Genomic DNA, 115,343 nt, shown 5'->3' on the forward strand with positions numbered 1-115,343 from the left:
CGCGGATGCGGACGCGGTCGGCACTAGCGATTCCGTGCCGGCCGCCGACGCCACAGGCGCGGGCTCCGAGCCTGCACCGGCGCGCGCTCCCGTCACTCCCTGAGGTCTTCGCCTCGACGGCGATGAGGCCCCTGCCTCGATAACCACGCGGTCCCGAGTCCCCTGATGGGCTCGGGGCCGCACGGATTTGCTCGGCCTGCTAGGTGTCAGAGGTCAAGACGCTATCGACGGGGGCAATCAGCCGAAGAAGTGGAACTGCGACCAGCAATGCCGTTGCGGTCGCGACGACGGCAACCCAAACAGGTCCGAGAGCACCTGGCATGACGCTGAGTGCCACAGCGGCAAGGACGGGGCCGACGGCTGCGCCGATGTTGAGTGCTGCTGTCGCATACGCCCCCGCCATGGTGGGCGCACTCGCCGCCGCATAGAGCACTCGCGTGATCAGCGTGCTCCCGACAGCGAACCCCAACACTCCCTGAGCGAAGATGAGCCCGAGCAGGGCAACGGGGTTCGTCGCGAATATTGCCACCGCGATCCACCCGAGCACAAGGACGCTTCCACCGCCCACGATGACGATTCGGGGTCGGGAGTCTGAGAACCGTCCTGCAACTGTGACGCCGATGAAGGAGCCAACACCGAAGAGCACAAGAGCCACCGACACCCACCACTGGCTCAGCTCGGCGGTATCAGTAACGATCGGCGCCAGGAAAGTCAGCGTGGAGAAGGTTCCGGCATTCACCAGGGCGGCGAGCAGCATCGTCAAGACGAGGCGAGGGGAGGCAAGCTGCGACAGCTCCGCCCGCAGCGAAGTCGAGAACGGCTCCTCCTCTGTCGGGTCCTTTGACGAGTCGTCAGGTTGAGCAGTGAAGCCCGCGGCAATGCCGACGGCGGCGGGGATGCAGAGAAGAGCGATCGCCCAGAACGTCGACTGCCAACCGAGTGCAGTACCGAGCAGAGCCCCCGCGGGTACGCCGGCGACGGTTGCGACGGTGGTCCCCGCCAGCAGAATCGCCACGGCCCGACCTTTGGCATCGGGCGCCACGAGTTTCGTCGCCGCGACCAGGGCGACAGCCAAGAAACCTGCATTGACAACTGCGGCGATCACGCGCGCAATGAACAGAACAGTGAAGTCGGGCGTGAGTGCTCCGACGGCGTGGGACAGCGCGAACACGACTACGCAGCCCACGAGCGTCGCTTTCACTGGGAGGCGACGAGTGAGCGCGGCCATCGCAGGTGCGCCGATCACCATCCCTACAGCGAACGCCGATGTCAGGAGACCGGCGGTTCCCACGGAAATGCCGAAATTGGTCGAGATGTCGGGCACGAGGCCCGCAAGCATGAATTCGGAAGTACCCATGGCGAAGACCACCAGGGCAAGAAGATAGAGAACGAAAGGCATCGATTCAGCTCCGAAGCGAGAGTACGAACAAGAGAACGTCTCGTCACCACGGCCAGCACCCAAAGAAACACCTGAAGATCGAGCTGCGTGCAGCACTGGGCAGCAGCGATAGGGGTTCAGCGAAGGTGAGGGGCTGACGGCGTGACCGACAGCCCTTGAGTGTCCGATTCGGGGCTCGACATACGGCTCATCGTACCGGTCTGCACCGCACCTCCCAAGACACGTCAACAACTTCATGGCCGGCAACGTTGAGGTACTGTCTGCTCTGAACTGCTCACTTTCCTCGGTGGGCAATTGAGAGAAAGGTGTACCGTCTCGACATTCCACTCCCACAGCCAACAGCTGAGGGCACTGTCTACGACGAATAGCACGGGTTGCAACCAGTGCTATTCGTCGTAGACAGTGCCGTGGCGCTGGTGCCCTCGGGCTGGCGCAGCGGGGCTGGGGCCGGCCGACCAACCTCTGCCGACTCCCGCACCCGCCCCCGCCTCAGCGCAGGTAGAGGCGGACCGTGTCGATCTCGTCACGGAGCAGGCGCACTTCTTCGGCCGTCGGCGCCTGGGTCTGCGTGACGTCCTCGGCGACGGCGAGGTCCCAGCCGGTCGCTTCCTGCACCTGCTCGACGGTCACTCCCGGGTGGACCTCGCTGAGTTCGAGCTCGCCGAGGCGCTCACGCCGCCGCAGGATCCCCAGCGGGGTGATGACGGTGGAGACTCCGAATCCGCGCGGTTGGATGAAGTCCGGCTGGTCGGCCGCGCGCACGGGCGAGGCCGAGGTGACGAAGTCGAGTTCGGCGGGAAAGGCGGCCGGGTCATGGCGGCGGAGGACGACGAAGACCTCTCCGGCATTGGCCATGATGTCGGCGGCGCCGCCCGAACCGGGCAGACGCACTCTCGGAGATTCCCATTCGCCGATGACGGTGGTGTTGAGCGAACCGAACCGGTCCACCTGCGCTGCACCGAGGAATCCCACATCGACGTTCCCACCTTGGAGGACGTAGCCGAAGAGGGCATGCATGCTGACGACCGCCTCGGCCCCGGAGACGACGACGGAGTCCGCGATGCCTTCGGCCATCGATTCGGGGTGCGCGCCGGCGACCCCGGATTCGTAGATGAGCTGGATGCTCGGATTGACCGTGCGGTGGGCGAGGTCGACGGCCAGCGTGGGCAGCCCGACGCCGGCGAAGACGGTGCGGCTGCGGGCGAGCATCTTCGCAGCCGCGCAGACGATGAGTTCGGTTTCGGTGAAGTCCTTCGCCGAGGCGGTGCTCACTTCAGGCTCCCTTCGCTCAGTTGCGTACGGCGTCCGTAATCGACCACGCCCGAGGGGCGCGGATCCACGAGCAGACCGCGGAGACGATCGTGACCGATCGATTCGAGGTACTCGGCATGGTCGCGGGCCCCGCGCACATGGACGTCGAGCCACTCCTGCAACCGGGCGGGGTCCTTCGAGATCGCGGTCCATTCGCGATAGAAGGCATTGTCGCGATCGTAGGAGCCCTGCACATAGGACGGGTGCGCCCCGGTTCGCACCTCGCACACCGCGTCGACGGCGTGAGCCGGGATGAGAGTGCGGTTCGGGTCGGAGCGGACGACCTCGTCGTCGACGATCTCCTCGACGGTGACGATGACATGGTCGGCCGCGTAGACGGCTTCCTGCTGAGTGCCGGTGATGCCCCAGATCTGGACGTTGCCATGACGGTCGGCGCGCTGGGCGTGGATGATCGTGACATCGGGGTTGAGCGGCGGCACGACGTACGTCTTCTTGCCCGAATACGGGTCGACGACGGAGCGGATGTCCGGGTTGATGCCGGGGATGTCGGAGCCGACGAAGGAGCCGATCGGAGCAAACGGCAGGCGAGCGGCTCCGGCGTGATAGCGCAGGGTCATCGCGTGGTGTGAGTACTCTTCGACCGCGAGCGGCCGCGGGTCGGCCGATTCGATGCGGCGCCGCACCTCGTAGAGGCTGCCGGCCGAACCGGAGGCGAAGAAGGAGCAGACAAGGCGATCGACGCAGTCGGCGGCGATCATCATGTCGCTGAGCAGATCGGGGGTGAGCCGGCAGAAGGTGAGTCCGGAGATTCCCTGTCGGATGATCTCGTGTCCGGCGGCGAACGGGATAAGGTGGGAGAACCCCTCGAGCGCCACCGTGGCCCCGTCCTCGACGTAGCGTTCGATGGCCTCAGGCAGACTGACGACTGTGTCACTGTGCATGGTTCGCAGGCTATAGCAATTACCGAAATCCGCAAAATATCTCTGTGATTATTGTCAATTCATGCAATAATTAAGACATTCGCCCGGACCGCCTGATACAGGAGAACACAGTGGAGCTGCAGCAGATCCGCGCCTTCGTCGCCGTCGCCGAGGAACTCCACTTCGGCCGCGCCGCCGAACGCCTCGGCATGGCCCAGCCCCCGCTGAGCCGCACCATCCGCTCCTTGGAGACCGAACTCGGCGCCTCACTGTTCCAACGCACGACGCGCTCAGTCAGCCTCTCCCCCGCCGGTGAGGCTCTGCTCGAACCGGCCAAACACATGCTCGCCACCCAGCAGGCCGCCATCGAATCCGTCCACCGCTCCTCCAGCGGCGAGGTCGGACGCGTGCGCTTCGGCTACTCGCATCCATCCTCCCGGGACCTCGCCGCCACCCTCGTGGCAGCCTCACACGAACGCAATCCGGGCATCGCCTTCCACCTCGAGTCGACGGTCTATGCCGACGAAGGCCTCGAGAGGATCATGGACGGCACTCTCGACCTCGCGCTGCTCCGCTGGCGTCGGCGGCCTCCGCTCATCGCGGGTCGCCCAGTGGCGATCGAGCGCCCATGTGTCGCCTTGCCGAGTTCACATCGCCTGGCGAATCGGAAGAAGATCGACGTCGCAGAGCTCGCCGATGAGCCTTTCGTCCTCCTGCCCGCGCGCCCGAATTCGAACCTGCGCGAGACCGCCATGCGCCTGTGCCTCGATGCCGGGTTCAGCCCGCGCACGGTCCAGGAGGCCCCCGATTCGCAGTCGATCTCTGCGCTCGTGGCCGCCGGAATGGGTGTGACGATCACGTTCGACTCCGTCGCCGCCGGCTACGACTCGCGGATCACCGCCGTGCCGCTCGATCTCCCGAACGAAGCTACCCAGCTTCACCTCGCATACCGCCTCGACCAACAGGACGCAGCCCTGAGCACGGTCCTCGATGTCGCCGAGGCGGCCCTGCCGACAGTCCGCTGAGCTCGGCCGGTCTCACCGCCGTTCGGAAAACCTCCACACCCGCCGCCCACGCGACCGACCCCACCATCGTTCACCGCGCACGCGTCCGCCGTCGGCACATTCGCCATCGGGGCGTCGGATGCCCATTCATTGAGATGACCTCTTGTCTCTCGCGATCTATTCGGATATGTTCATAAATCAGAATGTATTGATATCAGCATCGGCAGTGATGCCGAAGGGATCGATGCCTCACCGCCGCAGCAGGACGGCTCGATCACAACCCAAAGGGAGACTCTGTGTCCGAAGACATCGTCATCTGCGAACCTCTCCGCTCCCCCGTGGGCGGATTCGGCGGACAGTTCAAGAACGTTCCGCATGAGGAGCTCGGCCGACAGGTCCTCGCAGCTCTGCTGGAGAAGACCAACCTGCCGGGCGAGGCCATTGAGGATGTCATCCTCGGCAACTGCTACCCGCACATGGAGACTCCGGCGATCGGCCGCGTCGTCGCACTCAATGCGGGACTGCCGATCACCGTTCCCGGCCGCCAGGTCGACCGTCGCTGCGGCTCCGGCCTGCAGGCGATCGCCGACGCCCACGCGATGATCTCAGCCGGTTTCGCCGACCTCGTCGTTGCCGGCGGCGTCGAGTCGATGAGCCGCGCACCGTTCTTCAACGAGGAGATCCGGTGGGGCGTCAAGGGCGGCAACATCGAACTCAAGGACGGTCTCGTCCGCGGCCGCCTCACCGCCGGCGGCAACGATTACCCGGTGCCCGGAGGAATGATCGAAACCGCGGAGAACCTGCGTCGGGAGTACAAGATCTCGCGGGAGGACCAGGACGCCTACGCCGTTGAATCGCATCGTCGGGCCGCCTCGGCGACGGAAGAAGGGAAGTTCGCCGACGAGATCGTGCCGATCACGCTGCCGGCCACCAGGAAGACCCCCGAACAGGTCATCACGACCGACGAGCACATCCGTCCCGGATCGACGGTCGAGAAGCTCGCGAAGCTCAAGCCGATGCTCGGGAAGTCCGACGATGAGGCCACGGTGACCGCCGGCAATGCCTCGGGCCAGAACGATGGTGCCGCGCTGTGCATCGTCACCACCGCAGCCAAGGCCGCCGAGCTGGGTCTGCGGGTCTTCGCCCGCATGCGCAGCTGGGCGGTGGCCGGAGTGCCGCCGAAGACGATGGGCATCGGCCCGGTCCCCGCGACTGCGAAGGCACTGCAGCAGGCGGGTCTCGAACTCGGCGATATCGACCTCATCGAACTCAACGAGGCATTCGCGGCGCAGGTGCTCGCCTGCACGACCGAATGGAAGCTGTCCGAATCCGACTTCGCCGAGCGTCTCAACGTCAACGGCTCGGGCATCTCACTCGGCCACCCGGTCGGTGCCACCGGTGGGCGCATCCTCGCCACCCTGCTGCGCGAGATGGATCGCCGCGAATCGCGCTACGGCCTCGAGACCATGTGCATCGGCGGCGGTCAGGGCATGGCAGCCGTCTTCGAACGCGTGGCCTGACAGGACGGACTCGCCTGAGGCTGATCGACTCGAGGAGCCAGCAGCTCACCGCAGGCCGAGTGAAGGGCCGTCCGCGTCTTTCGCGGGCGGCCCTTCACGCCGACTCAAGCCACCCCAGGGACGGACCGCCCGTCAGCGCTCGATCCAGTCCGGCACCTCGGACGAAATCCGCGGAGACCCCGTTGTCTTCGCCCAGGTCAGCGCCGAGGATGAGGAACATGAACGCAACGAAGCAGCTGCTGACCGGGGTTCGGGTCGCCGATTTCTCCCGAGTCCTCGCCGGTCCCTACGCCACGGCGATGCTCGCCGATCAGGGCGCCGAGGTCATCAAGATCGAGATGCCCGGCCACGGGGACGATTCCCGACATCTCGGACCCTTCACCGAATCCGGGTCGACTTACTTCACCGGCCTCAATCGCGGAAAGCGCTCGATCGAGGCCGATCTCAAGGACCCGGAAGACCACGCTCGCCTGCTCGATCTCATCAAGAGCTGCGATGTCGTCGTCGAGAACTTCCGGCCCGGAGTCGCCGCAAAGCTCGGCCTGTCATATAAGGACCTCAAGGCCGTCAAGCCCGATATCGTCTACGCGTCGATCTCCGGATTCGGACAGCACGGCGCCCAAGCAAAACGCCCCGCCTACGACACCGTCATTCAAGCCCTGAGCGGGCTCATGGCCTCGACCGGCTTCCCCGACGGCTCCCCCACCCGAGTCGGCGAATCCATCGCCGACGTCTCCGCCGGAGTCTTCGCCGCCTTCGGCATCGCCTCGGCGCTCTTCCACCGCCAGACGACCGGCGAGGGCGCCCATATCGACATTCCGATGCTCGACGTCATGCTCGCCATGCAGCCGACGAACGCTTCCCTCCACTCCGCCGGATCCGCCCCCACCCGGGTCGGCAACCGCCACCCCGTTTCGGCACCGTTCGACACCTATCGCGCCGCCGACGGACTCCTCGTCATCGCCGTGGCCAACGACCGACTCTTCGCCACCCTGGCCGCCACCCTCGGCAAGCCGGAGCTGGCCACCGATCCGCGCTTCGCCACCGACGGCCATCGATCGGACAACGACGAGGCTCTGCGCATCGAGATCGAAGAATTCACCACCGGGCGCACCGTGAGCGAGCTGTGCGGGATCTTCGATGCCGCCGGAATCCCGAACTCTCCCGTCCTCGATTTCGCCGAGGCGGTCACCGGCCCCATCGGCTCCGATCGCGATCTCACTGCCACCGACCCCCGGTCCGGGCACGCCTTCCTCGGCCACCCGCTCCTCGTCGACGGCACCCGCCCTGCGTCCGCGCTTCCGGCACCCCGCCTCGGCGAACACAACGCCGACTTCGCCGCACCCACCGACGCACCCTGACCTGACCAGCTGGCGCCAATCTCGCCGAGGCGGCGCACTCCGCACGATTCCCCTGGCCTCTCCCTCGGGATTCCCCCATCTTCACGATCCGGGTCCCGTCCAATTCCATCGAACCGATCCCCACTGCAAAGGAGCACTCTTATGGCCTTCGACATCACCGCCGACGAACAGGAACTCGTCGACGCCGTCGCCACGATCAGCAAGGACGTCCTCGTCCCACAGGCCGCGGCCGCCGACGCGAACGAACGCGTCTCCGACGAAACCCTGAAGACCCTCGCCGAGGTGGGGGTCATGGGGCTCAACGTGCCCGAGGAATTCGGCGGGCCCGGCGTCGGTTCGGTGGCGATGAGCCAGATGGTCGCCGCCATCACCGAGGCGTGCGCATCGACCGCGTCGATCGTCACCGCACAGTTCCTCGCCACCGACTCGATCCTCCTCGGCGGCACCGATGCCCAACGCGAAGCGTGGCTGCCACGTGCCGCTGCCGGCGAGGTCATCGGCGCTTTCGGGCTCACCGAGCCGGGTGCCGGTTCGAACCCGGCGGAGATGTCGACGAAGGCCACACGGGTCGACGGTGGTTGGCATCTCAAGGGCACGAAGTGCTTCATCACCAACGCCGGCTTCGCGGACTTCATCATCGTCTATGCGAAGACCGACGTCGATGCCGGCCACAAGGGCATCAGCGCATTCATCGTCGACACCGCGGCCGCCTCGGCGGGGCTGGATTTCAATCCCCCGGAGAAGACGATGGGCCTGCGCGGCAGCCCGGTCTTCGAATTCGTCATCGACACGGTCGTCCCCGAGGATGCCCTCCTCGGGAACGCAGGCGAGGGCTTCACCACGGCGATGCGCGTGCTCGACCGTGGTCGCATCGAGGTCGCGGCGATGAGCCTGGGAATCGGCAAGGCCGCTCTCGACGCCGCCGTGGATTGGGCGGGCGAGCGCAAGATCAGCGGGAAACCGCTGGGCCGCCTGCAGGGCATCGCGTTCAAGCTCGCGGACATGTACACGAAGTACCGGTCGGCGTGGCTGCTGACAATGGACGCCGCCGAACAGCGCGATTCGGGGGTCGATTTCACCCGGTCTTCGGCCACGGCAAAGCTCGCCGCCTCCGAGGCGGCCGCGTACATCGCCGATGAAGCCCTGCAGATCCACGGCGGCTACGGCTTCACCCGGGACTTTCCGCTCGAACGCTACGTTCGCGATGCCCGAATCTACCGCATCTACGAAGGCTCGTCGGAGATCCAGCGCACGATCATCGCGCGCTCTCTGTCGAAATAGCGGCCGGTGCGGCCGGGAGACCGGGCGCGAAACAGCACCGAAACGTGTCGGAGTCTACGATCGGCACGGTATCTGAGGGCGAGTCGGTCGCTCCTCGGACCCCCGCTCCGATGTCCGGACGTTCCGGGCCGCCTCGGCGAGATTTTCCGATATTTCGGACAGAAAGTGTGATCTGGACCTCGTCGGGTGTTGTGCAGTGGTGTCACACTGAACCAGATTCATCAGTCCGAAGGAGACAATCATGGCTAGTACGACCAATTCGGGGATCGAGAAGCGGTCCATCGAGATGGTGCCTGACGCCGAGCGTCACGGAACGCCACGTTCCCAGTTCACTCTGTGGTTCGGCGCCAACACTCAGATCACCGCGATCGTCGACGGGGCTCTGGCCGTCGTCTTCGGTGCCGACGCGCTGTGGGCCATCATCGGCCTGCTCATCGGCAACATCATCGGCGGAATCGTCATGGCGCTGCACTCGGCGCAAGGTCCGCAGCTGGGTCTGCCGCAGATGATCTCCTCGCGTGCCCAGTTCGGCATCATCGGTGCGATCATCCCGCTCGTGCTCGTCGTGCTCATGTACATCGGCTTCGCCTCGACCGGAGCGGTCCTGTCCGGCCAGGCCGTCAACCTCATCATCGGCGTGCAGACTCCGTGGATCGGCATCGTCATCTTCGGCGCACTCACCGCGCTGGTGGCCCTGCTGGGATATAAGTACATCCATGTGCTCGGGCGGATCTCCTCGGTGACGGGTCTTCTCGGTTTCCTCTTCATCACCTACTGTGTGCTCACGCAGGTCGATGTCCCCGGACTGATCTCGGGTTCGTCGTTCGCCTTCCCCGCCTTCCTCTCCGCGATCGCCCTGTCCGTGGGCTGGCAGCTGACCTACGGCCCCTACGTCGCCGACTATTCGCGATACCTGCCGCGGTCGACCCCGTCGTCGAAGACCTTCTGGTTCACCTTCGGCGGATCGGTCATCGGATCGCAGTGGTCGATGACCCTCGGCGCGCTCATCGGGGCCGCCGCCATGACGGAATCCGGCAACGAATTCGTCGAGAACCAGGTCGCCTACGTCGGTGACATCGTCGGCGGTGGCGTCTTCGCGCTCCTCATCTTCATCGTCATCCTGCTGGGCAAGCTCACCGTCAACACGCTCAACGCCTACGGTGCGTTCATGTGCACGCTGACGATCCTCACCTCCTTCGGCAACAAGGCGACGATCCGTCGCTGGACCCGCGCGGTCTTCGTCATCGGCATCGTCACACTCACCGTGCTTGTGGCGCTCCTGGCCTCGGCGGACTTCCTCGCGAACTTCAAGAACTTCGTGCTCGCGCTGCTCATGGTGTTCACGCCCTGGAGCGTCATCAACCTCACCGACTACTACCTCATCTCGAAGGACCGCTTCGACATCCCAGCCTTCTACGACCGTCATGGTCGCTACGGCAACTGGAACTGGCGCGCGCTTCTCGCCTACGGCATCGGCGTCCTCATCCAGATCCCATTCCTCGCTCAGTCCTTCTACACCGGACCGCTGGTCGCCAAACTCGGCGGCGCGGACATCTCGTGGCTCGTGGGCATCGTCGTCACCTTCGTCCTCTACTTCGTGCTCATCCGCAACCACGGAGTCGCCCCGAAGGAGACGATCTACCCCAGCCTCGAGGAACTCGAGCGCAAGTGAGCCCCACCCTCACCGAGGCGGCACTGCCCATCCCGGGCAGCTGACCTCGGCGGGGTGGTTCCGCTCCTCCAACGGCCGTCGGCCGGCAACGTGCTTCGCTGCCGACCGGCGGCCGTCGTCGATAGCTCACTCCGGTCAAATCGCCACACCTCGCTCACAACGAGCACTCCAGCATCGTCGAGCCACCCCATATGCGCGGTTCATGCATTCGTGCTGCGCACATCACGCAATCGGTGGCACACTTGCATGAGCCGTGCCGACCGGGCCGTCGTCCTTCGATTCGCCCCGAGACACCGGCACGATCACTGGACAGATCCACCTTCGTGCAAGGAAGCCGAGTATGACCGCGCAGAACATCGACCGGGACGACCGCGCAGGCGCCGACGCCGCCGTCGACCCCTACCATCTCGACCCCAAGGACGTGCTCGAACCGCCCACGACCTTTGCGGGCAAGCTCAAGTACCTCGGTCCCGGTCTTGTCATCTCGGCCGCGGTCATCGGCTCCGGCGAACTCATCACCACCACGGCGCTCGGGGCCAAAGCCGGATTCGTCCTCCTCTGGCTCGTCATCATCTCCACCGCGGTCAAGGTTTGGGTCCAGCTCGAGCTCGCGCAGTGGACCATCCTCTCCGGCAAGCCCGCGCTCGAAGGCTACGGCCACGTCGGTCCCCGCCTCATCGGGCGTGCCGGGTGGATCAACCTGCTGTGGATCCTCATGGACTTCGCGAAGGTCCTCCAGCGCGGCGGCATCATCGGCGGTGCCGTCGCTGCACTGAGCATCATGCTGCCCGTCTTCGGCGAGCCGCTCTCGACTCCGTCCCTCGTCTTCTGGACGGTCGTCTCGCTTGCGGTCGTCATCGCCCTGCTCGTGACGAACAGGTACAGCATCGTCGAGAAGTTCTCCGTCGGCGCGGTCATCATCTTCACGGTCTCCACCGTCGGACTCGCAGTATCGCTGCCCTTCACCGACTTCGCCTACACCTCGGCGGACGTCATGAGCGGACTGACCTTCGCCATTCCCGCCGGCACCCTGGGCTTCGCGGTCGCGATGTTCGGGATCACCGGCGTCGGCGCCGACGAGATGACGACCTACACATACTGGTGCCTGGAGAAGGGCTACGCCCGCTATACCGGCCCCAATGACGGCAGCACCGAACGCGCCCGCCGTGCCCGGGGGTGGATCTCGGTCATGCGCACCGACGTGCTCGTCTCCTGGATCGTCTCGACCGTGTGCACGATGTCCTTCTACGTCATCGGCGCGGCCATCCTCCACCCGCAGAACCTCGTCCCCGAGGGCAACGACATGATCACCACACTGTCGTCGATGTACTCTTCGACGATGGGCGAGGCCGGTCACTGGATCTTCCTCATCGGCGCCTTCGCGGTCCTCTTCTCGACCTTCATCGCCTCGACTGCGAGCGTGCCCCGACTGTGGACGAATACGGTGTCCATCCTCGGTGTCTTCGACTGGGAGAACACACTCACCCGTGGACGCATCATCCGTGTGCTCACCGTGGTCTTCCCGATCATCTGGGCGCTGAGCTACCTGATCATCCAATCCCCGGTGATCATGGTCCAGATCGGATGTGTGGCCAGCGGCGTCTTCCTCGTCGCCGTCGTCATCGCCGTCTGGTACCTTCGCTCACGAGAGGTGCCGGCCGAATTCAGGTCCAACCACTTCTTCACGGTGATGCTCGTCTTCGCTTCGCTGGCGATCGGACTGCTGGGAATCTACACCGTGTTCGAGACCTTCGGAATCGAGATCGGAGCCTGATGCGCCTCACCGTCCTCACCCCGTCTTTCGGTAAGCAGTCGAATACCCCTCGCGCTCGCGCAGACGAGCTCGGCCTCGACCTCGACTACCGGACCGAGAATCATCCCAAATCCGGGCAAGACCTCATCGAGTCGATCTCCGGCGCCGAGGCGGTCATCGTCGGACTCGATCGGATCGACGCCGAGGTGCTCGCTGCCTGCCCCGAGCTCAAGGTCGTGGCCAAACACGGTGCCGGAGTCGACAACATCGACCTTGCCGCCGCGGCTGCGGCCGGCGTCACCGTCGTCAACACCCCGGGAGCCAATGCGGAGTCCGTCGCCGACCTCACCATCGGATTCCTCATCATGGGAGCTCGTCGGATCCGCGAAGCCGAGGACTCACTGCGAGATGGCAAGTGGGGCGTATTCTTCGGTTCGCAGCTGAGCGGCAAGCGGCTCGGCATCCTCGGCTTCGGCCGTATCGGTCGCGCCGTCGCCAAGCGCGCCGCCGGCTTCGATCTCGAAATCGCGGCGTATGATCCGTTCGTCCCCGACGATGCTATCGCCGAGGCCGGTGTGGAGCCCCGATCCCTCGCCGAGGTGGTCGCCGGGTCCGATTTCCTCACCCTCCATCTCCCCGGCGGAGAGGAGCCGCTCCTTGATGCAGAACTCATCGCCGCGCTGCCGGACGGCGCCGGCCTGATCAACGCGGCCCGCGGTGGACTCGTCGACGAGGCGGCCCTGGCCGAGAGCCTTCACAGCGGTCGCCTCTCCTTCGCCGCACTCGATGCCTTCGCGACCGAGCCGCCGAGCGCCGATGACCCTCTCCTGTCCACGCCGAACCTCATCGCGACCCCGCACATCGGCGCCTACTCAGATATTGCGAACGCGAACATGGGCACCTGGGCGGTCGAAGACGTCGTGCGCGTTCTCAACGGTGAGGAGCCGCGATTCCCCGTCCGGTGAGGTGCCCGAGACGAGCTTCGCCCCAACCGCCTTCGTGGAACAGTCACGTGACGTCTCGTCAACAGCCGTGTCGAGCGGTTCAGATCTCGTCAGAGAGCAGGAACTCCGGGATCCGTCGGTGTCTGATTCCGTTCACGTTTCCGCCAGCGAGAGGATCGAGGGTCAGAAGGTATTTCGGATGGTTGTCCGAGATCGACTCGAGTGAGCGATGTTCGCGACGCCGAGTCTCCTCCGTCGCGATGGTCGCGGCAACCTGGAGGTAGACGACCTCATCTGCACGCTGGGTCACAAAGTCGACCTCTGCTGAACCGATCCGGCCGACGGTGACGTCGTATCCACGTCGCCGCAGTTCCATCCACACGATGTTCTCCAGAAGCCCCGGCAGACGTTGGTCCGAGTACCCGAACAGGGCATTGACGATGCCATGATCGCCGACGAAGTGCTTCTCATCCGTCGCGAGAATGGACTTGCCGTGCAGATCGAACCGCGGCACTCTGGCAAGCACGAACGCCTCGGCCAGAGCCGTCAGATAGTTGAGCACCGTCTCGTGGCCGATCGATCGTCGCTGCGACTTCATGAAGTCGGCGACTCGTCGGGCGGAGAACGGATTGCCCACATTGTCGATCGCGAACGCGGCGACGCGTCCGAACATATCCGCGTCGCGGATCCTGTTTCTCGTCAGCACATCCCGCACGAGTGTCGACCGGTAGATGTCCATGATCATCGAGCGTGCATCGGACTCGTCGAGGGGCAGCATGTGCACACCAGGGAATCCGCCGAGTCGCAGATAGCGCGCGAACTCGGCGTCATCGTCGGACACCGCGTCAGCGGCGAAAGCCTGTCGGAACGACAGGTACTCTCGAAATGACAGCGGCCACACGTCGATCGTCACGTACCGGCCGGCGATGTAGGTCGCGAGCTCGCCGGACAGCAATCGTGAATTCGACCCGGTGATGTAGAGGTCGGTCCTCCCCTCGGCGAGCAGCGAATTGACCAACCGTTCCCACTCGGTGACTTCTTGGATCTCGTCGAGCAGGACGTAGACGCGACCGTCACTCGGAAGCACCTCTTTGAGGTGCGCGTCGAGCGCTTGCGCCGAGGCCAACGACGCATGCTCGAGTGAATCGAAGTTGAGATGCACAATGCGGTTGGATTCGATTCCGCGCTGCGCCAACCGGTCGGCGACGAGGTCGAGGAGCCGTGATTTCCCGGATCTGCGCAATCCCGTGAGGACTTTGACGACCGGGGCATCGATGAACGATTCGAGCTTTTCGAGATACTTCGGCCTGTCAACGATCGTCATCTCACCACCCCACCGTCCTGGCGATCACAATCGCCAGGAACCTCGAAATCATCACTTATGGCGATTGTAATCGCCACGAGCGTCAGTGGAAAGCAATCTGGCGATTACAATCGCCACGGATCATCGCGTTCGTCGCAGAAGATCTCTCAGAGTCGATCCGCGTCCAACCCGAATCAGGCCAAGCCGCGGTCCACATCGGCAGCCACCGTCACGGCGATCTGCTTCTTGGCCTCATCCGAGAGCGCGTTGAACGGCGCCCGCGCCGGGCCCAGGCCGAATCCGCGTTCGTTCGCAGCAGCTTTGACGACGGTGTTCGGGTTGCCCAGCGCCAGGCAGTTGCGGATGGGGCGGATGCTGTCCTGCGCAGCGCGTGCGGCCGCCGTATCACCGGCGACGAACAGGTCGTAGATCGAGGCCATCGTGCGCGGGTAGATGTTCGCGATTCCGCTGATGCCGCCTGCCCCGCCTGCCAGCAGGGTCCAGAGGATGAGAGAGTCGTTGCCCGAGATGACCTCGAAGGTCTCACGGTCGGTGCGCTCCAGGTACTGCAGGATCGTGTCGAAGTTGCCGCTCGAGTCCTTGACCGCAGTGATGTTGTCGACTTCCGCGAGCTTCTCAAGGGTCGCCGGAGCCACGGCGTTGCCGGTTCGGGCGGGGATGTTGTAGACGATGACCGGAACGTCGACGGAGTTCGCGACAGCACGGAAGTGGTTCTCGATCTCGACCTGGGAGGCGGCGGCGAAGTACGGGGTGATGATCGACAGGGCGTCGGCACCGGCCGCGGCAGCATCGGCGGCGATCGCGATAGTCTCCTTCGTCGTCGCCGCACCGGCACCGATGACGACGGGGACACGGCCGGACACTTCGTCGATGACGATGCGGGCAGCCTCGGCGCGCTCGGTCGGAGTCTGGGCGTAGAACTCACCGTTCGTTCCGAGCGCGAAGATCCCGTGCACGCCGACCTCGAGCTGACGCCGGACGTGGGCGCGCAGAGCGGACTCGACGAGGTTCTCGTCCTCATCGAACGGGGTGGCGATCGCAGCGAGGATTCCTGATATGGATGACATGATTTCCCTTCGAACGGTTGGTGCAGCCGAGCCTGTGCAGGGTTGCGAGATCGGTGGAGACGGATGTTGAGCCGGTGGCTCTGTCGAGCCCGCTCAGGTCGTGACTCAGCGGTTGTAGAGCGGTTGCGATCCCCGCACCGAGGCAGTCGCCTCGTCCACGGCGGCGAGCACATCGGCCGGAAGCGGTCCCTTCGCAATGGCCGCGATGTTCGCTTCGAGCTGCGTCGCACGGCTGGCCCCGAGCAGCAGGGCGGAGATGCCCGGCGCCTCGGCGACCCAGCGCAAGGCGAGTTCGGCCTGCGGGATACCGGCGTCGTCGGCAACTGCGGCGAAGGCCTCGACGGCAGCGATGACGGAGTCGGAGAGATAGCGCTGAGAGTACATCTCGGCGAGCACTGAGCCAGAGAACCGGTCCCCGGTTCCATCGGTCGAGGGTCGGCGGGCCAGCAGTCCTCCGGCCAGCGGGTTGTAGGCCATCGTCGCGATGCCGTGCGTCTGGCCGCACTCGAGCCATTCGTCTTCGATTCGTCGGGCCAAGACGCTGTAGACGTTCTGTGCCACCGCCGGGCGCGGGGCACCGGTGCGCTCGGCGGCGGCAATGACATCGACGGCCTGCCAGGCAGCGAAGTTCGAGATGCCGACCGCGGTGATCTTGCCTTCGGCGCGGAGCGCGGCGATGGTCTCGAGGGTCTCATCGAGTGAGGCCGCGCGGTCGGGCTGATGAAGGTAGAAGAGGTCGATCGAGTCGACGTCGAGCCGGCGCAGGGAGCCTTCGACGCTCGCGCGCAGCCCCTTCGCGGACAGGGGTGAATGCTCACCGGCGTCGGCGTGGGGCATGCCGGCCTTCGTCGCCAGCACGATCCGATCGCGGTACTTCTTCACCAGTGGCGAGATGAGGCCCTCGGTCGTCGACTTCGCGTAGCCGTTGGCAGTGTCGATGCCGGTGATCCCCGCTGCGATGGCGCTCTCGAAGACCTCGTGCGCTGTCGTTTCGGACACCGTGTCACCGAACGTCATCGTGCCGAGGACCAGTCGGGACAGTGGGACGGAGACTCCGTCGAGCGTGATGGTCGAGTCTGTGTTCAAGAGAGTCTCCTCGTTGAGTGGGGCAGATCGTCGATACCGTTCATCCTCCCACCTATGCGTGAATCGTGCAAGAACTTGCGCATTGCGCGCACGCATGTCAATGTAGAGATGTTCAGCCGGACCGGACGCAAAGGAGTGCCATGTCAGCAGGCGAATCCGGTGTCCTGGTCATCGCCGACGATCTCAGCGGTGCCGCCGAGGTCGCCGCGACCTTCGAGGCCGGCACCCCGATCATGCTCACCCCGTCGAACGCACCGTCGGCTCCCAGCTCGGAGGGCGATATCACCGAGGTGGCCGACACCGCTGCCCTCGACCTCGTCATCGATCTCGACTGCCGGTACCTGCCGGTCGAGGCGGGGTACGAGCGCACCATCGCCGCCCTCCGTGATTTCGGCACGGCACGCACCACGCTCATCAAGGTCGATTCACTGCTGCGCGGCAACATCCGCGCCGCCCTCTCTGCGGCACTCGGCTACGCGCACGGGCCCGTGATCTTCGCTCCGGCGCTGCCGCAGCAGAACCGCACAGTCGTCGACGGTGCGCCCTTCGACGACGGAGTGCGCCTCAGCCGCACCCGCGCATGGAGCCTCGAGAGCGACCGTGCCCCGGAGTCGCTCGAGGATCTCTGCCCTGTCCCGGCCCGGCATCTGAGCCTCAAGGACGTCCGGGCGCTTCGCCACAACGGGCCGGACTGCAACGATCGCACCACCGCCCTCCTCGACGGAGAGCGCCTCATCACCGCTGATGCCGAGACCATGGACGATCTGGCGCGCATCGTCTCCGTCGCCGAGGCGACCTCAGCCGTCCTCGTCGGCACCTCTGCCCTGGCACGCGCCCTGGCCGAGCACCGCGGTGACAGCTCCGCCGAAACGAGCAGAGACAAGGCAGACCGACGGCCCGAGCCGTCAGTCCTCGCGCGCACGGCTGGTCGCGTCCTCACTCTCCTCGGCACCGCCGCCGAACGGATCGATGCCCAGGTCACTCATCTGCTCGACCATTCGAACACCCGTGTGCTCGAACTTCCCGCTGCCGAAGTGGCGAGGTGGCCCGATCGCCCCGAACAGCTGCGTGAAAGCGCCGGACGCGTGCGCACGGCGCTGGCTCAGAGCCACCTCGTCGTCCGACTCACCGACACGGGGACGAACGTCGATCCTCGACCCCTGCCGGGACTTCTCGCCGAACTCACCACCCAAGCCCTCAGCGGATTCGGCCCCGTTGCCCTCGCCGCCGCAGGAGGGGAGACGGCACGTGCCGTCCTCGACCGCCTCGGCGTGCATCGGATCGAGACGATCCGCGAGATCCACCCCGGGGCGGTGCTGTCCACCGTCGCAGCAACCTCGGCGAGATCATCGGCAGACATCGATCGATCCATCGATGCCGGCCCCGCCCCCGATGCAGAGTCCGGCCGCGAACCCGATGTCGAGCTCACTGCCGTCGTCACCCGCCCCGGCGGCCAAGGCGGACCCGATTCCCTCACCCTCATCCACACGGCTCTGACCACCGGTGAGCCCACGACCACCGCGGCCAGCGTCGCGAACCACGAAGGAGAGTCAATGAACGCGCTTCCCACAGTCGCAGTGACCATGGGCGATGGAGCCGGCGTCGGTCCCGAGATCTGCATCGCCGCCTGCCTCGACCCGTCGGTGCTCGCCGTGGCCGAACCCGTCGTGATCGGAGATGCCGCACGGCTCGAACAGGCTGCGCAGGTGCTCGGCGCCGACGTCGAGGTCCGCCGCGTCGACTCCCCTGCGCACGCCGAGCATCGCGATGGCGTCATCAACGTCATCGACCTGGCCCTTCTGCCGGGCGATCTGCCCTGGGGCGAGCTGTCCCCGGTGGCCGGCGATGCTGCGTTCCGCTACATCGAACGCGCCGCGCAGCTGGCGATGTCCGGTGAGGTGCAGGCGATCTGCACGGCACCGCTGAATAAGGAAGCACTGCATTCCGCCGGGCACAAGTACCCCGGGCACACCGAGATGCTCGCGTCGCTCACCGGGACCGAGGAGGTCTCGATGATGCTCTCCTCCCCCAAGCTGCGCGTCATCCACGTGACCACGCACATCGGCCTCATCGATGCCGTGGCGAAGATCGAGCCCGGACTCGTCGAACGCACTGTCCGCCGCGGCCACGAGGCCCTCGTCCGGGCCGGACTCGAACGTCCGCACATCGGGGTCTGCGCGATCAACCCGCACGCGGGTGAGAACGGGCTCTTCGGCTACGGCGAAGAAGAGGAGAAGATCGCCCCGGCGATCGCGAAGCTCCAGGCCGACGGCATCGACGCAATCGGGCCGCTGTCGGCCGACACCGCGTTCTTCCTCGCCGGCCGCGGCGACTACGACCTCATCGTCGCGATGTACCACGACCAGGGGCATGGGCCGATCAAGGTCCTCGGCATCGACGCCGGAGTCAACATCACCGTCGGCCTGCCGGTCATCCGCACCTCGGTCGATCACGGCACCGCCTTCGACATCGCCGGCACCGGCAAGGTCGACACCGAATCCATGAGCGAGGCGATGCGCCAGGCGGCTGCTCTCGCCGTCGTCTGAGTTCTGCGCGGTTCACGCGCACTCGAATCCGCGGACCGCACCATCACCGAGGCGGCACTGCGCGGTCCGCGCGAGGATCCGCGATACAGTGGCGATCAACGGCAACTGATCAGGAGAGAGATGAACGCAGGCGAACGTCGCGAGGAGATCCTTCAGCTGGCCCGCACCCAGGGCGAGATGAGTGTCGAGACCCTGTCGGACATGCTCGGAGTCACAGCCTCGACGATCCGCAGAGATCTGGCGAAGCTCACCGATTCCGGCGAGCTGGCCCGGACCTACGGCGGTGTCATCGCCGTACCCACCGAATCCGAGGCTACGCTGGCCGAACGGTCACACGAAGCCCCCGAGGTCAAGCGCGCGATCGGTTCGTGGTGCGCCAAGCAGGTGCCTGCCGGTTCGCATGTGCTCCTCGACGCCGGCACGACCACGGCGCAGATCGCGCGCGGACTGCGCGACACTTCCCCGCTGTCCGTCGTGTCCTCCGGTCTGACCTCCCTGCAGCAGATGGCCGATCTCGACGACGTCGAGTTCACACTGCTCGGCGGTCGCTATCGGCCTGTCAGTCAAGGTTTCATCGGCCCCATCACCGAGGCGGGGCTGGAGAAATTCACCTTCGACTTCGCATTCCTCGGCGCCGATGCCGTCACCGCCGAGGACGGGGTGTGCGAGGCACTGCCCGAACAGGTGCGGCTCAAGGAGCTGATGAGCCGCCGGGCCGCCCATGTCTTCGTCGTCGCCCACGCCGAGAAGCTCGGCCAGCGCCCTTTCCACGCCTGGGCCGACCTCGGCAACGGCTGGACGCTCGTCACCGACGACTCGGCAGAGCCCGCACAGATCACACCGTTCGAAGACCGCGGCATCACCGTCGTCCGAGTCGATCAGATGGGCAACGCCCGGCAGAGCTGAGCGCACAAGACCGCGCAGAAGCCCCGGGACTCCGACGAGTCCCGGGGCTTCTGCAGTTTCGTCAGGCCACCCAGGTCGAGCTCAGATTCCGCGCCTCAGCCCCAGAGCTTGCAGTCGGTGTGGACCTGATCCTCAACTCCCGAGATCCAGGCCTCGTCGAAGACGACGTGCCGGATCGCCCGTCGCGAGCTGTAGGCGTAGACGACGTGGATGAGTCCGTCGGCATCGACGATTCCGTGCGGGTACTCCTGCCGGCGGTTGCTGCGCAGATTGCCGACTCCGGCGAAGCCGTCGCCGGGTTCGATGACCCGCCGCACCGGCCAGGTGCGTCCCTCATCGTTCGACACGGCGATGATGATCCGCATCCGCTCATACGGCCAGACCACCTCGCCGGGTTCGGTGGCGACCTGGTGTTCGTTCGACACGAGCGCGAGCATGCCCGAGGGCAGCAGGAAGGCGCTGAGACCGGCGTTGTTGTTGGGAACCTCGGTGGCTTCGGGCACCGACCAGGTCTCTCCCCCGTCCTCGGAGCGACTGAGGTAGACCCAGTCGGCGAAACGCGAGCGGAACAGGCACACCAGCCGACCGGGGGCCACCTCGACGATGTTCGGATGGACCCGGCCGGCGGCGTCGGGGAAGTCCACCTGCCGCCAGGTGGCTCCCTGGTCCGATGAGATCTGCACGACCGGTTGGTCTGAGCCGTTCTTCGAATCGTCGTCGAAGCACAGCCACTGAGTGTGCACCCACGTCCCATCTGCGAGGATCTGGATGGGCTGACGACAGAACGTTCCCTCCCGGCCGAACAGCGTCTCCGGTTCGCTCCAGGAGGTTCCTCCGTCGGAAGAGCGGCTCATCTTGACCACGGAGGTGTGTTGGAGGTTGAACGTCTCGGGCACCCCCGACTGCCGCGAGAGCTGCGAGGTGTAGACGAGCCAGATCGTTCCATCCGGAGCGGCGAAGAGTCCCGGGTTCTGGTCGGAGCGGATCTCATCGTGGGTGACGCTCGCCGAGGCGGCCCACGCTCCCGTATCCGGATCGAAGCGGGAGACGAGGATGTCGATGTCCTGATTGCCTTCATCGCTGCCGGCGAACCAGGCGGCAAGCAGCCCCCCGTCCCGCAGCGCCAGGATCGACGCGGCGTGGTTCGACCGACGGTCGGTCGGTATGACCGCGGCCGCGCACCCGTCGTCGTCGAAGAAGCGGAGTCGCCCGTCCGCCGGCGGTGCCGACACGCGATCGAGGGAGGGCTGGGACAGCAGACTCATGGGTGTTTCTCCTCCATGTCTTGGCAACGATCATCAGGGTACGCAGGGTGAGCCGCCTCGGCGGGGGATTCCGCGGGCTGACGGTCCGAACTCATCATCCGAACGCGGTCTGGAACATCGCGGGGATCTGCAGGGCGATCTGGACGCCGACGACGATGGCGATGATGCCGAGGAGCAGCAGCAGTCCGGTCTGCCATTTCCGGTTCACCGCATACGAGTGCATGTGCTTCTTCCGCGAGGTCAGCAGCAGAATGCACACAACGATGATCGGCAGGCTGAGTACGGTCGAGAGCGCAGTGCCCACGATGTTGAGCGAGATGAGGTCCGGGGCGCCGGGGATCGTCGAGGCAAGGGGCAGGATGATGAAGACGATCGCCTGAATCCAACGGAAGGCAGGGTTCTCCTCGTCACGGCCGAGGAATCTCCGCATCGACGGCACGGTGTGATTGATGCCGTTGATGGCCAGCTGTGCGAAGCCGCGGGACTGCGGCGGGAAGCTCGTCATCGCTGCGAAGAAGATGCACATCCACAGCAGGTACGGACCGATCGGGCCGACCGCGACCGAGAGCATATGGGAAAGATCGAACTCGTCGCCGATGGAGAAGCCGGGATGGGCGGCGCTGAACTCGGCCGCGACGATCCAGAACAGGAGGTTGATGATGAGCAGCGGGGCCATGCCGACGATGAGGTCGAACTGCTGGATCTTCCGATATTTCGGTCCGATCCAGCCCTTGTCGCGCATGAAGCCGGAATACAGCAGATTGGGCATGTTGCCGGCGATCGTGCCGATCGTGGCCGAGGCGATGACGATCGGAGCGAACGCCGAGGTGTTCTGCTCCTTCGGGATCTCGAATGCCATTCCCTGGACGAAACCGGCGATGTCGAAGGTCCCGATCTTGATGAGCGCGTAGATGAAGGCGACGATCATCGCGACCGAGGCGAAACGGGCGAAGTACTCGAGGACGACGAACTGCTTACGCAGCATCACCAGCGACAATGTGAGTGCGACGATGATGATCGCGCAGATGAATCGGCCCCAGGCGCCGCCCCACTCACCGCCGGTGAGCTCGTGGAGCCCCACGGCTGCGGCGAGGAGGAAGGTGGCCTGGGTGATGAAGCCGGCGATGAGGACGACTGCGCCCATGATTCCCGGCAGCACCGGCGAGAGGCGGGCGAATCCGTCGAGGATCTGGGTGTCGCCGTGCTTGTTCATCAGCGTGTACTTCGCGATGGACGAGATGATGAACGTGCGGGCGACGAGCGAGAGGATGAGCGTCCACAGCAGGGCGTACCCGTAGGAGGCTCCGGAGACGGAGGAGCTGACGAGGTCGCCCGTGCCCAGGAAGGACATCGCGAGCACAAGGCCCGGTCCGACCGAGGTGACGAGGCCGAGTCCGCGCGGCAGCGGATTCTGCGCGGGCGTCGAAGAGACAGAGCTGCTTTTCACGCTATGGACATCGGCGGCCATGGCTGCACTCCCATGTGTAGATGGACTTCTGAACGATCGGCCGGTGGATGATGCCAGGATGGAACCACCACACCGTGCGCAATCTCCGTCAAGAGTAGCCCATATGTGCGTGTTTTGCGCAAGTCCTTTCGAGAAAAAGATGCCCGCCTGTGCGTTCTGCGCATATAGTGGCTGTTCAGAACGCGCAATGTGCGCTGCGCGGTCCAGTGCTCCAGTAACAGCGAAGTGAGGAATCGATGGAGATCATCCAGTACCTGATCATCGGGATCGTGGTGCTGGGCTCGGCATGCCTGCAGGGCTCCATCGGATTCGGCCTCGGCATGATCACCGCGCCTGTGCTCGCGCTCCTGCGCCCTGATCTGCTGCCGTCCGCCCTTCTGCTGCTGGCCACTCTGACCTCATTCACCGCCTTCGCCCGCGAGCGACAGGACGTGGACTGGAAGCTCGTCGGCTGGGGCGCCCTCGGCCGGCTGCCCGGCATTGCGATCGGCACCGCGGCGGTGGTGCTGCTGCCGGATTCCGGCCTCTCCCTGATGCTCGCGATCACTGTTCTCGGCGGCGCCGCATTCAGCCTGGTGGGCTGGTCCCCGGCAGCCTCGCACCGCAATATGTTCATCGCCTCGTCGGTCTCCGGCATCTTCGGCACGGCCACGAGCATCGGCGGACCGCCGATCAGCCTCATCATGCGCTCGCTCGACCCGTCATCGATGCGCTCGACGATGAGCGCCTACTTCACCCTCGGCAGCATCCTGTCCCTCACCGGCCTGACCATCGGCGGTGAGGTCGGCACCAGGCACCTCGTCGCGGCCGGACTCCTGCTCCCGTTCATGCTCATCGGCTTATGGCTGTCGAACTTCGTCATCCGCAGGGCCGATCGACAGCTGCTCTATCGCTTGGCAGTCGGAGCCTCCATTGTCGGCGCACTCCTCGTCATCGCCGAAGTGATCCGTTCCGCTCTCACCTGAACGCGGCCCACGACCGCTCATCGGTATTTCGACACCGACCGATCAAGGCAAGTTACCACTGAGTTCTACTATCGAGTAGGCTTGTGATGCCCGTCACCATACGGGCACAGAACGATGGCGACCGCGCCGGCACCACCCCTGTCACGTCGGTCTGCGACACCACCCTGTCCATGCACTCTCAATGCCGAGATCCACGACAGAACAGGAATGCCGCCGATGAGAACGCGCACCAGCCGCACCGGCACCAACACCACCAGCGAAGATCCGAACCTCAGCTCGACCTCGTGCCACTCCGCCCCCCGCGGGATGCCGACCCGTCGTCTTGCCGCGCTGACCACCGCCGCTGCGGCCTGCCTCACCCTCGCCCTGAGCACGATGGCAGCACCGGCGCACGCCGCCCCGGCCTCAGACGTGGTCCCCCAGACGGACCAGGAGGCCAAACAGCTCGTCAAAGACCGCGAAGCCGAGGATCCCGGAGCCCTCAACACGAACAACGTCCCCGAGGGCGTGAGTGTCGAGCAGGCCCGCAAGGCGGTCGAGAAGTCCGATGAGCTCACTCCCGCCGATGTCGAATACGCCGCAGCCCAGGAAGACCTCCCCGCGTCCGGCGTCCCCGAAGACTTCTACGAGACCCCGTCCTCGCTGCCGAGCAAGGACGGCACAGTGCTCAAGCAGGCCGACTCCGAGTTCTACCTCGATCCGGTGAAGCTCATCAAGCATGATGCGAAGGCGACAGCCTTCATGTACAAGACCACGGATGAAAAGGGCACCGCGCGGGCGGCGACGGCCACACTGCTGACCCCGAAGGGCGCGAGCGGTCACGCCGACGATGCCGTCGTCATCTCGCCCGGAACTCAGGGCATCGCGGACAAGTGCGCGCCCAGCCGGCAGATGGGAATGGGCACGGAGTACGAGGGGATCTCGGTCGCCTCGGCGTTGGCGGCGAAGCATCCGGTCATCGTCGTCGATTACATGGGGCTCGGCACCGAGGGCGACCACCACTATCTCGATCGCGTCGAAGAGGGACGCTCGGTCCTCGATGCGGCACGTGCGGTCCAGCAGGTCGACGGCGGCGGCATCGATGAGGACACGAAGCTGCAGCTGCGCGGATACTCGCAGGGCGGTCACGCCACGGCATCGGCACTGGAGCTCAAGGATGAGTGGGCACCCGAGCTCAACGTCGCCTCCGCCTCGGCCGGTGCCGTGCCCACTGATCTGTACAAGACGGTCTCCGGGCTCTCGAGCGTCTACACGGCGTTCGCCCTCTACGGAGTCGACTCCTTCGCCGCCCAGGCCGACATCGATCTCACCGAGTTCCTCAATGAGAAGGGGCAGAAGACGGTCGCCGAGACCTCGAACCAGTGCACCATCGAGGCTCTGCTCTCGACCGCCTTCACTGACACGAAATCACTGACGAAGGACGGCCGGTCCCTCCAGGAGATCGTCGAGGAGCGATTCATGGACATCGCCGACAGGCAGCGACTGGGCAAGGCGCCCGTGCCGGATGTCCCGCTGCTGGTCAACCACAGCCATCTCGACGATGTCATCCCCTTCGAGCAGGGCAAGGAGCTCGCGGCGACGTGGTGCCGCGCCGGTCACAAGGTCGCCTTCGAGGACAACCTCGGGCCCACGCACATCGGCGGTTACGTTGCTTCGATTCCCCGCATCGAGACCTTCACCACCCGCACGTTCGCGGGCAAGGCACCACTCGACAGCTGCTGGAGACTGTAGGGCTGAGGTTTTAAAGCTCTAGCCATCTCCGGGAAACGGGGTCGGTGCCGAGACACGCATGTCGATTGCGCTGTTTCGGCCCCGGCCCCGTCTCGTTGGTACGGCCGCTTCGTTGGTACGGCCGCTGCGTCGTCGCGGCGACCTCCTCAGGGTCAGGCGCCCGTGAGCCGAGTACCTCCGATGTCGGCTGCGAACTCGAGCAGATCACGATCCCCGCGCGGCGGGCCGACGATCTGGACGGAGGCCGGCGGTCGTCCGATGCCAGGTTCACGTCGCACCGGCAGAGTGACCGCCGGCCATCCGAGCACGTTGAATGGCAGCGTGTAGCGCATGAATTTCGCTGCGGATCCGTCGTCGATCTCGTCCCAGCGGATCACCTCACCTTCGATCGCGGGGGTGACGATGAAATCGACGTCGTCGAAGAACGAGACGGCCGAGGCTCGGAAGTCCTCCAAGGCGGCCACCTGTGACCGGTACTCCGCCTCGGTGATGGACTGCCCGGACAGGATCTTCGCCCACACCCCCGGCTGGTACAGCTCGCCCTGTTCGCCGAGGTACTGCTCGTGCAGCACGAATGCCTCATACCGGCGCACGATGTCGTAGATCGCAAGACCCTCGTCGATGACCTTGACGAGGTCGTCCGATATCGCCGAGGTGGCCCTCAGCTCCGCATGATCTCGCCGCCTCTCCCTGAGGTTCTGTCGAGCCCATGCCTGGGCATCCTCCGCGAACGCCCCCGCGCAGTCGATCAGCCCGGTGTCGACGGTGATGGGTCCGCGCGCACGCGCCTCGCGAACTGCCGCCTCGGCGCCGGCATCACTAACCGCGCCGTCCCCCGTGGTGATCGCCGCGAACGCCGTGGCGATCAGGGGGATCTCGCGGGCGAAGAGCCCGACGGTGTCGAAGGACGGCGAGAGCGGGAAGACTCCCTCGGTTGAGAGCGCGCCGAACGTCGGCTTGAAGCCGATGACACCTTGGCATGCGGCCGGCACTCGCACTGACCCTGCCGTATCGGTCCCCACGGCCAGCGGCACCACCCCGGAGGCGACCAACGCCGCCGAGCCGGAGCTCGATCCGCCCGTGCACAGCGCGGGGTCGACCGGGTTGGTCACCCGGCCGAAGGCACTCTCATCACCGAGGATGCCGTACGAGTATTCCTGGCAGTTCGTCTTCGCCACCGGGATGGCTCCGGCCCGTTCAAGGAGGTGGACTACGGGAGCGGTAGTGCTGGGCTCCGGTCCGCTGCTCACTCGCGAGCCCATCGTCGTCGGGAATCCCGCGACGTCGATGACGTCCTTGATCGCGAACGGCACACCCTCGAGGCGCCGAGGCGGCTGCCCCGCAGCGGTTCGTTCGGCCGATCTCCGTGCGAGCGTCAGTGCTCGAACGCCCATCGCCGAGGTGACCGCGTTGAGTTCGCGCCCGATGTCCTCGACCGCGGCGATCGTTTCATCGATGTTCAGCGCCGAGGCGGCTCCGCGCCGTGTCGTCTCATACACGATTCCCATCGTGTCAGAAGAACCGGAAACCGCAATGGCAAAATTCGCGACCGCGGAAGGCGACTACCGCCTCACACCGCCACGTACGACAGGATCATCGACACCAGTGTCGCGACGACGACCGAGTTGAAGGCGAATGCGACGATGACGTTCGTGCGCACGAGTCTCCATCCCGAACGGGTGACTGCGCGCCCGGGCAGGGCAGCCGTCATCGTCGAGGACAACACCGCGAAGGTGAGGTAGTCGCCGAACCTCCGCGGGCCTTCCATGTCGAACTCCAGCTGCCGAGCATCGGCACTGCCGCCGCCTCCCAGATCGATGCGCATGAACTCGAGTGCGAACGAATAGACGAGCACAGCCCACGACGCGATGACGTTGGCCAGACCGAGCAGAGCGGCGAACAAAGTGTTCTCCTGCGAGGCAGAAGTGATGAGGTAGATGTTGAGCAGGAACGCGACGTAGGCAGCCATCACCGCCCACGAGGTGGCGCCGCCCATGCTGAAGAACTTCGTCCACCATCGGCGACGGCGAGCGAGTGCCCACCGGGAATGGACCATGAGTTCGGTTTCGCTGAGCTCCGCGAGACCGAGATGGGTCCAAGTGAGATATGTGAGGGAGAAGAGCGGCCAGAAGATGAGGAAGATGCCAACGAGCTCGCGGGTCAGGCGAAACAGCTCACTATCGCCGGAATCGGCCGAGAGCGGATTCATCCCGAAGGCCAGGACGAGGACGATGCTGACGACGAGGGTGGGCACAGTTGCCACATTCGCCCGTGAGTCATCGGAGAACGTCATCATCTGACTGTGCTTGGGTCGCATGACGGGGTCCGTCCTCAATCCGATTCAAAGCCGTCCGGCTCCAGCCTAATCGCTCACAGCACAGCGATCGGCGTTCACACCGTCAGTTCACTCCGGCGCGAGCACCGTCCACGGCATCAGCTGCTCGATCGCGGCGGCAATCTCGAACGCGGCACGATCGTCGTACGGGTGCGCGACGACTTGGACGCCCGTCGGGATCCCGCAGTCGGCCATCCCTGAGGGCACGTTGACGATCGGCACCCGGTTGCAGATGTTGAATGGCATCGTCATGTGCGCCTGCCAGTAATGGTCGAGATGGATCCCCTCGACCGTCTGCTCCGCACTGCCGTCGTGACCGGCCCCACTCGAGCCGGTGCCGCCCGAATCTCGGTGGCCCTCGCGCCCCACTCCCCCGGCGTCGATCGTGATCCCGTCGAGGTAGCTGGCGCCGGCTTCGAGTCCCGCGACCGCCGAGGTGGGGGCGAGCAGGACATCGAATCCGTCCATCGCGGCCGCGAGCTCCGCCTGGATCTGCGCTTCCATGGCGAGCCCCTCGTAGAGTGAGCGGCGCGCGGCGACCGCCTCGGCGTCGGCCATGAACTGCAGCGTGTAGTCGGCCAGCGTGTCCTCGTGGCCGCGGGTCGCTGCCCGCATCGCCTGCGCGAGGAGGTTCCCGAAGTGGGTGAACGCGGTTTCGAAGATCCTCTCGGCCGTCCACGGCAGTTCGATCTCTTCGACGATCGCTCCCGCTTTCTCCAGCGCCGAGGCGGTCGCCCGGGTGTTGGCGATGATGTCCTCCCCGACGGGGAAGCCCCCCAACCTCAGGCACAGCGCGACGCGACGCCCGCGGAGACGGTCGACCACCTCGGCGGAGGTGGCATCGAACCCGTCCAGCCAGCCGGTCGAGTCGATCGTGGCATGGTCGCTGGGAGCGAGGCCGATCATGACGCGGGCGAGCAGCGCGGCATCCGCGACGGTCCGGGCCATCGGCCCATCGCCGCGGTACCAATCCGCGGCCAGCGGCTGGGCGCCGGGGATGCGACCGTAGGGTGCCTTGAACCCGACGGTGCCGGTGAAGGCGGCGGGCAGCCTCGTCGAACCGGCGATGTCCGAGGCGGTGGCCAGCGGCGCGTACCCGGCGGCGAGAGCGGCCGCGGACCCGCCGGACGACCCTCCCGGTGAGAGTTCGAGGTTCCACGGATTGCGGGTCACGCCCCACATCGGCGAATGCGTGATCGTCGCGCAGCTGAACTCCGGCGAAGTCGCCCGAGCATGGACGTAACCGCCCGCCGCGCGGATGCGGGCGATGACAGCGGCGTCTGCCTCGGCGATGGTGTCGCGTTCGTGCAGGAGTCCCTGGGTCAGTCCGCGGCCGGCGATTGCGTGCTTCTCCTTGGCGATCACGGGAAGGCCGAGCAGCGGTCGGGTGGCCGCCGCCTCGGCGAGGTCATCGTCGGTGGCATTCGCGTAGAACTTCTCCGCATCCTTCGCCGAGGTGACCGCTTCCTCGACGACCTCGGTGACCGCATTGACCTGGTCGTCGAGGTGGGTGATCCGGCCGATGTGAGCTTCAAGGTAGTCGACCGGGGACAGCTCCTTGGCGCGGAAGGCGGCGAGCGCCTCGGTGGCAGAGAGCGTGTGGAGGTCAGGTGTTGCGGTCATCGGGTCACCTCGGCGTGAGTTCGTTTGTTGGGCACGGGATGAGTGGAGCTGGGGAGCGTGCCATTCATACCGTAACGCTCGACCGCGCCTCGGCGACGGAGCGTCCGACCCAAGTCTCACCGTCGCGGACCTCGCTGAGCTGCCCACGCACGAGTTCACCCGCGACCGAGGTGAGCACGCGGACCCCGCGGAGCATGTCCTCGTCGGTGGTGAACTCGCGTTCGCAGTGGGAAACGCCGTCGACACTGGGGACGAACATCATCACCCCGGGCACACGATGATTCATTGCCACCGAGTCGTGCCCGGCCATCGTCTCGAGGCGGCGGATGGTCAGGCCTTCGTTGGCCACGGCCTTCTCCGCGAGTTCGACTCCCTCGAGCGGGAACGGCTGCTTGTCGCGGATGTCGAAGTCCTCAACGTTGATGGTGATGTCGTGGGCTCGGGCGATCTCCGCGATCTGGGTGCGCAGCGAGTCGCGGGCGGTCTGAACGATGGCCGGGTCTGATGATCTGAGGTCAGCGACCATGTGAACGCGGCGGGGGACGACGATCGGCGAGTTCGGTTCGACGACGTGCTGCCCGACCGAGGAGACGAGCGCTTCGTCGTCGAACTCATCGACCACCTCGGCGACAGCGAGGACGACCTTCGCGGCCGCGACGAGGGCGTCGTGGCGGTCGGCCATGGCCGTGGCTCCGGTGTGGGACTGCTCACCGAGGACGTCGATGTCGAGCTTCTGCGTGTACCAGCTGGACTCGACGACGCCGATGTCGGTGGCCTCGCGTTCGAGGATGCGGCCCTGTTCGATGTGGATCTCGGCATAGGTGATCGCTTCGGGCGGGGTGTCGGTGCCGTCGTAGCCGATGGTCGCGAGTGCTTCGGCGACGGAGGTGCCGTCGAGGTCGGTGACGGCGAGCATTTCGTCGAGGTCGAACAGGCCGGCGTAGACGGAGCTGCCCATGATCGAGGGAGCGAAGCGGCCGCCCTCCTCGTTGAACCAGTTGACGACGGCGAGGTTGAACGTCGGCTGCTGTCCGGATTCATCGAGCTGCTCTTTGACGCGCAGGGCAGCGAAGAGTGCGGCGATGACGCCATACGCCCCGTCGAAGCGCCCGCCGAGCGGCTGGGAATCGAGATGTGAGCCGATGAGAACGTAGGGGGCGGCGCTGGTGTCAGCCGAGCCGGACGGTGAGTCAGGGGCCGGGGATGCCTCGGACGCGTCGGGGACGAGCTGGAGGCAGGCGAACATATTGCCGATTGCATCGACACGAACCTCGAAGCTGTGCGCTTCCGCCCACGCGCGCATCCAGTCGCGCGTCTGCTTGTCCTCGGGCGTGAGCGCCTGTCGGTCGACGCCGTTGTTGTCGGTTGCGCCGATCGTGGCGACGTGGTGGAAGGCGGTGAGGAAGGCGTTGTCGCTCGAGGGGTCTGCCTGGTGGTTCATGATGGTCGCTTTCTCTTGTCTCTGATTCATGGGGTCGGTGTGGGGCGTTTGGATGAGCGGCGCGCGGGTGGACGGGCGCTCTCGAATCCGCGCACCGAGGCTTATCCCAGACGTCCGCGGGTCTCGGGCAATCGGGTGACGAAGATGAGGATGAGGCACACTGCCGCGCAGGTTGCCATATAGAACCCGGGAGCAGTGTTGACCCCGGTGATGTCGACGAGCCAGGTGCCGACGAACGGCGCGGTCCCGCCCAGCACTGCGTATGAGATGTTGTAGCTGATCGCCGCCGAGGTGAACCGGGTCTTCGTCGAGAACCGCTCGCAGAAGAACGTGTAGCAGCCGCCGCCGTAGCAGCACAGCGCGAGGACGAAGATCGTCTGCCCGAGGAAGGCCAGTCCCATGTGTCCGCTGGTGACGAGCCCGAACGCCGGCACCGAGGTGACCGCCAGGAGGATGGATCCGGCGATGAGCATGGGTTTGCGGCCGACTCGGTCGCCGATGGCTCCCGCGACGGGCAGGAAGATCGTATAACTGGCCATGGCGATCGCGTTCGTCAGCAGCGACTGTTCCCGGCTGAGGTCGCCGGTGGTCTGGATGTAGGTGACGAAGTAGGCGGAGAGCATGTAGAAGCCGAGTGCGGTGACTCCGAGGACGAAGAAGACCTGAAGCATGCCGACCCAGTTCTCGCGGAAGGAGTCGCGGATCGGGCTGAATTCCTTCGGACGCTCTTCGGCGGTCTTCTTGAATAGTTCGGACTCGTCGGTGCGCGAGCGGATCCAGAGTCCGACGGCGGAGAGAGGCAAGGCAAGCAGGAAGGGGATCCGCCAGCCCCACGAGTCGAAGGAGGCGTCGGACATCATCGTCGACAGCAGCAGGATGAGGCCGCCGGCGAACACCGACGGCAGTGCGGTCGCGGCGAGGGTGATGTTGATCCAGAGTCCGCGCTTGCCGACCGGGGCGTGCTCATAGACGAATGAGGGTCCGCCGACCGATTCGCCGCCAGCGGAGAATCCCTGGCCGAGGCGGGCGAGGATAAGCAGGATCGGAGCGATCCAGCCGATTGTGGCGAAGCCGGGGAGGACGCCGATGAGCGCGGTACAGCAGCCGACGAGGAAGATCGTGATGGTGAGAGTCTTGCGCCTGCCCACCTTGTCGCCGAGCGCCCCGAAGAACAGTCCTCCGAGGGGACGCATGACGAAGGCGACGCCGAACGTTGCGAAGATGACGAGGAGTCCGGTGATCCGGTCGCCCTCGGGGAAGAAGTACTCGGAGAGAATGACGGCCGAGAGGCCGTACAGCGTGAAGTCGTAGAACTCGACGAACTGGCCGATGCTGCCGCCGACGAGCACCTTCTTCTGCATGCTCGTCGCGGTGGTTCGCTGCTCGGTTGGGGCTGTGGTGGACATCCGAGATCTCCTCAGGTCGCGGGATGATTTCCCCCATCCTTGCGACCCACGCCACATTAGTCCAACAGATACTGTTGAACTTCGCCATAGATGGAATTGATGAGACTGGCTCGCCCCGCACACCCACAGGTGCAGATCAGCTCTCACCCAGAGGAGCGGCTCACCCCTCAGGCCCGAGGATCTCCCGAGTCAGCTCACAGAACGCCTGGGCCCGACGACTCAGCCGGAGCTCGGTCGGCCAGACGAGAGCGAGGTCGATGCTGGGGAAATCATCGAGCAGCGGCACATCGACGGTCTTGGAACCGATATACGTCCCTGACGACACACTCTGACTGAGCAGGGAGTACCCGAGTCCCATCGCCACAAACGAGCGCACAGTCTCGTATCCGGAGAACCGATGTCGCACCTTCGGAGTGACGCCGGCGATGCGGAAGAGCTCGTCGTAGTACTGTCGGCTGAAGGGCAGATCGAGCTGGATGTAGTCCTCCTCGGCGAGCTCCGCCAATCGGATCGGGCGCGGACTTTCCCCACCCCCGCCGAGGCGGTGGCTGAGCGAGACGAGTGCGTGCGGTCGCACGACATCGATGAGGTAGGTGTCGAACCGGTCGGTCAGACCCAAGGTGTAGGTCAGCGCGATATCACAGTGTCCCGCAACGAGCGCCTGCTGAAGTTCGTGGAGATCCGCCTCGAGGTAGTTGACCCGAACGTCTGGGTAGCGCTTCTCGAATTCGTCGTGGATGAGCGGCAGGCGGGTGGGCGCGATCGGCGAGAAGACCCCGACGGTGAGATCACCGCTGAGATGACGGGAGAGGCCCAAGGCGGTCTCGCCGAGGTTGTCCGAGGCTTCGAGGAAGGGCGTGACTTCTGAGAGGAATCGCTTTCCGGCAGGCGAGAGAACGACCGAGCGGTTCCGCTGCCGGATGAAGAGGTCAAGCCCCAACGTGCGTTCGAGCTGCGCCATCGCTGTCGAGATCGCGGATTGGGTGACGTTGAGGTGCCTGGCCGCCTCGGTCATATGCTCCCGCCGCGCGACCTCCTGGAAGTAGCGCAGCTGCACGAGGGTGAAATCGAGTCCCATGGCCCCCCATCTTCCCACTGTCACCGGTCAGGGTCAGTGACCTCGCGCAGCCGACCCAGCGAGAGTCCGCAGTTCCAACCGCAGCTGAGATCGCTGCCTGCTCCCCACCGACCGCCCGCCCAATGACCGCATAGGGGATTGCCAGCCAGGTGCAAATAGACTGGCCCCATGCCTGCAGTCCTCACGAGCTCGCCCCTGACTCCCAGCGCCACAGCGATTCCGCACGACATCTCGGCGGCGATCCCGAGCCCGAGCGTCTCGAGCTTCCAACTCGGCCCGCTGACGATCCACTTCTATGCGCTGTGCATCCTCGTGGGCATCATCATCGCGATCGTGCTGACCAACCGCCGCCTCACCGCCCGCGGCGTCGAGGACTGGCAGGTGCTCGACATCGCGACCCTGGCCGTGCCGATGGCCATCGTCTTCGCCCGCATCTACCACGTGATCACGCACTATACGGACTACTTCGGACCCGGCCGCAACCCGTGGAACATCTTCGAACCCGGGTCGGTGTGGGCGATCTGGGAGGGCGGAATCGCGATCTTCGGCTCCCTCATCGGCGGCACCCTCGGCGCCTGGATCATGTGCCGGCGGCGTGGCCTCAAACTCACCACGCTGCTCGACGCACTGGCCCCGGGCCTCATCCTCGCCCAGGCCTGCGGACGCTTCGGCAACTGGTTCAACCAGGAGCTCTTCGGGCTGCCGACCACCCTGCCCTGGGGCCTCGAGATCGACCCCGGCAACTCGGCGATCCCCCTGGGCACTCCCCCGGGAACACTATTCCACCCGACGTTCCTCTACGAGGTCATCTGGAACAGCCTCGGCGCCCTGGTCCTGCTCTACCTCAGCCGCAAGATCTTCTTCCAGTGGGGACGCCTCTTCGCGGTCTATCTCATGTGGTACGGCGCCGGCCGCATCGTGTGGGAGTCGATCCGCATCGACCCGAGCTTCGTCATCTTCGGCCTGCGCACGAACGTCTGGGGTGCGATCGGCGCGGTGGCACTGGGCGTGATCATCATGGCCGTCCAATACAAGCGCCACCCCGAACCCGAGGAATCACCGTTCATCCCCGGCCGCGAACCGCAGCCGGCCGACGACTGAGTCGATCCCTCGCCGAGGTGGCCCACCCCTGACGTGCGCACGTGGCCTCACCGCGTCGTCGGCATGATTCACAGACAACTTACCATCAAGTAACATAGGGCTCATGCACTTTACGCGTATGATTCTGCAGCTGCTGAGATCCCGCCGTCGCCCGACGCAGGACATCTGGGACACCTACTCACTTCCCTTGCGGGTCCGGCCTTCAGAGATCGACATCTTCATGCACGTCAACAACGGCAAATACTTCGAGATCATGGATCTGGGGCGACTCGACGTGCTCGTGCGCAGCGGAGTCTGGACCACCCTCCGCGAAAAGGGTTGGACCGGCGTCATCAGCGCTGAGACCATCAGCTTCCGCAAGTCACTCAAACTCGGTCAGCGCTACAGTCTCGACACCCGGATCATCGGAGTCGATGAACGCGCTGTCTACTTCGAGCACCGCATCGTCGTCGATGGAGAGATCTACGCTCGTGCATTCGTGGCCACGCGGCTGCTCTCTGAGACTGGCACCGTGTCTAAGGAGGAGGCCATCGGCGCCTTCGGACCGCCGCCGGCCGATGTGGAACTGCCCGAGTGGATCCACGATTGGCGCCTGAACAACGCCCTGCCGAGTACGAGACGTCCGGCCGCACACACGTGGGCATGATCGGACAGTTCAGGCCTCGATCCACTCCTTGAGCCGGCCGAGGCCTTTGGTGATCGCGGCTTCGTCGATGCCCGAATAGGCCAGCCGGATGTAGGACCGGTCCTCGCCCGGTTGCGGTGATCCGAAGTGTTCGCGGGTGCAGAACGACACTCCGGTGGCGTGCAGGGCTTCGGTGGAGAAGTCGGCCAGGGTCGCGATTCCCTTCGTCGCCATCGCCTCGGTGACGTCGGGAAAGACGTAGAACGTCGAGCCCGGGGTCGCCACGCTCATGCCGGGGATCTCGTTGATCAGGCGGCAGGTGGCGTCGCGACGTTTGCGCAGCACCTCGAGCATCTGCCCCACCTTGGTCTGTGGTCCGCGCAGGGCAGCGATGCCCGCCCACTGCACGTAATGGTTCGTGCAGGACTCGTCGTTGGTGTTCATCGTTGAGATCGCTTCGGCGACCTCAATGGGTGCGACTGCGCAGCCGAGCCTGGAGCCGGTCATCGCGTACTTCTTCGAGAATGTATAGAGGATGACTGTGCGTTCGCGCATCCCCGGCAGGGCGGCGATCGACTGGGACTTCCCTTTGTAGCGCATCTCGAAGTACGCCTCGTCGGAGAGCACCCACAGGTCGAACTCCTGCGCGATTGCGGCGATCGCCTCACGCTCGCCAGGCGTGGATTCGGCCGAGATCGGGTTCTGCAGGTCGTTGTAGATGATCGCTGTGGTGTCCTCGTCGATCGAGGCCCGCAGGTGATCGAGGTCGATGGCGAAGCCGTCGGCGGTCGGCACATACCGGTAGGGCAGGGCCGTTCCACCCAGGTAATCGATCTGGGATTCGTAGATCGGGAACCCGGGATTCGGGTAGAGCACGCCCTCGCCGGGATTCATCACCGCTTGGAGGAATTTGGTGATCACGGGCTTGCCGCCGGTGGTCACGACCACCTCGGCGGGGTCGATCGTCATTCCACGGCGGGACCCGATGTCATCGGCGAGCGCTTCCCGGAGTTCGGGGATTCCGGGACCGGGGCAGTACCCGGTCTTGCCGTCGCGGATGGCCTGCTCCATCGCCTCGACGATGTGCCCGGCCAGGGGGAAATTGAGATCGCCGAGGTGGAACGGGAAGATCTCGTTTCCCCGGGCCTTCCAGTCGGCAGCGGCCTGGGCGACGCGGAACGCGGTCTCGGTGCCGAGGTTGTCCAAGCGGCGAGCGGTCTTCATGAACGGCTCCTTCGTCGAAGGTCGGGGGTGCGGAGGGGATGACTGTGCTCCGGTTCACACACGATAGTCCAGGTGGGAGCCGATTGTCAGCGGTGTCCGGATCCGACGTCACCGACGCGGGAAGCCTCTCGATCGATCGCACACACGGATCGGTCTGCCCGCCCTTCACCCCGCAGGAAGAGCAGAGCGTCCCGCGAGCAGGCACCACAGACCGATAGCGAGGAACACAGGTGCGCCGAGCAGTCCGCACCAGAAGCTCGGCGCAGCGAGTTCGCGTGGCAGCACGAACGCGAGCACCGCGACGATCGTCAGTGCCAGCGCCGCCACGTGGAGGACGGGCTGGCCGAAGACACCGGCGAGCGCGGAGAAGTGGATGCCGACGATCGCAAGGATGAGCGGGGCGATGATCTCTGTCTGACCTGCGCGGATGGCGAAGAAGCTCGCGACCGCGCCGATGACGACCTCGGCCCAGAAGACGATGACGTAGAGCGTGAAGGCGGTCGTGCCGGTGGTGAAGGCACTCGATTCCGACCAGTGCCCGATGGCCGAGAGGATGCTCGGCACCGACACCGCGAGTCCGGTGACGGCGAGTGCCCCGAGAATGATGCGGAAGATCAGCGCCTTCGGCGGTGCCTCCTGCGCCCACCCCGCCCAGATGAAGGCCGCCAGGCCGAAGATCGCGCCGATCATCACGAGGTCGCGCGGGTGAGCCAGGTCGATCATCGTTGATCCCTTCGTCTCGGCGGGCTATGTCTTCACCTTACCCAGCGCCGAGGCAGCCGTCCCCTGCGGTTTTCCCGATTCCCGGGCGTACCTCGCCGGGCTTCGCACCCGTTTTCGCACGGAAGACAGCAATGCGCGGGCCCCGTCGAACAGGCAGCACCCGGGCCACGAGCGGAACCCGCTCAACCCTCGCTCGGGGCGATGAAGAGCTTGCGCAGGGGCGCCTCGGTGATGGTCCAGCGGGTCTTCTCACCGTCACTCAGTCGGACCAATGCCCCGGGGGCCATGTCGATGTCGGGCCGTGTCGATTCCTCGAACTCGATGCGCCCGGTGCCGCTGACGACGAGGAAGACCTCATCGCCTTCGACGTCGCGCATCGACCCGACGCTCATCTCCCACAGCCCGTAGTCCGCTCCCCCGATCGAACCGAGTTCCGCGAAGGCCGTGGTGACGTCGGCGCCGGCGAGGTCGTTCGCCGCAGCTGAGCCGACCCGCTGCCACGCCTCGATGGGCTCGTGGTGGAGGGGGAATTCGTGGGTGTTGATCGGCTCTATTGCGCTCATGCGATCAGTGTAAGCAGGTCCCGACGGCCCGAGCCAGTACGACCCATGGAATCAGAACGCCAATGCACCGATTCCATATGGCAATACGCTTCCCGACAACCATTTACTTCGCCGGGAGCGTGAGATAGACATGATTCCGTACGCTCCGACTTCGCTGACCGGCAGCACGCGTTACCGCTGACCGACACCACCCGGCACCGGCGAACCCGAAACCACGAGCGGCCACCTACGACCAGGAGAAGATCCGTGTCCTACCTCAACGGCGAGGCCTCCCACTGGCTGACCCAGTCACCGCCCGCACCTGACTCCCCGTCACCGCTGCCCAACGAGAAGCAGGACCTCATCATCGTCGGCGGCGGGCTCACCGGCCTGTGGTCGGCCTACTACGCGCGGCAGGCCCACCCGGACTGGGCGATCACGATCATCGAAGCCACACACATCGGCTTCGGCGCCTCGGGACGCAACGGCGGCTGGCTGTCGACCCTGTTGCCCGGCAACCGAGTGAAGTACGCCGAGGCGGTCGACCGTGCCCGTGCAACCGATCCGACCGGACCGGTCGGGTCCGCCGGGCTCGACGGGATCGCCAGCGTGCGTGCGTTCCAGTCCGCGCTCTTCGACTCGATCGACGACGTCCTCGCCGTCTGCGAGACCGAAGGCATCGACGCCCACCAGGTCCGCGGCGGCCACATCGACATCGCCCAGTCCGAGGCCGGGATGTCTCGCCTGCGCGATCTCCAAGCCGGTAACGAGAAGTTCGGCTACGGGCCCGAGGACATGCAGTTCCTTGATGGCGAGGCCACGCGTGCCCGCATCGATGTCGCCGGAGCCCTCGGCAGCCTCTACTTCCCCGCCACCGCCGCCATCGATCCGGCGCTGCTCACCCGCGGTCTCGCCCGATTCCTGCGAGAACAGGGAGTGACGATCTGCGAGGACACGGCGGCCGGGCACATCGGCAAGGGTGCTGTCTCGACGACCCGCGGACAGGTCTCGGGGAACACTATTTTCGTCTGTCTCGAAGGCTATTCCGGCACTGTCACGGGCGACCTCCCCGGACTGCAGGGACGCCAGGTCATTCCGGTGTTCTCCTCCATGATCGCGACCGAACCGTTGCCCGCAGACGTATGGGAAGACATCGGCTGGGAGGGCCACGAGTGCCTCGGCGACACCGCGCACACGTTCATCTACGCCCAGCGCACCGCCGATGATCGGATCGCCATCGGCGGGCGCGGAGCACCCTATGCGTTTGGCTCGGGTCTGCCCGGTGACGGTGAGGTCCCCGCCGAGGTGGTCGACCTCCTGGCAGGACGCCTGTCCTCACTCTTCCCCGACCTCGACTTCGACATCGCGCACGCTTGGCGGGGTGCACTCGGGGTGACCAGGGACTGGTGCGCAGGCATCTTCTTCGACCCCGAGCAGCGGATCGGTGTGGCCCGCGGGTATGCCGGGCACGGCGTGACGGCGACGCACCTGGCGGCGAGGACACTCCTCGATCGCGCGTCCGGCCAGGCGACTCCGCTGACGGCACTGCCGTGGAACGACCACTTCTCGGGTCAGTGGGAGCCCGAACCGGTCCGGTGGCTGGGCATCCGCTCGATGTACAGGATCTTCGGCATCGCCGACACCTGGGAGCGGGCCACCGGGGCGAAGCGGACTAGTCTGCTCGCTCGCTTCGGCTCGCACCTCGCCGGTCTCGCGGAGTGACGGGCGGAGCGCGGCTATGCCGAAGTGGGTACGTTCCATCATCAGCACCAAGCACCCTCACCGCCGCACTCTTCCGCGCCAGCTTGGTGAAACTGCACCAGCTTGGTGCATGGACCAAGCTGGTGCAGTTTCACCAAGCCGAAGAGCGCACCCCCGCCCCGGTCTCGCGTCGTGACCGACTCATCCCGCGCCCGAACGACAGGAGGACACTGACACCATGACGAACACGCACCCTCGCATCTCCCCCATGGCCGCCACCTACCCGGCCTCGAGCATCCGCAAGATGTTCAACCTCGCGCTCGATTTCCCCGACGCCGTGAAGCTCACTGTCGGCGAACCCGATTTCAACACCCCGGAGCACATCAAGGCCGCCGGAATTCGCGGAATCGAGCACGACAACACGCGTTACGTCGCCAATGCAGGCATCCCCGAACTGCGCGCGGCCATCGCCCGCAAGTACTCCGGCCGGTGGAATCGCGGCGTCGGACCTGAGAACGTCATGGTCTCCTTCGGCGCGATGGAGGCCCTGACCTTCGCCCTCGACGTCACCGTCTCCCCCGGCGACGAGGTCATCATCCCCGATCCCAGCTTCCCGAACTACATGGGCCAGGTCCACCGCCTCGGCGGGAGTCCGGTGTCCGTTCCCGTCACGGAAGACAACGACTTCAAACTCCGGGCCGAGGATGTTCGGGCAGCGATCACCGACCGCACTGCCGCGGTGCTCATCAACAGTCCGTCGAATCCGCTCGGCTCGGTCATGGATCAGGCCGACCTCGAACAGATCGCCGACCTCGCTGAGGAGCACGGGTTCACCGTCATCTCCGACGAGGTCTATGACGAGATGGTCTTCGACGACGCCGTCTTCACCTCCATCGCCGAGGTGCGCCCTGACTTCGACCGCTACCTCGCGATCGGCAGCTTCTCGAAGACCTATGCCATGACCGGCTGGCGCTGTGGGTTCGTCATCGGCTCCGAGGACTTCATCGCCCCAATGGCGCTCCTCCAGGAGGGCCTGACTTCGAGCCTGCCGGGCTTCGTCCAGGAGGCTGCGGTGGCCGCGATCGACGGACCGCAGGACGTCGTCGCGTCGATGGTCGCCTCGTACGCCGAGCGCCGGGAGCTCATGGTCGAGCGCATCAATCCCATCGACGGACTGAGCCTGCTACGGCCGGCCGCGACCTTCTACGCCTGGGTCAATGTCAAGGACTGGGGACTGAACTCCTGGGACCTGGCGACCCAGCTGCTCGAGAAGCACAACCTCGCGACGATCCCCGGTTCGGCCTTCGGCCCCGCCGGTGAAGGGTATCTGCGACTGACGTTCGCCGTCTCCCCCGAGACGATCAACACCGCCTGCGACCGGCTGGAGGCCTTCGCCGCCGACCGCTGACGTCAGGGTTCGGGCAGCGCGCCGAGGTGGTGATTCGCCGAGGTGGTCGGGGCCGTGACGGCGCCCGTGCTGAGGTTGTGATCAGCGGCCCGGCGTGTTCCTGGCCTCGACGCGAGCGAAGGGGCCGTCCGCTCCCCGCAGCACGCCCGCCGGTCCGTGTTCGACGATGCGACCGGAGTCCATGACGACCACCTCGGTGTCATCGGGCAGCAGATCGGCTCGGTGGGTGATCTCGATGACGGTGAGTTCGGGACGACTCTCGGCCAGACGCCGCCGGACGGTGCTCGCGGTGGTCGCATCGAGCTGGCTGAGCGCCTCGTCGAGGACGAGCACCTCCGGCTCGGCGACGAGCGCACGGGCGATCGCCAGCCGCTGCAGCTGACCTCCCGAGACCGTGAGTCCACGCCCCTGCATCCGCGTCGCCAGCCCCTCCGGCAGACCAGTCGCCCAATCGTCGAGCGCGACGATCGACAGCGCTTCGCCGATGAGGTCATCACTGGCCTCCGGTGCGGCCAGGCGCAGGTTGTCGGCCAGGCTGCCCGACAGCAGCGTCGGGTGCTGAGTGACGAAGGCGATGCGCCGACGCAGCGCATCGAGCGGCAGGTCCGTGATGTCGACCTCGCCGAGGCGGACCGCCCCGGATTCGGGATCGCGACCGCGGACGAGCAGCGACGCGAGCGTCGACTTCCCCGATCCGGACACCCCGACCACGGCGCTCCATGTCTTCTCCCGGAACCGGGCGGCCACCTCGACGAGGGCGGGCGTCTCACGTCCGGGGTAGTGCAGGGTCACGGCATCGACGGAGATGCCGGTCGGACCTTCCGGCGGCTGGGCAGTCCCGGTGTCGGGGACCGCGGGGGCGGAGTCGATGATCTCCCACACGCGTGCGGCCGCGGCGAGGGCCGAGTCGAGGCCGGTGGAGAAGTTCTCGATGCCGCGCACCGGCAACCAGAGTCCGGCGAAAACGGCGAGCGCGGTGGCCGTCGCCAGCGCACCATCCGAAGCAGCGCCGCCACCACCGGCGAGACTGCCACCACCCGCAAGCTCCCCACCGGCCGTTCCAACCACGACGACGGCAACGAGCCCGATGAGCTGGAGTGCGACGAGCAACGCTGACCGCCCCGCCTGGATCCGGGCAACCGAGGTCCGGTTCGCACTCAGCGCTCGGCCGTCGTCGTCGAGCTTCTCGAGCCTGCGAGACTGTGCGCCGAAGGTGAGGACCTCGCGGATGCCGTGGACGTCGTCGCCGATGTGCCCGGCGAGCTCACCGCGCGCCTCCGCCACATCGGCCGAGGCCCGCCACGTCGACCGGCTGGTGAGCACGGGGGCTGCGAGCATGAGGATGACGATGACGGCGAGGGTGAGTGCGAGCGTCCCGTCGACGGCGAGGCCCACCCACGCCAGCGCGACCGCGGGTACGACGACGGCGCTGACGGCGGGCGGGAAGGTGTGGGCGAAGAAGACCTCGATCCGGTCGATGTCACCGGAGGCGCGTTCGGTGAGCTCGGCACCGGCCCGGCCGGTGGTCGCGGCCGGCGCCTGCGGCACGAGGCGGGTGAAGAAGAGCTCCCGCAGTCGTTGCAGCGCGGTGAAGGCGACACGATGCCCAAGGTAGTGCTCGAGATAGCGCAGACCCGCCTTGACCAGGGCGATGACGATGAGTGTGGTGATGAGTCCGCCGAGGTTGGGCTCCCCACCCTGTGCGACACCGACGATCGCAGTGGCGGCGATGACGAGGAGCGCGATGCCGAGCAGCTGGTTGAGGATGCGGCAGATCGTCGAGGCGATGAGCGAGGGGTAGAGGTTGCCGGCGGCGTCGAGGAGGCGCGCGGCGAGGCGAACGCGGGTCACTGGGATTCTCCTCGAACGAGTGCACTGCTTGAGGACTGCGCATCGCTGGAAGTCTCTGCTCCATTGGAGGAGTTTGCCCGGAGTTCGGAGAGGTCGATGACCCTGTCCGCGGCGAGGATGGCCTCGGGGCGGTGGGCGATCATGATGACGGTACGCTCGGCGCCGAGGCGGCCCAGCGCCTCGAGGATCGCAGCCTCTCCGGCGAGGTCGACCTGCGAGGTGGGTTCGTCGAAGAGAAGGATCGGGGCATCCCGCAGCCAGGCGCGGGCGATCGCCAACCTCTGTGCCTGCCCGCCGGAGAGCAGCCGTCCGTGATCGCCGACCTCGGTGGCCAACCCATCGGGCATCGCTTCGACGTCGGTGCGCAGTCCTGCGAAGTCAAGGGCCTCCCACAGCAGGGAGTCGTCGGCTGCGTGGTCGTCGGCAGGGAGGGCGAGGCGGAGGTTGTCGGCGATCGTGCCCATGAACAGGAAGGTCCGCTGCTCGACGACGCCGAGGTGGGAACGCACAGCTGCCTCGGTGGGGAGGTGTTCGCACGGTTCCCGTTCGGCAGGATCGTGGGTGTCGACCTGGCTGGCCGCCTCGGTGAGGGTGTCGGCGCTGCCGGAGCCGCTGCTGGTCGGGATTCCGTCGACGATGACCTGCCCCGTCTGCGGTGTCAGGTGGGCCTGGATGAGTGCCGAGAGGGTGGATTTGCCGACCCCGCTCGGCCCAACGATCGCGACGCGTTCTCCTCGTTCGATGCGCAGATCGAGGTTGACGAACACCGGTTCGGCACCCGGCCAGCCGGCCGTGACCGAGCGCAGTTCCAGCGCTGGCGGACGCGGTTCGGTGCTGTGGTCGGCATCGGTCCCAGCGGGGTCGCGGTGGTTGCCGTCGCTGAGGTGGTCCGTCGCAGTCTCACCGCTCGGTGCCGTGGTGGCCGGCACCTCGGTGCTCGCACTGTGGTCGCCGAGGTGGCCGCTGATCCGCTGCTGGGCGGCCCGGCCGGAGACGCCGATGTAGAAGAACTGGCCGACGATGTCGACGGGCCCGATGACCAGCGTCGTCATCAGCAGGATGGTCATCCCTTCGCCGAGGCTGAGCGACCCGTCGCTCACCCGCGCGACCGTCAGCGCAGCTGCCGCGACGATGACAGTCAGGGAGAACGCGGCGTCGACGACGAGGATGAGGAGCTGATTGCCGGCGAGGAGACGCATGAGGTTGCGCCGGTGAGCTTCACCTCGGCGGGCGAGATCATCACCGATGCGCCGGCCGACCCGGGCATAGACGATGTCTTCGAGAGCTGTGATGGCATCGAGGAAACTGCTGGTCAGCTGGCCGCGGGAGCGTCGGTAGGCGGCACCGACGGGTCGGATGAGCCGTCGGAAGCCGCCGATGAATACGGGCACGAGGAGGACGAGGAGGGCGACCCAGCCGGCGACCTCGGCGCTCGTGGTCAGTGCCATGATGCCCAGGACGAGCAGCGGGGTCGTCAGCGCACCGACGATGGGGCCGAGGAATCCGGCGCGGTAGTGTGCGGTGCGGTCGACGGCATCGGTGGCCAGGGAGATGAGGCTGCTCGAGCGCCGGTTGGTGGCCACAGCACCGAGGTCGAAGACCCGGCTGATGACGAGGGAGCGCAGCCGACGTTCGGTCGTCGATGAGGCCCAGTCGGAGAAGACGACCCCGCCCCAAGCGCAGGCCACGGCGACGGCGATGAGCAGGACGAGACTGATACTCGTCGCTGGAGTCAGTGGCCTGCCGTCGAGGAGGGCGCCGACGCGGACGAAGACGAGGGCGGTTGCGGCGGCCGAGGCCCACGCGATGACGACGGATGTCCAGAGCATCCAGCGCGGCGTCGCGTCCTTGATATCCGGGTGGAGTGGAGCCTTCTCACCCGAATGCGGGTGGGCCGAACCCTGCTGCGGATGCCCGGGCGCGCTCATCTGCCTGCCTTTCGCGGAGTCACCGTGATCTCAATGTGCGGCTCTGAGCAGAGCCCACGTCCTGTTGAGAATCATTCTCTCACGCAAGGTTGTTCCGCGGCCCTTCGGGCGAGCAGCCGACTCTTCACCCGACGGCGGCGAGGGCGGCGTTCCAGCTGCCGTAGAACTTCCGCACCGCCGCAGCTGATGGCACTTCGCCTTTATGCTCGGCGGCGTAGTCGGTGTAGGACTTGTAGGTGGTTGCCAGCCCGCGGGATTCGCAGTCGGCGAGGAACTCGCCGATCGCTTTGTCGTAGGCGGCCGCGTCGAAGCGCAGCTGCCCCTTGGCGCGTCCGATCTTGTTCGTGGCCAGGCCAGCAGATTTGAGTGCCTCGTTCCAGGACCCGAATCGCTGCACCGCGGTCTGGCTGGTCGGCGGCCACACGGTCGCGCCCTTGACCGATGCCGCGCCGAGTCCGCCGAGCACCGTCTTGCGCAAGACGTCATAGCGGCTGGCAGTGAGGCTCGGGATCTCCGCACGGCCACGGACGTACGCGATGGCGGCGGCCACCTCGGCGAGGGTGGAGGTCACGGCCGACGCGGAGCCGGTGGTCTGCGCGGAACCCACGGGCTCGCCAGCGCTGTCGGAACCTTCGGATTGAGCTGCCAGGGCGAGCTCCACCTCGGCGAGGATGTCCCGGTCGGCCGGGCTGAGCTGGGCGGGATCGGCACTCGCGGGGGTGCCCGGGACGTCGGCGGAATCGAGGCTGCGCGCGGTGATGAACAGCAGCGCGCCGAGCACGGCCGGCGACGACGTGTGGGCTTTCCCGGAATCAGACATCCCCTCCATACTACGATCTCAGTCGTCGGCGCGCTCCCACGATGGGGCGGCCGCGGGCCTGCCGCACCACCCTGACATCGACCCACACGCTCAGAGCGAGAACGACACCGGCGAGGATTCCGGCGATGGTCATGGCCGCCAGGGCCGAGTCGAGGATGAGCAGATACCCGCCGCCGAGGATGAGCAGCGAGGCTCCCGCGGAGACGAATGGCCCGGTCAGCGACCCGGCGGCGTCGCTGCCGTCGATGATCACGTCGATGACCGATGTGAGGACGAACCAGGCGGCGAAGATCCCGAGCGTCGCCAGCAGCGCGTCGGCGAGGTCGAGTCGCATCGGCAGACGGATCACCCAGCCGATGATGGTTGCGGAGAACGGGAGGACGACCGGCAGGCCCAAGGCCACGAGCACGAATGCCGAGAATGTCAGCGGGCGACGGTGTCGGTGGGCGATGGTCATGGGTCTTCCTCTCTCATGTGGTGCTGGGTCGAGTGGTGCGGGATCGGGTGGTGCGGATGCGCGAGGTGCGTCGAGCGCCCGAAGCGCTGGTGGGTACGGGCCCCGACAACCTCAGCCGGCGAACAGGGTGAGCGCGCCGGTGGCGATGAGTGTGGTCAGGGTCGTCCAGGCGATGATGGCGATGCCCTGCCAGAGCAGAATCCACGAGGTCTTCACGCCAGCACCGACGAGGATCGTCGAGGTGATCTGGGTGGGGATCGCCAGCGGCCCGAGCAGGCTCGCTCCGGGAACGCCGAACCGGGTGAGGAAGCGCTTGAACTTGATCCGGCCCTTCGATTCGGGCTTGCCCTCCTCGCCGAGGTTGCCCTCGGCAACCATGTCACCTGCGGTCCCATCGGCAGGCAGAGCTTCGACAGCGGTCCCAGCGCCGGCGACACCACCGGTACCGTCGGCGGCAGCCTCGTCGCCGACACCGGCACCGACGGCCGCGAGCTTACGCTTCTCGGCCTTGCGAGTGACGACGGCACGGCGGGCTCGGGCGCCGAGGAGCACGATGACGCTCACGCAGACGAAGTTGCCGATGGCGCCGGCGATTCCCGCGACGATCGGGTTCATGCCCGCCCAGACGCCGATGATCGAGGAGATCTCCCCTTCGATGAAGGGAACGGCTCCGGCGGCGGCGATGATGAAGGGCTGGAGAAGGTCCGGAACGTGGGCGGCGAGCCCCTGGAAGAAATCGATGACGGGGTTCATGGTGTCCTCCTGAACGGTGATCGTCGGATCCGGTCCGGTTGAGCCGGATCTCATGGTCGATGTGTTCAGTACAGACTGTGTTCTCGGAACAGGGTCAAGCCCTCAGCCGCGAACTCAGGAAACCCTCAGTCTTCCTCCTCTTCGCGGATCATCTGCTGGATGTGGGCGTTGAATCGCTCGCGGTCGGCCTCGGGGATGTCAAGGGTCGGGAACACTGCGATGAAGGCGCGTTGGATGACGTCGATCTGCGCCTTGTTGTAGACCTCGCTGATCGTGCCGATGATGGCGGACTGCCCCATCTTCACGTCGCCTTTCATCCGTGTCGCCGGTGCAAGCATCCAGGGTTTGGCTTCGAGTTGGCGCTTCATGGTCGGGGCGATCTGTGCGGCCAGGCGCGCACGAGTTTCCTCGTCGGCATCCTCGGGGAGTTCGTCGACCTCCTGGTCATACGGGGTGGTGTCATCCATGATCGACCGCATCTCCGCCATCACCGATTCGTCGTAGAGGCTCGAGTAGACGTTCATCAGGCTGCGATCGGCGTGCGACAGCCGTGCGGCGATGTCGATGAATCCCGATGCCGTATCGATCGGTGCCCCGTGTTCGAGGAGTTGGGTCACCTCGGTCCGTGCTTTCTCCAGCACGGCGATCTGCTCGCCGAGGTCGCGTTCGAGCTGTTTGAGTGCCAGCTGCTGCTGTTCGTGGTCATCATCGACCGAGCCGATGTCGGCCAACGGAATCCCGAGTTCGCGCATCCGCCGAAGCTGGTGGAGTCGGAGCAGGTGGGAGGCTCCGTACTGTTTGTAGCCGTTGCTCATCCGCTCGGGCTCGGTGAGCAGCCCGAGCTTGTGATAGTGACGGATCGTGTTGACCGTCGTGCCGGTCAGGCGCGCCAGTTCGCTCGTGCTCCACCCCACGGTCGGTCCCCCTCGTCGGTGCCGTGTCGTTGCCGGATGTGTGTCAGTCTATGCGGTGGTGCTGACATGGACGCCCTCGCAGCCTCGGGCTACCGTGGAACCATGAGCGCACGATTCGACGGGGTCGAGGCCCTGGTCTTCGATATGTTCGGCACGGTCGTCGACTGGAGGAACAGTGTCGCCGCCGAGGTGGCCGTGCACTTACGCGATCATGTTCCCGGTCTCGATGCGCATGAGTTCGCCGATCGCTGGCGGGCGGAGTATCAGCCGTCGATGGAGCGGGTGCGCAGCGGCGGACGCGAGTTCGTCCGGCTCGATGTGCTCCATCGGGAGAACCTCGAGACCGTGCTCGCCGAGATGGGGGTCGATCCCGCATCGATCCCGACCGAGGTGCTCGATGAGGCGAATCTCGCCTGGCATCGGCTCGATCCGTGGCCGGATGCGGTCTCCGGGCTGACCCGCTTGAAGGAGCGGTTCATCATCGCGCCGCTGTCGAATGCGAATATCCGCTTGGCGCTCGACGTCGCCAAACGTGCGGGGCTTCCGTGGGATGCGATCCTCGGCGCCGAGGTGGCTGGTGCCTACAAACCCGAACCCGCCGCGTACCTGCGCACCGCCGAGGTCCTCGGACTCGAGCCCAACCAAGTAGGCATGGTCGCCGCACACAACAGTGATCTCTCCGCCGCTGCCGAACTCGGGCTGCGCACCGCGTTCGTCCGTCGACCCGCTGAATATGGGCCGGGGCAGACGACCGACCTCACGGCAGAGGGCGACTGGGACATCGTCGCGGAGGACTTCGAGGATCTGGCTGACCAGATCGGGTGACGCATCGAACGGGTGCTGGGTCGGTGTCCCTTCAGGATGTCAGCGAGTCGTTATGGGCAGCTCGGCCGGCGAGGATGCCGCCCAGTGCGGTGATGATCATGCTCAGCGCCAGCAGAACTGCGGTGGCCCAGATCGTTCCACCGAACACGGTCACCGACGCCAAGGCGACCGAAGGCGCGAAGCCGCCGATGGCTCCCGAGACGTTGTAGGAGACAGCAACAGCGGTGTAGCGAGACCGATCGGGGAACATGTCCGCCATCATCGAACCCAGCGCCCCGTATGGCAGGCCGAGCAGCCCGATGCCGACACCGATGCCGATGATCACCAACGGCGGTGAGGCCGTGCCGACCAGAGCCATCAGCGGGAAGGCAAGGACCACAGAGAGCAGCGCCGTCATTCCTACGGCTTTCCAAGGAGTGAACCGATCCCCGAGCTGACCGCCGAAGAAGATGGCGATGCCCTCGAGGACGGCGCCGAGCATCGTTCCCGTCAGCAGTATGCCGGCGGCCAGATGGAGTGTCTCGGTGCCGAAGTTGACGATGAAAGTCGTCAGCAGATAGAACGGCGCGCTTCCGACGAGGCTGGCGCACACGCCGATGAGCACGCGACGCCAACTGGTTCGGAGCACATGGAAAAGGGGACCTTGACCGTTCTGTCCTCCTGAACGATCTTCCGAAACTGGGGTGTTTCGTCGACCTTGAAGCGGATGTAGAGCGCAATGGCCATGAGGAGGAACGACAGGAGGAACGGAACGCGCCAGCCCCATGCGATGAATTGGTCATGGGGAAGCAATGTCACCACAGCGACGATTCCGCTCGAGCCCAGATTGCCGATCGGTGACCCGTACTGTGGCATCGCGCCGTAGAACGCACGCTTCTCGGGTGGGGCGTGCTCGACGACCATCAGCACGGCACCGCCCCACTCACCGCCGACGGACATTCCCTCGATGATGCGCAGCACGACGAGCAGAATGGGAGCCCACACCCCGATCGTGTTGTATGTCGGCAGCAGACCGATGGCGCCCGAGCTGATGCCCATGACGAGGACTGTGGCGATGAGTGTGTTCCGGCGTCCGATCCTGTCGCCGAGATGGCCGAAGACGAGCGACCCCACAGGACGGGCCAAGAAGCCGATGGCGAATGACAGGAACGCCACGATAGTGCCCACAGCGGGATCGAAGGTGGGAAAGAAGAGCTCATTGAAGGCCAGAGCGGCAATGAGGCCGTAGATGAAATAGTCGTACCACTCGATGGCGGTGCCGATGAGGGAACCTGCCGAGACACGCCGCAGCTGCGCCGAGTCGATATGCGTTGATCGGGAGCTATCAGCTTCTTCTGCAGTCATGCGACGTCTTCCTCGCCTGGTCCCCTCGGCAGTTCTATTTCAACGGCTCCAACCCACACCACTCGGCGATGAAGAGCGCGATGGTCTTCGTGATGTTGCGGACGGACACGATGTGCACCCTCTCGTCGAAGGCATGGATGTCGAGGGATCGGGGACCGTAGGTCAGAGTCGGCATCGATCCGTAGTTCGTGTACACCCGACCGTCGAGGTAGCCCGGAGTGGTGAACGACTGCAGGGGCTGGCCGAACACATCCTGGTGGGCCGACCCGAGGACGGCCTCAGCTTCTCCGCCTTCTTCGAGCCGATATCCTGCGGCGAAGAAGCCGGTTCGCTCCAGGTGTGGCAGGCGACTGTCCTGACCGCGCCGGGCGATGCTCGCGTGCCGGACGTGCTCCTGGATCTCTTCCCACGCCTGTTCCGGGTCGATCCCCGGATAGATGGCGGCACGCACGGAGATCTCACACCATGACGGGACGCTGGAGGGCCAGTTTCCACCTGAGATCTCTCCGACGTTGAAGTTGATGGGATGATCGACATCCTCGAAGCCCGGGTACCGGTCCTTCTGACCATTCCAATCCGCCTCGAGTGTGCGCAGGTCGGCGATCACGTCATTTGTCGCGTCGAAGGCGTTGAAGCCCTTGCTCATCTCCCGGACATGACTCGGTTTCCCTTCGACACGAACGGTGAACCAGATGACTCCGACGTTGGTTCGAACCAGAGCATTCTCTTCTGGTTCCGGGATGAGCACAGCGTCGCCGGTGTAGCCGCGCAGAAGTGCCGAAAGCGCTCCATTGCCGGTGCTCTCCTCTTCCACCACGGATTGGAGATGGATCGGGGCTGTAGGAGAGAATCCGGCAGCGGTGATCGCGTCGAAGGCGAAGAGGTTGGCAGCGAGCCCGGCTTTCATGTCCCCGGCGCCACGTCCGTACAACCAGCCGTCCTCGACTCGTGGCTCGAAGGGCGGTGTAGTCCAATTCTCCACGGGGCCGGTCGGAACGACATCCACATGACCTTGCAGGATCAGGGATCGGCCTTGCGAGACGGCCGGCCGATAGCTGCCTACGATGTTGAAGTTTTCGTCGTAGGGCACGGTCATCGGTCCGAAGCCCACGTGATCCTCGATGTTCTCTTCGTCGATGCGCCAGCGGTCGATCTCCAGTCCTCTGGCGGAGAATTCCTGCTCCATGCGGTCCTGGATCGCCGCCTCACTGCCGCGGACAGAAGGACAGCGGATGAGATCTTCGGTGAACTCAAGCTGACGATCGAACGCGTTGTCGACGGCGTCGGTGATGGCCTGGGCGACTTCTCGATTCATGCTGTGCTCTTCCCAGTTCTCGGGTTGATGGTTGACGGTTCGGGCCCCGGAGACGCGGATGGCACGTACCTCTGTCGGCTATTCTGCATTCCTCAACGAGGATCCGGAAGAGTGACCGCATTTGCTGTGATTGATTGCGCACCCCCTCCCGTCACTTGGATCGAGCGTATAGCGTGGCCGACAGGGACGGGTAGACCGACCCGTACTCCAGCCACCATCTGACGAAAGGTACAAGCATGAGCGAGACGAGCATCAGCGCTTCCCGCACGATCGATGCCCCCGTAGAGGACATCTTCCACGTCCTCTCCAATCCAGAGCGTCATGCCGAGATCGACGGCTCGGGAATGGTCCAGTCGGATGACAAGACCGATCGCATCACCGAGACCGGCCAAATATTCACGATGAACATGAACTGGGACAAGATGGGCGGCGACTACAAGACCGACAACCACGTCATCGGCTATGAGGAGAACAAGCTTCTCGCCTGGAAGACGGCACCAGCCGGTGAGGAGCCCCCGGGTTGGGAATGGGTCTGGGAACTCACGTCCCACAGCCATGACTCGACCGAGGTCTCCGTGACCTATGACTGGAGCGCGGTCACCGACAAGGAGGTGCTCAAGCAGGTCGACTTCCCGGCCGTCAGCGAAGAGGACCTCGAGTCATCCCTCGGCAACCTTGCAGCAGCGGTGTCCGGGATCTGACGGCCCGCAGCAGCCCGTACACCCGGGCTGCTCACGCCTGACAGCACCCTGACGGCCCTGATCGAGCTCACCGCAGTTCGTTCAGGGCCGTCTCCGCGCGTTGCCGGCGGTCCTCGAGCGACATGTCCCACCAATACTCACCGCGTTCGCCGAGGCCGTGCTTCGCGGCATCCACCCTCCGTCTCGCCTCCGCGAGCTCATTTCCATCGCCCCGCCTCTTCGCCTGCTTGACGGCGTTCCTCGCAGCGCCGAGGTGGCTTTTGAGTTCCTCGATCACGCTCGGTTCCAGTGCTGGGTCGGTTCGTCGCCACCGGCGTCCTTTGACGATCAGCCAACGCTCGTCATCATTGTCGCTGTTCTCGCTCATGCGACGAATATGCAGAACGGATGGCCGGAGGGATCGGCGAAGACGTAGAGTGGCTCGTCTTCGTCGTCGGTGCGGTCGAAGAGCAGTTCGGCTCCCAAGTCTTCGGCTCGCTGCCGCTGTCGGTCGAGTGCGGCTCTGTCCGCTACGGTGAGATCGAGATGCATCTGCATGGGAACGGTCGTCTTCGGCCAGGTGGTCGGCTCAAGATGCGCGACGAGTTGAAACGCCAGCTTCCGATTCCCGCGGGCATCGGTGAGCACGAGCCAGTCGGGCTCGGCCTCACCGTCCTTCCCATCCTGCCCGCTGCCCGTGACCGATCTGTCCTCGGGTGCGGGTTCGTCCCCGGGCCGGTAGATGTAGCCGAGCAGATGACGGTAGAACTCCGCCAGTCGTCTCGGGTCGGTCGTGTCGATGACGGTGTGCAGCAGCTCGGGATGATCGCCCATGGCTCGCCCTAACCTTCGTCGAGCGTCAGCGGCGTGAGCACGGCGATCTTCCAGCCGTCATCGATCTGCACGAGCTGATACATGTTCCGCTCGTCTGGAGCACCACCGCGGTACCTCCAGGTGACATCGGCCCAGATGCTGTGCCCGATCGATGCCACCACGGCAACGTCGGCATCGATCTCCGTCACTCCCTCGTACTGCCCGAAGGCCTGCGCGAAGAACTGCTCGGTCTGACCCGCATCGGTGACGAGGATCCGCTGTCCCGGGAACTCGATGAGCGCCGGCACCGCATAGTGATCGGCGATCGCCGTGGCATCCCGATCGAGCAGTGCGCGGGTGTAGGCGTCGAAGAACTGTGTGTGAACCTCTTTGTTCTCATCCATACCCACGAGGATAGCGAGCCCCGCGGACACAGCGTGTCCTGATCGGGCTATCGGGCAGAATTACTCAGCCGACGTCGGGCAGAGTCGCTCAGCCGAATCAGGTTCTGGCAGGAGACCTCAACCGGCAAAGCGCCCTGCGTGACCTCAGTCACGACCAGCCAGGAGTGGGGATTACCCCACGGTCCCATCGGAAACCGGCGAGTAACGTCGAAGGCGTTGCCCATCGTCGATTCGAAGGAAAGGACGTCCATGTCTCTAGGTGTCATTCCTGTCATTCTCATCATCGTCGGCCACGATGTCATCGGCCGAGATCGTTGAGGTGATGAACACCCTCGGAACACCGCCGGCCAGCATCACTCCGCGCGAATATGCACCGGCCGACTGGCGAAGACACCAGCGACGAGCTGAACAACAAGGAGCACGCCGAGGACGATCATCGGCACCGTCCAGGTGCCCGTCGCCGCGTGGATCGCTCCGACGCCCACCGGTCCCAGCCCGGCCAGCAGGTAGCCGATGCCCTGCGACATCGTCGACAGGTGCCCCGTGCGGTGGGCCGTCGGGGATCGCCAGACGATGAACGTCAGCGACAGACTGATCGCCGCCCCCTGCCCGAGACCGAGCAGAGTCATCCACACGATCGCACCCCCGGCAGGCAGCACAGCCAGCCCGAGATAGGCGGCTCCGATGAGCGCCGCCGAGATCACCACGGGCAGCCACCTCGGCCGCATCCTCGCCGCCACAGCCGGGGTGACGAGTGAGGCGAGAATACCGGGGAACGCGGAATACGCGAGCATGCCGCCGGCGAGACCGCCCCCCATCCCTGCATCCTGAAGAATGGTCGGCACCCACGTCAGCGCCGTGTAATAGCTGACCGACTGCAGCCCCATCAGACCGGTCACGGCGAGCGCGGTCGGGTCGGTCAGGATGGATCGGAACGACGGTTCACCACGGTCCGACGGCGCATCCGCGACACCCGCACCGGTCTTCATCCGACCCGGCCGGCGACGCAGCTGAGGGATCCATACGACGAGTGCGAGCAGCGCGGGAATCACCCACACCGCCAACGCGGGCCGCCAGCTTCCGCCCATCACCGTCAGCAGCGGAGCAGTCAGCCCCGAGGCGATGGCCGCCCCGACGAACAGCGCCGCCGAGTACAAGCCCATCATCAGCCCCGACCGGTGGACGAAGTCCTGCTTGATCGCCGCGGGCATGACGACGTTGCCCACGGCGATGGCGACTCCGACGAGGACGGTGCCGGCGAACAGGGCGAGCAGACTCGGATGCAGCCGCAGCAGGATCCCGGCCGCAAGGACGGCCATCGTCAGCCCGAGAAGACGGTGCATGCCGAAGCGCCTGGTCAGGCCCGGGGTGAGGAACGCGAAGGCACCGAAGGCGAAGACGGGGATCGTCGTGAGCAGGCTCGCCGAGGTGGCCGACAGACCCAGCGACACCCGGATGTCGCCGAGAACGGGTCCGATCGAGGCGACCCCGATGCGCAGATTGAGACCGAGGAGGATGAGTCCGATCCCGAGGATGAGCAGGGCCCATTTCCCGCGCGGCCGCTCGGTGGGCTCTCCCACCTCGGCGGGAGTCGGAGGCTCACCGCCGGGGACGGGATAGTCCTCGAGAGGAGCGTGGAGGGAGTGGTGGGAGGACACCACCTCGGCGCTGGCTGCGGCTTGTTCCGTGGGGAAATCTGGGCGCGACGATGTCATGGAATCCTTCGCTGATCGGTGGGTGGTATCGCGGGACGGAGACCCGAGTAAGAGGGCGCTCGCGGCGCGGCACCACTCCATCCTCGTGTGCGGAGGCAGGGCGCTCAACCGTTAAACTGCCGAGTGATGCTCGAATTCCGCCACGACCACTATTCGCCCGAGCTGATCCAACGCCTCGGCCACGCCGAGTTCACTCCTGCCCACGTTCATGACCAGGGCCATCTCGTCTATCCGGCCAGCGGCGTGCTGTCGATGGTCACCGATGCCGGTTCGTGGATTGCGCCGTCGAACCGGGCGGTGTGGATCCCCGCACACTTCACCCACCAGCACCGCGCCCACGGGATCACCGACATGCGTGTCGTCTTCATGACCGCGTCCTTCGCCGGACTCCTGCCGCCGCGCCCGGCGGTCCTCGCCGTCTCGCCGCTGGCCCGGGAGGCCCTGCTCGCCCTCACCGCCGCCGAGGAGGATGGCGTCCCCCGACGGTCGGCACCGGCACGGGACCGGCTGCGTATGGTCATCATCGATGACGCGGTCTCCACCGCCGAACAGCCTCTCCACCTGCCCGAGCCCCGCGATGAGCGCCTGCTCGCACTCACCCACCTCGTCGAATCCGACATGGCCAGTCCTGCCACCCTCGCCGAGCTGGGCCGACGGATCGGTGAGAGCGAACGGACCCTGTCCCGCCTCTTCGCCGAGGAGACCGGAATGAGCTTCCGTCAGTGGCGGACCCAGCTGCGCATTCACCGCGCCCTGCTCATGCTCACCGACGGCACCTCTGTCATCGATACCGCTGTCGCCTGCGGCTGGGCCAACCCGAGCGCTTTCATCGACGCGTTCACCGCCCTCGTCGGGCAGACGCCGGGTCGGTACCAGCGGGCGCTGCATTCCTGAGGACAGCGCGGACTCCACGCCCCGTGTCCCCGGGCACGAAGGCCCGAACGTCCGAGCGGGACTCAGGATTCCGCTCCATGTCCCGGTCCAATGAGAAGATGGCTTCGTGCCCGAGAACCGTTCGAACCCCGCCGCGACCGGCCCCACCTCCGCACCGTCGGCGACGGGTGCCGCGGGTACTCCCGCCGACTGGCGTGAGGCCCTGGCTCCCCTCGCCGAGGCGGCTCCGCAGATCCACACGCCCGTGGCCCTGGGATTCGAACTCGTCGAGGTCATCCCCCGCACCTGGTTCGAAGCCCAGCATTCGGTCCTCCTCGACAAAGATGCCGTCACGCCCGGCGCGAATCCGTCTCTGGCCATCCGCCCGCTCATGCTCAGCGATTCCGGCAACTGGGTGAAGCGGTCCCTGTCATGGCGCACGATCGACCGCATGGCCCGCCAGCACGGCATCGACCCGGCCCATCAGGAATGGTTCGCTCAGCTCGCCGGACTGCGCACCCGCGGGAAGACAGACTTCACGCCCGACGGGGCGCCGTACCACCTCGGCGATTTCCGCACTCCCCTGCTGTGGGATCACTTCACGCAGGGGAAGAAGCTCGGCATCGAATTCGTCGGCATCAACCCGGGCATGAGCGTCCGGATCGGGCATCAGGCGAAGTCGGCCATCGACATCCGTCGCAGTCAGGGTCGACTGCGCGTCCAGACGCGGGCGAGCATCGACGAACGCGAATATACCCCCGGGCTGATCAAGCCGATCTGGACGCACGGTTTCTTCGGCATCGACGTCACCAGCGGTTTCACCGTCACCCTCGCCCCCGCGGAGACCCCGACGAAGGAATCCGCACTGCCCGTGCTCAAATCGCCCGGACCGATTACGATCCCCGAGGCCGAGACAGAAGAGTTCTTCGCGGAGTACTACCCGCAGCTGCGCACCAGCGCCGAGGTCATCAGCAGCGACGCCACCGTTTCCTTCCCGCAGTACGGCCGCCCCCGCCTCGTCGTCTTCGTCGCCTTCGGTGCCGGCGACAGACTCTCCCTGCGCTGGTATTGGGAATATCAGGGACCCCGCCGCACCTTCCCCGTCATCGATCGGGCGAAGCTCAGCGCCGCCTCGGCGAGAGAATATGCGGAGCAACGCGAACTCGACTTCGAAGACGCCGTCGTCACCGAGGTCGACAGACTCCTTGCCGACACCCACGAAACCGGGTCCGCCCTGCCTGCCATCAAGGACGTCGAACTCGACGACGCAGACACCGCGGATTTCGTCGTCAACGTCTTGCCCGGGCTCGAGGAGGTCGAGCACGTCAAGGTCATCACACGCGGAAAGAAGCAGCCGTACCGGGAGCTCGGCGGGGAACCGACCGTGAAGATCACCTCGGTCGAGTCGGAGAAGAACGACTGGTTCGACCTCGGTTTCCAGATCAGCATCGACGGGCGCCCGGTCCCCTTCGTCAAGCTGTACAAGGCGCTGGCCGCCGGGACGAGGAAGATCAAGCTCTCCGACGATTCGTTCCTGTCGCTGAACAAGCCGATCTTCGACAAGCTCAAAGCCCTCCTCGCCGAGGCGGACCTCATCCCCGAATGGGAACCCGGAGCACCGAAGATCTCCCGCATGCACGTGGGCCTGTGGTCGGATTTCGAGGACCTCGCCGATGAGTCCGAACCCGCCGTGACCTGGCGGGACTCCGTGCGTGCATTGGCCGACCTCGAACACCTGCCCGCCACCGAGGTGCCCGATCTGGGTACCGCACGTCTGCGGCCCTACCAGGTTCAGGGGTTCCGGTGGTTGGCGCTGCTCTACCGGTGCCGCCTCGGCGGGATCCTCGCTGATGACATGGGCCTGGGCAAGACCCTGCAGACGCTTGCGCTCATCAAACACGTGCAGGCGAGCGCTCCGTTCCTCGTCGTCGCCCCGACCTCGGTGGTGCCGAATTGGGTGAAGGAGGCGACCGCGTTCACCCCCGATCTCGATGTCCGTGTCGTGGCCGAATCGACGCGGGCGCGTGGGATCGACCTCGCCGAGGTGGCGCACGGTGCCGATGTCATCGTCATGTCGTATGCGATGCTGCGGCTCGAGGAGGACCCGATCTCGCGGATGGAGTGGTCCGGGCTGATCCTCGACGAAGCGCAGTTCGTCAAGAACGCCTCCTCGCAGGCTCATCAGGCGGCGAAGGCGGTGAACGCACCGTTCCGACTGGCGCTGACGGGCACGCCTTTGGAGAATTCGCTGCGGGATGTGTGGTCGCTGTTCTCGATCACCGCGCCGGGACTGTTCCCGAGTCCGCACCGGTTCGACGACGAGTACGTCCGCCCGATCGAGTCGGGGGAGAACCCGGGGCGCATGCAGCGACTGCAGCGGCGGATCCGTCCATTCATGATGCGGCGGACGAAGGATCTGGTGGCCGCGGATCTGCCGGAGAAGCAGGAGCAGGTCATCACGGTCGAGCTCAATTCCGCGCACCGGAAGCTCTATGATCGGGTGCTGCAGAAGGAGCGGAAGAAGATCCTCGGCTTCATCGACAGCGAGTACGACAAGCAGCGGTTCATCGTCTTCCGGTCGCTCACCCTGCTGCGCATGCTCGCACTCGACCCTGCCATCGTCGACGCCGAGCATTCCGAGGTGCCGTCGTCGAAGCTGGCGGCGCTGATGGAGCGGCTCGAGGATGTCATCGCCGAGGGGCATCGGTCGATCGTGTTCAGTCAGTTCACATCGTTCCTCGACCGTGTGGCCTCCGGGCTCGAGGCGCGCGGCATTCCCTACGTTGTCCTCGACGGATCGACGCGCAATCGAGGGGCCGTGGTCGAGGCGTTCCGGTCCGGTGAGGCTCCGGTGTTCCTCATCAGTCTCAAGGCCGGCGGGTTCGGCCTCAACCTCACCGAGGCGGACTACGTCTTCCTCATGGATCCGTGGTGGAATCCGGCCGCGGAGAATCAGGCCATCGACCGTGCGCACCGAATCGGGCAGACGAAGAACGTCATGGTCTACCGCTACGTCGCCGAGGGCACGATCGAGCAGAAGGTGCTCGCCCTGCAGAAGCGCAAGGCCGAACTCTTCGACTCACTCATGTCCGATGCCGGAACGTTCGAGGGCCGCGGGCGTTCCGGTCAGGCATTCAGCCAGACGGTGACGGCAGAGGACATCAAAGGGCTCCTCGAAGGGTAGGTGCAGGTCTCCGTCAGCACGAGCCTCCGGGTTCAGGCCGTCTCGGGATCGGCGCCGAGCACCTTGGCCTTCGCCTCCGCGAATTCAGCATCCGTCAGGGCCCCTTGCGCGTGGAGGGCTGCGAGCTGAGCCAACTGGTCGTTGACGGTCGGAGTCTGCACGGAGGCCTGTCCGGTCGCTCGCTCTGCCGCCCGCGGACGCTCGGCTTGGACGACAGACCAGCCATCGGCGAAGCGCCAGATCTGGACGGCATCACCGGGCACCGGCGCTTCGAAGGGCTGGAACGAGGCGTCTCGCGCCAGGCATCCGGTCACGATCTTTCCGCGCTCGTCTTCGACGGCCAGGAGGAAGTCGGCCGTTCCGCCCGAGTCCGTGCGCTGGATCCAACTGTCGGTGACGACACCTGCCGACGGTGGCGTGTCTGCGAATGCGGAAGCATACCGGCGCCGAAATCGGTCTCCGGCCGGCTGTCGTGCCGCAGATCGAAACAGCGCCACCCACAGCGGCAGCAGGAAGAACCAGGGAAACGCGGTCCAGAGGATGTTCCAGAACCATGGGAAGAAGCCTTCGTGGTCCCAGGCGTTGACCGTGACCAGCCAGACGAAGCCGACGGAGACGAGGGCCAGGAGCGCGAACCGCACCGCGATCTTACCTGCGCCCGCCCGGGTTCCGAGCAGGGCTTCTGCCGATTCGGGAAGGTCCATCGGCGACTGGCCGTAGGGCACCACGCGCAGGATCGCGCGTTTGTCGGCGAACCTCTTCGCCTCGATGAAAAGCTCTGCTCTGCTCACTGTGACCCTTCCTCCGCTGATCCGCCGTCATCAATCATAATGGCAGTTCACAGCGCCGATCACGGTGCGGGCAGAGGGCGATCGCGAGGTGGAGAACGGACTCGAGTCGACGACCGACGCCGAGATCGTGCAGACGACGATGGTCGAGGACACCGACGCCGAGGTCGAGGTGAGCACTCTCGACCGGAGTCGGATCTCACTCCAGCGGAAAAGGATCTCGATGCCGAGGCTGGAGCGCTCATCGACCGAGTGGTCACGGGAGTAGACGATGCCACCGGTCACCCACCTCGGCGATCACGAGAGCACCGGCCCTTTCGCCGATACGGTCTATGACAGCCGCTCGGGACCTTGATCCCTGCTGCCGACCTCGAGCGGCCTGCGCCCCGGTGCCGATGGGGTGAGCACGACCTCCTGGATCATCGGCAGCTTCTCGAGTTCGACCTCGGCCTCGCGCAGCCGCAGCGCCAACGCACTCTCCCGGTCGTCGCCGGTGAGGTCGATGGCCGCGACGACGTAGACGCGTCCGGCGCCGACGAACTCGATGTGCAGGTAGGAGACGCTGGCGATCGAGGGGTTCTCGAGCATGGATTCGAGCAGGTCATCGCGCACAGCGGGGCTCACGGTCTCGCCGACGAGGAAGCGACGGTTGCGGTCCATGAGCACGATCGCGACGATGCCGAGCAGCACGCCGACGAGGATCGACCCGATCGCGTCGAAGACGGCGATGCCGGTGATCTGGTGGCCCAGCATCGCGAAGAAGGCGATGGCGATGCCGATGAGTGCCGCGGCATCCTCGGCGAACACCGCGCGCAGGGTCGGGTTCGATCCGTTCATCACATAGTCGACGGTGTGGCGGCGCAGCTTGACCGCCCGACCGTGAGCCTGCCGCACCGACTGGATGAATGAGAAGCCTTCGAACAGGGCTGAGACGCCGAGGACGATGTAGCCGACGAGGTAGCTGGTTTCGGATTCACCGGCGGAGAGTGATTGGATGCCGTGCCAGATCGACACGGCCGATCCGACGGAGAAGAGACCGAAGGCCGCGAACATCGACCATACATACGCTTCGCGACCGTGCCCGAGCGGGTGGTCCGCATCGGCCGGCTTCGCTCCGCGCCGTTCTGCGACGAGGAGGAAGACCTCATTGCCGGTGTCGGCCCAGGAGTGGGCAGCCTCGGCGACGAGGGCGGCGGAGCCGGTGATGACCGCGGCGATCGTCTTCGCGATGGCCACGGCGAGGTTCGCGACGAAGGCGATGATGACGGTGACCGTACTGTCGCTCGAAGGCTGCTCACTGTCCTGCTCGCTCATCGCGCTTCCTCTCACTCGGCCGGTGGGGCGTTCGATCCCAGCTTACGGCGATCCCTTCTCATCGGCTGGGCACTCGTGCGACCTGCCCAGCCGGTCTTCGAGAGGTCGGGGCCCTCTCAGATCGCGTCCAGGCCGGATGTCGGATGATGGAGGCATGGACTTCACCAGCATCCTCATCTCCCTGGGCCCGCTCGCGCTCGTGGCGGTCGCGCTCATCGTCTTCGTGGAGAACGGCCTGCTCTTCCCGTTCCTGCCGGGCGACAGCCTCGTGTTCGCGGCGGCGATCGTCGCCGGGGCGATCCACATCAACTGGATGCTCATCGCGGCCATCGCCGCGGTCGCCGCGTGGGCCGGGGGCGAGGTCGGCTATGCGGTCGGGCGCAGACTCGGTCCGCGGTTGTTCCGCGACGATGCCAAGATCCTCAAGACGAAACACCTCGACGAGGCGGCCCGGTTCTTCGCCAAATGGGGCAGCCTCTCGCTCGTGCTCGGTCGGTTCGTGCCGATCGTGCGCACGTTCATCGCCCCGGCCGCTGCCTCGGGTCACATGCCGCGGTCGAAGTTCTCGACCTGGAATGCCGTGAGCGCGGTGTTCTGGGCGGCGCTGTTCGGCCTCGGCGGGGCACTGTTCGGGTCGATCCCGTGGGTGGCCGACCATGTCGAGCTCATCGCGCTCGGCATCGTCGCCATCACGGTGGTCCCGATCGTCATCACCGCCCTCGCACGCCGACGGGCCGCCGCGCAGGAATAAGGAGGCGGCCCGGCTGAACAAGCTGCCTCAACCTTTGGCAGCAGAGTGGCTGGCCGATCAATCCGCTCAATGCTGAGAGGCCGATGAGCTCACCACTCTTCACGAAGCAGCATCTCGGGTGGAACCCCCGGAGTGGCTGAAGAGAACGTCCGTCATGTGGTTTCGCGCGCGCTCGATGCCGGACAGGGCGGTCTTCCGAATCACCTCGGCCTCCCCAGTCATGATCGCATCGACAAGTCGGCCGTGATTGACCGCACTGTAAGGACGACCGAGTTCCCTCCGCAGATTGAGGCACCGTTCGATCTCTTCATGAATCGACTGCACAGTCCGCGCCAGCAGCGGAATACCCGAAAGTTCGGCAATACGAACATGGAGCCGACTGTTGCGCGCGTTGCGCACCGGCGCCGAAGCATCTGGGTCGACGCTCTGAGAACTCAGCTCCTCGAGGTCGGCAAGCTCCTCGCTCGAAGCACGCTGAGAGGCCAGGACTGCAGCTTCGGGCTCGACCAATGTACGCAGCGTATAGAGGTCGTGAATCTCAGCGAAGTCGATGGACTTGACGAAGGTGCCCCTCTTGGGCAGCACCACCACGAGCCCCTCACGGCGGAGGTTGTTGATTGCCTCCCGAACCGGAGTCCGGCTCATCTCATACTGCTCGGCGATATCCGAATCCGAGAGCACCGACCCCGGACGGAGGCGTGCCTCGACGATATCCCTCTTCAGCCGGGAGTACGCCCGGTCCGCCATTGACACTTTCGCAACCATCGAACACTCCCTTTCGGCCACACCTCAATGCCCGATCATGCGGCGCAGGGTTGACTTTTCCCGCACCGCGATCCTAGCATTCCTGTTATATATTTCATGTATGTGACCTGCATGAAACGTATTCGCCCTTCCGTCCTCGCTGAGGACCTCACCACAACGGAGTGCTATGAGTTCACAACCACAAGGAGGGTCGATGACGCCCGAAGTCGAGACCGATCCGGGACCTGAGCAGGATCTCAACCCTGACAACCGCCTCTATCGCATCCTGAGCGCCATCGAACGAGCCGGGAACCGACTCCCCCATCCGTTCTGGCTGTTTGTCATCCTCTGTGCGCTCCTGGGTATCACGAGCGCGATCATGGCCGGGTTCGGAGTGTCAGTGACACTCCCCGCCGATGGGTCAACGGCCGCGGTCAAGAATCTGTTCTCGGTCGACGGAGCTCTCTTCGCCATCGAGAATGCCCTGACGAACTACGCAACGTTTCCGCCTCTCGCGATGATCGTGGTCGTCCTCCTCGGCGTGAGCATCGCAGAGCGCAGCGGGATGCTCACCGCCTTGCTGCGCGTGACAGTCGGACGCCTGCCGAAAGCATGGCTGACATTCTCGATCGCATTCGCCTCCATGATCGCGCACGTGATGTCGGATTCCGCATATCTTGTGATGATTCCCCTCGGCGCACTGGCCTTCCGAGCTGCGGGTCGAAGCCCGCTGCTCGGCCTCATGGTTGCCTATGCGGCCACTGCGGTCGGGTTCAATGCGAGCCCGCTCGTCACGCCCTCGGATGCGATCCGGGCTTCGCTGTCGATGGCGGCCTCGCACATCGTTGACAAGGACTACGTTGTCACGCCCTTCGCAACCTACTTCTTCACCGCCGCCTCTTCCGTCATCCTTTCGATCACGATTGCCGTCGTCGTCGATAAGCTGCTCAGTCGCCGTCCAGAGTTCTCCAAGAGCCGTCTTGAAGCAGATTTCACTGTGTCCGACCGGCTCTTCAACACGGACACGACCGCACAGACCAGCGGATCTGTGACTCTCAAGGCCGACGAACGCCGCGGCCTCATCATCGCCGCGGTCGTCTTCGTCATCGCAGCGGGCGGCATCGCGCTCATGCTCATGCCAGGCTCACCCTTCCGCGGAGAGGGTGGCAGCATCATCCAATCCCCGGTCCTCAAGAACATCGCGATCTTCATCGCCATCGTCTTCGGACTGCTCGGCATCGTCTACGGACGGATCACGAAATCGATCCCCACCCTCGGCGAGGTGCCGCCTGCGATGGCCGAGGGCATCCGCACGTTGGCACCAGTGCTTGTTCTGTTCTTCGTCGTAGCGCAGTTCCTCGCCTACTTCGAGTGGACCAATATCGGGTCGGTCATCAGTGTCAATGGTGCTGAGCTGTTCAAACAGCTCAATGCCCCACACCTTGTGCTGCTGCTCCTCATCGTCGCCGCGATCTGCGTGCTCAATATGCTCATCACCAGTGGCTCAGCCATGTGGTCGATCCTCGCTCCCGTGCTCGTCCCGCTCGTGATGTACATCGGGATGCGGCCGGAATCGGCGATGGTCGCGTTCATGATCGGCGACTCTGTGACCAACTGCCTCACGCCGCTCAACGGCTATTTCGTGCTCGCCCTCGGATATGTCCAGCACTTCCGCAAAGGCGCCGGCGTCGGCACGATGCTCTCCTTCACGCTTCCGCTCGCCATTGCGGTGCTCATCGTATGGACGGCCTTCTTCGTCCTCTGGTATCTGCTCGGAATCCCACTCGGACCGGGCGTACCTGTGCGCTGACCGCGCCGTCCGCGGTACCAACGGCACAACTGCTGCCACAACGAAAGGAACAGAGAAATGGGAACGATCGCCGTCATCGGCGCAGGCAATGTCGGACAGACGATTGCCGGACACATGACGTTGAATGGACATTCGGTCCGTCTGTACTCCGTCTGGGACCGAGAGTTCGAACCGATCCGTGATCGGGGAGGCATCGAACTCTTCGGAGATATCGAGGGCAAGGCGATGCCGAGGCTGCTCACGACCGACATCGAGGCCGCAGTGACCGGTGCCGAAGTCATCGTGGTGGCGGCACCCGCCTTCGCGCATCCCGGGCTTTCGGCATCGTTGGCACAGGTTCTGACGCCCGAGCAGCTCGTCGTCTTCCAGCCCACCGTGCTCGGCAGCGGTGTCGAACTGTCCCGGCAGTTCGCCCTGGAGAATCGTCGACCGAGCCTCATCGCAGAGAGTGCGACGAGCCTCTACACGTGCCGACTCAAGGAGCCGGCACGTGTATTCGTCGGCGCGATCAAGGACTCGATACGTATCTCGAGCCTGCCGAACAGTCGGACGCAGGAGGTCATCGATCGCTTGACGCCCCTCTTCGGGGAGCACTACGCCGCGGCCGTCGACAGTCTTGCGGTCGGGCTGAGCAATTCGAATCCGATCTATCACGTCCCGCCGGCAGTCCTCAACTTCAAAACGGTCGAGGATGCTGATCGTCTGCCCCAGCACACACTGGTGACACCGCGGATCGCAGAGGCCATCGAGGCTCTGGATCAGGAGAGACTGTCACTGTCTTCGACTCTGCACACGGACACGACCGGATTCTGGCAGTTCCTCGCCGATGCCTATGGGGTCACCGAAGGCTCGTTCGTCGACCGCGTCGTCCAAGGGTATGGTCGGCAGGCGTTTCCGGAACCGGATTCGCTCACCCATCGCTACTTCACGGAAGACATCCCTTTCGGGTTGGTCACATGGAGCTCGATCGGGCACGAGGCGGGCGTGGAAATGTCGCTCACCGACGGGTTCATCGCCATTGGCAGCGTTCTGTGCGGCGTTGACTTCCAGAAGACCGGCCGCACCGTCGACTCACTGGGACTGACTGGAGCCACGGTCGAAGACATTCTCGATGTCTTTCGCCACGGCGTCCGCTGAGAACGCGTCTGGCCGAACGACGGCGCCCAGCCGATAGGCGATGGGCGCCGTCGATCCACGGTTCTCACGTGGCACCGGCCCGAAGACTCAGCCGGTCAGACTCCTCACTCCCCTTGAACCGGCACCTCGTCGAGTTCACCGGTCATCTCATCCCGGGGAACCGCCTCGGCGCTGCCGGCGGAATTGTCCACGCTGTCATCGGCGGGCATCCCGGTCAGCCGTTCGGGGCTGAGGATCTCACCGAGCTGGTCCCGTTCGAGCAGACCGTGTTCGACGACGAGGTCGGAGATCGATTCGTTGCGCGCCAGCGCCTCCTTGGCCAGCTTCGCGGCGGACGCGTACCCGATGACCGGGGCGAGCGCGGTGATGACGGTGACCGAGCGGTCGACGATGTCCTCGAGCCGGTCCTCGTTGGCGGTGATCCCGGTGACGCAGTTGACGCGGAACGTCTGGCAGGCGCGCTCGAGCCAGGTAATCGACTGGAACAGAGAGTGGGCGATGATCGGTTCGAACGCGTTGAGCTGCAGCTGCCCGGCTTCGACGGCCATCGAGACGGTGACGTCGGCCCCGGCCACGGAGTAGGCGACCTGCGAGACCGCCTCGGGGATGACGGGATTGACCTTGCCGGGCATGATCGATGACCCTGCCTGGCGGGCGGGCAGATTGATCTCGCCGAGGCCGGCCTGCGGTCCCGAGGACAGCAGACGCAGGTCATTGGCGATCTTCGACAGCTTCAGGGCGCTGCGCTTGAGCGCCCCGGAGAACGTGATGAAGACACCCGTATCGGAGGTCGATTCGACGAGGTCGCCGGCCGTGACGAGGTCGAGTCCGGTGATCTCGCGCAGGTGTCTGATGACCGATTCCTTGTACCCGACGGGCGCGTTGATCGAGGTGCCGATCGCCGTCGCGCCCATGTTCACCTCGCCGAGGAGGGCGACGGCTTCCTCGAGGCGCTGCACATCCTCACGCAGCGTCGTTGCGAACGCCGTGAACTCCTGACCGAGGGTCATCGGCACCGCATCCTGGAGCTGGGTGCGACCGACCTTGACGATGTGCGCGAACTCGCGACCCTTGGCCGCGAACGCGTCGGCGAGGAGGGTGAGCTCCTGCAGCAGGTTCTGCAGTGAGAACGCCAAGGCGATCTTGATCGCCGTCGGGTAGGTGTCGTTCGTCGACTGGCTGTGGTTCGTGTGATCGTTCGGGTTGAGGAACGTGTAGTCGCCCTTGGGGTGACCGCCGATCTCGAGGGCGCGGTTGGTGATGACCTCGTTGGCGTTCATGTTCGTCGAGGTTCCGGCTCCGCCCTGGACGACGCCGACGGTGAACTGGTCATGGAGTCGGCCGGCCTTGATCTCCTCGCACGCGGAGTCGATGAGGTTGGCACGCTGTTCGTCGAGCGCTCCGATCTCGGCGTTCGCCCGGGCCGCGGCCTGCTTGACGCAGGCGAAGGCGCGGATGAAGTCGGGATAGACATTGATCGGGCGGCGGGTGATCGGGAAGTTCTCGTTCGCCCGGGCCGTGTGCACGCCCCAGTACGCGGTATCGGGGATCTCGAGGCTGCAGATCGAGTCGGTCTCGGTGCGGGTGGGAGCAGCCTGCGGGTTCTGGGCTGTCAGAGGAATCGAAGCGGTCTGCGGTGAGGATGAAGTCGACTCAGTCATAGTGTCTTCAGACTCTCACATTTCGATCGCCGACCGAAGGCGGACAACCCTCATGACACAGCCTCGGCGAAGTCAGCTGCGTGAACCGGCGAGTAGTCGCGGTACATCCGCTGAATCCCGATCTGGTCGGCGAGGTACTTCGCGTCGTGCCACACTCCCCAAATGAAGCTCGAGCCGCGCCGCGACAGCCAAGGCAGACCGAGGAAGTACATGCCGGGAACCGGGCTGACTCCGCGCTTCTGCACCGGGTAGCCGCGTTCGTCGAGGACACCCTCGACGCTGAGCCAGGAGTAGTCGACTCCGAATCCGGTCGCCCAGATCACGGTCCGAATTCCTGCAGCGGCAAGGTCGAGTTCGCGGATCGGGTCGCTGACGCACTCCGGGTCGGGACCGAGGATATGCGCTTCCGGTTCGGGCGGCAGGTCGAGCCCGTTGCGTTCGATGAATTCGTCGGCCTCACGCAGCAGTGAGAGGTAGTTTTCGTCGCCTCGGGCGATGTTCGCCTGGAGGTCGGCGCCAATCTGCAGCTTGCCGTCGGCATAGGCATTCGCCCGGCCGAGCAGCGTGATTCCCGAGCTCGCGAGGTCGCGGAAGTCGACGGTGTGTCCGCCTTGAGCCCCGCTGACGGCGATCGTGACATGCTCCGCCCCGGCCGGCGGTGTGGCCATGTCCCACTTGCCGAGCACTCCGAGCCACCAGCAGAAGTCGCGATTGCGGTAGGCGCGCGGCGGCCTGTCGTGCGGACCGACGGCGAGGTGGACCGGCCGGCCCGAGCGCTGGATCTCGGCAGCGATCTGGACGCCAGAGGACCCGGCGCCGACGACGAGGACTCCGCCGTCGTCGAGCTGCTCGGGGTTCTTGTAGGAGTTCGAGTGGATCTGGGTCAGTCCCACCTCGGCGGGAATGATGTCGGGGATCCGCGGGGTCTGGAACGGACCCGTCGCGGCGACGACGTAGTCGGCGTCGATGATGCCGGCATCCGTGGTCACCCGGAAGCCGCGGGACCCTTCGTTCTCGGTCACCGAGGTGGCGCTGACCCCGGTGCGCACCGGCAGGTCCTTGTCATCGACGAGGGTCTGGAAGTAGTCGGCGACCTGCCCTTTGGTGGCGAATCCGTCGGCGTCGGTGTCGGCGAATTCCTGTGTGGGGAACCGGTCGTGCCAGGCCGGCCCGTTGGCGACGAGGGAGTCCCAGCGGCGAGAGCGCCAGGCTTCTGCGACGCGGTCCTTCTCGAGGACGATGTGGGCCACTCCCCGATCGCTGAGATGTTCGCTCATCGCGATTCCGGCCTGGCCGCCGCCGATGACGACGACTTCGGTGGTTTCTGCGGCTGTGTTCGACATGGACACCCTTCCGTCGGTGCCGCGTTGGGACGGCACGTGCTTCGTTGCTGGTGGGCACAACTTCGTCGTTGCCCTGACGCCCTCCAGCAAACCGCAGGTGAGAGTGGCATTGCCAATAGTTCTTCACGGTCCACTGCATCTTATGAATAGATGCAGTCCACAGAAGTCAATCACTTAGAGGTATCGAACACCGCACCTTTCGGTCCGTGAGGGAATGCCATTTCCGCAGACCGCATATCACCCATCCGCGACGCCCGTCGCCTTACTCGGGAGCCACCTCGGCGAGGATCTCGCGGACGATCTCCGTCACTGCCGCGACCTTCGCCGTCCGCCCGGAACGGGCGAGAGTCGACACAGCCACGTGCAGGGTCGGCACGGGATCGGAGATCTCGAGGATCGTCGTCCGCTCCCCCGTATAGGTCTGCCGGATCCGCGGCCGCTGATTGAGAATGGAGAAGCCGAGGCCCATTGCCACCATCGACCGGACCGTCTCGTAGCTCGAGCTGCGGTAGCGCACATGCGGGGTGATCCCGGCCAGGCGCAACATGTTGAGGAAGTACTCGCGGCTGTCGGGCAGGTCGAGGAGGACGAACGAGTCGCCGGCGAGCTCCGCGAGCGAGATCTTCTTCCGCCGGGCCAGTCGGTGATCGGTGCCGACGATGACGTGCGGTCGGGCCTCGCCGACGATCTCGGCGCGGATACCGTCGGATTCGGTGAGATCGTAGTTGAGCGCGAGTTCGACCCGACCGCTGCGCAGCGCGTCGATGCTCTCCTCATGATCCCCTTCGACGACCTCGACGCTCAGCTCAGGATGGCGTTCGCCCAGTCGTTGGAGCAGCTGCGGCAGCAGGAAGGGCGCGATCGTCTGGAAGCAGGCGATGACGATGGTTCCGCGCACTTCGCGCTGTCCGGCCTGAATCGAGTCGACGGCGTCGGTGATCCGCCCGAAGATCTCCCGGGTCTCATGGAGCAGGCTCTCGCCGGCCGAGGTGAGGACGAGGCCCTTCGAGTGCTGGCGCACGAACAGCGGAGCACCGAGGGCCTTCTCCAGCTGGTTGATCGCCGTCGACACCGCCGACTGCGCGATGTGGAGTTCCTGGCTGGCCTCGGTCATATTGAGCGTCTTCGAGCATTCGGCGAAATACGACAGCTGGGTGAGCGTGATCGCGAATCTCTGCACCATTGCGGCCCCCTGCGACGAAGAATCTGTTTTGTAGATGCTCTGACTAAATTATAACTATTTCACAGATGAATGGAATGTCTCGAGAATGGGTGGCAGACAACGACCGCTTCACTCGACGAGGAGACGCCGCCATGGCAGAGCCGACGCACACACGACTGAGAATGTTCAACACCAAGGACACCTACCCGGAGCAGAACCTCGACAACGATCTGTGCCAGGCCGTGGTCGCCGGCGGCGTCGTCTACCTGCGTGGGCAGATCGGCCAGGACCTCGAGACCCGGGAGTCGGTGGGCATCGGCGATGTCACCGCCCAGGCGGAGAAGGCGATGGCGAACATCGCGATGCTCCTCGAGGAGGCCGGCAGCAGTCTGGCCGACATCGTCAAGGTCACCGTCTACATCATCGATCCCCGTTACCGCGAGGACGTCTACCGGACCATGGGCAAGTGGCTGAAGGGCGTCTTCCCCGTCTCGACGGGCATCGTCGTCCAGGCCCTGGCGCGCCCCGAGTGGCTCGTCGAGATCGACGCCACCGCCGTCATCAGCGAGAACTCCGCTACGAACACCGGCACCGAGGCGGGACGGTCCGAGGTGGCCCAGTGACCTTCTCGCTCCTCCTCCACGACCCCGAGACCGGGGAGTTCGGCTCCGCGATCTCCTCATCCTCGCCGGCCGTCGCCGCACGCTGCATCAGCCTGGCCGACGGGGTCGGCGGGGTGAACTCCCAGAACATCACCGACCCGCGGCTCGGCCCGGCCATCATCGACGAGATGAGCTCCGGCAAGGACGCACAGTCGGCACTCGATGCGGTCGTCGCCGCTGCCGATCCCACCGCGATCGACTTTCGGCAGCTGCTCGTCATCGACGCCGCCGGGAACACCGCCGCACACTCGGGCGCGCAGGCGCTCGGCGTCTTCGGTGCCCGCACCGAGACCAACGCAGTGGCCGGAGGAAACATGCTCGCCGACCTGACAGTCCTCGACGCCTTCGTCGAGACCGCACTGTCTGCCACCGGTCGTCTCGAAGAACGCCTCTTCGCGGCCTTCGAGGCAGCGATGGCCGCCGGCGGGGAGGCCGGCCCCGTCCACTCGGCGGGCCTGTCCGTGGTCAACGGCTCCGGGTGGAGGGTCACCGATCTGCGTGTCGACTGGGCCGATGAGGATCCGATCGGGCAGCTCGGCCGCCTGCTGGAGATCTGGATGCCGCAGCGCGACGACTACATCACGCGCGGCCTCGATCCGGCCGCCTCACCGTCGTACGGCGTGCCCGGTGACGATCGATGACCAGCGCACTCAAGGACCGCATCGCCGCCCGGGTCGCCGAGACGGCACCGAAGCTCATCGAGCTGTCGAACTCCCTCCACGACGATCCCGAGCTCGGCTGGCAGGAGTTCCGCTCCTCGGCCGCCGTCGCCGGTGTCCTCGCCGAGCACGGCTTCACCGTCGAACGCCCCTATCTCGACCTCGACACCGCCTTCCGCGCGACGTTCGGCTCGGGTCGGTTCACCATCGGATTCCTTGCCGAATACGATGCCCTGCCCGGCCTCGGCCACGCCTGCGGCCACAACCTCATCTCCGCCATGAGCGTCGGCGGGGCGATCGGCCTCGCCGCGGTCGCTGACGAGCTCGGCATCACCGTCGAGGTCATCGGCACCCCAGCCGAAGAGGGAGGCGGGGGCAAGATCGAGCTGCTCGACCGCGGCGCCTTCACCGAACTCGACTTCGCCCTCATGGCCCACCCCGCGCCCGTCGATGTCGCCGAAGCCGAACCTTTCGCCGTCACCCATTGGCACGTGAAGTACACGGGCCGGGCCGCCCATGCCGCCGCCTATCCCGAGCGCGGCGTCAATGCCAATGACGCTTTCCTCATCGCCCAGGTGGCCCTCGGTCTGCTGCGCCAGCAGCTGCCGAAGACCGTGCGTGTCCACGGGGTGATGACCAACGGCGGCGAAGCCCCCAATGCGATCCCCGCGAAGACCGAGGGTCGCTGGTACGTCCGCGCCGAATCGACGGACGAACTGCTCGCACTCGAGCAGAAGGTCATCAACTGCTTCGAGGCCGGGGCCCTGGCCACCGGGGCCGAACTGAGGATCACCCCGGAGAGCCGCCGGTATTCGGAGATGCGCACCGACGAGACCGCGCTCGACTTCTACCGTTCCAATGCGACGGCGCTGGGGAGAGACTTCGACGTCGACCCGATCGCCGCCACGATGAACCGTGCGTCGACGGACATGGGCAATGTCTCCCAGATCGTCGACGCGATCCACCCCTACATCGGCGTGGGCGGCGAGGCGAGCAATCATCAGGCGGCCTTCGCCGAATCGTGCATCGGAGACCTGGCCGAACACACACTCATCGACGGTGCCACAGCATTGGCGTGGACCGCAGCAGATGTGAGCGTCCAACGGGCCTGAGCGAGCGACACACCAGCTCGGCGAACCGACAGCAGCCGCCCGCATGCACCGAGCTGGTGTCGGCACACCGAGCCGAAGCCGCCGGCGCAACGGTGGCGACAACGAATCCGAAGGAGGACTCGAATATGTCAGGTGACACACAGGCCGCCGCGGGGCTGGCCCATCAGAAAGGTCTGCGCAAGAGCGTGATCGCCGGATCGATCGGTGTTCTCGTGCACTGGTTCGACTGGGCGGTCTATGCCTACATGGCCACGACGATCGCGGCGATCTTCTTCCCCGACGAGGACAGCACCGCGGGACTGCTCGCCACCTTCGCGGTCTTCGCCGTGTCATTCCTCGTCCGCCCGATCGGTGCGGTCATCTTCGGCCGACTCGGCGACAAGCTCGGCCGCAAGCACACCCTGTCTCTGGTCATCCTCGCCATGGCCCTATCGACGCTCGTCCTCGGTGTGCTCCCGACCTACGGAACGATCGGCGTGCTCGCTCCGATCCTCCTCATCGTCACCCGCATCGTCCAGGGCCTGGCCGCCGGTGGCGAATTCGGCAGCGCGGCGGCCTTCCTCGGCGAGTTCTCACCGCCGAAGCGCCGCGGCTTCGGCTGCAGCTGGCTCGAGGTCGGCTCGCTGGCCGGATTCCTCCTCGCCTCCTTCGTCGTCTTCCTCCTCAACCAAGCGCTCACACCCGACCAGGTCAGCGCCTGGGGATGGAGGATCCCGTTCCTCATCACCGTGCCACTGGGCTTCATCGGCCTCTACATCCGCCGGAAGATCGAGGACACCCCGGAGTTCGAGGCCCTGCAGAAGATGGAGACCGTCTCCGAGGCACCGCTGCGTGAGGTGTTCAAGCGCAATCCCAAGCAGTTCCTCCAGACCTGCGGCATGGAGACGTTCATGAACGTCACCTTCTACGTCGTCCTCGTCTACCTGCTCACCTACCTGGAGACAGCGGTCGGCATCGAACCCGGCCGGGCGGCGCTGCTGTCGACTCTGGCTTCGGCGCTCGGACTCATCATCGTCCCTCTGGCGGGCCTCGCCTCGGACAGGTTCGGACGCAAGCCCGTGCTCATGACTGCGGCCATCGCGCTCACCGTGCTCTCGGTTCCGCTGTTCCTCCTCATGGGCGCCGACTACCCCTGGGCCTCTTTCGTCTCGACGTTCGGCCTGGCGTTCATCCTCGCGATCATCCTCGGCACTCACGCCGCCACCGTCGTCGAGCTCTTCCCGACCCGCACGAGGCAGACTGGTCTGTCCATCGCCTACGCCCTGACGGCCGCACTCTTCGCCGGCACGGCGCCGTACATCCTCACCTGGCTCATCGATTCCACCGGCAGCACCCTGAGCCCGGGGTGGTTCCTCGCCGTCGTCGGTGTCATCGGCATCGTCACCGTCGCCTCGCTGCCCGAGACCCGCGGCATCGACCTGCTGCGCTCCGACGACCTCGAGGAGTCATCGGCCTCCCCCGTCGCCGAGGCGGCAGCGCCGGCCGAAGGCCCCAGCCCCTCGCCCGTCGAACCCTCCGGCGACCGCTGACCGCTGTCACTGCCCACTCGCTTCCCGCACCACACTCGAAGGAGACCTTCCATGACCGCGACCCTGACCGACACCACGACCCGACCGGCGACCCTGGCCGAGTGGCAGGCCGCAGCAGCGGCTCTGAGCATCGACGGACGCCCAGTCATCAACGGGCAACGGGTCGATGCACGCTCGGGGCAGACTCATCCGAAGACGAACCCCGCCACCGGTGAGGTGATCTCGCAGCTCCACCTCGGTGACGGATCCGATGTCGATGCTGCGGTGGCGAGCGCTCGCGCCGCGTTCGATGGCGGCGAGTGGTCGCGCGCCTCGGCGACCCATCGACGTGAGGTGCTGCTGCGCCTGGCCGATCTCATCGAAGCGCGGTCGGACGAATTCGCCCTCCTCGACACGCTCGACATGGGCAAGCCGATCGGTGAGTCCTCGACGATCGACGCCCCGGGGGCCGCGGCCCTGTTCCGCTTCTACGGTGAGACGATCGAGAAGCTCAGCGACGAGATTCCCGTGACCCCGGCGGGGTCGACGGCGCTCGTCACCCGCGAACCGTTGGGCGTCATCGGGGTCATCGTTCCGTGGAACTATCCGCTGGAGATCGCGACGTGGAAGATCGCGCCCGCCCTGGCGGCCGGCAATGCACTGGTCGTCAAACCGCCGGTCGAGGCCTCGCATTCGGTCCTGCTGCTGGCCGAGATCGCTGCCGAGGCGGGGCTGCCCGCGGGCATCCTCAACGTCGTTCCCGGTCGCGGGTCTGTCGTCGGTACGGCACTGGCCCGGCACATGGACGTCGACATGCTCGGCTTCACCGGGTCCACCGAGGTCGCCAAGCAGCTCCAGGTCTACGCCGGGGAGTCCAATATGAAGCGTTTGGCACTCGAGGCCGGAGGCAAGAGCGCGAACGTCATCTTCGCCGACACCGATGACCTCGCTGCCGCGGCTCGGAAGGCGGCGTTCGGCATCTTCTACAACCAGGGAGAGGTCTGCTCGGCCACCTCCCGGATCTTCGTCGAACGCCCCGTGTACGAGGAGTTCGTCCATCTGCTCGAGGACGCGGCAGAGGACTTCCAGCCCGGGGATCCGCTCGATCCCGAGAGCGCGATCGGCTGCCTCGTGTCCGAGAAGCACGCCGATGAGGTGTGGGAATGCATCGAACAGGCTCGCGCGGACGGCACCATCGTCCAGGGCGGCAACCGCCCGGAGATCAACGGCCGCCGTACCTTCATCGACCCGACGATCGTCACCGACCTGCCTGCCGATCACCGCCTGCACAGCCACGAGATCTTCGGACCGGTCGCCCTCGTCACCCCCTTCGACACCGAGGAGGAGGCGATCGCGAAAGCCAACGAAACGCCCTACGGTCTGGCCGCGGCCCTGTGGACGGGCAGCATGGCCCGGGCCCATCGGGTCTCCGCGCGCCTGGTCGCCGGCACTGTCTCGGTCAACACCGTCGACGCCCTGGGCTTCACCACGCCCTTCGGCGGATTCAAGCAGTCCGGCTTCGGCCGCGACCTCTCCGTCCACGCCCTGGAGAACTACTCGGACTTCAAGACGACCTGGCTGCAGTGGGGGTGAAGCACCATTTGGCCCTTCGTGTCTCATCTTTCGCGAATACGGGAAAGGTGCAACGCGGTCAGACAGCTCCATACGCAATCTCAATAGAGACCACAAAGAAGTGAGCAGAAAATGAGTGCAAAAGTCCCGGAACTCCGATCAGTCGAATTTGTTCCACACAACGAGCGGCATGGACATCCCGCCAGCCAGTTCCCCCTCTGGTTCAGCGTCAACATGATGGTGTTGACCACTCTGACTGGAGGTATCGGGGTTCTCTCCGGTCTCAACATGTTCTGGAGCGTCGTCGCAATCATTTGCGGCAATTTCCTCGGCGCATTCTTTGTCGCCGGTCACTCTGTGCAAGGCCCGGTTCTCGGAATCCCCCAGATGATTCAGAGCCGCGCGCAGTTCGGAGTCTTTGGCGCAGCCATCCCTTTGTTCGCAGTACTCATCATGTACATCGGCTATCTCGCAAGCAATTCAGTTATTGCTGGAGACGCCATCGACGCGGGCACACCAATAGGAAAGAATTGGGGCATCGTCATCTCAGGCCTGGTGATTCTCGTAATCACCTTCTACGGTCACGACCTCATTCACAAGATCGAACGCTGGTTCGCCATCATTCTCGGAGCAGGGTTCCTGGCTGTGACGGCAGTGGTGATACAACACGGTCTTCCGTCAAACTCTTGGAATGCCGGCAATTTCAACGGCACCGCGTTCCTTCTGCTCATTGCTGCGACAGCAACCTGGCAATTGACGTTTGCCCCGTACGTTGCGGACTATTCGCGATACCTGCCAAGCAGCACCAGCGGAAAACAGACATTCATTTTCACTTATCTGGGCCTTGTGGTCAGCACCACATGGCTGATGACGCTCGGCGCCATGTTGACCACGATTTTCCCCGAGTACGGCTCCCAGCCCAGTCAGACGATTGCAGGGCTCTTCCCAAGCGCGCTAGCTCCGGCGGTCTATATATTCATCGTGATAGGCGTCATTGCTACAAACGTATTCAATCTGTATGGCGCATTCATGTCGCTGACCACAATCGTTGATACCTTCAGACGAGTCAAGACAACCTTGTCTGCTAGAGCGGTGCTGTTCCTCATCGTCTTTGCCGTCGCCACTTTGGTGGCCGTATTGGCGAGCAGCGACTTCATGACCTTCTTCGAGAACCTACTGCTTGTTCTCGGCTACATGTTGTTCCCGTGGACCACGATCAACCTCGTCGATTTCTTCTTCGTCCGAAAGGGTCGATACGTCGTCGGCGACATCTTCGATCCCAATGGGCGATACGGTCGATTCAATTCGCGTGCACTGATCGCCTACGGCGCGACAATGCTGGTTGAGATCCCATTCATGAGCACTGCGTTCTTCACCGGATTCCTCTTCGAAGCAGTCGGCGGAATCGATTACGCCTGGATCATCGCCCTGACCTTGCCGGGAATCATCTATTTCGTGCTCATGCGCCGAACGCGACGCATGGCTGATCGCCTGGAATCGGACACCACCGTCGACGAGATGAGCTCACCGCTCGAATCCCTCACCGACATAGATGAGAACTCACCAAGCATCCCTTCCGTCAAACGTCCAGAAAACAATGAGCCGGTCTGAACTGGCTGCAATCAAAAGGAGAGAATCAATGGCACGTTTTGAAAACTCGATCTTCATCGTCACTGGCGGTGGATCCGGTTTGGGCAGAGCAACCAGCCTGCGCTTGGCCTCTGAAGGAGCTCGCATCGGCGTATTGGACCTGCAACTCAAATCGGCGGAGACGGTGGCGGAGGAAATCAATACCGTCGCTGACGGTCATGCCATCGCGTTGGAAGCCGACGTCACCGAGGCCGACGCAGTCGAATCTGCAGTCGCCCAGGCCACTACTGAGTTCGGTGGGCTCCACGGCGTCGTCAACTGTGCAGGGATTGCTCTCGGGGAGGGAGGAGTGGTGGACTGCACTGAGAAAGCGTGGGACACGATGATGAATGTCAACGTCAAGAGCATCTTCCTCACTGGCAAATACGCGATTCCAGAGATCGTCAAGTCTGGGGGCGGCTCGATCGTCAATATCGCTTCGGTTTTCGGCTTCGTCGTCAACAAGGACGAGTGCGCCTACGCTGCGTCAAAGGGCGCAGTCGTCAACCTCACTCGTCAGATGGCATTACAGCACGCTTCAGACAAGCTTCGCGTCAATGCCGTCTGCCCTGCAGATGCAGACACTCCGCTCATTGATGGACTCATCGGTAAGACCGGTGCTGACCTAGAAGCTGAAAAGGCTGAGCTCGCCGCCCCGATCCCCATGGGACACCTGACGAAACCAGATGACGTGGCCGCCGCAATCAGCTTCCTCCTGTCTTCTGACTCAGAGTTCATCACAGGTGTTTCACTCCCAGTCGATGGCGGATTCCTCGTTCAGTAGCCCCCGCTATTAAGCGCAACTGCCAACGCCAATGCAGTTCTCGGCGCCAGCTCCGTCACGAGCTGGCGCCGAACTGCATTCGCAGGAAGGCAGAATGCGCAGAAATGAGGTGCAATCCAGTCACCCTAATGTCGCCTCCACCAGCCTGCACCCGGTCAGCACCTCGGCGTTGGCGGCGATGAGCCGGAAGATGTCATCGACGTCGAGCGGTGTCCCGCCCATGAAGTGCAGCCCGTAGGCGTCTTCGAGGGCCACGAGGTTGCTCGCCGCCGTCTCCTCGGGCAGGGCCATTGTGAAGGCTCCGGAATCGACGCCCTCGGTGAGCACCGCGGCGTAGAGGGAGACTTCGAGCCGATACATCTCCGCCATGAGCCCTGCGTGGAAGGTATCCCTGTACGCGTGGGTATGCAGCTCATTGAGCACTTGGAAGTCGACGTCGTCGCGTGAGCGCGGGATGCCGCTGCGGATGATCCGGGCGAGCCTGGTCGCCGGCGGCTCGTCTGCGCTCCCCTGCTCGCGACGGCTCCAATAGAACCGCGACACCGCGTCCTCGTGTACTTCTCGCACTAGGTCTCCGAGGTCGGGATAGTAGTACGCCACCGATCCGGCACCCAGTTCCGAGTGTGCGGCCACGTCGATGGCGCGCAGTCCGTTGAGTCCGCGCTGCGCGATCGCCTGCTTCGCCGCCTGCACCAGCTGTGCACGGCGTCCCGCCTGATTCTTCGGTCGTGCCATGGCTCCATTATCTCCTGAAGTGATGCAGGCAAACGCGGATCGGTATGGCCGTAACTCTGTCAATCGGCGGCCGCCCGTGCAATTCTTTACGGTGTAACTCAAAGAACTCTATCGGACGCCCACTCACAAGGAGGTGGATGGTGTCTTCCCTTGAACGCACGACCGCATACGCGGACGAACAGAAGCAGCATCTGAAGAAGACGCTCGGCCGATTCGACATCGTGCTCATCGTCATGTCGGCGGTATTGAGCATCGAGGTCCTCGCCGAGACCGCAGGATTCGGTGCGGAGACCTTCACATGGACGCTTGTCCTCGCGATCTTCTTCCTCGTGCCCTACGCGCTCGTCTTCGCCGAGACCGGCAGCACCTTCGTCGGTGAGGGCGGAGCCTATATCTGGGTCCGCCAGGCTTTCGGCCGGCCGTTCGGCGCGATCGCCTCGATCCTCAGCTGGGTCACCCAGCCCGTATGGGTCGGCGGTTCGATGGCGTTCCTCGCCACCGGCACATGGAACCAGTTCATCAGCCCGCTCGAGGCCGGGTCGATCGGCGACTGGATCTTCAAGATCGTCTTCATCTGGATCACGGTGATCGCGGCGATTCTGTCGCTGGCGAAGGCGAAGTGGCTGCCCACGCTCGGCGGCGTGCTCAAGGTCATCTTCATCGCGTTCTTCCTCTTCACCACGATCATCTATGCCGCCCAGCACGGCGTTCAGCCGCTCCACCTCTCGGACTTCAGCCCCAGCCTCGGCGGTTTCCTAGGGCTTGTGCCGCTCCTGCTGTTCTCCTACCTCGGGTTCGAGGCATCGAACAGCGCCTCGGACGAAATGAAGAACCCGAAGAAGGACATCCCCGTCTCGATCGCACGTTCCGGTTTCATCTCCGCGCTCTGCTATCTCCTGCCGGTCCTCGCCATGCTGCTCGTGTTGCCGACCGAGACGATCACCGGCATCGGTGGACTCCTCGACGCCGTGCAGACGGTGTTCACCGTCTACGGTCCCGCCGCTGATTTCATGGTCGTGCTCGCAGCACTGATGTTCGTCATCATCCTCGCCTCACAAGGCGCGGCCTGGATGATCATGAGCGATCGGATGCAGGCACTGACTGCGGCCGACGGCGCCTTCTTCGGAGGCTTCTTCGGCAAGATCTCCCGCACACTGGGCACACCGGTCAAGGTCAATCTGCTCTCGGGGACCGTCGCCACGGTGTTCCTCATCGCGGCCATGCAGCTCAGCGGTGATGCCGGTGCACTGTTCGGGGTCGTCCTCTCAATCTCGATCTCGACCTTCCTGCTCAGCTATTTGCTCATCATTCCCGCGGCCATCAAGTTGCGGTGGAAGCATCCCGGTATCGAACGCCCCTTCCAGGTGCCTGTCGGAAATGTCGGGTTCACCATCATCGGCGGCATCGCCTTCCTCTGGATCCTGCTCGGATCCTGGGTCGCGATCTTCCCCGGCACACTCGATCGGCTCTTCGGGCAGGAGTACAACTTCCTCGACGAATGGGGCGTCGATCAGGGACCGTTCACGGCCCTCACTCTCGGCACCCTCGGTGCCCTCGCCGCGCTGGCCCTGATCGGATACGTCCGCGGGCACCGGGTCCGCGTCTTCCGCCCCACACCCGCCGATCCTCAGGATCTGCTCGACGACCTCGACCCCGCTCTCGACAGCAAACTCGATACACAGAAAGGCATGTGAAGACCATGACTGCACCGACAACGACCGCCGTCGGCACTTCGACTGCACATCCCCTCGACCGCCTGACCGGTGAGGAGATCGAGCTCAACCGGGCCATCATCGTCGATGCCGGCTACGTGAGCGAGCAGACGCTGTTCGCTCTCGTCAGCCTCGTCGAACCGGATAAGCGCGAGGTCATCGCAGGTGCCACCGACCTCGACCGCCGCGTGCGCTCGCTCATCATCGATCGCGACACCGGGGAGCAGACGGAGCTCCTCGTCTCGCTGACCGAGCGCAAGGTCCTCTTCGCCCGTGTGCTCGATGTCGCGGCCGAGGGTCAGGCTCCGATCACCATGACCGAGTACGAAGAAGCCGAGCAGATGATCCGCAACGATGCGACGTGGCGGGCGGCCGTCGCGGCTCGCGGCATCACCGATGTCGAGACCGTGCGCATCTGCGCGCTCTCGGCCGGATGCTTCGACATTCCCGGCGAGGCCGGCCGCCGCCTCGTACGCGGTTCGTCCTTCATTCAGTCGGACCCGCAGGACAACGCGTGGGCGCATCCGCTCGAGGGGCTCGTCGCCTACCTCGACCTCAACACCGGTGAGGTCGTCGAGGTCGTCGATACCGACATCGTGCCCGTGCCCCAGGAGCGCTTCGACTACCATCTCGATTCCTGGCTTCCCGAGCCGCGGACGACGCAGAAGCCGATCGAGATCACCCAACCCGAGGGCGCGAGCTTCACCCTGAACGGGGATGTCCTCGACTGGGAGAAGTGGCAGGTCCGACTCGGCTTCGATCCGGTCGAAGGCCTGGTGCTCCATCAGATCAGCTTCGATGACGAGGGCGAGCGCCGCCCCATCGTCTACCGCGCCTCGGTGGCGGAGATGGTCGTGCCCTACGGCGACCCCAGCCCGGTGCGCTTCTGGCAGAACTACTTCGACGCCGGCGAGTACTCGATGGGCAAGAACACGAACTCACTCGAACTGGGCTGCGACTGCCTCGGCGAGATCCACTACTCGGACGCGGTGCTCGCCGATGATCAGGGGCATGCGCACACGATCACGAACGCCATCTGCATCCACGAAGAGGATGCCGGGATCCTGTTCAAGCACACCGACGAATTCACCGGCGCCGTCGATGTGCGCCGGAACCGCCGCCTCGTCATCTCCTTCTTCATCACCGTCGGCAACTACGACTACGGCTTCTACTGGTACCTCTACCTCGACGGCACGATCGAACTCGAGTGCAAGGCCACCGGCATCGTCTACACGGCCGTATACGGTGACGAGGCTCAGCGGCAACGCTGGTCGTCTCCCCTCGGCGACGAGGGACTGGGCATGCCCTTCCATCAGCACATGTTCTGTGCTCGGCTCGACATGCAGGTCGACGGCATCGCCAACGCCGTCGACGAGCAGGAAGCTGTCCGCGTGCCCTTCGGCGACGACAACCCCTACGGCAACGCCTTCACCCGCAAGCTCACCCGACTCACCGCCGAGGGCGGACGGACAGCCGATGGTGAGGCCGGGCGGGTCTGGCACATCGTCAATCCGGACAAGACCAATCGGCACGGCTTCCCAGTCGGCTATGAGCTGCGCGTGCCCGACGAGCCGACGATGATGGCGGCCGAAGGTTCGTCGATCTCGAAGCGGGCAGACTTCGGGTCGAAGCACATGTGGCTGACGCACTTCGACGCGGATGAGCGGTTCCCCTCAGGTACGTATCCGAATCAGAACCCGGGTGCCGGCACCATTACGCAGTGGATCGAGCAGCAGCGACCGGTCGATGGTGACGACATCGTCGTGTGGGCGTCGTTCGCGATGACACACTTCCCCCGTCCCGAGGATTGGCCGATCATGCCCGTCGACAAGCTCGGGTTCACAATGAAGCCCTATGGCTTCTTCGACAGGAACCCCGCCCTCGACGTGCCGCGCCCGAAATCGGGTCATTGCAGCACCGAGACCGGGCACTCCTGCGAGTGCGACTGAGGGGAATCCACGATGAGCAGCGTGGCATCGTTCCTCATGGTCGCATCGGGAGTCTTGTGCCTCACCGGCGCCGTTGCGTCGAAAGGACGACCGGCCATCGTCGCCGCGGTCGTGATGGTTCTTGCCATGATCGATTTGGCCTACACCGCCCTCGTCCCGGCAGTCGTTTGGTCGGGGGCGCTGCTCCTCGCCGGGATCTGCTTGGCAGTGTTCCTCCGATCGTCGTCCGAGGTTCCCTCGCCGAGGCGGTCCCCCGCTCTCGTCGCGAGTGGCCCGGACGGCGCGCCGGAGTCGGAGGCCGACCGCGGGCTTCGGTCATCTGCCGCGTCTGAACGTAGCGGTTCCGGGGAGTCGCACCCGGGACCGACGGCTGCGATCCTCTCCGCCATCACCTATCCGGTCATGGCGTGGCAGGTCCTCAACCATGGGGCGCATATGAGCGGTTCGACGCATGCCGGCGGTCACGGTCATCATGCCGGCGACATGTCGCTCATCAGTACGTTCCTGACGGTGGCTGTCGTCGTCCTCGCCGTGCTCTTGGTGATCTGCGCTGTCCATGACATCGTCCGAAGGCGCCCTCTAGTTTCTTTCGACTGTTGGGGGATGGCAGCAATGATCGTGGTGATGCAGTTCCTGCACTGACCGGATTAGTCACTGACCGGCGAAATAGAGATGGGAATGCGTAGCGCACCGTGGGTTGAACTGCGCGGCGCATTCCGGGCATTCATCGGTTGCTTTGTAGGCGCTGATCGTCAGTTCGCTCCAGCAGTTCCCGCACAGGATGGCGGGCTGGTCGAACTTCTCCCCTGGCCATTGCTGCGCGGGATGATCGGCAGTCTCAGAGTGGCAAAGGTGGCAAGGATAGTAGCGGTCGCAGCAGGCGAAGCGGATCGCGATGATATCGAGCTCGGTGGCGTAGTGGACGCACCGAGTGTGCTCATCGACCGTCGGGCCGAATACCTCGGGGATCCGCGTCATTGCTCACTGGTCCTTTCCGGCACGTCGAGACTAGGGCTGGTCCTGGTCCGATCCAGCCTAGCCGTTGCGGTTCGCCACCTGGTCCGGCGATCATCCCAGTAGAGTGGAAACCCCCGAGCCGATGAGGATCCATGCCGCAGATTGACGACTACGTCCACCCCTTCGCCGAGGTGGCACTGAGCAACATCACCCGTGAATATCCGTTCGCCTCCCACCATCTGGCGCGGAGTCTGGCCGATATCGTGCCGGCGGTGGAGAAGCACCCCGCATTCGCGAACTCATATGACTGGCATTCGAGCGTGCACATGCACTACCTGCTGGCATCGCTGCTGGAGACTGAGGTGGCCCAGGGTGCCGGTTGGCGCGAACGCGCGATCGAGGTCCTGTCTTCGCATCTGAGCGAGGAAAATATGTTCGCTGAGGCGGCCTTCCTCCGTGAGAATCCTTCGTGGGAGCGGCCGTATGGCTGGGCCTGGACTGTCGAGCTCAACCGAGTGCTCAATGCCAGCAAAGTAGGCGAGTTGCGTGCGCTCGGCGCGAACACTCAAGTGCTCGCGGATACGGTCTTCGATCTTACATCGACATGGCTACCGAAGGTGGCCGCGCCGGTTCGACACGGGGTGCACTCGAATACAGCCTTCGGGCTGCGCCGGATTCTCATCGGTGCTCGTGCCGCAGACCGGCATGATGTCATCGACGTGATTGCCGGTGCGGCGCGTCGATTCTTCGCCGAAGATGCCGCCTGGAACTTCACCCAGGAACAAAGCGGCCACGATTTCCTCTCCCCCGGCCTGTGCGAGGCCGACCTCATGGCTGAGATCCTCACCGAGGATGAGCTAGCGTCATGGCTGTCGAGTTGCCTTTCGGAACTGTCCCCCGAGTCGCCGGCGCTCACACCCGTCAAGGTCCTCGACCCGACCGACGGTCAACAGAGCCATCTTTACGGTTTAGGACTCTCAGTTGCGGCATCGGTGATGCGATTGGCTCCGAAGTTTGAGGCGATCGCTGAGAAGTCGGGAGACGAGGACCTTCACGCCCAGGCGAAAGGCATGCTCACCCGAGTCGATTCGCTGATGGCTCCTGGCCTCGAAGCCGCTATCTCGGACGAGTATGTGTCGTCGCACTGGATCGCGACGTTCGCGTGGGAGGCTCTTCGTCTCAATATGCCCGTGTCTTGAGTCGCCGAATAGTTAACTTCGATAATGCAATCCTGATCAGGAACGACATTGGTTGATCGTTGACATAATCTAAGAACATGGTGAAAGTCATCCGAGTCGTCGGCGCTGTGATCGAGCACCACGGCAGGATTCTCGCTTGCCGGCGCCGCCCAGATAGGGCCGAAGGTGGCAAGTGGGAGTTTCCTGGCGGAAAAATAGAAACTGGCGAAACTCCTCAGCAAGCGTTGTCTCGAGAAATATCCGAAGAACTCGACCTACACGATGCAAAGGTCCGCGATCTCGTCACGCGGGCCACCACCCAGAGCGGCGACAAACGCATCGATCTGGCGTGCTACTTCGTTGACGTGACCACACTTCCAAGCTCTAGCACCGATCACGACTCGATGAAGTGGTGCACTCGAGAACAGCTCTCCAATCTCCAATGGGCGAGGGCAGATTTGCCAACTGTGGAAAAACTAGCCACCGGCGCACCAACACCTGAAAACCATTCAGACAGGAGCAAAGATGCCCAACGGTGAACCCGACGGATTACGCGCAGCCGCGATCGACTGGTTAGAGATGAGAACTGACAGCGGGCGAGAACCACTCACCCGTGAGGATCTCAGCGATTTCCATTTTGCAAATAGCGAAACGCGCCTAATCGCACCGATGCAGGGCATTTGGAAGCCCGGCAACTACTCGGCCGCTTTGTCTTTTCGCACGTCGTACACAGCACCGGGTGAATCACCTCCCTACGAAGACTCCACCGGAATTGACGGTCGATTTAGGTACAAATGGCGAGGCACAGATCCCAACCACCCTGAAAACGTTGGACTACGGGAGGCTCTGAACAACCACCTCCCACTGATCTGGTTCCGCGGAGTTGCACAAAGCCCTGCCCGTTACCAAGTCATTGCTCCGGTTTTCATCGTTGATGAGGAGCCTGAGCACCAACAATTTGTGTTTGTCGCCGCTGAGGATGCGCAAGCAGCATTTGAGCTTAGCGATTCAGCACACGAAACGGTCGCTCGACGCTATCTCAATAGAATGGCGAAAGCTCGGGTGCACCAGCCCGTTTTCCGGTCCATGGTGCTTTCTGCCTATGAGAACCGGTGCACTGTCTGCATGTTGGCTCACCCCAGTCTTCTGGATGCCGCTCACATCGTGCCCGATAATGATGAACGCGGCATCGCCTCAGTCGTCAATGGACTGGCGATGTGCAAAATTCACCATGCAGCTTTCGACCGGTACTTCCTCGGAATTCGTCCAGACCATGTCGTCGAGATTCGACATGATCTGTTGGAAGAGGTGGATGGCCCGATGCTTAAACACGGTCTTCAAGAACTCCACGGCAATAGCTTGATGACAGTCCCCAAGAGTCGGCGACAGCGCCCGGAAAGAGACCTACTCGAGCACAAATACGAGCAGTTCCGGAACGCGACCATGAACGACGTAGCTTAGTTCTGCCCTCCCGGTTCTTCCGAACTAGACGCTTCACTGACGACCCGCTGCGGCGAAATCTACCTTCGCAGACTGACCCCCTCAATTGCACAAATATTCCTCTTGATCGGCCGCGCCCCAACGAGCTTTCACGACTAACCCAGCACAGACTACAGCCGGCTCGCAGACCGGCCTCATCATAGACACCATGCGGCTCGATATCGCCTGGGGCGCTCACTGCGATGATCGCCCATTGCCCAAATACGACAACCGAGAGTGCGGCTGCGCCCGGATTCGCTAAAAGCCTCAGAACTCTGCGCTCGCACGCCCGTCTCGAAGCCGTCCGGGAGTCATTCCAAAGTGGTTCCTGAAAGCCGAAACATAGCTGGAAGCGCTGGAGAATCCGACCGCTCGAGCCACCTCGTCGAGGGCCGATCCGCCCTTCACCAGTTCCAGGGATGCGTTCAATCGTGCCGCCGTGGACCACTGTTGGTAATTGCTCCCCGTCTCCGTGAGGAATATCCGTCGGATCGTCCGAGCGGACACGCCATGGCGGGAGGCCTCCTCGGCCATTGACACTCGGCGCGACGGGTCGTCGACGATGCCCTCGGCGATGGCACGAGCCACCGGATGCGTGGGATACGTCAAGGACGGTGCTGTCCCGGCCATCGATTCAAGTGCATCGAGCAGAACGGCCCTGGCCCGCAGGCCCGCGTCAACGCTGATGTCGCCGGACAGGTGGTCGAGCAGCTCTCGCATCAGTCCGGTCATCTCCACTCGACACGGTGTATCGAAGTCCGACCGGAAGGGCCGCACACGTAGATAGGCGCAGTACATCGTCCCCAGCCCAAGTGCGGCGATGTCATGGACGGTTCCCGCCGGAATCCACATGGCATGGGTCGGTGGAACCACAGAGAACTCCTGATCAGCGAAGACTCCGAGCATCGCTCCATCAAACCAGGTGAGCTGATGGATATCCGGCTCCACATGGACCCCGAAGCTCCCCTCCCGATACACGGAGTACCGGACAAGGCGCAGACCGTACGGGGTCCCGGTGGCATAGTGCCGCGACACGAACCGGTAGTCCGTATCCTCGACCAATCGATCGGAGGACCAGGATGATTCGTCGAACATCGTGTCCCCTTCGCGCAATAGTGTCCGATAACAACAATCAGGCTCTTGGTCATAAGGATAGGCTAAGTTTCGTTTCGACCGGCTGGGCCGCGATCGATCCCTCCTGCTCCCCAACCTTTGAGAGTCCTGATGCGCACCTTCGCTATTCTTCGTCATCCGCAGCCCCGCCGCGCCGCTGCCGCAATTACCGCCGCTGTCCTCGTCGTTTCGCTGGCCGGCTGTGGCACCCCGAGCGATACCCAGGAATCCGAAGCGACACAGTCTGCGGGGACCACCGAATATCCACTGAAGCTCGACACGCCCTTCGGCTCGACTACCCTCGAGGAAGCACCGGAGCGAGTTGTCGCCATCGGCGATCTCGACGATGCGCTGGCCCTTGGCGTCGTCCCCGTCGGTTCCTTCAAGCCCGCCGGAGACGCCGAGGAACTCTACGACTACGAACAGGACGCGCTCGAGGAGGCCAAGTCGACGAGCCCGGTCAAGAGGATCGACCCGCTGTTCGACCCCTACGCTGAGCTTGACTACGAAGCCATCGCAGAACTCGATCCCGATGTCATCCTCGCCGCGAGCTACTGGGATCTCGAGAAGAGCTACGGCACCCTATCCGAGATCGCACCCGTCGTGGCTCTGCCCAAGGGAACCGACTCGAACTGGGAGAACCGCCACGAGCTGGTTGCCCAGGCCCTCGACCGCGAGCAGAAAGGCAAGGACAACGTCCAAGCAGTCGAGGATGCCTTCGCCGAGGCACGGGAGGAGAATCCCGAATTCGCCGACCTGACCCTCAACTACGCGGTCGTCTATCCCACTCAGGTGACTTACATGTCGGTGCCCGACACCGAGGCCTCGTGGTTCTTCACCCAGCTCGGATTCCAGCCAGGGCCCGAGCACGGGAAGTTCGGCAAGGAGTACCCGAAAGATGTCGTCAGCGAGGAGCAGACCTCCCTCCTCGACGCAGATATCGTCGTCATCGGCTATCACTCGCTCCTCGAAGACGGGCAGCGGGAGAAGTTCGAAGACTCCTCACTCTTCAAATCGCTGCCTGCTGTGAAGAACGGCACCTACATTCCGCTGCCCAAGGGCCACGATTCGTCCATCCCGCAGCCTGGAGTGCTCAGCTCGCTCGACGACCTCGAAGCGGTCCTGCCACTGCTCGAAGAGACGGCACCGAAGGCATCATGACCCGCCCTCTTCGGCCCGGACCGCACAGGACTCGGTGAATGCACACGATCAGACATTCCCCGGGTGCCGCGTCCATGGCCGTAACCTTCGCCGTCGACGAACCCGATACGGAGATCGATGTCATCCTCGACATCGATTTCCTCCTCCATTCCTCGTGGCCCGGCATCGACCACCTCATCCTCCGCCCCATCGAGCACGAGGACGTCCGCCGATCTCTGACCGTCGAACTCCCCTCCGACGTCGAGCTCTCGTACCGTTATCTGCGCCGTACCCGGTCCATCCCTGCATCATCTCCCCACAACGGCGTATCGCCGTCGCTCGACGAGCTCCGCGCTCTCTGCGCCACCGGACTCCCCGACCCTGACGTGCACGACCGAATCCACAGTCCGTTCGGGTCCGAGGTCACGTCTTCGGTACTCATCGGTCCCGATGCCGCCTGGCGTCGAGATGTCTGGGCACGGCCGCACCCGGGGACTCGTCGTCCTCCGATGTCTACGCTCCTCATGCCGGATGGACGGCGCGTCTCGATTATCGGCTCGACGGGGAAGCCCTGTAACCGCCTCGTCGTCCTGCTCGACGGCGACGTCTGGCTAAACAGCCTCGATCTCCCGGCTGCGATCGCCCGGTGGAACAGGCCGACCGTCGCATTCGCAGTGGTCTCGACGCCGGACCGGGACAACCTCGACGACCGCCGGTTCATGGAGAGGACCATCGCCGAGGTGGCCCTCCCCGAGATGGAGAGCCACCTCGACGTTCGATTGGGGTCAGAGGTGACGGTCGTCGGACACAGCTACAGTGGCCTCGCCGCCGCCGGACTCGCCTGTGATCGCCCGGACCGGTTCGGGACCGCGATCATCGGGTCGGGATCGTTCTGGCATCGCACCGTCCGTGACGCTCGCGATGACGTCGAGCCCGGAGATCTCACCAGACAGCTGCAAACACCGGATTCGACGCTCTCCGGGTCCCACTTCCTGCTTCATGTGGGTCGTGAGGAAGGCGGCATGGTCGATCAGTCACGGATGTTCGCCGAGGCAGCACGATCTGCCGGCGCCGAAGTGGATCTGAGCATCTACCCGGGCGGCCACGATTACGCGTGGTACCGGCACGCTCTCTTCGATGCGCTGGACACATTGCGCATTCCTCACCGAAGTCCTGGCAATCGGGGTCAGTAATGCTTCTTGCACATTGTCCAGCCAAGGAGTGAGGTACTGCCGAGTAATTCCCCAATGTCCTCTCCGTATCTGCCCCAGGGAGGATCCGTTCGGTCTCACCTTCAGCATTCCTTCTGCCTCAGAGCTACTCTGCACACGTCGCTCAGTTCCAAATGCAAGTAGCAGCGGCCGTGTTGCGTCGAAAAGTCCCCGTTCTTCCACCACTTCGAGTGGAGAACGGGGACTTCGACGCGCTCAGACTCTGTTGACCAGACGAGCACATTCACGTCCGTTGAGGATTTCGACGACATTCTCGGTTGTCTTGCGCCTGATCTCGGCTTCGGAGTCTTCGGAGTACCAGGCTGCATGAGGACTCAACACGACATTCGAAAGGGTACAAAGCGGATGGTCGGCAGGCATCGGCTCAGTCTCGAACACATCGAGCCCAGCACCGGCAATCTGTCCGGACTTCAGTGCAACCACAAGCGCTTTCTCGTCGACAACAGGCCCACGGGAGGTGTTGATGAGCACTCCGTCCGAGCGCATCATGCCGAGTTCACGAGCGCCGATGAGGTGTTTTGTGCCAGCGGTGAGTGGAACGTGGACCGATACGAAAGCGGAGGCTGCCAGCAGCTCATCGAGCTTCACCAGCCGCACCCCGAGAGCTTCAGCCACGGTCGGGTCGGCGTATGGATCGTAAGCAAGGACATTGAGTCCGAAACCGGAGAGCTTGCCAACCAAGGTCTGCGGTATATGGCCGAACCCGATCAGCCCCAGTGTCCGTCCACGAAGGCGGAAGAGCCTTCCGGCCGCTGTGTAGTCCCAGCGACCTGAGCGCACGGAATTCCCCAACTCGTTCAACCCGCGCGAGAGGGAGAGGATCATCGCGGCAGCATGCTCGGAGACCTCATGGAGCGATCCGTCGGGCACGTTTGCCACGGCGATGCCGGCTCTCGTCGCTGCGTCGACATCGATCGTATTGACACCGATGCCGTAGCGTGAGATCACTTTGGCCGATTTCAGACCCTTGATCACCTCGGCGGTGATCTGAGCATACTGATTGATGACCCCATCGGCATGCGCACAGACCTCCAAGAGTTCGCCCGGCGAACTCGCTTGCGCCGAGACCAGCTTATAGCCCGCACCATCGAGGATTTCCCTCTCCAATTCGAGATCAGCGAACTCGAAATCCGTGACAACGACCGTGCCCTTCATTTCCTGTTCTCATTTCCGTAGTCGTGGTCAAGATGTTCGAAGGCCGGAAGGTCGACGACCTCAGCGAATTCCGCATAGCTCGCCGAGGCTGGTCCATGCCCGGGAGCGCCATGTTCCCGAAGTGCGGTGAGAGTGTCCGATACCGCTCGAGTCGCGGTGAAGAGTGCCGTCACTGCGTAGAACACCACGCTGAATCCGAGTTCGTCGAGGTCGCGGATAGTCAGCGCCGTCGTTTCATTGCCATCGACGATAGAGACGACCTTCGGCCCGGGGACCTGCGCGGCTACTTCCTCGACCTCACGGATTTTCGTGATGCCGTCGACGAACACCAGGTCCACGCCCGTATCCTGATAGAGCTTGGCACGTCGTACCGCCTCAGCGGTTCCGAGAGGGCCGTTGGCGTCCGTCCGGCCGATGATGAGCAGATCGTCACTGCCGCGGGCGTCGAGAGCACACCGGAGGTTTCGAACATGTGCTTCGGCATCGACAAGCCTCAGTCCACCGAGTTGACCGCAACGTTTGGGAAGCATCTGGTCTTCGAGGTGGATCGCTGCGACTCCTGACTGCACATGCTCGCGCACAGTGCGTTCAGTGTTCGCCGGGCCACCGTATCCCGTGTCGGCATCGGCAATCACCGGGATCGAGACCGCACGGGTCATGTTTCGCGCATGCTCAGTCATCTCGGTCTGGCTCAGCAGTCCCAGGTCAGGGGTGCCCAGTCGACTGGCGGTCGCGCCGAGTCCAGTGAGATACACGGCGTCGAATCCTGCCCTTTCAACCAGCCGCGCGCTAAAGGAGTCATAGGCTCCGGGTGCCGCGATGGTTGTGCCGGATTCGATCAATCTACGCAGTCGCCCGGCAGGTGTCAGCTCAGACTGGTGTTGACTCATGTGCTACTTCTTCCTTTTGTTGGGATCCGCGGATCTTCAGCGCCGCGATGAAAGAGATAAGGCAGCCGACGCCCAAATAGACCGCCACTAGATACCACGAGCCGCCGGTCGCAGCCACCAGGGCAGTCGCAATGAACGGAGTGAACCCGCCAGCGATTGCGCTGGCAACCTGATACCCGACTCCCGCTCCGCTATAGCGGAATTCGGCACCGAACATCTCGGTAAACAGTGGTTGCTGGGCGCTGACGACCATGTCATGGGCAATGTTGAACAAGATGACGGCGGCGATGACGACCGCAATCGTCGAACCCGATTCGATGGCGAGGAAGAATGGTGCTGCCCCAACCACTCCGACCAGTGAGCCGATGAGGTAGACATTGCGTCTGCCGAAGCGGTCGGAGAGGAATGCGAAAGTCGGTATCGTAACGATGCCCAGGGAGCCGACCACAAGGCCTATATTGAGCATGAAATCTTCGCTGAAGCCGCCGTATGTCGATCCATATGAAACCGCGAACGTAATGACTATGTAACCCGAGATAAGTTCCGCCAAACGCATTGCGAAGATACGTACGAACGCTCCGGGATGAGCTCGCAGGGCTTCGAACAGGGGAATGCGTCGCTTCTGGGAGATCGAGGCCTCTCGCTCCGCCGCCGCTACTCTCGCGGCGACCCCGGAGTCGTCTTCGACTTTGGAACGAATGATCAAGCCGGTGATAACGAGCAGCACGCTGGCAACAAACGGTATCCTCCATCCCCAGAGTACGAATTGCTCGTCTGTGGTGAAATGGCGGATTATAAGTACGGACCCCGTGGCCAGAATCAGTCCGACAGAGTAGCCGACCTGAACTCCCGAACTGTAGAAAGCCCGTTTTGCACGTGGCGCGTTTTCCACTGCCAGCAGGGCTGCCCCGCCCCATTCGCCACCAACGGCAAAACCCTGCACCGCACGCAGGATGACTAGCAGCAACGGTGCCACCCAGCCGATCGTCGCGTAAGCGGGCAAAACGCCGATCAGGGCGGTAGCCGACCCCATGAGGATCATTGTGAGAACCAGCATTTTCTTTCGACCGATTCGGTCGCCGAAGTGCCCGAAGACCACTCCGCCGAGGGGACGGAAGAGGAAACCGACTCCAAACGTGGCGAACGCAGCGAGGGTCCCGGCGACGGGACTGATCTCTGGGAAGAACTCGGTGTTAAGAACCAGCGCGGCGACTAATCCGTAGAGGATGAAGTCATACCAATCGATGACAGCTCCGGCGAAGCTGCCAAATGCGGCTCGACGAGCGGCCTTTTGCGCCACCGGGGTGAACTCTGATGTGGACATCATGATTCCTTACGTCATTGAGGGAACCCTAGACAAGTTTCTCTGAGCGAACTATTATTCGTATAGCGCACAGGACTATATTCACACTGGTTCACGTTGTCAACGCCCGCGGCGAAGGCAATGCCCACGGTTGAGCACCAGCCGATGTTTTCAGGAGCTCCCCATTACAGACACCGAACGCCCCGACTATTTCCTGCAGTCCCTCGAACGTGGGCTCGCCGTGCTGCGTGCTTTCGACGCTGAACATCCGGATCGCACACTCACTGAAGCTGCCGAGGCCACAGGGCTCGGGAAGGCAACCGTGAGGCGCATCCTCCTCACGTTCGTGGATTTGGGGTACATGACCCAGCGCGGAAGGCGCTTCGCACTCACCTCAAGGGTTCTCGACCTAGGGTTCTCATACCTTTCAAGTCTCGAACTCGTCGGGCTTGCCGAGCCGCATCTCCAAGCGCTCAGCAGAGAACTCGGGGAATCAGTTCTACTCGCGGTTCTCGACGACACCGACGTCCGTTACATCGCTCGTGCCGTTGCCCCACGACCAATGCATGTCAGCGTCCCGGTCGGCGGCCGCTCCCCAGCCCACGTCACTTCGGCGGGAAGGATTCTCCTATCGGACATGAACTCCAAGGATTTCGAACAGTATCTGGACAACGCCGTGTTCAAGCAGTACACACCGTGGACCGTGACCGACAAACAAGAATTCCAGTTGCAGGTGCGCACCGCCGGCGAACGAGGTTGGTCGACTTCGGCAGACGAACTGGACGTCGGGATGGGCGGAGTCGCGGTACTCATTCCTCGGGTCCACTCGCCCTCAATCGCCCTGTCCACCGTCTTTCCGGCGACTCGGTTTGATCATTCCGCGTTAGAGTCCTCTGTCGTCAATCCTCTGCGCAATCGTGCTGCAGAGATCGCGTCAAGCCTTCGCGGGCCTGCCCAGCAGTCTCGGTGAGCCCAGCACCGCCTCGGAGTCGCCGCCAAGTTGCGGCGCAGCCTTGGCATCCGCCACCGGTGTCCCGTCGAACCGCAACGGGACCCGTGGTGCCAGCACCCTGCCGACCCCGGGCTGATCGATCTCGCTGAACAGCGGATTCTCCAGCGAACACCGCGGATCAGTCGTCACGAGTTCCTCGAACGACTGGAAACCACCGACCAAAACGCCGGCAGCCTTGAGCGCCTCCTCGGCGTCAGCCGCAGTGTGCGTCGCAAACCACGGCCGCACGACCGCATCGATGGCTTCCCGAGCCTCGAACCGGCCGCCCTCAGTGTTCAGGTCGACGTCGAGCAGTGGTCCGATCATCTCGAGCTTCTCGCTCAAGCCTGTCGCCTTTCCCAAACCTCGCCAATGCTTGTTCGAAATGACGGCGACCATCACCTGACGGCCGTCTGAGCACTCGAATGACTGACCGTATGCACCGTAGAGGCCGTTGCCCAAGGCTCCTCGGGTCTTGCCCGTCGCCTGCACCTCGGCGATATAGCCGAGGTTTCCGACTGTCGCGAGCATGACATCGGACAGCGCCAGGGTGATCTCCTGCCCCTTGCCCGAGGAACGACGATCCAGCTCGGCAGCCATGATCCCATTGGAAATATAGAGCCCCGCAGCGACATCCCATGCCGGCACCGCGTTGTTGACCGGATGCTCGTCGTCACCGGTGATGGTCGGGAAACCACTGGCCGCATTCACCGTGTAATCCACTGCCGGGGAACCGTCGTGCCACCCGCCTAGGCGGAGCATGACGAGATCTTCGCGATGCTGCTTGAGATTCTCATAACTCAACCACCCGCGAGCGGGCAGATTCGTGATGAGGGTGCCCGCCTCGGCGATGAGGTCGGTCGCGATCTTCTGCCCCTCCTCGGACTTGAGGTCGAGTGTGACCGAGCGCTTCCCTTTGTTCAGGGACGCCCAGTAGATGCTCGTGCCGTCATCGCTGATCGGCCACCGATTCGCATCGATGTTCCCGCCGATCGGGTCGATGCGGATGACATCGGCGCCGAGCTGCGCGAGCGTCATCGACCCCAGCGGAGCTGCGACGAAGGCAGAGATCTCGACGATCTTGAGGCCGGTCAGGGGTGCGGGGCGGGTATCGGACATAGTGGTGCTCCTCAGCTCTTCGTCGTCACAGTGGCGGCAATCGCGGTCTTCCCACCCGGGGCAATGGCCTGCAGCTCGTGCACGCCGGGTTCGGTCTCTCTGCCGACGAGGTGGATCTGCTCGTTCGCGAACAACGGGGACTTCGCCGTGAATCGATATTCGGTCACAGCCGCCTCGGGGTGGGTGGACATTAACGCGTCCAACAGCAGTGTCGCGGTCAACGGACCATGCGTGACGAGGCCGGGGTAGCCCTCGACCTCGGTGACGTACGGGTGGTCGTAGTGGATGCGGTGGGAGTTGAACGTCAGCGCCGAGTAGCGGAACAGCATGACCTCGTTCGGCCTGACCGTACGCGTCCAATCCCAGCCTTCCGCGGCAGGCGAATCCGTCCGAGGGGGCTTGGCCGCCGATCCCTCGGGCGCCGAGGTCGCTTCGCGGTAGACGATCGTGTGCCGGTCCGTCGTGGCAGGCTTCCCGTCGGCGGTGATCTCGTGACGCAGCACGACGAAACACAGCGGACCGGTGCTGCCGATCTTCTCCGTGATCGACTCGATCGTCGTCGTCCGTTCCATCGTCTGCCCGGGCAGAATCGGAGCGTGGAAGATCAGGTCGCTGCCGGCCCACATCCGCCTGGGCAACGGCACCGGCGGCATGAAACCACCAAGCGCCGCGTGCCCGTCAGCTCCGAGGTCGCTCATCGGCACATCGTCTTCGGAGAAGTGCAGCCAGTGCCCGAGCGGGAACAGCGGCGCAGCCGGGTCCCCGTCATGGCCGAGCAGGGTCGCCAGGCGTGCGGCTCGTTCCCCGTCGGCGGTTTCGGCGGCGGTGGCGCTGCGGCCGACCCAGTCCTGGAGGTTCGTCTCACTCATCGCAGTCAAATTCCAATCGGTAGTTCGTGAAAAGCACCCACAACCTGCTAATTACTACGTGACGGCGGCGCAGATACCTGGCGCCAGGTTGCTAGGCCGCCGTCAGGTAGTAATTCAGCGGCCTAAGAGTTCGTCGGAGATGATGCGCATCTGGATCTCCGACGAGCCCTCGAAGATCTTCGTCAGCCGGGCATCTCTCCAGTGGCGTTCGACGGCGAAGTCCTTCGTGTACCCGGCACCACCGTGGATCTGCAGCGCCTCCGAGGTGACCTTCTCGCTCATCTCTCCGGCCAGGTACTTCACCATCGCCGCTTCCTTGTCACAGCGACGACCCGAATCGATCTCCGTGCACACGTGGTACATCAGTTGCCGGCACGCCTCGATCTGAGCGGCCATGTCCGCGACCTTGAACCGCAGATGCTGGAAATCAGCCAACGGATGGCCGAACTGCTCGCGTTCTTTCAGGTATTTGATCGAGTCCTCAAGTGCCGCCTGCGCCAACCCGATCGACCTAGCCGCCGTATGGGCGCGGCCCACTTCGAGACCGGACACCGCCTGGTAGAAACCGCGGCCTTCCTCACCGAGGAGGGCATCGGCAGGCAGGACGAAGTTGTCGAACGACAGCTCCCATGTCTTCCACCCGTGGTACCCGATCTTCTTCGCTGGCGCCCCGGAGATCCCCTCGGGGAAGGTGCCGCGTTCTTTCTCGACGAGGAACACCGAGATCCCCCGATGTCGCTTCTCCTCTGTGGAGGTGCGGGCGAAGAGGATGATGTAGTCGGCCTGATCGGCATACGTGCACCACATCTTCGTGCCGTTGATGACCCAACCACCATCGGCATTGCGCTCGGCCTTGCACCGCAGGTTCGCCACATCCGACCCAGCCTCAGCCTCAGACAGGGCGAAGGCGCCGAGGTACTCACCACTGGCAACCTTCGGCAACAGACGTGCCTCCTGCTCGGGCGAGAATCCACCACCCATGCCGTTGCCGCGAGCCAACAGCCCGGCCACCGACATCCAGGCACGGGAGAGTTCCTCAGCCACGAGGCAGTACTCGAACACACCAAGCCCCAGTCCCCCGTACTCTTCGGGGATGAGGATGCCGAAGAACCCCATCTCCGCCATCTGCTTGACCATCGACTCGGGGAACTGCCCTTCAACAGGGTCGAGTTCGTTGGCGATGGGCAGGACGACATCACGGGCGAACTCGCGGGCGAGCGCCTGGATCTCGAGGCGCTCCTCGGTCATGATGTGCGGAGTGTCCGGACGCGGACGGGGTCTGTGGGTCATGTGTTGTGGTCCTTCCTCAGGCCTTGTTCCGGCCGATGAGCTGCTTGGCGATGACGTTCATCTGGATCTCGTTCGTGCCTTCGCCGACGATCATCAGCGGAGCGTCCCGGTAGTAGCGTTCGACGTCGTACTCGGTGGAATATCCGTAACCGCCATGGACACGGATGGCATCAAGAGCCACCTCGGCGGCCATCTCCGAGGCGTAGAGCTTCGCCATTCCGGCCTCCATGTCCACACGTGCACCCGAATCATAGGTGCGGGCAGCGTGGAGGACGAGCTGCCGGGCGGCCTCGAGCTTCGTCGCCATCGTGGCGAGCTTGTTGCCCACCGACTGATGCTTCCAGATCGGCTTGCCCATGGACTCGCGTTCCTGCGAGTACTTCACCGCATCATCGAGCGCGGCCTGAGCGACGCCGAGGGACCGGGACGCGACCTGAATGCGGCCGATCTCGAGGCCCTTCATCATCTGCTTGAACCCGACGCCCTCGGTCTCACCGAGCAGCTGCGACTGCGGCTGCCGCAGTCCGTCGAAGGACAGTTCGCAGGTCTCGACGCCCTTGTACCCGAGCTTCGACAGATCCTGGGAGACGGTGAAACCCTCTCCCTTCTCCACGAGGATGATCGAGATGCCCTTGTGACGGGGTTCCGCCTCCGGGTCGGTCTTGCACAGCAGTGCGATGAGATCGGATTTCCGGGCGTTCGTGATCCACGTCTTCGACCCGTTGATGACGTAGTCGTCACCGTCCTTGGCAGCTGTTGTGCGCATGGCCTGCAGATCGGATCCGCCGCCGGGCTCGGTCAGCGCCATCGTCGCCCGCAGCTCACCCGTGGCCAACCGCGGCAGGTACTTGTCCTTCTGCTCCTGCGTGCCGTATTCCTGGAGGAGCTTCGCGACGACTGTGTGCCCGCCCATGGCACCGGCCAGGGACATCCACCCGCGCGCGAGCTCCTGAGTGATGAGCGCATACGCCTCGGTCGACACCTTGCCCATCCCCCACGGCTCGTCGATGGCAAGCCCGTAGATGCCCATATCCTTCATCGTCTGGATCCACGCCTCGGGATACTCATTGGCGTGCTCGACCTTGTTGACGCTGGGCTTGACCTGCTCGTCGATGAATTCGGCGACCAGATCGATCATCATCTGCTCTTCATTGCTCACTGCCATGGTGAAATCCTCTGTTCGTTCGTCATTTGGAAAGTTCAGTCCAGTCGGATGCCGTCGCGCACCGTCCGGGTCCGGCCGAGGCCGAGCGTCGGCGGACCGGTGCTGTCAAAGAAGTCATTGCCCTTGTCGTCGGTGATGATGAACGCTGGAAAGTCTTCGACGTGGATCTTCCACACTGCCTCCATCCCGAGCTCTTCCATATCGAGGACCTCGACCGAGGTGATGCAGTCCTGCGCCAGCCGGGCGGCCGGGCCGCCGATCGATCCCAGATAGAAGCCGCCGAATTCGGCGCAGGAGTTCTTCACCTGCGCGGACCGGTTGCCTTTGCCGAGCATGATCATCGACCCGCCGGCCTCCTGGAACCGGCGCACATAGGTGTCCATCCGCGACGAGGTGGTCGGACCGAACGACCCCGAAGGCATCCCCTCGGGCGTCTTCGCCGGCCCCGCATAGTAGATCGGATGGTCCTTGACATAGTCGGGAAGCTCCCCACCGGCGTCGAGGCGGTCGCGCAGCTCCGCATGCACGATGTCGCGGGCGACGACGACCGTTCCCGTCAGCGACACACGGTCACCGACGGACAATTCGGACAGCTGCGCCTGCAAACTCGGCATGGGACGGTCGAGGTCGATGGCAGTGACATTGCCGGATTCGATCTCCTCGACGCGGCCCATCGCCGGCAGGAACCTCGCCGGATCGTGTTCGAGCTCTTCGATGAACACGCCGTCTGCGTTGATGCGGGCGATGATCTGCCGGTCGGCCGAACAGCTTACGGCGATCGCGATCGGCAGGGATCCGTTGTGTCGGGGCAGACGGACGACGCGGACGTCGTGGCAGAAGTACTTGCCGCCGAACTGTGCACCGAAGCCGAGGTTCTGGGTGAGTTCGAAGACGGTCTGCTCGAATTCCCGGTCCCTGAATCCGTGTCCCAATTCAGTGTCGCCGGTCTCCGGCAGATCATCGAGGTAGTGGGCGCTGGCGAGTTTCGCGGTCTTGAGCGTGAACTCGGCCGACGGCCCGCCGATGACGACGGCCAGATGATAAGGAGGGCAGGCCGCAGTGCCGAGAGTGGAGATCTTCTCGGCGAGGAAGCCGAGCATCGCCGACTCGTTGAGCACGGCCTTCGTCTCCTGGTAGAGGAAGGACTTGTTCGCACTGCCTCCGCCTTTGGCCATGAACAGCAGCTCATAGTCGTCGTGCGGGCTCAACCCCACTTCGATCTGGGCGGGCAGGTTGGTGCCGGTATTCGTCTCTTCAAACAGGCTCGTCGGCGCCAACTGCGAGTAGCGGAGGTTGAGTTCCTCGTAGGCACGGCCGATTCCGCGCGACAGATGCCTGGCATCATCGCCGTCGGTGAGCACGTTCGGTCCGCGCTTGGCCGAGACGATCGCCGTGCCCGTGTCCTGACACATCGGCAGGATCTCCCCGGCCGAGACCGCGGCATTCTGCAGGAGGTCGAGGGCGACGAAGACGTCATTGTCGCTGGCTTCCGGATCGTCGATGATCGCGCGCAGGCTAGCCAGATGATCTGTGCGAAGGTAGTGCGAGATCTCCTTGAAGGCGATCTCGGCGAGGTCGGACAGGGTCTCCGGCGCCACTGTAAGGAACGAGTGCGAAGTCCCGCCCACCTCGACGGTGGTCGTCTCCACTCCCCCGATGTCGAGCCCGCGCATCCGCGGGCCATCGCCCTCGGTGGGCAGCAGAGGTGAATAGGCGAAGTCGTCGGCCCTCGCCGAGGCGGTACTGCCATCGGTCATATGTGCGGATTCGTCGTCCATCGTCGTCAGATCACCCCGTTGTGGCGCAGTTCGCCGATCGTCTCGGCATCCATCCCCAGCTCGCCGAGGATGGACTCCGAATTCTGCCCCACCGCCGGGATCGGATCCATGCGATTGCCCACTCCGGACATCTCGACCGGTGGTGCGAGCATGGAGATCGGACCGGCAGGGGTCTCGACCTCGTGCCAGCGGTGGCGTTCGGTCAGCTGCGGATGGTCGGCGATCTCGCTCATATCGCGCTGCCTCGAGTGGGCGATCGCGGCTTGTTCGAGGAGGGCGTCGCAGGCTTCGCCGGTGAGGGCGGAGAAGGCTCGCTCGATGATCTCTTGGAGTTCGTGTCGGTGGGCGCAGCGATGAGCGGCGCGGTCGAATCGTGCGTCGGTGACCATATCGGGACGGTCGAGAACCTGAGTGGCGAAGCGTTCCCATTCGCGTTCGTTCTGGATCGCGAGCATGATCTGAGTGCCATCGCCGCAGGTGAACGCACCGTAGGGGGCGATGGCGGCGTGGGAGGTGCCGGCCCGGGTGGGACGGGTGCCGCCGTAGCGGGTGAAGTAGAGGGGGTAGCCCATCCATTCGACGAGGGAGTCGAAGAGGCTCGTCGACAGGGTGGCGCCTTCACCCGTGCGCTCGCGGTTGTACAGAGCGGTGAGGATGCCTGAGTACGTGTACATTCCCGCGGCGATGTCTGCCGTCGAGATTCCCGTCTTCGCAGGGAACTCCTCTGTTCCGGTCACGGAGACCAGTCCTGCCTCGGCCTGCACAAGTGCATCGTAGGCCTTGGCATCTTTGTACGGCCCGTCCGTTCCGTATCCGGAGATCGAGGCGTGGATCAGCCGAGGGTTGATCGACCGAAGGTCTTCGGCACCGAGGCCGAGTCTCTCTGCCGCGCCGGGGGCGAAATTCTGGATGAAGACATCCGCCGAGGCGATGAGCTCGTGCAGGATCTTAAGTCCGCCGGGGCTCTTCAGGTCGAGCGCCAGGCTCTCCTTGTTGCGGTTGATCCACACGAAATGGCTCGAGAGTCCATTGACCGTCGTGTCGTATCCGCGGGCGAAGTCGCCGACGCCTGGGCGTTCGATCTTGATGACCCGGGCTCCGAGGTCCGCCAGCTGGCGTGAGGCGAAGGGGGCGGCGACTGCCTGTTCGCAGCTGATGACAGTGATGCCGGACAGCGGCAGGTTCGAGGCGGTCGCGTCGTCCTGGCCCGCGGGGCGCGGTACGGACGTCGGTGCAGCAGTGGCCATCGGCCCTCCACGACGAGGTATGAAACGTTGACATCCACATCATACATATCTTCACGAATAATGCATTCTTTGGTCTCAGTTGCTGCCCGAGCCTGTAGACTGGGACCACTGAGACATGAAACTGACACCCCAACAGCGGGTGACGCATGAACGAAAGGCATCGGGTGGATCAGGAGTCGGCATCGACGAAGCGGGACGTCATCGTCCTCGGCCTGCGTCGAAAGATCCTCTCCCGCGAGCTCGATCGCGGCGAACGACTGCGGCAGGATCAGGTCGCCGACTGGTTCAATGCCTCCATCACCCCGGTCCGCGAGGCCCTGCGAATTCTCGAAGCCGAGGGGCTCGTCACCTCCGAAGCACACCGCGGCGTGCGCGTCGCCGGCGTCGATGTCGACCGACTCAAGTCCCTCTTCGTCACCCGAAAGCTCACCGAGACCTTCGCCATCGCTCGTGCAACCACACGGATCTCCAGGCACGAGCTGCGCCAGGCCGAGCGCCTTCTCGAGGCCCTTGACGAGGCGAGCGCCGACGGCGATTCGCTGGGACGCAACACCCGCAACGAGGAATTCCACTTCTTCTTCTACGACCGCTGCGGAATGCCCGCGCTGCGCAATGACATCGCGGCACGCTGGCGAGCATTCCCGTGGGACCTCACCCTCGACAGCCCCGAGAGGCTCGACCAGGTGCACACCGAACATCAGTCGATCGTCGACGCCGTGCGTGACGTCGATCCGGACGCGGCGGCGCGCCACCTCGGCGATCACATCACGAACGGCTTCCTCCGACTGGCCGAGTCGACGACCGGTCAGGCAGTCTCCGACCCCTTCGACTTCGACACGGACTGACGCCCTCGAGGCGGGCCGCGAACTCTCAGTTCAACAAATAATGCATTATTTCGCCGATCATATTGGAAATCAGCGAAAAGTCCTCTAGGCTCGTGAACGGTCGATCGAGAACCTGGCTCGACACGAACTCACCCCACGGCAATGACCAGCCGTCGTCAACGGTGGGCTCGTCCGCACACAGGCTCCCGATCGGCATCGCCCCTGGCCAACCAGACTGGAGCTGACGATGACGTCAATGAGACGACCGAGGTGGAAGCCGCTCATCGCGGGCCTCTCGATAAGCCTCCTGCTGCTGAGCGGATGCAATCCCGCACGCAGCGGAGACCAACAGAAATTCGAACTGCGCTTCGCCCATGTCACCTCGGTGGGCACACCGAAGGGACTGGCCGCAGACTTCTTCGCCGAACAGGTCGAAGAGAAGTCCGGCGGTCGCATCGAGGTCGAGGTGTTCCCGAATTCGGAGCTCTACGGCGACAAGGACGAGATGCAGGCCATCCAGTCCAATGCCGTCCAAGTGTTGGCTCCGGCGAGCGCAAAGTTCACGACGATCGCACCGAGCCTGCAGGTGCTCGACCTGCCGTTCATCTTCGACGATCCGGATGAGATCCCCGAGGTCGCCAGTCCCGATACCGAGATCGGCAAAGCCATCTACGCGAACCCCGATCTCGAAGAGAACGGGCTCAAAGTCCTCGGCCTGTGGGACTCGGGAATGAAGCAGATCCATTCGAACAACAAGACGCTGGCACCTGCGGATATGAAGGGCAAGAAGTACCGCATCCAGCCTTCTGACGTGCTGCGCACCCAGTTCGAGACCTGGGGAGGGATTCCGACTCCGCTTGCGTTCGCCGAAGTCTACAGCGGGCTGCAGCAGGGACTCATCGATGGAGGCGAGAACACCTACTCGAACATCCAGTCGCAGAACATGCACACCGTCCAGAAGTACGTGACCGAACTCGATCACGGCTACATCGGCTACATCCTCACGGTGAACAAGCGCTGGTACGACGAACTGCCGGACGACCTGCAGACCGCAGTCGATGAGGCTGCCGACGACGCCAGCGAGTTCAACCGCAAGGAAGCTCAGAAGGTCAACGAAGAGTCGAAGAAGACCATCGAGGAATCCGGCGGCACGGAGATCGTCATTCCGACCAAGGAAGAGCGCCAAGCCTTCAAGGACATGGTCGTGCCGTCCGAATACGAGAAGTACCGCGACGTCATCGGTCCCGAGGTCGTCGACGAGCTCCTCGAACGCAACGAGAAGAGGGGCTGATGATGAAGTCCATCGACAAGTACCTCAGTCGGCTCGAGAACGCCCTCGCCGGCGGCTGCCTCATCGCGGCCACGGCCTTGGCAGTCTTCGCCGTGCTTCTGCGCAACATCACCGGTGACGTGCTCTTCTGGTCCGAAGAGGCAGTCATCTACCTCATCATCTTCTCGACGTTCTTCGGCGCCGTCGTCACACTGCGCCACAACGAGCACGTCGCGGTCGACATCATGCCGGCTCTGCTCAAGGGCAAGGCGAAGAAGTTCTTCGTCGTGCTCGGCGGACTGGCCACTCTGGTCTACGCGGGCTTCATCGCCTACCTGTCGTGGGCGCTCATCACCGAACCGTTCTCGCGGACGACGATCACCCCGGCGCTCAAGCTGCCGCTGTGGGTCGTCGAACTCTCGCTGGCGGTGGGAATGACGCTGTTCTTCATTCGCGCCGTCGAGATGACCGTCCGAGCCCTGCGCACTCCTGCGACGGAACTCGACAAAGATGTCCTCGCCGAGGAGGCCGCCGCCGTCGGCATCGACGTCGAGGACCTCGCGATCGTCGATGGCGGAGGCGACCGCGCTGACCGCGCGGATCGACGTCCAGGGGACGACCGCCTCGGCGATGGCGGAACTGACGAGAAGGGAGGCGATCGCTGATGTTCGAAGCCACAGTCGTTCTCATCGTCGTCCTCATCGCACTACTCGTCACCTCGGCGCCCATTGCGGTCGCCTTGGGCCTGACCAGCATCGTCTATTTCTACTACTTCACGCTCATTCCGATGACCCAGGTCTCGGAGCGGCTGTTCAATGCACTGAATTCGTTCCCGCTCATGGCGATCCCGTTCTTCATCCTCGCGGCGAACATCATGTCCCGCGGCGGGATCTCCCGACGGCTGACCGACTTCGGTGCGGCCATGGTCGGGCATCTGCGCGGCGGCATGGCGATCACCACGGTGCTCGCGTGCATGTTCTTCGCCGCGGTCTCCGGGTCCTCACCGGCCACGGTCGTCGCGGTCGGTGCGTTGATGATTCCGGCGATGATCAAGAACGGGTACCCGAAGGAGTTCTCCACGGGACTCGTCGCCACCTCGGGGTCGTTGGGCATCCTCATCCCGCCGTCGATTCCGCTCATCGTCTTCGGCATCGCCACCGAGCAGAACATCGGCGACCTGTTCCTCGCAGGCGTCCTGCCGGGCATCCTCGCCGGCGTGATGCTGTTGGGCATGGCTGTGTTCGTCGCTTGGAAGAAGGGCTACGGTCACGCCGGGGTCGGCTTCCGGATGTCGAACAAGGACAAGTTGAAGGCGTTCCGGGATGCGATTCTCGCTCTTGCGCTGCCGTTCCTCGTCCTCGGCGGAATCTACTCCGGATGGTTCACCCCCACCGAGGCGGCCGCCGTGGCCGTCGCTTATTCGCTCGTCGTGTCGCTGCTCATCTACCGCGAGATCAAGATCTCGCAGCTGTGGGAGGTCACGCTGGCGTCGGTGAAGACCTCGGCGATGGTCATGTTCATCATCGCCAACGGCATTCTCTTCACCTTCGTGCTCGCCAGTGAGCGGATCCCGGGTCAGATCTCGACGACGATCACCGACTGGGACTTGCAGCCGTGGCAGTTCCTCATCCTCGTCAACATCCTGCTGCTGTTCGTCGGCTGCGTGATGGAGACGTCCTCGGCAATCCTCATCCTCGCCCCGATCCTGCTGCCGATCGCGATCGAGCTCGGCATCGATCCGATCCACTTCGGCATCATCGTGGTGATGAACCTAGAGATCGGCATGATCACACCGCCGCTCGGACTCAACCTGTTCGTCGCATCAGGCATGTCCGGGATGAGTGTCGTCGGGGTGGCGAAAGCAGCGATCCCGAGTGCGCTCGTGCTGCTGGCGGCACTCGCACTGGTGACGTTCGTGCCGTTCTTCGCGACGGCGTTCGTGGGGTAGGTGTCCTCACCCCACCGGCCCCGGAAGCTCGAGGACGCGGGAGTTGCGCAGCCTCCACCGCAGCACGCTGGTGCCCAGGCGGGTGCGGTTGTAGCCGGCGAGCGGATCGTAGCCGAGGCAGCGCTCCATGTATTCGGCTCTGCCCTGCACCGTGCTGTGGTGGAGGCCGAGGCTCCTGGCTGCCTGTCTGATCGTCGGCGCCTCGAGCACCACTCGCACGGTCGACTCCGCCCACGGCGCGTCCATGAGCTCATCGAGCCTGGCTGCATCGGGATCGTTCGCATCGGGAGATTCGGCGAGCAGCTCGACGAGGCCGCCGAAGTTCTCCGCCCGCACCAGACCTTCCTCGGGCGGACGGCTGAGGCGCAGCGCCACTATTGCAGCCCGCAGCGACCGCGGCAGATCGCCGATCGCCGCAGACCCGCCCAAGCCGGCAGGAGACACAGCCAGGTCCTCTCCGGCCCCGTCCACGATGAGAACCTGCAAGGTGCCGTATTCGCTGGTGATGACATCGGTCGGCCCCGCTGGACGCCGGTCGAAGACGGCGAACAGCGGGGCTGCGAGCACCCGGTAGCCGGTTCCCGGCATCAGCCCGAGGCGCAGGGCAGCCGCGGTGCGCTCCTCCGCCGAGGCGGCTGCATCGAGAGCGAGTGCGACGTCACGCGGCGTTTCGATGAGCTGACGTTCGAGACCGAACCTCACCCCGATGGCCAACCCGAATCGTTCGAGAATGAGCTCGTCGTTCGGCCCAGCCGCGCCCGACCGCTCGAGCCAGACCTCGGAGGAATCGGGCAGACTGCGGACGGTCGCCTCGGCGGGTGCATCACCGGCGAGGGTGATGCCCGCCGGATCGACACGCAGCGTCCGACTTCCGTCGCCGCTGCGGAAACCGGCTGGGCAGCCTGCCAACGCTGCGGCCGCGGCGGCGAGGGCACGGGAGTTGACCTCACCGACCATGAGTTCGTCGAAACAGGCGATGACGCGCAGGCCCAAGCTCGCCTGCGGATCCAGGTTGGCAATTCTGCCGAGGAGCTCCTGCACGTCATCGCCTCCTTGCGAGTCGTCGGTGCGGTGCGCTTGTGCACCGCGATGTGATTCAGTCCTTCAGTGCATCGTAGACCGCGGTCTCCATCTCGAGGTAGCCGCCGACCGATTCCGGGTCGGCGAACGGGAAGATCTGCGTGGCCCAGTAGCCGCCGATCCGATTCTGCCGGTCGATCCAGTAGTAGAGGTTGGCGAGCCCTGCCCAGGCCACCGCTCCCGCCGGACGACCGGTGGGGGCGTCCTCTTCGTTGATCATGAAGGTGTATCCCCAGGATTTCGGCATGCCCGGGAAGAACTCGGCATCATTCGACAGGCTCGGGATGACGCCGGGCAGCATTTTGACCTTGAGATCACCGAGGTGGTTCTGCGTCGCCGACTCCACGGTCTCGGGGCGGAGGACGACGGTGCCGTCATCGGCACGGCCGTCGTTGAGCCACATTCGGATGAACGCGAGGTAGTCGCCGACGGTGGAGAAGAGTCCGTGCCCGCCCATCTCCACCTCGGGTTCGGGCAGGAGGAAGTCGGTCGCTGAGAGCCGCCCCTCGGTGCGCTGGTGCATCGTCGCCTGCCGCTGTGCCATCGACGATGTCGGCCTGAAACTGCTGTCGGTCATGCCCAGCGGGTCGAGCACCCGCTTCTGCAGCGCTTCGCCCAGTGTGGTGCCGGTGATGCCTTCGATGACCTGACCCACCCAATCGATGTTCGATCCGTACTCCCATTGCGTGCCCGGGTCGAAGAGCAGCGGCGTCTCCAGTGCTTTCCGGGTGCTCGAGACGATGCTCGGCTGGCCCTGCTCCCTTGCGAGTCGTTCGTACTTCTCGTTGAAGAAGTCGTAGCCGAAGCCTGCGGTGTGCAGCAGCAGCTGTTTGGTCGTCGGTTCGCTGGCTGGGGCGCGCAGGATCGGTTCCCCACCGGCATCGAAGCCGTCGATGACCCGAACCTCGGCCAGCCCCGGTGCGTACTCACGGGCCGGAGCGTCCAGGTCGAGGTCGCCCTGTTCGACCAGTTGCAGCGCAACCGTTCCGGTGAGCGCCTTGGTGGTGGAGAAGATCATGAACACCGAATCGGTGGTCATCGGCTGCGGGTCGTCGAGGGAGCGGACTCCAGCGGCGGTGAGGCTGATCGTCTCCTCATCCGTGGTGACGCCGGCGACGACGCCGGGGACCCCACCGCTCTCGACTTTGTGTGCGGCCACTCGAGCGACGGCATCATTGACAGCTCGGTTCTTCGACATTGTTTCTGCCTTTCGGTCAGTCGGCCAGGAGCTTCTCGATCCAGGCCGAACGGGTGCTGATCATTCCTTGCGCAAGGTGTGTGTGGGCGGCGAAGATGTCGAAGGCGTGGAATCCTCCCGGCCAGACGTGCAGCTCCGCCTCGCTGCCGTCGTTCCACAGTGCCGATGCGTAGGCGACGGCTTCGTCACGGAAGATCTCAGCCGAACCGACGTCGATGTAAGCCGGGGGCAGCGCGCTGAGGTCGGTGGCGCGGGACGGGGCGATGTAGGGCGAGACGGCATCTGTGCGGTAGGCGTCGCCGAGCATCGCCTGCCAGCCGGTTTCGTTGCTGACTCGGTCCCAGACGCCGATGCCGTCGAACTGGTCGGTCGAGACGGTGATGCCGCGATCGTCGAGCATCGGGTAGATGAGCAGCTGACCGCGCAGCTTCGGCCCGCGCCGGTCTCGCGCGGCGAGTGCCATACCCGCGGCCAGGCCCCCTCCGGCGCTCGCGCCGGCGACGATGAGCCGGTCGAGGTCGATGCCGAGCGCCTCCGCATTCTCCGCCGTCCATTCGAGGCTCGCGTACATGTCCTCGCGGGCCCAAGGGTCCTGATGCTCAGGGGCGAGACGGTACTCGGGGCAGATGAGCACCGCCCCGGTGCGTTCGACCCAATCGAGGTTGAGTGCGAGTGCACTGAACCGGTCACCGAACATCAGCCCTCCGGAGTGGGCGTAGACGATCCCCGGACGCCGCCCGTTGTCCCCGCTGCGCCGGAAGACGGAGACGGTGATCGGCTCGCCGAGGTGCCCGGGCACCTGGTGCTCCGAGTGCTTTACTCGGCGCCCGCTGAGGATGTCGGCCAGCGGCTCCGAGGCGTAGGAGGAGCGCATGAAGTCAATGAGCGAGGGCGTGATGGTCGGCGGAAAGACCCCACCCACGACGGACAGGCTCGCGGCGAGCTCCGCATCGAAGGGTGACCGTCGTTGTGTCATGTCTCCCAGTATGACGACCCGCGACCGGGCACACTACCGCCACGACAACGCGATTGCGGTCGCCTCACCCGACAGTTGTCGGGCTCGCCCGGCTCGAGCCTGAGTCGGCCGAGCGACGGGCCCCTGCAGCCCGGCTCGACCCCTCGTCGTGCGAACTCAACCCTCGTCGTGCGACTCCTGCGCAGACCGTCCCCGGCACCACGCGGTCCACAGTCGCTGGTAGATGCCGTCAGCGGCGATGAGTTCCTCGTGCCGGCCGGATTCTGCGATGTGCCCGGCCTCCATGACAATGATTCGGTCGCAGGCGGCGGCCTGCGAGAGTCGGTGGGCGATGACCAGTCCGGTCCGTCCGGAGAGGGCGGCCTCGGCGGCGAGGTCGAGCACATCGGCGTGGGCCGATCCCGCCTCGGCAGTCGCCTCGTCGAGGATCGCGAGTTCGGGGTCGGTGAGCACGATGCGTGCGAGCGCGAGCTGCTGTGCCTGGGCGGCCGTGAGCTCGGTGCCGCGGGGTCCGACTTCGGAGTCGAGTCCCTCGGGCAGCATGTCGAGCAGCCGGTCGGCCCCGACCGCGGTGAGCGCTGATCGGATCTCGGCGTCCTTCGCATCAGGTGCGGCCAAGGTGAGGTTCTCCCGCAGGGTCGTGGCGAAGACGTGGCCTTCCTGGGTGACGAGTGCCGTGTTCACCGGCGTGCGCACACTCCCGCTCAGGGGGGCGTGGATGCCGGCGATGAGCGCGGCCATGGTCGTCTTCCCTGCGCCCGAGGCGCCGACGATCGCGACCCGCTCCCCTGGTTCGATCTGCAGGTCGAGGTTGTCGATGACGAGCGCGGAATCGTCGTATCCGAAGCTCACCTTGCGCAGGCTGACCGCACCCGACCGGGCCGCTGCTAGCTCTTCGGTCGCCGCGGCAGGACCCTCCTCCGAGGCGGTGATGACGCCGACTATGCGGGCCAGAGAGGCGAGGACGGATTGCAGAGTGTCGACGACGAGGAGCAGCTGGTTGATCGGGCCGAGGAGACGGAGGAAGAGGAGCATCGCCGCGGTCGCCGCCCCGACGGTGGACAGCCCGGCCCGGTTGAGCCAGAAGCCGATGACGAGGATCGCGGCCATGCCGAGGAACTCGGCGATGTTGAGTCTGCCGAAGAACATGTTCTGCACGGTCCTCGCCCGCAGCGAGTGGCCGACCACCTGCCAGGAGGCCGCCATCGTCCGGGCATGCCTGTGCTGATCGAGGCGCAGCCCGAGCACGGTGTCATGGCCCCGCTGGGATTCGGTGATCGCCTGCGCGCGACCGCTCATCGCCGTCCGCTCCGCCCGGTAGACGACCGGCCCGGTACGCAGGTACCACCGCAGGGTGACCACGTAGACCGGCACGACGGCCAGCAGCGTGAGCCCGTACCAGGGATCGAGTGCCGTCATCCCGGCGAAGGTGACGATGATGGTGAAGGCGACGGTGGTGAACACGGGGATGATCTGCGGCGCCGCATCGGCCACCTGGGAGACATCGTCACTCGACCGTGAGATGAGGTCGCCGGTGCCGGCGGTCTCGACCGTCCCCTGCGGCAGTTCGAGTGCCTCTTCGACAAGGCTCTCGCGCAGTTCTGCGAGCATCGCGTGATACGACCGGGAGGCGAGGACGACCGTGACCGCGGCGCCCACGGCCCCGAGGAACGCAGCGAGGACCATGACCCCCAGAGCCCAGAACACCGTCGCCAGATCAGCGGTGCCGGCCTGCACACGATCGACGAGAGTGCCGATCACTGCAGGCGGAACGAGCCCTGCTGCGGCACTGACCGTACCGAGGATGACGACGCCGAGCAGCACGAGGCGGCGCCCGCGGCTGAGCGCGGAGATGGTGCGCCGGGTCGTGCGCCAATCGGCGATGGGCAGGCCCTGCGCCGATCGATCGTCGACGGCGCTCATGAGCTCACTCTTTCCGCGTCCACTGCGTCGTCGAGGTCGATGACCCGATCGCAGATGCTCAGCAGGACCGGCGAGGAGGCGATGAGGATCGTCATCCGGCCCCGCCGAATCGCCGGAAGGCGGGCGGCGATCGTCTGCTCGGTGACGGAGTCCACGGCCGTCGTCGGGTCGTGGAGGACGAGGAGGTCCGCCTCGGCGGCATAGGCGCGAGCGAGCGCGAGACGCTGTCGCTGCCCGCCCGAGAGTCGATTGGCCATCTCACCGATCTGTCGCAGCTCTGCCGCTTCGCCCGAAATGAAGTCCTCACAGGCCGCGGCCAGAAGCGCCCGCTCGCGGTCGGCCGCACAGGAGCCGATGGTCTCGGCCACGGTCCCGCTGAAGAGCGTCGCATGGTGTGGGGAGATGACGGTCGTGTCGCGCCAGAGCCGGTCGAAGTCGGGATCCCGCCGGTCCAGGCCATCAAGGGTGAGGGAGAGGGCCTGGGCGGATTCGGGTCGCAGCAGAGCCTCGGCGAGTGCCGCCGCTCCCGCCTCGTCCGCGCGCAGACCGACGATCTCATCGGGAGCGACGCGAACCGGCTCGCGGTCACCGAACTGCAGCTCGAGCCGGGGTGTGTCTGCTCGAACCCGGCCCGCGGCGCGGGACGGGGAGTCGTGCTCGGGCACGGGCCCGATCTCGCCCCTGGCCTCAGCCCCGCCCGAGGCCGGCACGCCGAGCGCAGTGAGAGCCTCGAGGATGCGTTCGCTCGATCCGCGCGCCGCAGCCCAGGCGGGCACGGCATTCATCGCGAGCATGCGCATCGGCGGCAGCAGCGCCTGCGAGAGACCGACGGCGGCGATCAGCCCGCCGACGCTGATCTCACCCTCGATCGCGAACCACGCGGCGAGTGCGGCGACCGCGGCGACGAATGCTCCGCTCACTGTCGTGCTGCCGACGAGGAAGCGGCCGAGCAGTCCGACATTGCGGTAGGCGCCGTCGAGGGTCTCGCGGCTGGTCTGGCGATAACGGTCGGTGGCCTCGGACTCCGCGCGCATCCCTTTGATCACGCGATAGCCGGAGACCAGGTCCGTCGCCCGTCCGACCGTCTTCGCGAGCAGGGTCTGGTAGACCCGGGAGTCCCGGGCCAGGCGGCCGCTGAGCACTCCCATGAGCCACACCGTCAGCGGGGCTCCGACCAGCACCACAAGGCCGAGGAGCCAATGGATGAGCAGGAGGGAGACTGCGATGAAGACGACCCCCGCGAACTCGGCCACCGGGTAGACGGCGAGACCCAATGCTGCCGCTCGCATGATGTCGTTCGTCATCAGCGACACCACAGCGCCGTCCGGTTTCGCACCGGCGCTCCCCGGGGCGTGTAGCACCTGGCGGGAGAGCGTGGAGCGAAGCCGGTGGCCGACGAGCTCCGCGGCCAGCGCCGCGAGCTGAGCCATGCACCGAAACGACAGCGAGAGCACTGTGAACACTGCGGCAAGCACCCCGATCCACAGGATGAGCCGAGACGCGTCGCCCTCGGCCAGCGCCTCGTCGATGGCCGCGCCCATGACCACGGGAACAAGAGCCTCGCCGACCTGCCACAGCACCCCGAGGATCACCGCGGGCATCGTATACCGCTTCGCGGAGAGCAGCAGGCCGAGCAGGAGACGTGTCGGCGTCGTTCCCGGCCGGATCTCGATGTTCTCAAGGCGCGGGGGCCGATCCGGGGCCTGCCCGATGACCGGCAACCACCGGGTCAGCCGGGACCGGCCGAGTCCGGTCGGGTCTCCGGAGCGAACTGTGCTCATCGGCACCGTGCCACAGGCAGCGTACATCGCACCCACCGATTCCGTGATCGGCCGGTCACCTCAGCCGTGCGCATCGGTTCAGCTGCCCTGGTTGAGCGCTGAGTCCTCGAGCTGGGGAACGAGCTTATCGAGGATGTAGGGCACGCTCGAGGGTCCGATCTGAGTGGGCATCGACAGGTAGGTCTCGCTCCCGCCGACAAGGACCATCGTGCCGTTCTTCACTGCCGGGAGTCGATCGAACCGGGGATCGTCTTCGAGCTTCTTGCGAGGACCGTCCTCGCCGCCGAGGACGACGACATCGGCATCGATCTCGTCGAGTTTCTCGGTCGAGAGCGTCTGCGGCTTGTCCTCACTGGGCTGGAGGTCGGAGGGTTTGAGGCCGAGTGCGCCGAAGAAGTTCTTCGCTCCGGGCACTGAATAGATTCCGTCAGGCGTGACCACTCCCTGGAAGAAGGTCTTGTCCTGCAGGCCATGCAGAGACTCACGCGCTTCGGAGAAATCGTCGTCGATGCCCTTCGTTACATCCTCGACACGATCGGTCGTGCCGGTGAGCTGGCCAAGAGCGTCGAGTTCGTCCTCATAGCTGGGCAGCTGGGTGTAGGCGTAGGTCGGGGCGATCTCGGACAGCTGGTCGTAACCCGACTGGTCGAGTGGTGAGCCTGCCCCGAAGTAGATGATGAGGTCCGGGTCGTGCGACGCAACCGCCTCGGCCGAGGGCTTGCTGTCGGCGATGAGATCATCGGCGTATTCGCCGTAGAGTCCCTTGATCCACGGTGCGGTCTGCAGTGCCTGATTCTCCGGGCCCCATCCGCCGTAGACGTCGGCCTGCTCCCCGAGCGCGTCAAGCATGTCGATGTCGAGCGGGGACCCGATGACGACGATATTCTCCGGCTTCTCCTCGACGACGGCATCGCCGAATTCGGTGGAGACCGTAGCGGGAAAGCTCCCGGCCGCGTCGGAAGAGTTCTCGTCGGCAGATTCGGACGAACCGCCCCCGCAGGCACTCAGGGCGAGAACGGCGCCCAGTGCCGTGGCGGTGACGGCGAAGCGTCGCGAATCGTGGGCGATGGTCATGGGTGGCTCCTCATTTCTCTGTGCTCTCTCGCCGGTGTCCCCGGATGCCGGACCGGAGTCGGGGACGATCGGCAGCGACTCTTCATATTAGGTTTTGCTAACCTTTACCTGGGTGCGCAGACTCTCATATAGTTCACTCGTGATGAATGCATCTGCATCGGCTCAGTCCAGCCTGCCCGTTCCGGCGATTCCCCCCTGCCGTCTGAGCGCGGACTGGCTGTACGCCTTCGATCTGCTGCTGTGGACACGCACGGGCACCGCATACGTGAGCACTGCAGATTCCCACATGTATCGCATCCCGGCTGGTGAGGGGATCTGGCTGCAGGCTGGCTGCGGCGCGACGGTGACGACCGAGGCGGGAACTGTCGCCTTCCCCTATCTCGTCACACCGAATACGACCCCTGATGCCCCTCGTACGACCCTCACCTTCGGTGTCCCTGCGCACTGGCAGGATTGGCTGATCCTCCACTTCCTCCACTGCTCCACAGGACATGGGATCTTCGGCTATCGGGCTGCCGGTCTCGGCGACATCCTCGGCCTCGGCGACGCCCTCGGCCTCGGCGAGACGGGTGAGAAGAGCGGTGCGCTGCCGGGAGAGGAGCCGCCTCTGCCTCGTGCGTCTGCGGCACGGAGGGTGGCTGAGGAGCTGCGCGCCGCGCCGGCCATCGACCGCAGCATCACAGGCTGGGCAAGACTGACCGCTTCGAGCGCATCGACCATCAGGCGCGGCTTCCTCGATATCGGGTGGACTTTCAACCGATGGCGGATCGCGACGCGACTCGCGGCCGCATGTGAACACCTCGCCTCGGGCCACGCAGTGGAGGCCACGGCAATGCGCGTGGGCTTCACCTCACGGCACGGGTTCACCCGTGCATTCGGCAGACACTACGGGCTCACCCCCAGCGCCTACGCCTCACGTATGTCCGTCCACTCCCTCGGCTCTCTCCTGCGCACCGAGGCAGCCACCGGGACGGCCGCCTTGGCGGCGACGATCGCACGGCTGACGAAGACGCCGGCGGCTGCGTCGGTGCCGCGACCGCTGCCCGCGACGCGCACCTCGTGGCACCGCAACGACGTGCATGTCCTGGCGTGGCTGTACAAGGGCACCGGCGACCTCAGTCTGGAGTCGCGCCATCACCTTCGCCGTGAGGGAGAGGCCGTCTGGATTCCAGCCGGCGTCGCCCACCAAGCGGGCAATGACGAAGGATCGGTGACTCTGCCGATCGGCTACCTGTCGCCCGAGGACGTGCATATCAGCGAGCCGATGAGGGCCCGTTTCTCCCCCGAATGGAATGATTTCCTCCTCCATCGAGCCGTGGCGACTCGCACCGAACTGCGGCCCGAGGGCTTCGAGCCCCGCGACATGCTCGACCTGTTCGTCGATCAGCTCGCAAACCAACGGTCACGCACCGTTGCCATGCCCGCGGATCCACGCGCCGCAGCTGTCGCGAGACATTTCCTCACCCGAATGAAACTGCCCGCCGGCGCAGGAATCGATGCGGAAGTCCACCGCGCGTTCCGCGTCGAGACCGGGATGACTCTGGCGCAATGGCAGCACAGTGCCCGGATGCACGCCGCAAGGGACCTCCTCGAGGCCGGCGCCCGCCCCACCGACGCGGCTCGCCGGGTCGGCTACACCAGGGTGAGGAGTTTCAGCCGGGCCTTTCGCGATCGCTACGGTCACCCTCCGCGCGAGCATCTGTCCCGCCGCAGCTGACGCGACCGGTGGTACGAGGCCAGGCCGAGGATCGCGCCTAACTGAACGGAGGCGACGGCATCGATCGGCAGGCTGCGATTGCGCATCTCCCGGTCTCGGCCGACCAGCCATGAGGAGAACTCTTCGTCGAGTACTCGCACAGCCTCAGCGATCTGACCTGAGGCATCATCGCCGCGCTCGCGCTCGATGGTCAGGGCCCGCAGCAGGGCACCTCCGTAACGCAGACGGAACATCCACACCACACCCATCGGCCGTTCGGCGGCTCGTGCCAGCCGGTCGCTGCTCGCCGATTCTCCGCGTGCCTCGAGATCTCGCCCCACTCGGGTCATCATCGGGATGAAGCCGAGTGCGCTGCGCATGATCGGCTCGTCGGGATCGTGCAGGTGCGGGCGGACACGGTCAAGGATCATCTCGAGCCAGCCTCCGGTGGTTTGCAGCGCCGCTCCGGCTTCACGGAGCAGTTCACCGTAGTTGGCCTCTGATGCACTCTGATCGTCAGCACCGTCCCTGGTCCACAGCGGGAGTTCGGCGATAAGCGCAGTGGTGCCGTAGCGACGCGCATAGCTCGTCGAGGACTGTCCTTCGTGCGGTGCGACAATCGGGTCGAGGCCGCGGTCAGCTCGCCAGTCGTAGGCGTCTTCGGCACCGATCGCCGAGAAGACCCCGGGCGCCAGGACCTCGCTCATGGGTGACTCGGGATGGCCGTGGTGGAGAGGGATGCCCGCGCGTTGCGGCAGTGCATGGAGCAGTGGGATCATCGGGGCGAGCGCGGGGCTGAGATAGTAGTAGGCGCCTCCGCCCTCGGCGTTGTGCAGGGGGACGTAGAAGTCCGGTCGAACACGGTCGATGAGGCCTTTGAGGGCCGCGGTCTCGGGCAGCATCGAGTCGAACTGCTTGGTCTTGTAGTTGATCGGGAAGGTCCATTCGACCTGCTCGGGGCCTGGTGGTCGGTAGAAGCCGCGGAAGTAGGCCTCCGCGTCGCCAGGACGGTCGTACCACTCATGATTGAGTCGCATGCCGTCCGGATCTGCGCAGGCGACGATGTGC

General features: G+C 64.8%; 100 protein-coding genes (2 of these 100 cut by a window edge). 44 read left to right on the plus strand and 56 right to left on the minus strand.

Annotated features, from left to right (window positions below):
* Window positions 1–103, plus strand: the 3' end of a protein-coding gene (locus HK401_RS06775; RefSeq protein ID WP_181273915.1) for an MFS transporter. It extends 1,421 nt beyond the left edge of the window; only the last 103 of its 1,524 coding nucleotides appear in the window; its start codon lies beyond the left edge, outside the window; it ends in the stop codon at window positions 101–103.
* 96 nt (window positions 104–199) lie between these two features.
* Here HK401_RS06775 and HK401_RS06780 read toward each other — a convergent pair whose 3' ends face one another.
* From HK401_RS06780 to HK401_RS06790, 3 genes are all read right to left on the minus strand, one after another.
* Window positions 200–1,399, minus strand: coding sequence for a Cmx/CmrA family chloramphenicol efflux MFS transporter (locus HK401_RS06780; protein WP_181273916.1), 1,200 nt, complete (start codon window positions 1,397–1,399; stop codon window positions 200–202).
* Between the two features lie 489 nt (window positions 1,400–1,888).
* Window positions 1,889–2,671, minus strand: coding sequence for a CoA-transferase subunit beta (locus HK401_RS06785; protein WP_309135928.1), 783 nt, complete (start codon window positions 2,669–2,671; stop codon window positions 1,889–1,891).
* Window positions 2,668–3,612: a CoA transferase subunit A gene (locus HK401_RS06790; RefSeq protein ID WP_181273917.1), complete on the minus strand. Its 945-nt coding sequence runs from the start codon at window positions 3,610–3,612 to the stop codon at window positions 2,668–2,670. The genes HK401_RS06785 and HK401_RS06790 overlap by 4 nt, the downstream gene beginning before the upstream one ends.
* Window positions 3,613–3,722: 110 nt before the next feature.
* Between HK401_RS06790 and HK401_RS06795 the strand changes: the two genes are divergently transcribed.
* The 7 genes from HK401_RS06795 (at window position 3,723) to HK401_RS06825 (ending at window position 13,147) form a co-directional block, all read left to right on the plus strand.
* Window positions 3,723–4,616, plus strand: coding sequence for a LysR family transcriptional regulator (locus HK401_RS06795; protein WP_181273918.1), 894 nt, complete (start codon window positions 3,723–3,725; stop codon window positions 4,614–4,616).
* Window positions 4,617–4,891: 275 nt separating this feature from the next.
* Window positions 4,892–6,115, plus strand: a complete 1,224-nt coding sequence (locus HK401_RS06800; RefSeq protein ID WP_181273919.1) for an acetyl-CoA C-acetyltransferase — start codon at window positions 4,892–4,894, stop codon at window positions 6,113–6,115.
* Between the two features lie 218 nt (window positions 6,116–6,333).
* Window positions 6,334–7,476, plus strand: coding sequence for a CaiB/BaiF CoA transferase family protein (locus tag HK401_RS06805; protein WP_181273920.1), 1,143 nt, complete (start codon window positions 6,334–6,336; stop codon window positions 7,474–7,476).
* A 141-nt stretch (window positions 7,477–7,617) separates the two neighbouring features.
* The gene (locus HK401_RS06810) at window positions 7,618–8,757 is read left to right on the plus strand and encodes an acyl-CoA dehydrogenase family protein (protein WP_181273921.1); all 1,140 of its coding nucleotides are present in this window, start codon (window positions 7,618–7,620) and stop codon (window positions 8,755–8,757) included.
* A gap of 241 nt (window positions 8,758–8,998) precedes the next feature.
* Window positions 8,999–10,429 carry a purine-cytosine permease family protein gene (locus HK401_RS06815; protein WP_181273922.1) on the plus strand — a complete coding sequence of 477 codons (1,431 nt, stop codon included), beginning with the start codon at window positions 8,999–9,001 and terminating at the stop codon, window positions 10,427–10,429.
* A gap of 340 nt (window positions 10,430–10,769) precedes the next feature.
* A complete protein-coding gene (locus tag HK401_RS06820; RefSeq protein ID WP_181273923.1) occupies window positions 10,770–12,203 on the plus strand; it encodes an Nramp family divalent metal transporter in 1,434 nt (477 codons plus the stop codon).
* Window positions 12,203–13,147, plus strand: coding sequence for a phosphoglycerate dehydrogenase (locus HK401_RS06825; protein WP_181273924.1), 945 nt, complete (start codon window positions 12,203–12,205; stop codon window positions 13,145–13,147). The genes HK401_RS06820 and HK401_RS06825 overlap by 1 nt, the downstream gene beginning before the upstream one ends.
* Window positions 13,148–13,226: 79 nt before the next feature.
* Here HK401_RS06825 and HK401_RS06830 read toward each other — a convergent pair whose 3' ends face one another.
* From HK401_RS06830 to HK401_RS06840, 3 genes are all read right to left on the minus strand, one after another.
* Complete coding sequence (locus HK401_RS06830; protein ID WP_181273925.1) at window positions 13,227–14,450, minus strand: ATP-binding protein; 1,224 nt, start codon at window positions 14,448–14,450, stop codon at window positions 13,227–13,229.
* Between the two features lie 173 nt (window positions 14,451–14,623).
* Window positions 14,624–15,517 carry a dihydrodipicolinate synthase family protein gene (locus HK401_RS06835; protein WP_181273926.1) on the minus strand — a complete coding sequence of 298 codons (894 nt, stop codon included), beginning with the start codon at window positions 15,515–15,517 and terminating at the stop codon, window positions 14,624–14,626.
* 105 nt (window positions 15,518–15,622) lie between these two features.
* Complete coding sequence (locus HK401_RS06840; protein ID WP_258234055.1) at window positions 15,623–16,603, minus strand: aldo/keto reductase; 981 nt, start codon at window positions 16,601–16,603, stop codon at window positions 15,623–15,625.
* Window positions 16,604–16,743: 140 nt separating this feature from the next.
* Here HK401_RS06840 and pdxA point away from each other — a divergent pair, with 140 nt between their 5' ends.
* Both pdxA and HK401_RS06850 read left to right on the plus strand, forming a co-directional pair.
* On the plus strand, window positions 16,744–19,149 hold the full coding sequence (gene pdxA, locus HK401_RS06845) for a 4-hydroxythreonine-4-phosphate dehydrogenase PdxA (RefSeq protein ID WP_181273928.1): 2,406 nt from the start codon (window positions 16,744–16,746) through the stop codon (window positions 19,147–19,149).
* A gap of 120 nt (window positions 19,150–19,269) precedes the next feature.
* Window positions 19,270–20,055 (plus strand): DeoR/GlpR family DNA-binding transcription regulator, encoded by a 786-nt coding sequence (locus HK401_RS06850; RefSeq protein ID WP_181273929.1) that lies wholly within the window; start codon window positions 19,270–19,272, stop codon window positions 20,053–20,055.
* A 95-nt stretch (window positions 20,056–20,150) separates the two neighbouring features.
* Here HK401_RS06850 and HK401_RS06855 read toward each other — a convergent pair whose 3' ends face one another.
* Together HK401_RS06855 and HK401_RS06860 are read right to left on the minus strand one after the other, a co-directional pair.
* Window positions 20,151–21,320, minus strand: coding sequence for a sialidase family protein (locus HK401_RS06855; protein WP_181273930.1), 1,170 nt, complete (start codon window positions 21,318–21,320; stop codon window positions 20,151–20,153).
* Between the two features lie 94 nt (window positions 21,321–21,414).
* Entirely contained in the window at window positions 21,415–22,767 is a 1,353-nt protein-coding gene (locus tag HK401_RS06860) for an Nramp family divalent metal transporter (protein ID WP_181273931.1), read from the minus strand.
* Window positions 22,768–23,024: 257 nt separating this feature from the next.
* On the opposite strand from HK401_RS06860, the gene HK401_RS06865 reads away from it, so the two are divergent.
* Window positions 23,025–23,753 carry a sulfite exporter TauE/SafE family protein gene (locus tag HK401_RS06865; RefSeq protein ID WP_181273932.1) on the plus strand — a complete coding sequence of 243 codons (729 nt, stop codon included), beginning with the start codon at window positions 23,025–23,027 and terminating at the stop codon, window positions 23,751–23,753.
* Window positions 23,754–23,969: 216 nt separating this feature from the next.
* Complete coding sequence (locus HK401_RS06870) at window positions 23,970–25,484, plus strand: lipase family protein (RefSeq protein WP_181273933.1); 1,515 nt, start codon at window positions 23,970–23,972, stop codon at window positions 25,482–25,484.
* A gap of 152 nt (window positions 25,485–25,636) precedes the next feature.
* On the opposite strand, the gene HK401_RS06875 is transcribed toward HK401_RS06870, so the two are convergent.
* The 6 genes from HK401_RS06875 to HK401_RS06900 all read right to left on the minus strand — a co-directional run bounded on the left by HK401_RS06875 (window position 25,637) and on the right by HK401_RS06900 (window position 33,367).
* Window positions 25,637–26,983, minus strand: coding sequence for an amidase (locus HK401_RS06875; RefSeq protein WP_181273934.1), 1,347 nt, complete (start codon window positions 26,981–26,983; stop codon window positions 25,637–25,639).
* 71 nt (window positions 26,984–27,054) lie between these two features.
* Window positions 27,055–27,801 carry a DUF1345 domain-containing protein gene (locus tag HK401_RS06880; protein ID WP_258234058.1) on the minus strand — a complete coding sequence of 249 codons (747 nt, stop codon included), beginning with the start codon at window positions 27,799–27,801 and terminating at the stop codon, window positions 27,055–27,057.
* Window positions 27,802–27,888: 87 nt separating this feature from the next.
* Window positions 27,889–29,442: an amidase gene (locus tag HK401_RS06885; protein ID WP_181273935.1), complete on the minus strand. Its 1,554-nt coding sequence runs from the start codon at window positions 29,440–29,442 to the stop codon at window positions 27,889–27,891.
* 64 nt (window positions 29,443–29,506) lie between these two features.
* Window positions 29,507–30,883, minus strand: coding sequence for a M20 family metallo-hydrolase (locus HK401_RS06890; RefSeq protein ID WP_181273936.1), 1,377 nt, complete (start codon window positions 30,881–30,883; stop codon window positions 29,507–29,509).
* Between the two features lie 101 nt (window positions 30,884–30,984).
* Entirely contained in the window at window positions 30,985–32,289 is a 1,305-nt protein-coding gene (locus tag HK401_RS06895) for an MFS transporter (protein WP_258234059.1), read from the minus strand.
* A 160-nt stretch (window positions 32,290–32,449) separates the two neighbouring features.
* Entirely contained in the window at window positions 32,450–33,367 is a 918-nt protein-coding gene (locus HK401_RS06900; RefSeq protein WP_181273937.1) for a LysR family transcriptional regulator, read from the minus strand.
* 168 nt (window positions 33,368–33,535) lie between these two features.
* On the opposite strand from HK401_RS06900, the gene lgt reads away from it, so the two are divergent.
* A complete protein-coding gene (gene lgt / locus HK401_RS06905; RefSeq protein WP_181273938.1) occupies window positions 33,536–34,468 on the plus strand; it encodes a prolipoprotein diacylglyceryl transferase in 933 nt (310 codons plus the stop codon).
* A 103-nt stretch (window positions 34,469–34,571) separates the two neighbouring features.
* Window positions 34,572–35,114 carry an acyl-CoA thioesterase gene (locus tag HK401_RS06910; protein ID WP_181273939.1) on the plus strand — a complete coding sequence of 181 codons (543 nt, stop codon included), beginning with the start codon at window positions 34,572–34,574 and terminating at the stop codon, window positions 35,112–35,114.
* A gap of 9 nt (window positions 35,115–35,123) precedes the next feature.
* On the opposite strand, the gene HK401_RS06915 is transcribed toward HK401_RS06910, so the two are convergent.
* The 3 genes from HK401_RS06915 to HK401_RS06925 all read right to left on the minus strand — a co-directional run bounded on the left by HK401_RS06915 (window position 35,124) and on the right by HK401_RS06925 (window position 37,603).
* Window positions 35,124–36,317 carry a pyridoxal phosphate-dependent aminotransferase gene (locus HK401_RS06915; RefSeq protein WP_181273940.1) on the minus strand — a complete coding sequence of 398 codons (1,194 nt, stop codon included), beginning with the start codon at window positions 36,315–36,317 and terminating at the stop codon, window positions 35,124–35,126.
* 165 nt (window positions 36,318–36,482) lie between these two features.
* Window positions 36,483–37,040 carry a hypothetical protein gene (locus HK401_RS06920; protein ID WP_181273941.1) on the minus strand — a complete coding sequence of 186 codons (558 nt, stop codon included), beginning with the start codon at window positions 37,038–37,040 and terminating at the stop codon, window positions 36,483–36,485.
* Window positions 37,041–37,222: 182 nt separating this feature from the next.
* Window positions 37,223–37,603, minus strand: a complete 381-nt coding sequence (locus HK401_RS06925; protein WP_181273942.1) for a cupin domain-containing protein — start codon at window positions 37,601–37,603, stop codon at window positions 37,223–37,225.
* A gap of 246 nt (window positions 37,604–37,849) precedes the next feature.
* Between HK401_RS06925 and HK401_RS06930 the strand changes: the two genes are divergently transcribed.
* Window positions 37,850–39,304, plus strand: a complete 1,455-nt coding sequence (locus HK401_RS06930; RefSeq protein ID WP_181273943.1) for an NAD(P)/FAD-dependent oxidoreductase — start codon at window positions 37,850–37,852, stop codon at window positions 39,302–39,304.
* A 217-nt stretch (window positions 39,305–39,521) separates the two neighbouring features.
* A complete protein-coding gene (locus HK401_RS06935) occupies window positions 39,522–40,691 on the plus strand; it encodes a pyridoxal phosphate-dependent aminotransferase (protein ID WP_181273944.1) in 1,170 nt (389 codons plus the stop codon).
* An 81-nt stretch (window positions 40,692–40,772) separates the two neighbouring features.
* Here the strand turns inward: HK401_RS06935 and HK401_RS21020 are convergent, their stop codons facing one another.
* The 6 genes from HK401_RS21020 to HK401_RS06965 form a co-directional block, all read right to left on the minus strand.
* The gene (locus HK401_RS21020; RefSeq protein ID WP_181273945.1) at window positions 40,773–42,542 is read right to left on the minus strand and encodes an ABC transporter ATP-binding protein; all 1,770 of its coding nucleotides are present in this window, start codon (window positions 42,540–42,542) and stop codon (window positions 40,773–40,775) included.
* The gene (locus tag HK401_RS06945; protein ID WP_181273946.1) at window positions 42,539–44,470 is read right to left on the minus strand and encodes an ATP-binding cassette domain-containing protein; all 1,932 of its coding nucleotides are present in this window, start codon (window positions 44,468–44,470) and stop codon (window positions 42,539–42,541) included. Before HK401_RS06945 ends, HK401_RS21020 begins: the two co-directional genes overlap by 4 nt.
* Window positions 44,471–44,594: 124 nt before the next feature.
* Window positions 44,595–45,290 (minus strand): homing endonuclease associated repeat-containing protein, encoded by a 696-nt coding sequence (locus HK401_RS06950; protein ID WP_258234060.1) that lies wholly within the window; start codon window positions 45,288–45,290, stop codon window positions 44,595–44,597.
* Window positions 45,291–45,300: 10 nt separating this feature from the next.
* Window positions 45,301–45,747, minus strand: a complete 447-nt coding sequence (locus HK401_RS06955) for a hypothetical protein (protein ID WP_181273948.1) — start codon at window positions 45,745–45,747, stop codon at window positions 45,301–45,303.
* A 111-nt stretch (window positions 45,748–45,858) separates the two neighbouring features.
* On the minus strand, window positions 45,859–46,554 hold the full coding sequence (locus HK401_RS06960) for a small multidrug efflux protein (protein WP_258234061.1): 696 nt from the start codon (window positions 46,552–46,554) through the stop codon (window positions 45,859–45,861).
* Between the two features lie 71 nt (window positions 46,555–46,625).
* On the minus strand, window positions 46,626–47,414 hold the full coding sequence (locus tag HK401_RS06965) for a MerR family transcriptional regulator (protein WP_181273949.1): 789 nt from the start codon (window positions 47,412–47,414) through the stop codon (window positions 46,626–46,628).
* Window positions 47,415–47,516: 102 nt separating this feature from the next.
* On the opposite strand from HK401_RS06965, the gene HK401_RS06970 reads away from it, so the two are divergent.
* Window positions 47,517–48,239 (plus strand): haloacid dehalogenase type II, encoded by a 723-nt coding sequence (locus tag HK401_RS06970; protein ID WP_181273950.1) that lies wholly within the window; start codon window positions 47,517–47,519, stop codon window positions 48,237–48,239.
* Between the two features lie 31 nt (window positions 48,240–48,270).
* Here the strand turns inward: HK401_RS06970 and HK401_RS06975 are convergent, their stop codons facing one another.
* Genes HK401_RS06975 through HK401_RS06985 form a run of 3 tightly spaced genes read right to left on the minus strand, consistent with a single transcriptional unit; the run spans window position 48,271 to window position 50,898 of the window.
* The gene (locus HK401_RS06975) at window positions 48,271–48,867 is read right to left on the minus strand and encodes an MFS transporter (protein ID WP_181273951.1); all 597 of its coding nucleotides are present in this window, start codon (window positions 48,865–48,867) and stop codon (window positions 48,271–48,273) included.
* Complete coding sequence (locus HK401_RS06980) at window positions 48,789–49,583, minus strand: MFS transporter (protein WP_181273952.1); 795 nt, start codon at window positions 49,581–49,583, stop codon at window positions 48,789–48,791. The genes HK401_RS06975 and HK401_RS06980 overlap by 79 nt, the downstream gene beginning before the upstream one ends.
* A 34-nt stretch (window positions 49,584–49,617) precedes the next feature.
* Window positions 49,618–50,898, minus strand: coding sequence for an ArgE/DapE family deacylase (locus HK401_RS06985; protein WP_181273953.1), 1,281 nt, complete (start codon window positions 50,896–50,898; stop codon window positions 49,618–49,620).
* 236 nt (window positions 50,899–51,134) lie between these two features.
* On the opposite strand from HK401_RS06985, the gene HK401_RS06990 reads away from it, so the two are divergent.
* Window positions 51,135–51,599, plus strand: a complete 465-nt coding sequence (locus HK401_RS06990; RefSeq protein ID WP_181273954.1) for an SRPBCC family protein — start codon at window positions 51,135–51,137, stop codon at window positions 51,597–51,599.
* 67 nt (window positions 51,600–51,666) lie between these two features.
* Here HK401_RS06990 and HK401_RS06995 read toward each other — a convergent pair whose 3' ends face one another.
* The 4 genes from HK401_RS06995 to HK401_RS07010 all read right to left on the minus strand — a co-directional run bounded on the left by HK401_RS06995 (window position 51,667) and on the right by HK401_RS07010 (window position 54,510).
* Window positions 51,667–51,966 carry a biopolymer transporter Tol gene (locus HK401_RS06995; RefSeq protein WP_181273955.1) on the minus strand — a complete coding sequence of 100 codons (300 nt, stop codon included), beginning with the start codon at window positions 51,964–51,966 and terminating at the stop codon, window positions 51,667–51,669.
* Entirely contained in the window at window positions 51,963–52,412 is a 450-nt protein-coding gene (locus HK401_RS07000; protein WP_181273956.1) for a VOC family protein, read from the minus strand. Before HK401_RS07000 ends, HK401_RS06995 begins: the two co-directional genes overlap by 4 nt.
* 8 nt (window positions 52,413–52,420) lie before the next feature.
* The gene (locus HK401_RS07005; RefSeq protein WP_181273957.1) at window positions 52,421–52,795 is read right to left on the minus strand and encodes a DUF6841 family protein; all 375 of its coding nucleotides are present in this window, start codon (window positions 52,793–52,795) and stop codon (window positions 52,421–52,423) included.
* A 353-nt stretch (window positions 52,796–53,148) separates the two neighbouring features.
* Window positions 53,149–54,510: a CynX/NimT family MFS transporter gene (locus HK401_RS07010; RefSeq protein WP_181273958.1), complete on the minus strand. Its 1,362-nt coding sequence runs from the start codon at window positions 54,508–54,510 to the stop codon at window positions 53,149–53,151.
* Between the two features lie 126 nt (window positions 54,511–54,636).
* Here HK401_RS07010 and HK401_RS07015 point away from each other — a divergent pair, with 126 nt between their 5' ends.
* Both HK401_RS07015 and HK401_RS07020 read left to right on the plus strand, forming a co-directional pair.
* Complete coding sequence (locus HK401_RS07015) at window positions 54,637–55,404, plus strand: AraC family transcriptional regulator (protein ID WP_181273959.1); 768 nt, start codon at window positions 54,637–54,639, stop codon at window positions 55,402–55,404.
* Window positions 55,405–55,510: 106 nt separating this feature from the next.
* Window positions 55,511–58,567, plus strand: a complete 3,057-nt coding sequence (locus HK401_RS07020; RefSeq protein ID WP_181273960.1) for a DEAD/DEAH box helicase — start codon at window positions 55,511–55,513, stop codon at window positions 58,565–58,567.
* A gap of 32 nt (window positions 58,568–58,599) precedes the next feature.
* On the opposite strand, the gene HK401_RS07025 is transcribed toward HK401_RS07020, so the two are convergent.
* From HK401_RS07025 to HK401_RS07035, 3 genes are read right to left on the minus strand one after another with little or no spacing between them, the layout of a single operon-like run.
* The gene (locus tag HK401_RS07025) at window positions 58,600–59,358 is read right to left on the minus strand and encodes an SHOCT domain-containing protein (RefSeq protein ID WP_219921791.1); all 759 of its coding nucleotides are present in this window, start codon (window positions 59,356–59,358) and stop codon (window positions 58,600–58,602) included.
* A gap of 30 nt (window positions 59,359–59,388) precedes the next feature.
* Window positions 59,389–59,640, minus strand: coding sequence for a hypothetical protein (locus tag HK401_RS07030; RefSeq protein ID WP_181273961.1), 252 nt, complete (start codon window positions 59,638–59,640; stop codon window positions 59,389–59,391).
* Between the two features lie 45 nt (window positions 59,641–59,685).
* Window positions 59,686–60,669, minus strand: a complete 984-nt coding sequence (locus tag HK401_RS07035) for a cation diffusion facilitator family transporter (protein ID WP_181273962.1) — start codon at window positions 60,667–60,669, stop codon at window positions 59,686–59,688.
* 154 nt (window positions 60,670–60,823) lie between these two features.
* Here HK401_RS07035 and HK401_RS07040 point away from each other — a divergent pair, with 154 nt between their 5' ends.
* On the plus strand, window positions 60,824–61,420 hold the full coding sequence (locus HK401_RS07040) for a DedA family protein (protein ID WP_181273963.1): 597 nt from the start codon (window positions 60,824–60,826) through the stop codon (window positions 61,418–61,420).
* Between the two features lie 99 nt (window positions 61,421–61,519).
* On the opposite strand, the gene HK401_RS07045 is transcribed toward HK401_RS07040, so the two are convergent.
* On the minus strand, window positions 61,520–62,167 hold the full coding sequence (locus HK401_RS07045; RefSeq protein ID WP_181273964.1) for a GntR family transcriptional regulator: 648 nt from the start codon (window positions 62,165–62,167) through the stop codon (window positions 61,520–61,522).
* Window positions 62,168–62,378: 211 nt separating this feature from the next.
* Between HK401_RS07045 and HK401_RS07050 the strand changes: the two genes are divergently transcribed.
* Window positions 62,379–63,974, plus strand: coding sequence for an AbgT family transporter (locus HK401_RS07050; RefSeq protein WP_181273965.1), 1,596 nt, complete (start codon window positions 62,379–62,381; stop codon window positions 63,972–63,974).
* 57 nt (window positions 63,975–64,031) lie between these two features.
* Window positions 64,032–65,111 carry an NAD/NADP-dependent octopine/nopaline dehydrogenase family protein gene (locus HK401_RS07055; RefSeq protein WP_181273966.1) on the plus strand — a complete coding sequence of 360 codons (1,080 nt, stop codon included), beginning with the start codon at window positions 64,032–64,034 and terminating at the stop codon, window positions 65,109–65,111.
* Between the two features lie 104 nt (window positions 65,112–65,215).
* Here the strand turns inward: HK401_RS07055 and HK401_RS07060 are convergent, their stop codons facing one another.
* From HK401_RS07060 to HK401_RS07070, 3 genes are all read right to left on the minus strand, one after another.
* Entirely contained in the window at window positions 65,216–66,772 is a 1,557-nt protein-coding gene (locus tag HK401_RS07060) for an aspartate ammonia-lyase (RefSeq protein ID WP_181273967.1), read from the minus strand.
* A 50-nt stretch (window positions 66,773–66,822) separates the two neighbouring features.
* Window positions 66,823–68,115, minus strand: coding sequence for a flavin-containing monooxygenase (locus HK401_RS07065; protein WP_181273968.1), 1,293 nt, complete (start codon window positions 68,113–68,115; stop codon window positions 66,823–66,825).
* A gap of 262 nt (window positions 68,116–68,377) precedes the next feature.
* Window positions 68,378–69,298, minus strand: coding sequence for a LysR family transcriptional regulator (locus HK401_RS07070; protein WP_181273969.1), 921 nt, complete (start codon window positions 69,296–69,298; stop codon window positions 68,378–68,380).
* 131 nt (window positions 69,299–69,429) lie between these two features.
* Here HK401_RS07070 and HK401_RS07075 point away from each other — a divergent pair, with 131 nt between their 5' ends.
* The 7 genes from HK401_RS07075 (at window position 69,430) to HK401_RS07105 (ending at window position 77,203) form a co-directional block, all read left to right on the plus strand.
* Complete coding sequence (locus HK401_RS07075; RefSeq protein WP_181273970.1) at window positions 69,430–69,900, plus strand: RidA family protein; 471 nt, start codon at window positions 69,430–69,432, stop codon at window positions 69,898–69,900.
* A complete protein-coding gene (locus HK401_RS07080; RefSeq protein WP_181273971.1) occupies window positions 69,897–70,580 on the plus strand; it encodes a DUF1028 domain-containing protein in 684 nt (227 codons plus the stop codon). Before HK401_RS07075 ends, HK401_RS07080 begins: the two co-directional genes overlap by 4 nt.
* Complete coding sequence (locus tag HK401_RS07085; protein ID WP_181273972.1) at window positions 70,577–71,710, plus strand: M20 family metallopeptidase; 1,134 nt, start codon at window positions 70,577–70,579, stop codon at window positions 71,708–71,710. The genes HK401_RS07080 and HK401_RS07085 overlap by 4 nt, the downstream gene beginning before the upstream one ends.
* A 125-nt stretch (window positions 71,711–71,835) precedes the next feature.
* Window positions 71,836–73,239, plus strand: coding sequence for an MFS transporter (locus tag HK401_RS07090; RefSeq protein WP_181273973.1), 1,404 nt, complete (start codon window positions 71,836–71,838; stop codon window positions 73,237–73,239).
* A gap of 51 nt (window positions 73,240–73,290) precedes the next feature.
* Window positions 73,291–74,811 carry an aldehyde dehydrogenase family protein gene (locus tag HK401_RS07095; protein ID WP_181273974.1) on the plus strand — a complete coding sequence of 507 codons (1,521 nt, stop codon included), beginning with the start codon at window positions 73,291–73,293 and terminating at the stop codon, window positions 74,809–74,811.
* Window positions 74,812–74,922: 111 nt separating this feature from the next.
* A complete protein-coding gene (locus HK401_RS07100) occupies window positions 74,923–76,401 on the plus strand; it encodes a purine-cytosine permease family protein (RefSeq protein ID WP_181273975.1) in 1,479 nt (492 codons plus the stop codon).
* A gap of 28 nt (window positions 76,402–76,429) precedes the next feature.
* On the plus strand, window positions 76,430–77,203 hold the full coding sequence (locus HK401_RS07105; protein WP_181273976.1) for an SDR family NAD(P)-dependent oxidoreductase: 774 nt from the start codon (window positions 76,430–76,432) through the stop codon (window positions 77,201–77,203).
* A gap of 120 nt (window positions 77,204–77,323) precedes the next feature.
* Here HK401_RS07105 and HK401_RS07110 read toward each other — a convergent pair whose 3' ends face one another.
* Window positions 77,324–77,938: a TetR/AcrR family transcriptional regulator gene (locus HK401_RS07110; RefSeq protein ID WP_181273977.1), complete on the minus strand. Its 615-nt coding sequence runs from the start codon at window positions 77,936–77,938 to the stop codon at window positions 77,324–77,326.
* Window positions 77,939–78,075: 137 nt separating this feature from the next.
* Here HK401_RS07110 and HK401_RS07115 point away from each other — a divergent pair, with 137 nt between their 5' ends.
* From HK401_RS07115 to HK401_RS07125, 3 genes are read left to right on the plus strand one after another with little or no spacing between them, the layout of a single operon-like run.
* Window positions 78,076–79,632: an APC family permease gene (locus HK401_RS07115; RefSeq protein ID WP_181273978.1), complete on the plus strand. Its 1,557-nt coding sequence runs from the start codon at window positions 78,076–78,078 to the stop codon at window positions 79,630–79,632.
* Window positions 79,633–79,637: 5 nt separating this feature from the next.
* Entirely contained in the window at window positions 79,638–81,599 is a 1,962-nt protein-coding gene (locus tag HK401_RS07120) for a primary-amine oxidase (RefSeq protein WP_181273979.1), read from the plus strand.
* Between the two features lie 12 nt (window positions 81,600–81,611).
* A complete protein-coding gene (locus HK401_RS07125; protein ID WP_172172643.1) occupies window positions 81,612–82,241 on the plus strand; it encodes a hypothetical protein in 630 nt (209 codons plus the stop codon).
* Between the two features lie 9 nt (window positions 82,242–82,250).
* On the opposite strand, the gene HK401_RS07130 is transcribed toward HK401_RS07125, so the two are convergent.
* Window positions 82,251–82,577 carry a CHY zinc finger protein gene (locus HK401_RS07130; RefSeq protein ID WP_172172645.1) on the minus strand — a complete coding sequence of 109 codons (327 nt, stop codon included), beginning with the start codon at window positions 82,575–82,577 and terminating at the stop codon, window positions 82,251–82,253.
* Window positions 82,578–82,708: 131 nt separating this feature from the next.
* Here HK401_RS07130 and HK401_RS07135 point away from each other — a divergent pair, with 131 nt between their 5' ends.
* The 3 genes from HK401_RS07135 (at window position 82,709) to HK401_RS07145 (ending at window position 85,195) form a co-directional block, all read left to right on the plus strand.
* Complete coding sequence (locus tag HK401_RS07135) at window positions 82,709–83,755, plus strand: DUF2891 family protein (RefSeq protein WP_181273980.1); 1,047 nt, start codon at window positions 82,709–82,711, stop codon at window positions 83,753–83,755.
* 77 nt (window positions 83,756–83,832) lie between these two features.
* On the plus strand, window positions 83,833–84,273 hold the full coding sequence (locus HK401_RS07140; protein ID WP_181273981.1) for a (deoxy)nucleoside triphosphate pyrophosphohydrolase: 441 nt from the start codon (window positions 83,833–83,835) through the stop codon (window positions 84,271–84,273).
* A complete protein-coding gene (locus HK401_RS07145; RefSeq protein ID WP_181273982.1) occupies window positions 84,260–85,195 on the plus strand; it encodes an HNH endonuclease in 936 nt (311 codons plus the stop codon). Before HK401_RS07140 ends, HK401_RS07145 begins: the two co-directional genes overlap by 14 nt.
* Window positions 85,196–85,480: 285 nt before the next feature.
* Here the strand turns inward: HK401_RS07145 and HK401_RS07150 are convergent, their stop codons facing one another.
* On the minus strand, window positions 85,481–86,308 hold the full coding sequence (locus HK401_RS07150) for an AraC family transcriptional regulator (RefSeq protein WP_181273983.1): 828 nt from the start codon (window positions 86,306–86,308) through the stop codon (window positions 85,481–85,483).
* Between the two features lie 129 nt (window positions 86,309–86,437).
* Between HK401_RS07150 and HK401_RS07155 the strand changes: the two genes are divergently transcribed.
* Window positions 86,438–87,487: an ABC transporter substrate-binding protein gene (locus HK401_RS07155; protein WP_181273984.1), complete on the plus strand. Its 1,050-nt coding sequence runs from the start codon at window positions 86,438–86,440 to the stop codon at window positions 87,485–87,487.
* Between the two features lie 38 nt (window positions 87,488–87,525).
* Window positions 87,526–88,659 carry an alpha/beta hydrolase gene (locus HK401_RS07160; protein WP_181273985.1) on the plus strand — a complete coding sequence of 378 codons (1,134 nt, stop codon included), beginning with the start codon at window positions 87,526–87,528 and terminating at the stop codon, window positions 88,657–88,659.
* A gap of 234 nt (window positions 88,660–88,893) precedes the next feature.
* Here the strand turns inward: HK401_RS07160 and HK401_RS07165 are convergent, their stop codons facing one another.
* The 3 genes from HK401_RS07165 to shiA are packed head-to-tail and all read right to left on the minus strand — an operon-like array spanning window position 88,894 to window position 92,067.
* Complete coding sequence (locus tag HK401_RS07165) at window positions 88,894–89,853, minus strand: C-terminal binding protein (protein WP_181273986.1); 960 nt, start codon at window positions 89,851–89,853, stop codon at window positions 88,894–88,896.
* Window positions 89,850–90,743, minus strand: a complete 894-nt coding sequence (locus tag HK401_RS07170) for an isocitrate lyase/PEP mutase family protein (RefSeq protein WP_219921792.1) — start codon at window positions 90,741–90,743, stop codon at window positions 89,850–89,852. Before HK401_RS07170 ends, HK401_RS07165 begins: the two co-directional genes overlap by 4 nt.
* The gene (shiA, locus tag HK401_RS07175; protein ID WP_181273987.1) at window positions 90,724–92,067 is read right to left on the minus strand and encodes a shikimate transporter; all 1,344 of its coding nucleotides are present in this window, start codon (window positions 92,065–92,067) and stop codon (window positions 90,724–90,726) included. Before shiA ends, HK401_RS07170 begins: the two co-directional genes overlap by 20 nt.
* Before the next feature lie 130 nt (window positions 92,068–92,197).
* On the opposite strand from shiA, the gene HK401_RS07180 reads away from it, so the two are divergent.
* A complete protein-coding gene (locus HK401_RS07180; protein WP_181273988.1) occupies window positions 92,198–93,016 on the plus strand; it encodes an IclR family transcriptional regulator domain-containing protein in 819 nt (272 codons plus the stop codon).
* On the opposite strand, the gene HK401_RS07185 is transcribed toward HK401_RS07180, so the two are convergent.
* From HK401_RS07185 to HK401_RS07210, 6 genes are all read right to left on the minus strand, one after another.
* Window positions 92,981–94,156 carry a CoA transferase gene (locus HK401_RS07185; protein ID WP_181273989.1) on the minus strand — a complete coding sequence of 392 codons (1,176 nt, stop codon included), beginning with the start codon at window positions 94,154–94,156 and terminating at the stop codon, window positions 92,981–92,983. The genes HK401_RS07180 and HK401_RS07185 overlap by 36 nt on opposite strands.
* An 11-nt stretch (window positions 94,157–94,167) precedes the next feature.
* Entirely contained in the window at window positions 94,168–95,025 is an 858-nt protein-coding gene (locus HK401_RS07190) for an HTD2 family dehydratase (protein WP_181273990.1), read from the minus strand.
* 114 nt (window positions 95,026–95,139) lie between these two features.
* Entirely contained in the window at window positions 95,140–96,315 is a 1,176-nt protein-coding gene (locus tag HK401_RS07195; protein WP_181273991.1) for an acyl-CoA dehydrogenase family protein, read from the minus strand.
* A gap of 16 nt (window positions 96,316–96,331) precedes the next feature.
* Window positions 96,332–97,480, minus strand: coding sequence for an acyl-CoA dehydrogenase family protein (locus HK401_RS07200; protein WP_181273992.1), 1,149 nt, complete (start codon window positions 97,478–97,480; stop codon window positions 96,332–96,334).
* Between the two features lie 35 nt (window positions 97,481–97,515).
* Window positions 97,516–99,258 (minus strand): FumA C-terminus/TtdB family hydratase beta subunit, encoded by a 1,743-nt coding sequence (locus tag HK401_RS07205; RefSeq protein ID WP_258234065.1) that lies wholly within the window; start codon window positions 99,256–99,258, stop codon window positions 97,516–97,518.
* Between the two features lie 5 nt (window positions 99,259–99,263).
* A complete protein-coding gene (locus HK401_RS07210) occupies window positions 99,264–100,505 on the minus strand; it encodes a CaiB/BaiF CoA transferase family protein (protein WP_181273993.1) in 1,242 nt (413 codons plus the stop codon).
* Between the two features lie 146 nt (window positions 100,506–100,651).
* Between HK401_RS07210 and HK401_RS07215 the strand changes: the two genes are divergently transcribed.
* From HK401_RS07215 to HK401_RS07230, 4 genes are all read left to right on the plus strand, one after another.
* Entirely contained in the window at window positions 100,652–101,350 is a 699-nt protein-coding gene (locus tag HK401_RS07215; RefSeq protein ID WP_181273994.1) for a GntR family transcriptional regulator, read from the plus strand.
* 235 nt (window positions 101,351–101,585) lie between these two features.
* Window positions 101,586–102,620, plus strand: coding sequence for a DctP family TRAP transporter solute-binding subunit (locus HK401_RS07220; protein WP_181273995.1), 1,035 nt, complete (start codon window positions 101,586–101,588; stop codon window positions 102,618–102,620).
* Window positions 102,620–103,264: a TRAP transporter small permease gene (locus HK401_RS07225; RefSeq protein ID WP_181273996.1), complete on the plus strand. Its 645-nt coding sequence runs from the start codon at window positions 102,620–102,622 to the stop codon at window positions 103,262–103,264. The genes HK401_RS07220 and HK401_RS07225 overlap by 1 nt, the downstream gene beginning before the upstream one ends.
* Window positions 103,264–104,547 carry a TRAP transporter large permease gene (locus HK401_RS07230; RefSeq protein ID WP_181273997.1) on the plus strand — a complete coding sequence of 428 codons (1,284 nt, stop codon included), beginning with the start codon at window positions 103,264–103,266 and terminating at the stop codon, window positions 104,545–104,547. The genes HK401_RS07225 and HK401_RS07230 overlap by 1 nt, the downstream gene beginning before the upstream one ends.
* 6 nt (window positions 104,548–104,553) lie before the next feature.
* Here HK401_RS07230 and HK401_RS07235 read toward each other — a convergent pair whose 3' ends face one another.
* From HK401_RS07235 to HK401_RS07260, 6 genes are all read right to left on the minus strand, one after another.
* Entirely contained in the window at window positions 104,554–105,588 is a 1,035-nt protein-coding gene (locus HK401_RS07235) for a CdaR family protein (protein ID WP_181273998.1), read from the minus strand.
* Window positions 105,589–105,643: 55 nt separating this feature from the next.
* Window positions 105,644–106,825 carry a methyl acetate hydrolase AcmB gene (gene acmB / locus HK401_RS07240; RefSeq protein ID WP_181273999.1) on the minus strand — a complete coding sequence of 394 codons (1,182 nt, stop codon included), beginning with the start codon at window positions 106,823–106,825 and terminating at the stop codon, window positions 105,644–105,646.
* Between the two features lie 16 nt (window positions 106,826–106,841).
* A complete protein-coding gene (locus HK401_RS07245) occupies window positions 106,842–107,801 on the minus strand; it encodes an alpha/beta hydrolase fold domain-containing protein (RefSeq protein ID WP_181274000.1) in 960 nt (319 codons plus the stop codon).
* Between the two features lie 156 nt (window positions 107,802–107,957).
* A complete protein-coding gene (locus HK401_RS07250; RefSeq protein WP_181274001.1) occupies window positions 107,958–109,724 on the minus strand; it encodes an ABC transporter ATP-binding protein in 1,767 nt (588 codons plus the stop codon).
* The gene (locus tag HK401_RS07255; RefSeq protein ID WP_181274002.1) at window positions 109,721–111,505 is read right to left on the minus strand and encodes an ABC transporter transmembrane domain-containing protein; all 1,785 of its coding nucleotides are present in this window, start codon (window positions 111,503–111,505) and stop codon (window positions 109,721–109,723) included. The genes HK401_RS07250 and HK401_RS07255 overlap by 4 nt, the downstream gene beginning before the upstream one ends.
* 78 nt (window positions 111,506–111,583) lie before the next feature.
* A complete protein-coding gene (locus HK401_RS07260) occupies window positions 111,584–112,579 on the minus strand; it encodes an ABC transporter substrate-binding protein (protein WP_181274003.1) in 996 nt (331 codons plus the stop codon).
* A gap of 142 nt (window positions 112,580–112,721) precedes the next feature.
* Here HK401_RS07260 and HK401_RS07265 point away from each other — a divergent pair, with 142 nt between their 5' ends.
* Window positions 112,722–114,296, plus strand: coding sequence for a helix-turn-helix domain-containing protein (locus HK401_RS07265; protein ID WP_181274004.1), 1,575 nt, complete (start codon window positions 112,722–112,724; stop codon window positions 114,294–114,296).
* Here HK401_RS07265 and HK401_RS07270 read toward each other — a convergent pair.
* Window positions 114,260–115,343, minus strand: the 3' portion of a protein-coding gene (locus HK401_RS07270) for a M14 family zinc carboxypeptidase (RefSeq protein WP_181274005.1). The gene runs 392 nt beyond the window's last position; the window shows 1,084 of its 1,476 coding nt (coding positions 393–1,476); the start codon falls outside the window, past its right edge; the stop codon is at window positions 114,260–114,262. The genes HK401_RS07265 and HK401_RS07270 overlap by 37 nt on opposite strands.

It is taken from the genome of Brevibacterium oceani (assembly GCF_013623835.1).
Taxonomy (GTDB): domain Bacteria; phylum Actinomycetota; class Actinomycetes; order Actinomycetales; family Brevibacteriaceae; genus Brevibacterium; species Brevibacterium oceani.

What these genes read in the sequence shown, in the direction of transcription:
- HK401_RS06780 (WP_181273916.1), bottom strand. Translation starts at nt 1,399, where the DNA reads ATGCCTTTCGTTCTCTATCTTCTTGCCCTGGTGGTCTTCGCCATGGGT.
- HK401_RS06790 (WP_181273917.1), bottom strand. Translation starts at nt 3,612, where the DNA reads ATGCACAGTGACACAGTCGTCAGTCTGCCTGAGGCCATCGAACGCTAC.
- HK401_RS06805 (WP_181273920.1), top strand. Translation starts at nt 6,334, where the DNA reads ATGAACGCAACGAAGCAGCTGCTGACCGGGGTTCGGGTCGCCGATTTC.
- HK401_RS06810 (WP_181273921.1), top strand. Translation starts at nt 7,618, where the DNA reads ATGGCCTTCGACATCACCGCCGACGAACAGGAACTCGTCGACGCCGTC.
- HK401_RS06815 (WP_181273922.1), top strand. Translation starts at nt 8,999, where the DNA reads ATGGCTAGTACGACCAATTCGGGGATCGAGAAGCGGTCCATCGAGATG.
- HK401_RS06820 (WP_181273923.1), top strand. Translation starts at nt 10,770, where the DNA reads ATGACCGCGCAGAACATCGACCGGGACGACCGCGCAGGCGCCGACGCC.
- HK401_RS06825 (WP_181273924.1), top strand. Translation starts at nt 12,203, where the DNA reads ATGCGCCTCACCGTCCTCACCCCGTCTTTCGGTAAGCAGTCGAATACC.
- HK401_RS06830 (WP_181273925.1), bottom strand. Translation starts at nt 14,450, where the DNA reads ATGACGATCGTTGACAGGCCGAAGTATCTCGAAAAGCTCGAATCGTTC.
- HK401_RS06835 (WP_181273926.1), bottom strand. Translation starts at nt 15,517, where the DNA reads ATGTCATCCATATCAGGAATCCTCGCTGCGATCGCCACCCCGTTCGAT.
- pdxA (WP_181273928.1), top strand. Translation starts at nt 16,744, where the DNA reads ATGTCAGCAGGCGAATCCGGTGTCCTGGTCATCGCCGACGATCTCAGC.
- HK401_RS06850 (WP_181273929.1), top strand. Translation starts at nt 19,270, where the DNA reads ATGAACGCAGGCGAACGTCGCGAGGAGATCCTTCAGCTGGCCCGCACC.
- HK401_RS06855 (WP_181273930.1), bottom strand. Translation starts at nt 21,320, where the DNA reads ATGAGTCTGCTGTCCCAGCCCTCCCTCGATCGCGTGTCGGCACCGCCG.
- HK401_RS06865 (WP_181273932.1), top strand. Translation starts at nt 23,025, where the DNA reads ATGGAGATCATCCAGTACCTGATCATCGGGATCGTGGTGCTGGGCTCG.
- HK401_RS06870 (WP_181273933.1), top strand. Translation starts at nt 23,970, where the DNA reads ATGAGAACGCGCACCAGCCGCACCGGCACCAACACCACCAGCGAAGAT.
- HK401_RS06880 (WP_258234058.1), bottom strand. Translation starts at nt 27,801, where the DNA reads ATGCGACCCAAGCACAGTCAGATGATGACGTTCTCCGATGACTCACGG.
- HK401_RS06885 (WP_181273935.1), bottom strand. Translation starts at nt 29,442, where the DNA reads ATGACCGCAACACCTGACCTCCACACGCTCTCTGCCACCGAGGCGCTC.
- HK401_RS06890 (WP_181273936.1), bottom strand. Translation starts at nt 30,883, where the DNA reads ATGAACCACCAGGCAGACCCCTCGAGCGACAACGCCTTCCTCACCGCC.
- HK401_RS06895 (WP_258234059.1), bottom strand. Translation starts at nt 32,289, where the DNA reads ATGTCCACCACAGCCCCAACCGAGCAGCGAACCACCGCGACGAGCATG.
- HK401_RS06900 (WP_181273937.1), bottom strand. Translation starts at nt 33,367, where the DNA reads ATGGGACTCGATTTCACCCTCGTGCAGCTGCGCTACTTCCAGGAGGTC.
- lgt (WP_181273938.1), top strand. Translation starts at nt 33,536, where the DNA reads ATGCCTGCAGTCCTCACGAGCTCGCCCCTGACTCCCAGCGCCACAGCG.
- HK401_RS06910 (WP_181273939.1), top strand. Translation starts at nt 34,572, where the DNA reads ATGCACTTTACGCGTATGATTCTGCAGCTGCTGAGATCCCGCCGTCGC.
- HK401_RS06915 (WP_181273940.1), bottom strand. Translation starts at nt 36,317, where the DNA reads ATGAAGACCGCTCGCCGCTTGGACAACCTCGGCACCGAGACCGCGTTC.
- HK401_RS06920 (WP_181273941.1), bottom strand. Translation starts at nt 37,040, where the DNA reads ATGATCGACCTGGCTCACCCGCGCGACCTCGTGATGATCGGCGCGATC.
- HK401_RS06925 (WP_181273942.1), bottom strand. Translation starts at nt 37,603, where the DNA reads ATGAGCGCAATAGAGCCGATCAACACCCACGAATTCCCCCTCCACCAC.
- HK401_RS06935 (WP_181273944.1), top strand. Translation starts at nt 39,522, where the DNA reads ATGACGAACACGCACCCTCGCATCTCCCCCATGGCCGCCACCTACCCG.
- HK401_RS06945 (WP_181273946.1), bottom strand. Translation starts at nt 44,470, where the DNA reads ATGAGCGCGCCCGGGCATCCGCAGCAGGGTTCGGCCCACCCGCATTCG.
- HK401_RS06950 (WP_258234060.1), bottom strand. Translation starts at nt 45,290, where the DNA reads ATGTCTGATTCCGGGAAAGCCCACACGTCGTCGCCGGCCGTGCTCGGC.
- HK401_RS06955 (WP_181273948.1), bottom strand. Translation starts at nt 45,747, where the DNA reads ATGACCATCGCCCACCGACACCGTCGCCCGCTGACATTCTCGGCATTC.
- HK401_RS06960 (WP_258234061.1), bottom strand. Translation starts at nt 46,554, where the DNA reads ATGAGATCCGGCTCAACCGGACCGGATCCGACGATCACCGTTCAGGAG.
- HK401_RS06970 (WP_181273950.1), top strand. Translation starts at nt 47,517, where the DNA reads ATGAGCGCACGATTCGACGGGGTCGAGGCCCTGGTCTTCGATATGTTC.
- HK401_RS06980 (WP_181273952.1), bottom strand. Translation starts at nt 49,583, where the DNA reads ATGACTGCAGAAGAAGCTGATAGCTCCCGATCAACGCATATCGACTCG.
- HK401_RS06985 (WP_181273953.1), bottom strand. Translation starts at nt 50,898, where the DNA reads ATGAATCGAGAAGTCGCCCAGGCCATCACCGACGCCGTCGACAACGCG.
- HK401_RS06990 (WP_181273954.1), top strand. Translation starts at nt 51,135, where the DNA reads ATGAGCGAGACGAGCATCAGCGCTTCCCGCACGATCGATGCCCCCGTA.
- HK401_RS06995 (WP_181273955.1), bottom strand. Translation starts at nt 51,966, where the DNA reads ATGAGCGAGAACAGCGACAATGATGACGAGCGTTGGCTGATCGTCAAA.
- HK401_RS07000 (WP_181273956.1), bottom strand. Translation starts at nt 52,412, where the DNA reads ATGGGCGATCATCCCGAGCTGCTGCACACCGTCATCGACACGACCGAC.
- HK401_RS07005 (WP_181273957.1), bottom strand. Translation starts at nt 52,795, where the DNA reads ATGGATGAGAACAAAGAGGTTCACACACAGTTCTTCGACGCCTACACC.
- HK401_RS07010 (WP_181273958.1), bottom strand. Translation starts at nt 54,510, where the DNA reads ATGACATCGTCGCGCCCAGATTTCCCCACGGAACAAGCCGCAGCCAGC.
- HK401_RS07015 (WP_181273959.1), top strand. Translation starts at nt 54,637, where the DNA reads ATGCTCGAATTCCGCCACGACCACTATTCGCCCGAGCTGATCCAACGC.
- HK401_RS07035 (WP_181273962.1), bottom strand. Translation starts at nt 60,669, where the DNA reads ATGAGCGAGCAGGACAGTGAGCAGCCTTCGAGCGACAGTACGGTCACC.
- HK401_RS07040 (WP_181273963.1), top strand. Translation starts at nt 60,824, where the DNA reads ATGGACTTCACCAGCATCCTCATCTCCCTGGGCCCGCTCGCGCTCGTG.
- HK401_RS07045 (WP_181273964.1), bottom strand. Translation starts at nt 62,167, where the DNA reads ATGGCGGACCGGGCGTACTCCCGGCTGAAGAGGGATATCGTCGAGGCA.
- HK401_RS07050 (WP_181273965.1), top strand. Translation starts at nt 62,379, where the DNA reads ATGACGCCCGAAGTCGAGACCGATCCGGGACCTGAGCAGGATCTCAAC.
- HK401_RS07055 (WP_181273966.1), top strand. Translation starts at nt 64,032, where the DNA reads ATGGGAACGATCGCCGTCATCGGCGCAGGCAATGTCGGACAGACGATT.
- HK401_RS07060 (WP_181273967.1), bottom strand. Translation starts at nt 66,772, where the DNA reads ATGACTGAGTCGACTTCATCCTCACCGCAGACCGCTTCGATTCCTCTG.
- HK401_RS07065 (WP_181273968.1), bottom strand. Translation starts at nt 68,115, where the DNA reads ATGTCGAACACAGCCGCAGAAACCACCGAAGTCGTCGTCATCGGCGGC.
- HK401_RS07070 (WP_181273969.1), bottom strand. Translation starts at nt 69,298, where the DNA reads ATGGTGCAGAGATTCGCGATCACGCTCACCCAGCTGTCGTATTTCGCC.
- HK401_RS07075 (WP_181273970.1), top strand. Translation starts at nt 69,430, where the DNA reads ATGGCAGAGCCGACGCACACACGACTGAGAATGTTCAACACCAAGGAC.
- HK401_RS07085 (WP_181273972.1), top strand. Translation starts at nt 70,577, where the DNA reads ATGACCAGCGCACTCAAGGACCGCATCGCCGCCCGGGTCGCCGAGACG.
- HK401_RS07090 (WP_181273973.1), top strand. Translation starts at nt 71,836, where the DNA reads ATGTCAGGTGACACACAGGCCGCCGCGGGGCTGGCCCATCAGAAAGGT.
- HK401_RS07095 (WP_181273974.1), top strand. Translation starts at nt 73,291, where the DNA reads ATGACCGCGACCCTGACCGACACCACGACCCGACCGGCGACCCTGGCC.
- HK401_RS07100 (WP_181273975.1), top strand. Translation starts at nt 74,923, where the DNA reads ATGAGTGCAAAAGTCCCGGAACTCCGATCAGTCGAATTTGTTCCACAC.
- HK401_RS07105 (WP_181273976.1), top strand. Translation starts at nt 76,430, where the DNA reads ATGGCACGTTTTGAAAACTCGATCTTCATCGTCACTGGCGGTGGATCC.
- HK401_RS07110 (WP_181273977.1), bottom strand. Translation starts at nt 77,938, where the DNA reads ATGGCACGACCGAAGAATCAGGCGGGACGCCGTGCACAGCTGGTGCAG.
- HK401_RS07115 (WP_181273978.1), top strand. Translation starts at nt 78,076, where the DNA reads ATGGTGTCTTCCCTTGAACGCACGACCGCATACGCGGACGAACAGAAG.
- HK401_RS07120 (WP_181273979.1), top strand. Translation starts at nt 79,638, where the DNA reads ATGACTGCACCGACAACGACCGCCGTCGGCACTTCGACTGCACATCCC.
- HK401_RS07125 (WP_172172643.1), top strand. Translation starts at nt 81,612, where the DNA reads ATGAGCAGCGTGGCATCGTTCCTCATGGTCGCATCGGGAGTCTTGTGC.
- HK401_RS07130 (WP_172172645.1), bottom strand. Translation starts at nt 82,577, where the DNA reads ATGACGCGGATCCCCGAGGTATTCGGCCCGACGGTCGATGAGCACACT.
- HK401_RS07135 (WP_181273980.1), top strand. Translation starts at nt 82,709, where the DNA reads ATGCCGCAGATTGACGACTACGTCCACCCCTTCGCCGAGGTGGCACTG.
- HK401_RS07140 (WP_181273981.1), top strand. Translation starts at nt 83,833, where the DNA reads ATGGTGAAAGTCATCCGAGTCGTCGGCGCTGTGATCGAGCACCACGGC.
- HK401_RS07145 (WP_181273982.1), top strand. Translation starts at nt 84,260, where the DNA reads ATGCCCAACGGTGAACCCGACGGATTACGCGCAGCCGCGATCGACTGG.
- HK401_RS07150 (WP_181273983.1), bottom strand. Translation starts at nt 86,308, where the DNA reads ATGTTCGACGAATCATCCTGGTCCTCCGATCGATTGGTCGAGGATACG.
- HK401_RS07155 (WP_181273984.1), top strand. Translation starts at nt 86,438, where the DNA reads ATGCGCACCTTCGCTATTCTTCGTCATCCGCAGCCCCGCCGCGCCGCT.
- HK401_RS07160 (WP_181273985.1), top strand. Translation starts at nt 87,526, where the DNA reads ATGCACACGATCAGACATTCCCCGGGTGCCGCGTCCATGGCCGTAACC.
- HK401_RS07165 (WP_181273986.1), bottom strand. Translation starts at nt 89,853, where the DNA reads ATGAAGGGCACGGTCGTTGTCACGGATTTCGAGTTCGCTGATCTCGAA.
- HK401_RS07170 (WP_219921792.1), bottom strand. Translation starts at nt 90,743, where the DNA reads ATGAGTCAACACCAGTCTGAGCTGACACCTGCCGGGCGACTGCGTAGA.
- shiA (WP_181273987.1), bottom strand. Translation starts at nt 92,067, where the DNA reads ATGTCCACATCAGAGTTCACCCCGGTGGCGCAAAAGGCCGCTCGTCGA.
- HK401_RS07185 (WP_181273989.1), bottom strand. Translation starts at nt 94,156, where the DNA reads ATGTCCGATACCCGCCCCGCACCCCTGACCGGCCTCAAGATCGTCGAG.
- HK401_RS07190 (WP_181273990.1), bottom strand. Translation starts at nt 95,025, where the DNA reads ATGAGTGAGACGAACCTCCAGGACTGGGTCGGCCGCAGCGCCACCGCC.
- HK401_RS07195 (WP_181273991.1), bottom strand. Translation starts at nt 96,315, where the DNA reads ATGACCCACAGACCCCGTCCGCGTCCGGACACTCCGCACATCATGACC.
- HK401_RS07200 (WP_181273992.1), bottom strand. Translation starts at nt 97,480, where the DNA reads ATGGCAGTGAGCAATGAAGAGCAGATGATGATCGATCTGGTCGCCGAA.
- HK401_RS07205 (WP_258234065.1), bottom strand. Translation starts at nt 99,258, where the DNA reads ATGGACGACGAATCCGCACATATGACCGATGGCAGTACCGCCTCGGCG.
- HK401_RS07210 (WP_181273993.1), bottom strand. Translation starts at nt 100,505, where the DNA reads ATGGCCACTGCTGCACCGACGTCCGTACCGCGCCCCGCGGGCCAGGAC.
- HK401_RS07215 (WP_181273994.1), top strand. Translation starts at nt 100,652, where the DNA reads ATGAACGAAAGGCATCGGGTGGATCAGGAGTCGGCATCGACGAAGCGG.
- HK401_RS07220 (WP_181273995.1), top strand. Translation starts at nt 101,586, where the DNA reads ATGAGACGACCGAGGTGGAAGCCGCTCATCGCGGGCCTCTCGATAAGC.
- HK401_RS07225 (WP_181273996.1), top strand. Translation starts at nt 102,620, where the DNA reads ATGATGAAGTCCATCGACAAGTACCTCAGTCGGCTCGAGAACGCCCTC.
- HK401_RS07230 (WP_181273997.1), top strand. Translation starts at nt 103,264, where the DNA reads ATGTTCGAAGCCACAGTCGTTCTCATCGTCGTCCTCATCGCACTACTC.
- acmB (WP_181273999.1), bottom strand. Translation starts at nt 106,825, where the DNA reads ATGTCGAAGAACCGAGCTGTCAATGATGCCGTCGCTCGAGTGGCCGCA.
- HK401_RS07245 (WP_181274000.1), bottom strand. Translation starts at nt 107,801, where the DNA reads ATGACACAACGACGGTCACCCTTCGATGCGGAGCTCGCCGCGAGCCTG.
- HK401_RS07250 (WP_181274001.1), bottom strand. Translation starts at nt 109,724, where the DNA reads ATGAGCGCCGTCGACGATCGATCGGCGCAGGGCCTGCCCATCGCCGAT.
- HK401_RS07255 (WP_181274002.1), bottom strand. Translation starts at nt 111,505, where the DNA reads ATGAGCACAGTTCGCTCCGGAGACCCGACCGGACTCGGCCGGTCCCGG.
- HK401_RS07260 (WP_181274003.1), bottom strand. Translation starts at nt 112,579, where the DNA reads ATGACCATCGCCCACGATTCGCGACGCTTCGCCGTCACCGCCACGGCA.
- HK401_RS07265 (WP_181274004.1), top strand. Translation starts at nt 112,722, where the DNA reads ATGAATGCATCTGCATCGGCTCAGTCCAGCCTGCCCGTTCCGGCGATT.